This is a genomic window from Pareuzebyella sediminis (assembly GCF_008367235.1).
Lineage (GTDB): Bacteria > Bacteroidota > Bacteroidia > Flavobacteriales > Flavobacteriaceae > Pareuzebyella > Pareuzebyella sediminis.
Window position 1 is genome coordinate 1,383,808 of the sequence record NZ_VTZS01000001.1, and the last position, 115,343, is coordinate 1,499,150.

Below are 115,343 nucleotides of genomic sequence, written 5' to 3' on the forward strand. Positions count from 1 at the left end.
CCATTACCCTTTCTATTCCTCCCACACCCGGACGCAGTATCGTGAAACGCAAGAACAACATAGGCATTTTTACCATCGGGGAAGTGTTCAGGAGTAAAGGCTACGAACGAAATTTCTTTTATGGCGGCGATGGCTATTTCGATAATATGAACACCTATTTTGGAGGAAACGGTTTCAATATCATAGATCGAGGGAGGGGGTTTTTATTGGATAAAAGTATTACTACCACTCGAACCAATATCGGGGACGATGAAGTAACTTTTGAGAACGCTTGGGGCGTTTGTGACGAAGATATCTATAATAAGGTCATTGAGGAGGCCGATAAGGCACATGAGACGGACAAACCCTTTTTCGATTTTGTGATGACGACCTCCAACCATAAACCTTATACCTATCCTGAAGGAAAAATTGATATTCCTTCCGGAACTGGTAGGAACGGGGCCATCAAATACACCGATTACGCAATCGGAGAATTTCTAAAAGCCGCACGGACCAAACCTTGGTTCAAGAATACCGTTTTCGTCATCATGAGCGATCATTGCGCTAGCAGCGCCGGTCGTTGGGAACTCGATGTACAGAACTATCATATTCCCGCCCTGATTTACAACTTGCCGAATTCGAAATCACGGAAAATAGACAAATTAAGTTCGCAGATTGATATGTTCCCGACTCTTTTTGCTATGCTTGGATGGGACTACGAAACGAACTTGTTCGGCAAAAATATCCTCGATATGAAACCTGAAGACGAACGTGCCTTTATAGCCAATTACCGAAAGTTGGGCTTTTTGAAAGACAATAAGGTAGTGGTATTAGGAGACGGTAAAACGGCCAACTTTTATCAGTGCAACCCTTCGGACAATAGCTTGAACCCACTACCTATGGACAAAGGCTTTTTGGAAACGGCAATTGCAAACTATCAAGTGGCCGACTATCTCTATAGTAACGGAGGGTTGCGGCTGAATTCCCATAAAAAATGATTAACATCCATTTTATTGTAAACCCCATTGCTGGAAGAGGTAAGCCAGATTTTGTCCAAACATTTATCGAATCATTTTTTATCGGAAGTCTTCATAGATTGACTATAAAATATTCGGAGTATAAAAAACATGCCATCATCCTAACGATGGAATCAATAGCCGAAAAGGCGGATATCATAGTTGCTTGTGGCGGCGATGGCACCATTAACGAAGTAGCATCTTGTCTGGTAGACACTTCCATATCATTGGGAATTCTTCCTATGGGTTCGGGCAACGGTTTGGCCTCGAACTTGAAAATTCCCAAGAACCTTCGAAAAGCATTGGCCATTATAAAAAATCAGCACACTATAAATATAGATGTGGGTAAAATCAATGAACGCTACTTTTTTAGCAATATGGGTATCGGATTTGATGCCAGTGTTATCAAACATTACGAATCTTCTCAGAAAAGAACGCTGTATGGCTATGTTAACGCCTGCCTCACATCCTTTCGGGATATTAGAAAAAATAAGGATCTGTCCGTGAGCATTAATGACATGAACAGTTTGGTAAATCCCTTCATCATCTTGATTTCAAATTCCAATGAAATGGGATATAATCTCAGTCTTACACCCAAAGCATCGCTACAAGATGGCCTTCTGGACATACTTATAATTACCAAGATCGGTAGGCTAAAAATGTTTTGGTTGGGGTTTTTGATACTGTTCAGAAGGGTGTATTGGTTAAAGGAGGCCAAGAGCTTTCAAACCAAGGAACTTCAATTGTCCAGGAACAACGCTACACATTTCGAATCACAGATCGACGGGGAACCTCATAAAATCGAAAGCGGGATGTTGCAAATTTCCATCAAGGAAAAATCGTTGCGCGTACTGGTCGCCCGATAGTCCTTCCCACTTAAATTTTCAGGAAAAGGAACACTTTAAATTGTCTTAAGAATTGAATACTACTTTGGTATTGAATTTCTTGGGAAAATCAGTTTAACGAAGACTCTCAAGATTTAAAAAACAGGTAGATGTCAGGATATTATTTCGATTTTAAAGCAAAAAACGTTTTCAAAATAAGACCGTACGTTATTGTACTTGTATTTCTGCTTTTTGTTACGGGCAAATCGCTCGCACAGAGCAAGGCAATAGAAACCGCCGGAGACGTACTCCTTTTTACATTGCCCACGACGGCCCTGACCGGCTCTTTGATAGCCAAGGATTACAGGGGCACATGGCAATTTACCAAAGGCGCCTTGCTCAATCAGGCCGTGACCATTGGTCTAAAATATTCACTAAACAAAAATCGTCCATATGGTAATGGGGACAGGGCCTTTCCCTCTGGACATACATCGACCACTTTTCAAAGTGCAGCTTTTATCCAAAGGAGGTATGGTTGGAAATTTGGGGTTCCTGCCTACGTATTGGCAAGCTTTACTGGCTATAGCCGTCTCAACGCCCAAAAACATGACGGTTGGGATGTGCTGGCTGGGGCAGTAATAGGTATCGGTAGTGCGTATCTGTTTACTACTGCCTATCAAAAAGAACATATGGAACTCTCTTTTGCAAGCGATTCCGACAGTTTTGCCTTAGGCTTTATCTATAAATTCTAATGATGAAAAAATCAATTACAGAGGCAGTCAAACATTGTAAATGTATTATTGAAAACAGCCGTTGTAATGAGTTGCCATTCCACAACTTGCAACATACGATGGAAGTCTTTAATAATGTCAATAAAATAGCGGAATATGTTAAGGTCTCCCACAATGAACTTCGACCAATACTTCTGGCTGCATTGTTTCATGACACTGGCAATGCAATAAGGTTTCAGGGACACGAGGAGGTAAGTGCCGCATATTCCAAACTATATATGGAAAAGAATGGATATGATGAAAATATCATCAATGAGGTCCATGATTGTATAAAAGCAACTAAGTTACCTCAAATTCCCATTAATATTGGCGAAAAAATCATTTGCGACGCTGACTTATTTCATCTAGGTACAAAATCATACATATCAAAGAACGAACTACTGCGTGCAGAATGGGAAAAATATCGGAAAATCAAATATTCTGATAAGGAATGGGACGCTCTTAATATCAACTTCTTGGAGCAGCACCAATACTTTGCCAATTATGGAATGGAAATACTTGAACCCGTAAAACAGGAAAATATTAATAAGCTTAAGCGACATCTTTTTAAAGCTTAGTTTGAATGTAGTAATCAATTATTGAATTTTATGAAACCCATAATTTTATCCCTCTTTTTACTAGCCCTTAATAGCGTCAATTCTCAAACTATTGAATCGCCTAAAGAAATTGCCCTGGAGACCAACATTGAAAAAATTGGTGATTATGCACAATTTGCGCCCACGGCTCTTTCCTTAATAACTGTTCTGGCAAAAAAAGATAATAAAGGCTTTTGGCAATTGACAAAATCGGCAGGTGCTAATCTAACTGCAACTTGGATTTTGAAGTATGCCATCAATAAACCACGTCCAGAAGGTAGACTGGATGGCCATGCGTTTCCCTCAGGGCACACCTCTTTCGCTTTTGAAGGGGCATCATTTGTACAAAAACGCTACGGCTGGAAATATGGTGTTCCTGCTTACTTAGTAGCGGGTTTTGTAGGATATAGTAGACTTGAAGGTATAAATGACCGTCATGACGGTTGGGATATACTCTCTGGAGCTTTGGTAGGAATTGGAAGTACTTATTTGTTTACAACACCCTATGCTAGAGATCATTTTGAACTGTCTTTTAAGAGCGGAGGTGGTGATTATTTGGTTGGTCTAAATTATAAATTTTAAAAAGTTAGAATACCACGCTTAAATAGTGTACTTACCTTATATTAAAATCACAAATTTCTAAGGTCAATAGTTATCCAATCGGTTGTTTAAATTTAAATTTTTCATTACCCTCAGCCCATTCCCACACCATTCCTATACTCTCCATTACGGGTATTAAGCTTCGTTCACAATTGTCTTGGACACAATCCTCGCTTTTCACTTTCCATTCCGTTAACCCTTCCCGATGCTCTTGAAAGGAACACTTCATTGCAAACCAAAACCATGAATTTAGTCCGCATGAACTGAAATTGATATGTGGTGTTTTGTTCCGCTTCAAGAGGTTTTAAATTTCACTGCCTCAAAGTGTTTAATCTACGACCCGAACTGCCACCATATCCTTTTTTTTGGCAAGTTGACAACTATGGAGTATTAATCACCCTTGAAATAAACTCACTCAGTAAAATAATAATTAACAAAAAATATAATAGTTCAAATCCATGTTCCCCGACGACTCAAACGTTAAAGGCCTTTGTTTAAACCGCTTTTAAAAGGTAAGATTAAAATAGTACACGTAATAGGACACGTTCGTTATGAAATTTGTACTGATTTGCGGCGTTTTCAAGGTGTTTCAGAAAATAGAAAACCCTGATAATCAATTGATTATCAAGGTTTTAAATAGTCTTTGTCGGGGTGGCAGGATTCGAACCTGCGGCCTCCTGCTCCCAAAGCAGGCGCGATAACCGGGCTACGCTACACCCCGAAATAGCCTAACGGCTATAACATTTCAAAGGAAAAAAGCGGAGAGACTGGGACTCGAACCCAGGCGACACTTACGCGTCGACAGATTAGCAATCTGCTCCGTTACCACTCCGGCACCTCTCCTATAATTTCTTAAGAACATCGCTTAGATCGCTCTATGGCAAAATGCGGATGCAAATGTACTTTTTACAATTCGAGATCGCAACATTTTATTCTCTTTTTTTGCCCCTATTTTTAATCTTCCTTTTTTTGAAGAAAAATTCAGGCATACTTCAAAAATATTAAGAAATGTTTTTCAAAAAATAGTTAAAGCTACCTATCTTGACAATACGATTTGAGAGTTTATCACTTTGATTGATTTCATTTGATCATTTTTCAACCTAAGAAAACATGAATTCTATTCTATGGAAGACCATACGAAAGCAAACACCCCGATTTACGATAAATTGCAGCGTGCCACTCTTTACTCGTTTTCTTTGACATTGTAAAAACTCGAAAGAAGAGTTCGATTTTGAAAAACACATCTGATGCGTATTAATTTCCTCTGAATGATAAATTGGAAAGACTCGGGCAAGAAATAGCTTCAGAATAGAATGGGTCAACACTTAAGTCCTATTCGGGATATTCGACCCTAAGATGGTAGATGTTGGTCAATTTTTGCTTGAATACCTTTTTGATGATTTCAATCTCCTTGAAGGTAATATTGGCATTTAGAAATTGATTGCCTTGCATTTGACCTGAAATAATTTTATCAACGAATTCATCTATCATACTAAAAGTAGGATTCTTGAGGCTCTTTGAAGCTGCCTCGACAGAATCTGCCATCATGAGAATAGCGGTTTCTTTTGAAAATGGAATGGGCCCAGGGTATCTGAAATCAGATTCATCGACTTCTTCATTCAGTTCTTGTTGTTTTTTGAAAAAATAGTACACAAAGGTGGTACCGTGATGTGAACGAATAAAATCAATCACCCTATCGGGTAGATTGTTCTTTCTTGCTAATTCAACGCCCTCGATGACATGATTAATAATGATCTTTGCACTATCCCTTGGCGACAACTCGTCATGTGGGTTTACATTGGTAATTTGATTTTCGGTAAAATAGGTCGGATTCAACATCTTTCCGATATCGTGGTACAGTGCTCCTACCCTTACCAGCATCGCATTTGCCCTAATCTCGTTGGCCGCCGCTTCTGCGAGATTCGCTACCTGCAACGAGTGGTGAAACGTACCAGGTGCCTTATTGGAGAGTTCCTTTAAAAGCTTGGAATTCGTATCGGATAGTTCGAGCAAAGACACATCCGAAACTAGACCAAAGACCTTCTCATATACATAGATCAAAGGTTGAACAAATAGGGTAATCATTCCGTTCAAGAAAAAAAGACCCAAGGTAAACCACTCGATATTGTTAAGGTCGCCTTCATGTATTGTGTGAAAAGCCAGATAGCCCACCACATAAATCAGGGTAATCTGTCCTACTGAAATAAACAAGTTGGCTCTTTTGTACAATTCAGATACGGTTAATATGGTCACAATACCCGCAACAATTTGCAAGAAAATATATTCGAAGCTATTGGGAACGACAAACCCCAAAATAAGAACGGTCAAAACATGCACGAAAAGCCCCAACCTTGCATCAAAAAATGTCTTAAGAATTAGAGGGAGAATACATAGGGGTATGACAAAAACATAAGATTCATCATATTTGACCATCATAGTGGTCACGAATACCATTAACAATATGTTGAAAAAAATGAAGGTGACCTTCGTATCATTTTCAAAAATTTCGGTACGATATCTTTTGAGAAAAAGAAAAAGCATTATCAAAACCAGGGCTACAAGAACCGTATATCCAAAAAGGATAAAATAGTAATTATTGACCGTCCAAAGCTCTGATTCATATTCCTCCTTAAGGGAATTCAAAATATTAAGGTTCTCGCCTTCCACTACTTCTCCCTTGGCTATGATAAGTTTTCCTTCATCAATAGTACCACGGGTATATGAAATCTTTGCATATTCGTCTTCCAAAGCTTGTGCGGTTAGGCTCTCATCAAGAAAAATATTGGGACGAACCAGTTCGAAAAACAATTTCTGTAAGCTACTGGAATACGTACTCAATTTATTGGCCCGTAGCATTCCTTCTATAATATTGTCTACGCTCTGTAATCGTATTAATTGATTTACAGGAAACCGCTGAGCTTCGTTATTGTGGATGAGATAAACCTCTTTTCCCACAAACTTTGGAGATGATTTTTTTAGGATTCCAACTTTATAGAGACTATCTAAAATATCCGTACCAACGGACTTGAGTTGAGCCATTTCCCCGGGCGAAGACATAACATCTGAATATACCTCTGGAAATTTCTTCTCAAAATCACTATATACTTGGCTTTTTATCGAATCGTTATATCTATAGTAGCTGGCGAGGTTTTTACGAGCTTCTTCCTGCTCACTCGAAATTTCAGCCTCACTTTTTTTGATGGAAAAATCAAATGGAGCATATAAATTATCGTATTGCCAGGGCTTGCCCTTACGAAATTCATATTTGAATTTACCACCCCTTGGAAAGAAGAAAACGATACAGGCCACTGAGACCACATATAAGAAATACTTGTAGATCAGGGATTGATTTCTAAAAAGACTATCCAAGAATTTTCGCATAGGGCAAGTATCTCTGCTCCAAAAATAGAAAAATATATACTTATCCAAGGCTTTTGATTACTATATGAAAAGGCATTGCACATTAATTTCTTAATTTCGTGATATAAATTCCACTGAAATAATGAATGATGTTGTCATTGTGTCGGCAGTTCGTACGCCCATCGGTAGTTTCATGGGTGCACTGTCTACAGTACCTGCACCGAAATTGGGTGCCTCAGCCATCCAAGGGGCGCTAAAAAAAATAGACCTCGCCCCTAGCCTCATAGAAGAGGTCATAATGGGCAACGTTGTACAAGCTGGAAATGGGCAGGCGCCAGCGCGACAGGCAGCTATTTTTGCTGGCATTCCAGATTCCGTGCCCTGCACCACCGTAAATAAAGTGTGTGCATCCGGAATGAAAGCCGTAATGCAAGCAGCACAGGCTATAGCACTCGGCGACATTTCTATTGCGGTTGCCGGAGGTATGGAAAACATGAGCTTGATACCGCACTACGTCCATATGAGGCAAGGTCATAAATTTGGACCGGCCACGTTGATCGACGGAATGCAAAAAGATGGTCTTGTTGACGCTTATGATCAGAATGCCATGGGAGTCTGCGCTGATGCCTGTGCGTTGAAGTATGATTTTAGCCGTGAAGCACAAGACAACTATGCCATTCAATCCTACCAAAGATCGGCCCAAGCCTGGGAGACAGGAAAGTTCAAAAACGAGGTTATATCCGTCGAAGTGCCACAACGTAGAGGGGAACCCTTGGTAGTCTCGGAAGATGAAGAGTTCAAAAATGTGAAAATTGATAAGATTCCCACGCTGCGCCCTGCCTTTTCAAAAGAAGGTACCGTGACGGCGGCTAATGCATCTACCATAAATGATGGTGCTGCCGCCTTAGTGCTGATGAGCGCATCGAAAGCCAAGGAACTACAGCTCAAACCTTTAGCGACCATAAAAAGTTATGCAGACGCGGCACAGGAACCTAAGTGGTTTACTACCGCTCCTGCTAAAGCGTTGCCTTTGGCGTTAAACAAGGCGGGGTTGACGCTCAATGAGGTGGACTATTTCGAATTTAACGAAGCTTTCTCCGTAGTCGGCTTGGCTAACATGAAGCTTTTGGGGCTTTCAGACAACAAGGTGAACGTCAACGGGGGTGCCGTGTCGCTAGGGCATCCTTTAGGCTGTTCAGGTGCCCGAATTCTAGTTACGCTTCTCAATGTACTGCAACAAAATAATGGAAAAATTGGTGCGGCGGCAATTTGTAATGGAGGTGGGGGAGCCTCGGCCATCATAGTCGAACGATAATTTATTTACGCCTTCAGCCCTGCCTATGCAATACGGTATTTGCCATCTCAGTTTAGTTCCCGTTCGAATATATGCGGAAGATACTTCCGAAATGATTTCCCAGCTGTTATACGGTGAACATTTTAAGATCTTGGAACGCCGTAAGCTATGGAGCCGGATTCGTGCCGCCTTCGATGCTACAGAAGGGTGGGTAAGCAATTTGCAAATTACTGAAATCGAGGAAGACTCGTATCACCTCATCGAAACTATCGAGCACCAAACATACACCGCTGACCTGGTATCTTTTGTGGAAACCGAAAAAGCAGTACTTCTTCCCGTTTTGATGGGATCTCATGTCGTATCGATCAATGAACTGAAGGGCACACATGAGGGTACCTTTACGAACGAAAAAAAAGAAAAAACACATCTGGTCGAAACCGCATTGCTCTATTTGAACACCCCCTACCTTTGGGGAGGAAAAACCCCTTTTGGGATAGATGCCTCCGGTTTTGCCCAAATGGTATACAAAATTAATGGCTACAAATTGGCACGTTCGGCATCAGGGCAATCCATGCAAGGGGTTTCGTTGAGCTTTATAGAGGAAAGCGAGGCTGGAGACCTCGCATTTTTTGACAATTCGGACGGTGAAATATATCATGTAGGCATTCTCATGGAAAATAACTACATCATCCATGTAGATGGAATTGTTCGAATAGATCGTATCGACCATACTGGAATCTTCAATACCGAACTAGGGAGGTACACTTTTCAACTCAGGGTGATCAAACAGATTGTGTAACGGCTTTGTACTAAAACAAAACCATTGGAAACAAAAAACCTCCTTAAAAATAAGGAGGTTTTTTCTATGGGGTAAGTAAAACTTACTCTCCCAATAATTTTTTGACGCGCATGAAATTCTCATTATCACCCATGGCACCGTAGATATTCTTCAATTGGGTCAGAATACCTTGGTTATCGGGATTGGTCTTCAGCGCATCCTCCAGAACTTTGGCCCCTTCCATGAAGAGGTCATCCTTCTTTTGTTTGAGCTCATCATATCTAGCTATATCGGCCTTCGAATTCCCCAAGCTGTTCATCTCGTCGATAAGCGAGTTGCCTTCATTAACATAAGTCGTAGAAAGGTTCAACTGAGCGTTCGTGTACCCAGGGTTAATCGCCAACGCCTTTTTATAAGATTCCCTAGCTTCTTCCAAGTTACCCTGTTCCATATTAATCACACCAATATTATAATGTAAATCAGGATTGTCGGGGGCGACTGATGCAGCTTCGGCCATTAACTCTTTGAATTTTTCTTTGTCCCCTAATTTATAGTGGAGATTGGCTTCGTTCAATATAAGGTTTACATCGCCAGGATTATTTTCACGAGCGACTTTATAGGCTTCCAGTGCCTTGTCATCTTGGCCTAACTGAGTATAGATAAGTGCCGTATTTTTGACAATCTCGGCTTTCTTTGAAGGAGTAGCCTCATCGACAGGGTCTTTATAGGTGCCGGACTTTACCATAAGGTCTCTTTGTGTTTTGTCCATTTCCTCAACCTCACCGGTATCTACATTAGTGGCCTTGTAGACCATGTCGCTACCGTCATAACCAATATCCTGAAGCTCTTCATAATATTTTAGAGCTTGTTCATAATGACCGCCGTTGACCGCACTACTAGCGGCATAGTACAGGTAAGTCGTATCTTTTGGACTCAACTTGTAGCTCAGGTATAACTTCTCCGCAGCTTTCCCAAACTCCTTATTGCCATTATCCTCGACCGCGGAATTTACAAGATCGGCACTCATCGAACTCATGTTCTGCCGGGCCTCGGCCGAGTATTTGTTCTTGCCGCTTTTTTCCTCGACCTCAATGACCTTTGTAAAGGAAGAAGCTGCCTTTTCAAATGCACTTGCATCTCCTTTTTTTGCCAAATCCGCGTAAGTTTTACCCAGAACCAAATAATATTGGGCCTGTAATTTCTCGTCCTCGCCCGCAATGGCACCGGAAACTGACTCAAGAGCTGTTTTTGCCGCTGCCGAATTTCCATCTTTCAATGCCTTTTCAGCATCTTTTATTTCACTCTTTTGCGAAAATCCTGTTATAGAGAAACAGAGCGTCGCAAATAATATAAACTTAGTTTTCATTTTCAATCGATTAAAATTAGTTTTCAAATATAAATTATTCTTTTGATTCATCCGAACCATCATTATCAAGAGCCGTGCCATCTTCATCTGTATCTACGTCAATATCCATTACATCGGTTTCCGAAAGGTCGTCCTCGTCTTTCATAACCTTGGCCACAGCGGCGATAGAATCATTTTCCCTCAGGTTGATCAACTTGACACCTTGAGTAGCCCGGCCCATGACCCTCAAATCTTCCACACTCATTCTAATGGCGATACCGGATTTATTTATTATCATTAGGTCATCCGAGTCGGAAACGTTCTTGATGGCCACCAAACCTCCGGTTTTCGATGTGATAGAAATGGTCTTAACACCTTTCCCTCCGCGATTCGTAATACGATAATCGTCGATGCTTGAACGCTTACCGTAACCATTCTCGGATACTACAAGAATATCGTCCTCAAAATCATGGACGGATACCATCCCGATTACTTCATCTTGATCGTCTGCCAATGTAATGCCGCGAACACCAGATGCATTCCGGCCCATAGGTCTAGTCTTACTTTCTTCAAAACGTATCGCTTTGCCCGATTTAAGCCCCAGGAATATTTCACTGGTACCAGTGGTCAGCTTGGCTTCTAATAGCTCGTCTCCTTCCCGGATACCTATAGCGTTGATACCATTTTGTCTCGGTCTGGAGTATTGCTCCAAAGAGGTCTTCTTGACCGTACCCTTTTTGGTTGCCATTATGACATAATGACTGTTGACGTATTCCTCGTCCTTTAAATCTTGGGTACAAATAAACGCTTTGACGTTATCATCTTGCTCTATATTAATAAGGTTTTGAATGGCACGCCCTTTAGAAGTTCGGCTTCCTTCCGGAATTTCAAAGACCCGCATCCAGAAACATTTTCCTTTTTGAGTAAAGAACAACATATATTGGTGGTTGGTACCTACAAAGAGGTATTCCAAGAAGTCTTCATTTCGTGTTGATGATGCCTTCTGGCCTACTCCCCCCCTATTCTGTGTCTTATATTCAGAAAGCGGTGTTCTTTTGATATAACCTGCATGGGAAATCGTAATTACCACCTGCTCATCGGGAATCATATCTTCAATACTAAGGTCTCCACCTGCCAGATTGATTTCGGACCTTCGCTCATCGCCATATTTTTCCTTGATCTCAAGAAGCTCGTTCTTGATGATTTCCATACGACGCTCTTTCTTGTCTAAAATATCCTTCAAATCGGCGATGGTCTTGATCAGTTCATCGTATTCCGATCGAAGTTTGTCCTGTTCCAGCCCGGTCAACTGCCTTAAGCGCATTTCTACGATGGCCTTTGCTTGTAGCTCGGTCAATTTGAAACGTTCTATCAATCGCTCCCTTGCCTCATCTGCATTGGAAGAAGCCCTAATTATGGCAATAACCTCATCGATATTGTCAGAAGCTATGATGAGCCCTTCGAGGATATGGGCCCGCTCTTCCGCTTTTTTAAGCTCAAATTTCGTACGCCGTACGACCACCTCGTGACGATGTTCCACAAAATGGTGGATCATGTCTTTTATATTTAACAGCTCCGGGCGACCCTTGACCAAGGCTATATTGTTCACACTGAACGAAGATTGAAGCGCCGTATATTTATAAAGCGTGTTCAATACAATATTAGGTATGGCGTCACGCTTCAAAATATATACGATGCGCATGCCTTTTCTATCGGACTCGTCGCGAATTGTTGAAATGCCTTCGATTTTCTTATCGTTAATAAGATCAGCCGTTTTCTTGATCATATCGGCCTTATTGACCTGATAAGGAATCTCCGTAACCACAATCGACTCACGGCCCTGTACTTCCTCAACGACCGCTTTAGCCCTAATTTTTACGCGACCCCTTCCAGTATGGAAGGCTTCTTTAACCCCGTCATAGCCATAAATGATGCCCCCGGTAGGAAAATCAGGTGCTTTGATATGCTTAATAATCTCATCAATTTCGATGTCTGGGTTGTCGATGTAGGCCACGGTTCCATCGACCACTTCGGAAAGGTTATGTGGGGGCATATTGGTAGCCATACCTACGGCAATACCCGAGGCCCCGTTAACCAATAAGTTAGGAACACGTGTGGGAAGCACCGTAGGCTCTTGCAATGAATCGTCAAAATTGAGCTGGTGATTGACGGTATCCTTATCGATATCCGCCAACATATCGTCGGCAATCTTTCGCATTCTTGCCTCGGTATATCGCATAGCTGCAGGACTATCCCCATCTACGGAACCGAAATTTCCTTGACCATCTACCAACATGTAGCGTAGGCTCCATTCCTGGGCCATACGTACCATTGAATCGTAGACCGAAGTGTCACCATGAGGGTGGTACTTACCCAAAACCTCACCTACGATACGGGCCGATTTCTTGTGGGCACTGGTCGAACGAACACCCAATTCGTACATTCCGTAAAGTACTCTTCGATGTACCGGTTTAAGACCGTCCCTGACATCGGGTAGAGCACGTGACACAATGACCGACATCGAGTAATCGATGTAGGCCGATTTCATTTCTTCTTCGATATTAATCGGAATCAATTTTTCACCTTCCGCCATCTGAAAATTTAGGTTTAAATTTTAATTAAAAAAACATGCCAATATACGTAAAATCATAGCTTCCAAACCAATTACAGATTACTTTATTGAACAATTTATCAACACCGTCACCCCCCCATTGCGTTAATAATTACTTCGTTAAATTTTTTGTGAATCATTTCTTTTTTCGTCATTTCACATTAGTTTATCGAATAATAGGTATGCTATTTGCGTTAGATTAGTATAGTTTTACTAATTTTATAGATGAAAGGATAATTTTATGGATGATAATTTTTCACCTAGAGTAAAGGATGTTATTGCATATAGTAAGGAGGAAGCGTTGCGCCTAGGTCACGATTTTATTGGAACAGAGCATCTTATGTTGGGCCTTTTAAGAGATGGAAATGGTAAGGCAATCAGTATTCTAGATGCCTTGGAGGTGGATCTTGATCATTTACGACGAAAAGTAGAGATTTTAAGCCCTTCCAATCCGAATCCTACTACTGCTCAAAAAGATAAAAAGAACTTACACTTGACACGTCAAGCCGAAAGGGCCTTGAAAACCACTTTTTTAGAGGCTAAATTATTTCAAAGTTCTTCTATCAATACGGCACATTTGTTATTGTGCATTTTAAGAAACGAAAACGACCCTACGACTAAGCTACTTCACAAATTGAAGGTAGACTACGATGGGGTCAAAGAACAGTTCAAGTTCATGATAACGAGCGATGACGATATTGTCGATGCCCCCACTTCGGAATCTTTCCCTAGCGATAATGATGAAGGTGGTGATGGTAAGGAATCGAGTTTTGGTGCGACTACGGGCCAAAAAGGAAACAAAAAATCGAAAACACCGGTGCTCGACAACTTCGGGCGCGATTTGACGCGACTCGCAGAAGAAAACAGGCTCGACCCAGTAGTCGGAAGAGAAAAGGAAATAGAACGTGTTTCCCAGATTTTAAGTCGCCGAAAAAAGAACAACCCTCTTCTCATTGGAGAGCCCGGAGTCGGCAAAAGTGCCATAGCCGAAGGTTTGGCCCTTCGTATTATCAATAAAAAGGTCTCTCGTATTCTTTACAATAAAAGGGTAGTCACCCTAGATCTTGCGTCATTGGTAGCCGGAACAAAATATCGGGGCCAATTCGAAGAGCGTATGAAGGCCGTAATGAACGAGCTAGAAAAGAACGACGATGTCATTCTTTTTATTGATGAAATCCATACTATTGTAGGAGCTGGAGGGGCTACAGGTAGCCTTGATGCCTCGAATATGTTCAAACCGGCTCTAGCTCGTGGAGAAATACAATGTATCGGAGCCACTACCCTCGATGAATATCGCCAGTATATTGAAAAAGATGGAGCCCTTGAACGCCGTTTCCAAAAAGTAATCGTCGAGCCCACTTCAGTAGAAGAGACCATTGAAATTTTAAAAAATATAAAAGGGAAATACGAGGACCATCATAATGTACTTTATACCGAAGAAGCTATATTGGCCTGTGTTAAGTTAACGAACCGATACATGACGGATCGATACCTCCCAGACAAGGCCATTGATGCGCTTGACGAAGCCGGATCACGCGTACACATTGTCAATATGGACGTGCCCAAGCAAATTTTAGAACTTGAAAAGCAGCTTGAAGATGTGCGGGAACTAAAGAATACCGTGGTAAAAAAACAGAAATATGAGGAGGCCGCGAAACTTCGCGATGATGAGAAGCGATTGGAAAAAGATTTAGCAACTGCCCAAGAAAAATGGGAAGAAGACAGCAAACAGCATAAAGAAACAGTCACCGAAGATAATGTGGCCGATGTCGTTTCCATGATGAGCGGTATTCCCGTAAACAGGATTGCGCAGACCGAAAGCAATAAACTCGCAGAACTTCCACATTTAATCAAATCGAATGTTATCGGCCAAGACGAGGCGGTCGCCAAAGTGGCAAAAGCCATTCAGCGAAATAGAGCTGGGCTCAAAGACCCTAACAAACCGATCGGCTCATTTATATTCTTAGGGCAGACCGGTGTCGGAAAAACACAGCTGGCCAAAGTTCTTGCCAAGGAACTATTTGACTCTGAAGATGCCCTGATACGCATCGATATGAGTGAATACATGGAGAAATTCGCTATTTCAAGGTTGGTAGGAGCACCTCCTGGATATGTAGGTTATGAAGAGGGAGGTCAACTTACGGAAAAAGTAAGACGTAAACCTTACTCCGTAATCTTATTGGATGAAGTTGAAAAAGCACATCCTGATGTATTCAATATGTTGTTACAGGTTCTAGACGATGGATATTTAACCGATAGTTTGGGACGAAAGATTGATTTCCGAAATTCGATCATTATCATGACATCCAATATCGGGGCAAGAAAACTGAAAGATTTTGGTCAAGGTATAGGTTTCGGTACATCGGCAATGAAATCGCAGGAAGATAGCCATCAAAAAAGTGTAATCGAAGGTGCGCTTAAAAAAGCGTTCGCTCCTGAGTTTTTGAACAGAATCGATGACGTTGTGGTATTTAATTCACTGGAACGTGAAGACATTCACAAGATTATCGATATCGAACTAGAAAAGCTTTACGCTCGAATTATGGATATAGGTTATCATTTAAGCCTATCCGACAAGGCGAAAGACTACATCGCAGAGAAAGGTTTTGACAAACAATACGGAGCTAGACCGCTGAAAAGGGCCATACAGAAATATATTGAAGATACCCTGGCCGAAGAAATCGTAAATTCAAAACTTGAAGAAGGCGATAGTATCTATATGGACCTAGATGAGAAAAAAGAAGAGCTTACCATAGAAATTAAAAAAGCAGAAAAATCTTCAAAAACCTGATGGTCGGTAAGAAATTTACCTTAAGGGAGTCATTAATTTGAGCTCCCTTTTTTTGTGTAAAAAAATAAAATCGTAAGAAAAAAGAACGTCAAAATTCTACCAAAAGCCGTATAAACGATATTTCCGCTTTTAATCTATTTTTTTTTTCAATACCTGACCAGACATCTACATTCGTTGCAGACACTATAATCTATATAAAATGAATGTGAGGCAACACAAAAAGACCGTTATTGTTCGGGAATATCAGTTGGATGTTGGAAAAATACAGGTTTTTGAAAATTACATGGTTTCGACCTTTGATGAAGGTGCGACCCTTACCCTTGAAAGGGCCTATCAAATAATTGGCATTTCTGAAATCCATTTCCGAAATAAGAATTTCGGCTTAATTAGCCTTCGTAAAAATGCCTTTGCCGTCGACCCAACTATTTACACATATCTTCGTCAATTGGACAACCTAAAAGCCTTTGCTGTGGTATCGGTCAAAGAAATCGACATGCATAATTTCAAGATCGAGAAAATGTTCTATAAGAAATCGATGAAATTCTTCATAGAATATAATAATGCATTGGCCTGGGTAAAACGAAGAATACGATCTAAGACATAATTGGTTCCTAAAAAACATGATTCATTCAAATAGCCCGCTTTTTGGGCTATTTTTATTTCTGACCGTGCTCTTCCGTATCCTGGTCTTTGTTCTCCATGACAAAAAGATCCAGAAAAGCTTCACCTAACCCTTCAATTACATTAGAAGCAGTGAGCGATTGGTACCCTGTCTTTTCTACTTTGATATCGGCCGATCTACCATGTAGATAAACTCCGAAAACCGTTGCTTCAAGTGGTTCGTAACCTTGAGCGATCAAGCCGGTTATAATCCCCGTTAAGACATCACCGGTACCTCCAGAACCCATTCCTGGATTTCCCGTGGTGTTGATATAGCCCTTATCATTATAAAGAGTAATGGTGTGCGCCCCTTTTATCAGTAGAATACAATCGTATTCTTTCGCGAATTGCTTTGCCTTATCGACCTTTTGAAAATCATCTTTCCAACCTCCGATAAGCCTTTCTAGTTCCTTAGGGTGAGGGGTCAAAACTGTTTTAGCAGGAAGCTCCTTTAAGAGTTCCTCGTTTTCGGAAAGTAAGTTCAAACCATCTGCGTCAATCACCAAAGGCAGGGTGTTTTTTTTCAAGAATTCGGAGAAAGCCTTACCCGTTTTCTTATCCTTTCCTATACCCACCCCAATGCCGACCACCGAAGGTCGTATATCAAATTGTATATCTGATATATACCTTTCACCGGCATCTGTCAAAACCATCGCTTCCGGTAAATTGGTCTGAAGGGGAAGATAGCCACATCGGGGAACGTATGCCGTAACCAAGCCACTGCCTGCCAAAAGACAAGCCTTTGAAGCTAAATGTACAGCCCCGATCTTACCGTAACTTCCACCCACGATCAAACTATGGCCAAATGTACCCTTATGTGAAAACTTTTTCCTTGGGATATACATGCCCAGCACCTCGCTTTTTCCAATTAATTCGAAATTTGTCTGGGTTTTTGAAAGGAAGTCTTGGTCAAGACCAATATCCAATAATTCCCATTGATCCGTAAATATTGCGGTCTGAGGCAAGAAAAATACCAACTTAGGTACCTGAAAACTCAAGGTATAATTCGCTTTCAGTACCGCTTCTTCGGAATCGGGCACCTTGTCGGTAAACAATCCGGAGGGCATATCGACAGCGAGTATAAAGGCATCTGAAGCTTCTATATGAGAGAACAATTTGGCTACCCAATCATCCGGTGCACGGTTAAGTCCGATACCGAAGATCGCATCAACAATAATATCATCCTTTCCTAGCACCGGGAATTTACTACCCTCCTCTAAAAATTCTGGCCAGACCTTTCTTTCCTTTAGACGCTCTAAGTTGGTTAGAAAATCTTCAGAGCGATTTTTACTATAGTTAACGACATAGACCATTATATTATAACCATGTTCTTTAAGAAGCCTAGCCAATGCCAATCCGTCACCCCCGTTATTACCGATCCCACAAAACAAATTTATCTTTACCTGTGCACCCTGTAGGCGCGCGTGCATCCAACTGAAGAGTTGTTCGGCGGCCCTTTCCATAAGTTCATCACTCGTTAGTCCTTGACTTTTCATCGTATTTTTGTCGGCTGCATAAATCTGTTCTGCGGTGTATATCTTCATTTTAGCGTGTTTCTATTGATTTTAAATCCAACGTATCTTAAGGATTTAGATGGTGGAGAATGTATTCCACGAATTACTAACAATAAAAAATTTGATTAAGAATGCAAAAGTACTACATTTGGTGCTTTCAAATTTCAATGTACCACTATACCGCGAACATATCCACTGAATTTTTCTTCACGACCAATGGTTCCATCACCACATTTGGCACAACAACCCCTTTGGGGTAAGCAATTCAATAATCGTTCGTTATCGCGTTTTATCGCTTCTAGGAATTCCACAAGTTTCAATAAAAAGTTATGAAAGTTCTAAAATTCGGGGGCACCTCGGTTGCCAACGCCAACACTATTTTTTCGGTCAAAGATATCGTAGCCCAAACGGCTGCCGATAAAATAATCGTAGTGGTATCGGCTTTTGGCGGTATTACAGATCTCTTACTCCAAGGGGCACGTCAAGCGGCACAGCAGGATGAGACCTATAAATCCGTATTACAAGAAATTGAAGACAGACACTTGTCAACGGCTAAGGAACTAATTGCCATTAACGCCCAAAGCAAGGTGCTGAGCAAGGTTAAAAGTGAGCTAAACACCTTAGAGACACTGCTTGACGGAGCTTATCTAATTGGAGAGATTACCCCTAAACTTTCCGATAAAATCGTGAGCTACGGAGAACTTTTATCGTCTTATATTATCAGCGAATACCTCATTCAAGAAAATCTCGATGCCCGCCAAGTAGATAGTAGAACAATCATTAAAACGGACGATATAAATGGACGTGCAACGGTCGATTTTAAGTTGACGAATGATAATTGTGTTCACTTTTTTTCAGAAGTTCCCCAAAGCATTGTAGTGATGCCCGGTTTTATCGCCTCTTCGAAAAACGGAAATTCGACTACGCTAGGCCGTGGAGGTTCAGATTATACGGCCGCCATTATTGCTGCGGCCTTAGATGCAGAAGTTTTGGAGATTTGGACCGATGTGAGTGGCATGTATACTGCAAATCCGAAGCTTGTAAAACAGGCGAAGGCCATTCCGCATATCTCCTTTGAAGAAGCTATGGAGCTGTCTCATTTCGGGGCAAAAGTTCTTTACCCGCCAACGATACAACCTGTATTGGCCAAAGGCATCTCTATCCATATTAAAAACACCTTTCAAGCCGAGGATGCCGGAACACTTATTACGAAAAGTAAAAATGAAAAAGGGAAGACCGTTCGGGGAATTACACACGTAGGCGATATGGCACTACTCTCTTTAGAAGGACCTGGAATGGTCGGTATACCAGGTATTTCAAAGCGGTTTTTTGAAGTATTGTCACAAGCAGGTATTAGTGTGGTCTTTATAACACAAGCCTCTTCCGAACATTCTATTTGTGTAGGTATTTCAGCCAGCGATATCGAATATGCGGTAAAAACGGTCAACTCAGCCTTTGAATATGAAATTGAACGAGGACGTATAAAGCCTGTAATCGCCGAAAAAGAATTAGCCATTATCGCTTTGGTCGGTGACAACATGAAGCACCACCAAGGTCTCAGCGGGAAAATGTTCAGTACCCTTGGCCGAAACAATGTAAACATCCGTGCTATTGCCCAAGGAGCTTCAGAGCGCAATATTTCGGCAGTAATTGACCAAAACGATGTCAAAAAAGCATTGAATTCCCTGCATGAAGAATTTTTTGAGGAAAATGTCAAACAGTTGAACCTATTTGTCATGGGAGTCGGCAATGTGGGTTCAAAATTCTTAGCGCAACTACAGCAACAGCGCTCCTTTTTAAAAGAGAACCTGAAGTTGAACCTCCGTGTCATCGGTATCTCGAATTCAAGAACCATGGTTTTTGATGAAGGTGGTATTTCCTTAAAAAACTGGGAAGAACTTCTGAGCGAGGGACAAAAAGCGGACAAAGCCGAATTTTTTGAGATCGTAAAGCGCCTAAATTATCGTAATTCCATTTTCGTCGACAACACTGCCAGTGCAGAAGTAGCGTCTACCTATGACCGATATTTAGGCCATAGTATCTCTGTAGTCACATGTAATAAGATTGCATGCTCGGCAGATTATGACAACTATCGCAAGCTCAAAGCCCTGGCACGGGAGTTCAATGCCCCTTTTCTCTTTGAGACCAATGTGGGTGCAGGCTTACCGATTATAGACACTTTGAAGCACCTAATAGCCTCTGGGGATAAGGTGCTTAAAATACAAGCAGTTCTATCAGGTAGCCTTAATTTTGTTTTCAACAATTTTAATGATAGCACCACCTTTTACGAAGTTGTAAGACGGGCGCAAGAAGAAGGCTATACCGAGCCTGATCCAAAAATAGACCTGAGCGGTATTGATGTCATGCGTAAAATTCTCATCTTGGCACGTGAAAGTGGAAACCAACTGGAAATTGAAGATATTGAGAATCAAGCTTTTCTTCCTGAAGAAAGCTTGGCTACTGAAACCAATGATGAGTTTTTCATCTCCCTAAAAAAGTATGAAAATGATTTTCAACAAGTATATAGCGAAGCCGTTGAGGCCGATAGCAAATTAAAGTATGTGGCTCAATACGAAAACGGAAAAGCGAGTGTTGGACTGCAAAAGATACCTCGGGGCCATGATTTTTATAACTTGGAAGGAAGCGATAATATCGTGTTGTTCTATACGGAAAGATACCCCGACCAACCCATGATCATAAAAGGTGCCGGTGCGGGTGCAGAGGTTACGGCTTCAGGAATTTTCGCGGACATTATTCGAATCGGCAACTTTTAGAATTCCATCTATTTTTAGGTGCTGATCAAAATTAATCGTAAACCTATCTTGTAATGATGAAAGAAGAAATCAAAGTGTTCTGCCCGGCCACCATCGCCAACATCTCTTGTGGGTTTGACGTCTTGGGCGTTGCCTTGGATTCGGTCGGAGACGAAATGGTTGTTCGAAAGGTTCCTAGCAAAGGAGTTCACATCACAAAATTGACTGGACAGGATCTTCCAACTGAAACGCATCTGAACGTAGCGGGAGTGGCCGCCCTATCGCTATTGGCAGAGTGCGACTATGACGGTGGATTTGAAATTGAGATCTTCAAAAAAATAAAAGCCGGTAGTGGAATTGGCAGCAGTGCCGCCAGTTCTACGGGTGCCGTCTGGGGCATGAACGCCTTAATGGGAAACCCTTTTTCAAAGCTGGAACTTGTAAAGTTTGCGATGGAAGGCGAACGTTTGGCCAGTGGTGTGGCCCATGCCGACAACGTAGCTCCTGCCCTATTTGGTGGTTTTACGCTGGTACGGAGCTACGATCCTTTGGATATTGTTCCCATAAATAGTCCTCCCGAGCTATTTGCCACTGTAATCCACCCCCAAATCGAAGTGAAAACTTCAGATTCAAGAAAAATATTGAAAACTACACTTTCCTTGGCCGATGGCATAAAGCAATGGGGCAACGTGGGCGGTCTGATCGCGGGGCTATATACGGAAGATTATGCGCTTATCGGTCGCTCTTTGGTTGATCATATTGTTGAGCCTATACGTTCGATCTTAATTCCTGGGTTCGACAAAGTAAAATCAAGCGCACTGGAAGCCGGTGCTTTGGGCTGCGGGATTTCCGGTTCCGGTCCCTCAATCTTTTCTTTTAGCAGGGGATCGGAAACTGCCAGAAAGGTAGCCGATGCTATGAAGGACGTGTATCAAAAAATTGGAATTGACTATGATGTTCATGTATCTAAAATCAATACGCTGGGCATTAGAGAGATTTAACGATAATGCGAAGGACCTGTACTGGACGGGCAACGGAACTAGTATGATCCATCACCCCTCATCAACTACTCAATAAAATCGAAACATCACGCATTCATGAAATTTTATAGCCTCAATCAACAAGCTCCAAAGGTCTCCTTTAAAGATGCAGTAATCAAAGGCATCGCACCCGACCGTGGCCTCTATTTCCCAGAGCGCATTACACCGTTACCCAATTCTTTTTTTGAGCATATAGAAAAACTCTCTAACGAAGAAATAGCATTTCAGGCCATACATGATTTTGTTTCAGAAGATATTCCAGACCCTACCTTAAGGAACATTTTACAAGAAGTGCTGGACTTTGATTTTCCCGTGAAGGAGATTGAAGAAAACACTGGGGTCTTAGAACTTTTTCATGGCCCGACCATGGCCTTTAAAGATGTAGGTGCCCGTTTTATGGCCAGATGTCTAGGCTATTTTTCCCGTGGTGAAGATTCCGAGGTAACCGTGTTGGTTGCCACTTCAGGAGATACCGGAGGAGCGGTTGCCAATGGTTTTTTAGGCGTAAAGGGGGTGAATGTAGTCATATTGTACCCCAAAGGAAAGGTTAGCGAAATTCAGGAAAGACAATTAACCACTTTGGGCCAAAACATTACCGCACTCGAAGTGGAAGGCACTTTTGACGACTGCCAGAAAATGGTGAAAACAGCTTTTTTGGATGAGGAGATTTTGAACGAGATGCAGCTAACCTCGGCAAATTCGATCAATGTGGCGCGTTGGCTGCCGCAATTATTCTATTTTCTGTTCGCCTACAAACAGACCAAAGCCAAAACTAGGAAAATAGTCTTTTCAATTCCCTCGGGCAATTTCGGAAACATCTGTGCAGGAATGGTCGCACAAAGTCTGGGAATGCCTTGTGACCATTTCATAGCCGCCACCAACGTCAATGACACCGTACCCGAATTTATGAAGACCCAGGCCTATCGGCCCAAACCATCAACCGCAACCATTTCAAATGCTATGGATGTAGGCGACCCCAGTAATTTTATTCGTATTCGGCATCTTTACCGGGACAATTTCGAGGAGCTTTCAAAAAACCTGTCGTCCTATTCATTTACAGATGTGGAAACTAAGAAAGCTATGCTTGAAATATTCAAACAAACCCATTATGTCACCGACCCACACGGGGCGGTGGGGTATCTAGGTTTAAAAAAGTACCAAGAGAAACATTCAGATGCCTACGGTATTTTTCTGGAGACGGCACATCCCGTAAAATTTCTTCCTGTCGTTGAGGAAACCCTCGGATTAACTCCCGAAATACCTCCTCAGATAGAAAGGGTGATGCATCGAAAAAAAGTCTCCATCCCCATCAGGGACTACCAAGGTTTAAAAGTCTATTTGTTAAAGCGATAAGTTAGTACGTTCTATCCAATAGGAATCAATCCAGTTGAGGAAGCTTAAACTCATCTAGTGGACTTGCTTTTGCCATGGTTGCTTCTATAGCTTCAGTGGTTCTTGGTGCCAAAGCCGATAAGTTTACCGGTCCGTCTTTTGTAATCAGAATATCATCTTCGATACGGACAGCTATGCCCCACCATTTTTCATCACAATCGCTACCTTCAGGAATATAGATACCGGGTTCTACAGTGATTACCGTATTTTCTTGAAAAGGCTTGTACGTACCGCGATCGTGTACATCGAGGCCTAAATAGTGTGATGTACCATGAGGAAAGTATATTTTAGCATCCTCCTCTTTTTCAATAATACCTAACTTCATCAATCCCTCCGTTACGACTTTGCTTGCCGCTTGCCCTGGAGCTTGGAAAGGAGCCCCGACCACACTGGCCTTTATACCCGCTTCTTGGGCGTTATAAACAATATCATATATCTGTTTCTGTTCGGCCGTAAACTTACCACTGGCGGGAATCGTACGTGTTACATCCGCAGTATATCCATGATATTCGGCACCTAAGTCCATTAATACCAGATCATCATTACCAACCTCTGGCTTATTATTTTCAATATAGTGAAGTATACATCCATTATTGCCCCCTCCAACGATAGACGGATACCCTTCATATTCGGCCCCATATTTCTTGTATACGAATTCGTGAACCCCTTGTATCTCGGTTTCCGACATATGCGGGTGCATGGCTTTCATAACCTCTATTTGGCCAACCGAGGAGATTTCTATGGCTTTTTTCAACAAGACCATTTCTTCTTGGGTCTTGGTTTCACGCAGGGTGTTCATAATTTCGCTTAGCGCAGCCGAATTTAAATTGTTCCCTTGTAACTCCATCGTTACTTTTTGCTTGATTTCGTCTCGAACTTTATCATCGTCTGCATTTACAAAACCGGTCAATAACGCATCTTCCTTCAAATCTTCATAATAATTCAAATAACGTCCCAGGGTTTGGGCCACATTCGCACTATTTTGAATATCGGTAGATTTTACCATGGAATACAAACGCTGCTTGGTAGCATCATAGTTTGAAGGGTAATTCGCTTTTTCCTTGAAAGTTTTGATCAGATCGAACAGATCGGCTTTACCCTGTGCATCGCGATAATCATTTTTAAAATCGAAAAAAAGTACGGTATCAAAAGACGAATAGTCTATAGGGGCGTCTTGAAACTCCTTACCGTTGAGGGCCATTTCAAAACCCAATTTGTTCTTGGCTCCTTCTACACCGAGGCGTTTCCCATTCCATTGCTCGGCTTTTGGATCACGTTCCTGTACATATAAAATTTCGTTGTAAGTATTCCCTTTCGAACCCTTTTGATTCTCTGAAAAAATAACTAGAACGGCATTCGGTTCTTTATACCCTGTCAAATAATAAAAATCAGGATCTTGGTGATATATATAATCAACATCATTGGCTCGGTTTCGTTGTGCATTGGCAAAAAATACCGCGACACTGTTCGCTGGCATCATATCACGTACAGCGTCCCTTCTTTCTTTATGAAAATCGGCAGGTAAGAAATCGGTTGGCTCTTCTTGACCGAATAATGCTATATTGAACAATCCCAAAATATTAATAAGTAAAAAAATTATCTTCTTCATATTTAAGTCTCAAGATTTTACTGCTTCAAAAAGAAACAAAAAAGATGTGCCCTAATGGCACATGAAACACAAAGATTATACAAAACATAACAATTGGCAATTATTCTATACCTAAATAATTCAATAGCTTTGCACAATCAAAAGTCAAAAGTACAATGAAAAATACAGCTTTAAGCCAAACCCACGAAAGTCTAGGTGCAAAAATGGTGTCTTTTGCCGGTTTTAATATGCCCGTTTCTTACGAAGGAGTAAATATTGAACATGATACCGTGCGCAAAGGGGTGGGTGTTTTCGACGTATCCCACATGGGTGAATTTTTGATTGAAGGTCCACATGCCTTGGCTTTGATTCAAAAGGTAACCTCTAACGACGCTTCGGTCTTGAGTGTCGGAAGGGCCCAGTACAGTTGCCTTCCAAACGAAACCGGTGGAATTGTTGATGACCTGATCGTGTACCGGATCAAAGATGAAACCTATCTTCTGGTGGTCAACGCCTCCAATATTGATAAAGACTGGAACCATATAGCCAAATACAATGAAAAAATAGGGGCAGTGATGCGTAATTTGTCGGATGACTATTCATTACTGGCTATTCAAGGCCCGAAAGCTATCGAAGCGATGCAGCCCTTGACTTCGGTCGACTTAACTGGAATCAAATTCTATAATTTTGTCGTCGCGGATTTTGCCGGAATTGATTACGTGATCATTTCAGCAACGGGGTATACCGGTTCTGGAGGCTTCGAGATTTACTGTAAAAACAGTGAGGTACAACAGGTATGGGATCGGGTTTTTGAAGCAGGAAAAGCTTTTGACATCAAACCCATTGGTCTTGCCGCAAGGGATACGCTTCGCCTCGAAATGGGCTATTGTCTCTACGGAAACGACATTGACGATAGCACCTCACCTTTAGAGGCAGGCCTGGGGTGGATTACGAAATTCTCAAAAGACTTCGTAAACAGCGAGGCGCTTGCCCGTGAAAAAGAAAAAGGCGTATCGCGCAAACTCATCGCTTTTGAATTGAACGAAAGAGGTATCCCACGAAAGGGGTACGATATCGTAGACGATCAAGGAAACGAAATCGGGAAGGTGACTTCGGGCACTATGTCACCCTCGTTAGGTACGGGAATCGGCCTTGGTTATGTACCGACCGAGTTTTCTAATATAGAAACAGTCATTCATGTACGGATCCGTAAAAACTTGATTCCCGCGACCGTAGTAAAACTCCCGTTCTACAAAGGCCTATGATCGCATACCAAACTATCCTAAATGATATTTTTTCTGATATCAAAAACACCGAAGACCGAGGCAAAGTAGCTTCTTATATTCCCGAGCTTGGAAAAATCGACAAGGACAAGTTTGGAATGCATCTTATCGATACCAACGGAAGGGGCTATTTCAAGGGAGATTCGGAAGAACTGTTTTCAATTCAAAGTATTTCGAAAGTGCTTTCGCTAGCCATGGCCCTAGGTCTTGTAGGTGAGAATCTATGGCAGAGGGTCGATGTGGAACCCTCAGGAGATCCTTTTAACCACCTATCTTTATTAGAGCAGGAAAATGGAATACCAAGAAACCCTTTGATCAATGCGGGAGCCATCGTAGTTGCCGACATTTTGGTAACCCACCTGAAGAATCCGAAAGAAGATTTCAAAAAGTTCATATGCAAAGTCGCTGGCGACCCTCATATCGACTTCGACCCAAAAGTAGCGAAATCTGAGAAGGAAACTGGCTTTAAAAACTTTGCCGCAGCAAATTTGCTTAAATCCTATGGCAATCTAAAAAATGACGTATCGGAAGTTCTAGACTTTTATTTTCATCAGTGTGCTATAGCCATGAGCTGTACGCAATTGGCAAAAACTTTTTTCCTGTTTAGTAATAGAGGCCAATGCATGCAAGGCCAAACGTATCTGAATATCAACCAAGTAAAACGGATTAACGCGATCATGCTTACCTGTGGCTTTTATGATGAAGCAGGTGAATTTGCCTTTAGGGTAGGCCTTCCTGGAAAAAGTGGGGTCGGTGGTGGAATTGTTGCCCTACTGCCCGACCAATTTTGTGTAGCAACTTGGTCACCAGGCCTAAACATGAAGGGAAATTCAAAACTCGGGATGCGAGCACTTGAGAAATTGACCTCAGATTCAGGTCTATCAATATTCTGATTTGGAACAAAAGAAAATTTTAATTCTAGGGGCGAGTGGTTTTTTGGGCAATGCGATTTACAAAGAGCTATGCAACTACTATGATACCTATGGCACCTATTTTTCCGCAAGACGATCTTTTGAAGCCAATCAACAGTTTTTATCGTACAATATAGAAGAAGACGATGTGTTTGAAATCTTGGAGAAAGTTCGGCCCCAAATCATAGTGTCTGCATTGCGTGGTAATTTCGCAGCCCAGATTCAAGCACATCAGCACATTACCGAATATCTTCAAAGAAATGAGTGCACCCTTTATTTTCTTTCTTCGGCTAACGTATTTGACGCCTACACGAAGTACCCCTCCTATGAATATGATAAAACCCTTTCAGAAAGTGTCTACGGCCGATTGAAAATTAAAATAGAAAATATGCTCCTCCGATTACCTGTGGAAAAAATGGGAATTTTACGTCTTCCTATGGTTTTTGGCAATAGTTCACCACGAATAAAAGAGATTAAAAGATGTATATGGGACAACGAACCCGTGGAAGTTTTCCCCAACCTGATTCTGAACGTCACGCATGATGATAAATTGACACAGCAGATCCATTATCTTATAAACCGTAACAAAAAGGGTATTTACCATTTAGGAAGTTATGACCTTGTGCATCACGAAGACTTCATCAAAGAAGTGGTCAATCGTATCGGAAATTTCAATCCGATATATAAACGCGTCTTTACCACCAATGAAGAGCGCTATCTAGCCGTGCTTCCGAAAGACAATAAACTACCGAAAAATTTACAGGTGGCCTATCAAGAAATAGTCGACCATCACATAAGATAGTTATATAATTAAAATTAAACGGCTTACCATTCATAAAAAAAATTAAATCGGCTATCTTATGGTAATAGAATTCAAGGTCAATTGCTAAGGTTTTGGCCGTAACTTTTTCGAACTAATGATTCGAACCTAAATAGATATATCATGGAAAAAATGACTGAAAAAGAAATTGAAAAAAAACTCAACGAACTTGATGGATGGGACTATGTAAATGGAGCCATCGAAACTTCATTCGAATTCAAAAATTTCAAGGAAGCATTCTCTGTAATGACGCGTATCGCCTTTGAATGTGAGGCACAGGGGCACCACCCTGATTGGAACAATGTATACAATACATTACATATTAGACTAAATACCCACGATGCTGATGGAGTGACAGAGAAAGATTTTAAACTGGCCGAAAGCATCGAAGATATCATCGAAAGTGCATAAACGGAAAATGGATCAATTGAGAGGCTATTTTCTTTTGCCCCACTTCTATTTCAATACTTTTATCATCTACAAAATTTGCTAAATTTGCGTAGAGTCCAATTAATTTTAGCTTAATTATGGGAAGAGCTTTTGAGTTTAGAAAAGCACGTAAATTGAAACGGTGGTCGGCCATGTCTAAGGCATTTACCCGCATTGGTAAAGACATTGTCATGGCGGTGAAGGAAGGGGGGCCAGATCCTGATTCGAATTCCAAGCTCAGGGCGGTCATTCAAAACGCAAAGGCCGTCAACATGCCTAAAGATAATATTGAGAGAGCCATCAAAAGGGCTTCCGATAAGAGTTTGGGCGATTACAAAGAGGTACTTTTCGAAGGGTATGCGCCCCACGGCATTGCTGTACTTATTGAGACCGCCACGGATAATAACACGCGCACGGTAGCCAACGTACGAAGTTATTTTAACAAATGTGACGGTAGCCTTGGTACTTCAGGGTCGGTTGAATTCATGTTCGATCATACCTGCAATTTTAGAATTCCGACCGAGGGAATCGACCCTGAGGAATTAGAACTCGAAATGATCGATTACGGAGCGGAAGAAGTATTTGTCGATGATGACGGTATACTTATATATGCACCCTTCGAATCTTTCGGAGCCATTCAAAAAGAACTTGAAAATAGGGAAATCGAAATATTATCTTCTGGCTTTGAACGTATACCCCAGGTAACAAAAAAACTTTCGGAAGAAGAGGCCGCGGAAGTCGAGAAACTACTGGAAAAACTTGAAGAGGATGATGACGTTCAAAACGTCTATCACACCATGGAAGAATAGTGGAAAAAAGAGAGTGGCATATGAGTTTACCCTAATATTTCACTTACTTATCGGTATCACTAACAGAACGGAAGTACCGCCGAGTTTCGAGCTCAGGTCTTTCTTCTTTGTAAACTAATGTAGGTTTTTTCATCCTGAGTATTCTATCACATTTGCTAGATGTAACGTCGGGTCTGTAGTTATTGTACTTAGAAAGATCATCATCACCGTTAAACCAAGCCAAATAGATAGCCGGTAAGTTTAATCCTGCTTCATGGGTAAAGGGGTACCCACCACCGAATCTTGGATTCATCTCTAACACATATATTTTTTCTCCCATTATGAAATAGTCACAGTCCATGATTCCTACATGGCCCATTGCCTTAGATACCCGTTGAGATACCTTATCTATTCTCTCATCGATAACGGATATCGCTTTTTCCGTTTCTCCCGAACGCATGGCTATTTTTTTTCTGGCGAAAGCCCCAAAGTAATTGCCCTCAAAATCATTAATGACATCAACACCATATTCTTCACCCGAAATTTTCTCCTGTAAAATAATAAATTCCTCGTTCGGTGTATGGGCCAAGTCCTTTAAAATACTTTTATTGATTTTCAGTTTTAACAATTCATACAACAAATAGAGCTCTTTTTCATTAGTGGCTTCTTCTATACCTATAGAGCCACTACCCCATCTAGGTTTCAAAATAATCGGATAGGCCACCTCATTTGCGGCTAAGGCCTTCAATAAGGCATCAAGCTTTAAATACGTCTTGGGTGTCGAAATACCCTGGGAACTCAAAAATTTATAGGTCAACCATTTATCACCACATCTGTCAACGACTTCCGCATTTGATATGATAACCCTTGCTCCTAGAGCGTTTAACTCCTCTCGGTGTTTCGATATGATATATAACTCGAGATCATTCAAGGGAATCACAAGATCTACCTTATGTTGTTCGATAATTTTTTTAACTACACTAATATAGCCCTCAGCTCTTAATGGAGGCACCTGAATGGCAATATCGGCATCGGCAAAAGTGGATGCCGCATAATGGCTGTCAATCGCTATCACTTTGCCGGAATGTCCGATTACCTCCTTAAAATAATTTATGAGGTAATTTCTTCGACCGGCACAAGTAAATAAAACCGTCATTTTTATTATTTTAGTGGTTGGTGTTTCAAAAAAAGTCCGGCTGAACTAACAACCATGATAGTGCATTTTTATTCTTTTCATCGGCCGACACGATAAAAAAAGGTACGGCCTACAATACCCAAAATACATATTTTGAACAAATTAGGGGGCATTCCTAGATAATGGGTCAATTTTTTCCGCTGAATTCTACAAATCCTCGATGTTCATCCAAACTATCGGGACCCTCCGAAAACTCTGTTGACTTTGTATCGAAAACTTTTAACATTGTCGACAGTAAAATTTTACAATCCTCTAAAAAGCTTATATTCTCAACATATACTATGTCTAACTCCAACCTTTTGTCCCAATCGATACCATTTCTTCCTGAAATTTGCGCCAAACCTGTAATACCAGGTCTGACACTGTGTCGTTTTCTTTCATTGGTCGTATAGTAAGGCAAATACCTTACTCGTAAAGGTCTGGGGCCAACAAAACTCATATCTCCCTTAAGTACATTGAATAACTGGGGCAGTTCATCTAAAGATGTCTTCCTCAAAAAACGTCCAATACTGGTCATTCTATCATCATCAGGAAGCAAATGCCCCTGAGCATCGGTCTCATCGGTCATGGTTTTGAATTTCACAATCTTAAATATTTGCTCGTTCTTACCTGGTCGTTCTTGGAAGAACAATGGGTTACTTGCATTACCAAACCTTAAAAATAAATAGATAATGATGAAAATTGGTAGGGTTATCAAACTAATCAACAAGGCTATCAAAAAATCAAAAAATGGTTTTATAAAATTCTGATACATAGGCTTTTTCTTTTAGTACTTTAAATCAAACCAAATCGGGTTTGTTTTTATTGTTTAGGTGCTTATTGATAATCAACCTTCGTTTTCCTGAACTCAACTTTGGAATTGTTTCGACATATTTTATGTTTATTTCTGCATCTTCTCCTAAGAACAATTTGAAACGGTCAATAATCTCTCCTTCATTATCGAGGTGTTTTGTTACTGCCAAATTAATAGTATAAATCGCCCTATCAACTTGAACCACTTGAAACTGCTCTATCTCAGCATATGATTCCAAAATATGAATGTTATACCCAGAGGTTACCTTGCCTTTTGTATCTCGTAAAATATCCATTTTTCGGCCCTCAACTTTTGAAAAAACTTTTGTACCCTTAAAATAGGCTCCCTCGCGAGTTGCAATGCCGAAATCACCCGTGTCGTATCGTATCATGGGTACGTGATAATTGTGTAGGTCCGTAACGACAATCCTTCCTAATTCTCCATCGGCCACTGGTACATCTTTTTCAGGATGTAATATCTCAATAAAATAACTGGCCCAATTGATCTGAAGGTTCGGGTTTTCAGGGGAAAGCTGAAGCGACAAAATACCGTTTTCTTGGTTTGAATATCGTAAGTGAACCGGGGCTTTGAAATAATAAACAAGTTTTGCCCTCGTTTCCTCCGTAAGACCCTCTGCCATAGCAATAATCGAAGAAATATTCGTTTCAATCGGTTTTGAATCTATTTTGTCAAGATACCGACAGATATCCCTAAGGGCTGAGGAATAGGCCAAAATCACCTTCGTCGAAGTATCTTTTTTCAAGGTAGTAATAAAGGTATCAAGGTATGCGTCGGAAAAATCGGCCACATTCACCATTTTAATATTTCGCAACCAACTTTTTATTCTTCCCCTTTTGTATTTCGGCAACCATTTTCTAACATAATACAGTCGATATCCAATTTTATAGCCTGCCCTTTCTTGAAAGAAAATGGTATCTGCCCGATTTCTCAATACTTTACCTTTATTCTGAAAACTGATAAAAGGGGTGCCGGAAGAACCACTGGTCGAAACGGTGAACTTCGAACTGTTTTTATAGGCCATGGATTGAAAGTCGTTGAAATTTCCCCTTATTTTGACCTTATCGATTACAGGAAAATCCATGAGCGACGTTGCGCCGCTATAGTCGGCATAAAATGCCGTGGTTTCAGTCGCATGTGCCATAATTTTCATTAGTAAGTCTTTTCTTCTTTCAATGGATCGGGACGTTTCGTACTGCTGCAAAATGAAGCCGATATCTTCATATTCCCTCCGGAGTTTTCCGCCTTTGATCGTATCGACTATCCAGAACACCTTATTCCGTAACTCTTCCAGTACCTTTTTCATAATTCACGTATTTATAGCGAAACTACTATGGTGTTTAGGATTACTTTACAAACTCGTTTTCTTTCCATTCAAAATCTATTTGGCTCATAATCGATATGAAATATATCAGGAAAATATGTTCCTACTTTTGGTGGGATATTCAAGACCACTCTTTTACTAGGTTTACATTAATTTTCTTTAGTTTTTCATTGAAGTTCCTTCAGAATCACCTTCGAGCATTTGTTTAAATAACGGATGTTTGACATAGCCACCATAACCTACCTCACCAATGAATATACCTGGTGTTTGGTTACCTTCCAGAACAACGGGTCCTTCGGACTGAATGGCTACATCCCAGCCTGCCAATCGATTCGGTATATAATTGGCAAATTTTAAGCAAAGTTTAAGGGCTTCTTCAAAATAAGGAACCTTTATACCTTTGAAACTAACCCCCGTGTCGGGATGCATAAAGAACTCATCACCTCCAAAAATCATCGCTCGAATACCCTTGGCGCCGATCACTCCCGTCGCGGAATCAATAGGAACATAAAAACCTCCTGAACTTACATTGTCAATTACGTTTCCTCCGGTACCAAATCTTATCCCGCAGCCCAGAACATGAGCTTCGCCAGTAGAATCAATAAATGTCCCGACTCTTATGGTATTTATACTCGAGGAATAAACCTTTGCAATTTCAGGATGCTGTGTTACCCCTACCTGAAATATGAAAGCTCCCCGAAGTAAATCGTCAATCATACCCTCAATTTTTTCTCCCAGATGTGTAGCATCAATCAAAAAAACCTCTTTTCCCCCGGAACCGCAAAAGGATTTAATAAAAATACGATCGACACCCGACCTTTTAAATATGGTCTCAAAGTACTCGATAATCTCTTGCGGAAATCTAAAAATTCGATGCTTGCCTTCATAAAAAAATCTATCGCCCATATTATATCCCAAGAGTTTTGGCGTTGACAAGCCGTGCTGTTCGCAGAACATTGAAAACAACAACTTATTATCCAGTAGATGAACATAGTGATCTTGATTGTTCTTTTTTGAAAAAACGATTTGCCTATATTGTTTCATATCTATGATACTGTAGATATCCTTATGGTCTTTTCGATAAAAAAACCTCCCAAAATAATGAATTGGAAAGCTTTTTTTATGCATCCAAAGAGCGAAAAACTCACGAATTATTAAAGGGATAGGCTTTTTATTCTTGTCCTTTAAGAAAACCTTTATTCTAAACCATGTCTTTTTATAACTCATTGTTTCTTTAAAAATGTGCACTACTGAAAATCCTTCTATCAACCAGGTGGCGGGCTTCTCTTTAACACCTATTGAAATTTAAAAATGTACATTATTGCCGGCATCTTCTTTCTCAAAAGATAAATGTGAAACTACGGTCAGAAATCTTTAGCTGAAATGGCTTCTCTTTATCGGTGAAATTGGTTCGCAGTATTAAGAATATATCCCTAAACGTAGGTAAAATATCAAGAAATAATTAAAGATTCCGATGAGTTTGACATATAAGTCGAACATTGGTCTATTCATTGCTTTTTTTTACCAACAGTCTAGTTTTCAATGCGAACCAGAAACCTGTTTGACCAACAAAAGGACTATTGCGAAATGACCCCGCTATTTTTAAAGAGGAGGGGCATAATTTTGATTGGCCCCTCCCCTCATAGTAATAGAATGATCTAATTGTCGTATAAATAAATTGAAGATGTGGCCGTCAAATTATTTTCAATTGACGGGGCAACATCACCACTTTGGTCCGAAACATCAGAATAGCCCAGAATCTTTCCGTTACCTACTTCGGCTATTAAAATCATTTTGGTTTTATGATCATAGGACACATCAATAAGGTTGCCCATCATCGTCGAAGGACCCGCAATCCTTATTTGATCTGTAAGGTCAATGGTTCCTCCGTTTTCAGTAGAACTCCATATAGAACGGAAGTCTTGGATAACCTGAAAACCTCATCAGTATTTGCATCTGCGGCATCACCAATGTCGGTCATCATCAAAATATCGTCGGCTTCACTATAATCGATGCCATGGGTTCTTACAATACCTTGAATTGTAATTTGTTCGTCCGTAGCAATCGTACCGTCCGTCTTAGTATTCGTTAAAAAATCTTCGGAAATTGCTAAATCACTCGTATTGTCGACAACAGCCACATGACGGTCTCCCATGAAAGTAATACCCAAAAGGTTACAATTGATGTCAAAGGTGTTTACCAGTTTAAAGGAAGATCCGTCATAACAGTATACATAGAACTTCTTTTTCCCGTTATCCGAGACGACCACACGGTCTCCTAAAACGGTTATCTCCCTCGGACTCATTCAAATCCGCGCTACTAGGAAAATCAGCATTGACAGCACCTCCACACGTCAGGCCCGAGAAATTTGCATAGTTCTCGAGGCTGAGATTCGATCTTGAGGCTTGGACCAAGGACAGGATCTATCAAACCACAGTGGATTATTTTGACCATTACCGGACCTTAGCGCTTAAAATAAATAGGTGAGGTTTTAAAAGTGGGTTAAATCTTTCGGTAAAGGGCTTCCAGTTTATCAGAAGATATTTTTTTTCGCCATTGCTGGCCAAGGGCATTCTCCCACAAGGGTTCCATGGCCAGGGATACTGAAATCATAGTATCGAAATCACTATCGGTCAAAGATTCACAGATTCCCGTAGGAAGTGTTATACCATGTTTTTCCCTCATTTTGTTGAAAAGGGAAACTCCTTGGGGATAATACTCTTCGAGATGTTGAAAAACAAGGCAATTACCAATGCCATGTCGTATACCTAACAGGTACGAAAGTCCATAGCTCATGGCATGTGCCACTCCTACTTGCGAATAGGCAATGCTCATGCCCCCATGCCAAGAGGCCATCATCAGTTTGTCGCGCGATTCAGCCGCATCAAGGTTTCCTAGGTATACTTCCTTACAAAGCTCGAGGGCCTTTTCCCCGTAACTTTGACTAAAGGCATTAAGATAGGTACCATTCAGTGATTCAATACAATGTATATAGCAATCCATTCCTGTATAAAACCATTGTTCTTTAGGGACACCTTTGGTAAGATCGGGGTCTAAGACGACTTGATCGAAGGTCGTAAAATCGGAGTTGATGCCCAATTTTCTTTGGGGACCTGAAAGCACGGTAGTTCGCGATACCTCGGCACCGGTACCGCTGAGGGTCGGGATACCTACATGGTAAATGGCCGGTTTTTGAACTAAGTCCCAACCTTGATAGGTTGAGGCACTCCCTTTATTGGTGAGCATTAATGACACGGCCTTTGCCATATCAAGCAACGTACCTCCGCCAATACCCACTATGCCCGAAGGCATTTCGGCGAAATCATGCACTATTTTTTGTACTAAGATATCTACTTGGGATGTTTTAGGTTCCTCGTCGGCCGGGACAAAAATAATTTGGTCTATGAATAACAATGGGATTCTGTCAATCAATGAACTACCTTCAAAAACAGCATCGACCAAAAAAATAAAAGGGGCGTCGGCATGCCGTCTCTTAGACATCAATATATCTCCCAATTGGTCGAAACAACCCCTTCCAAAAATAACCCTTGGTACCATCGGGAAATTTCTGTAGTCCGTTTTATCCTGAAGCGCCACTTGTTGAGCCTCGATATCTTTTCTAATCTCCATAGTTTTATTTCAAGTACTTCAAAATATCTGACAGTTTGTTAATTTTCAGATATTCGTATTCATTTTGTCGAATTGACACTTCTTCATGTTGCCAAGTGGTATGAAAAGGCACATGCACAGCCTGGGCCCCAATATTTATCAAGGGTAGCACATCGGACTTTAACGAGTTTCCGATCATTAGGAATTCCCGTACATCGATTTGCAAATGACTTAGCAAATGTTGATAGTTTTCTTCCTTCTTATCGCTCAACACTTCTACATGATGAAAATACGTGGACAATCCTGACTTTTCCAATTTACGCTCTTGATCAAGAAGATCACCCTTGGTCAGAACGATCAAGCGATAGTTTTGACTCAACGTATTCAAAACCTCACGAACTCCTTCCAATAATTCTACAGGATGTTCCAACATGGCTTTACCAAGATTCAAAATCTTGGTAATCGTTGCTTGCGAAACCTTATTATTTGAGATGTCAAGGGCAGATTCTATCATGGAGAGCATGAACCCCTTTATACCATAGCCATATAATGACAGGTTTTTGATTTCCATTTTAAAAAGCTCCTGATCAATTTTATTCTTGGTCTCAAACCCTTCCAATAAATTGGCAAATTGCTCTTCCGTATCGCGAAAATAAGTTTCGTTGACCCATAATGTATCATCTGCATCAAATCCTATCACTGTAATATCGCTGTAATTTATTTCCATGCTTGCTGAGCTCGTTTGAGATCGTCAGGTGTATCTATTTCGATACCTGAAACTTTCGTTTCGACCATTTTAATCTTTTTACCATACTCCAAATACCGGATAGCCTCAATTTTTTCTATAGATTCCAGAGAGAGCATCGGCAGCCTTTGAAAATCCATCAAGGCGCTTTTACGAAAGGCATATATACCCTTGTGTTTATAATAGATACTTTCAACCTCCTTATTTCGGGGATATGGTATAGGCGAACGGGAAAAATACAATGCAAAATTGCGGTTATCGACAATCACCTTTACTGTATTTGGGTCATTTATCTCATCCTTGTCTTCGATACGCACCATCAAGGAAGCCAAATCTATTTCTTGCTCGGTATCATCTCCAAACACTTTTAATACGGCCATCAAGCTCTCTCGGTCGGTAAAAGGTTCATCGCCCTGCACGTTCACAATAATATCTACATCCATATCGGTTACGGCTTCCGCAATTCTATCGCTACCGCAATCATGTTCTTTTTTGCTCATTAAGGCTTGGCCGCCTGCCTTGGTAATGGTATCGAAAATAACGGGGCTATCGGTAACCACATAAACATTTTCGAACAAGTTCGTGTTTACTGCGGCTTCGTACGTTCTTACGATGACAGGTTTCCCGGAAAGATCCTGCATTAACTTAGCCGGAAATCGCGATGCGGCATATCTGGCGGGAATCATGGCTATAATTTTCACAATGCTTTTTTCTGATTAATTTTATAGTTACCTCAATCCACCGACATCAAAAACTTTTGGATTTTTGATTGTGCAGGTCTTCTTTTTTGAGGTCGTCAAAACTTATATTACCTATTTATACGTGGCCTTAGTTTTCGATAAATTCTAAAGATTATGAACAATATTATAATGACCAATATCGCAGCTACTATAGGAGCGAAAATCGACGCAGTGGTTACCAAGAGTGCCGTACCAGTCTCCACAGTTGAGACTACAGGATTCGCGAGGCCTCCCGTAGCTGCAGTGGAAGCCAATCTACTTGTCGCCCCAGCCCCTTTTATGGCAGAAGCGGTACCTCCGCCGGCAATGATCGCCAAAGACCAAGTCACTACTGGGTCTAAATCTGCCACGGTCGACACCATAACCGCCGTACCTGCTATGCCGGCTAAAGGAACGGCAAAACTATCTAAGAGATTATCTACCCAAGGTATGAAATAGGCAAAAATTTCGACGACCGTAGCAACACCTAAAACAATGACCGCAGTTAAACTGCCGATCCATTGCCAATCTTCATTTAACTGCCAAACCTCGAAGTAAGCGGCTAGACTAAGAGCAAAAAGCGGAAGAAACACCCTGAAACCCACGGAAGCGGCTAAGCCTACGCCTAAAAAAATACTAATAATGGTATCAGAAGTCATCTATTTCCTATTGAAGACCGGCCAAAAAAATTACAAATTTTCTGGATTGTCCGCGAACTTTATACGCCGCGAATTTAGCCTAATCCAAATCAACAAAAAAATCGTCTTTAAACCCAATGAGATACAATTTTTTCTTGGCGCGGGTGATCGCCGTATACAACCAGCGTAGATATTCTTTATCTATGCCATTAGGCATATAAGGCTGTTCCACAAAAACAGTATTCCATTGCCCCCCTTGGGATTTATGGCAGGTTATCGCATAGGAAAACTTAACCTGTAAGGCGTTGAAGTATTTATTATTTTTAACCGATAAAAATTTCTTGTATTTTGATTTTTCCTCGGCATAATCTTTCATCACCTCTTGATATAACCTATTACCATCTTCGTAGGACAAAGATGGGGTAACCGCTTGGATAGTATCTAATAATAGTACCGTTTCGAAGGCCTTCTGGTTCGGGTAATCGACCATCTGCACCCTGACCTCGGCAAATTTAAAGCCATACAGCTCTTTAATGGCAAATAGCTCTAAAATCTCGATGATGTCGCCATTGGCAATAAAGCCAGCTTCAGAATTAGGTTGGAGCCAAAAATAATTGTTTTTTACGACCATCATATAATCTCCAACGGCAACCTCATTTTCGAGGTAGAGAATACGGCCGCGTATGTTCTCGTTATACAGATTGGCCCTTTTATTCGATCGCACAATAAACGCAGTTTCTTCTTTACCATTTTCAGCGTAGGAATCTTCGATGGTTCCCTGTATTTCATGCCCATCAACCAGTCTTACAATATCTTTATATGGGTTCAACAAAAACTGAAAATTCTCATAGAAATCTCGCTGCAATTGCTCCCTAAGTAGTGTCGCATTGGCCAAGATTCCCGAGTCTTCAGCCTGTCGAACAACCTCATCGAGCTCCAGCTTTATCACCTCCTTATTATAATTCAAGGCCAACTTGTCATCATCTAAAGCCGGACTCAGTTCTAAATGCACGGGCGGCAATTGGGCGGTGTCACCAATAAGTATCATTTTACAATTATGACCTGAATACACATACATGAGAAGATCATCCAATAACGAACCATTTTCAAAAAGCTTAGAGTCGGCCGTGTTATCAGATATCATGGAGGCCTCGTCAACTATAAATATGGTATTTCGATGCTTATTCGGTGCTAGTACGAACTGTATTCCGCCCCCCCTTTGCTTTTTTGGAAAGTATATTTTTCTATGGATGGTAAAAGCCTGGGTAGTCGCATAGTTCGACATTACCTTTGCAGCCCTGCCCGTTGGGGCCATGAGCACCGCCTTTTGGGTCGTTTTCCATAAACTGTTGACCACGGTACCCACAATAGTGGTCTTACCGGTACCTGCAAAACCTTTAAGAAGAAAAATGACATCCTTATCCTTGGAAAGGATAAAATGTGCCAATTTCTGAAGGGCTATTGATTGCTTGAGGGTCGGTTCATGTGGAAATTTTTCTTTTAAAATATTATAAAAAGAAGCTTCATTGATGATGGTCATAGACCTCAAAGATAAACATGATTTTTAGGGTAAATACTTTTACCATTGAAAAAAAATTGTAGATTTGTGTTAACCACTAAATTTAAATAACTCTGTAAAAAATGAAGACCGTAATTCAGATCGTACTTTGGTTAGTTTGTATAGGACTGGGATATCTTATCTATCAGTCCGTGACAGGCCCTATCGAGTTTAACCGAGTCAAACAGGAGCGATATGCGCAGGTAATTTCTAAACTTAAAGATATTAGAGACGCCCAAGAAGCCTATAAAACAGTAACCAAAAAGTACGCTAAGGATTTTAATAGTCTCATTAAATTTATCGACACGGCCCATTATACCATAACCCAGCAGCGTGATTCATCTTACATGGAATATGATGAAACCTACAGAATCGACATGCTTAAAGAGGTCAAGATTATCGATACTTTGGGAATAGTTTCGGTTAAAGATTCGCTTTTCAAAAATGATACCCGCTACAAGAACCTCATGGATGTTCCAACAGCGGCCAATGGTGAAAAATTCGAGATGAAATCAGATATTATTCAAAAGGGCAGCTACAGGGCACCTGTATATGAGGTAAAGGTAGATAAGGCTGTGGTTCTCTATGATCAGCCAAAGACCCTATTGGACAAAGAGAAAGCTGAAATCGGAGTTGAAGAAGTTAATGGCCCAGCCATAAAGGTTGGTTCGCTTACGGAAGTGAGCACTGGTGGAAACTGGCCCCCCATTTATGACAAAAAAGGAGATCAATAGAAGTATTGGGAAACCTAACGGAGATTTTAATAAATTGTCCATTCAGGTTAGCTTGAATGGACTTTATTTTTGTGTCCTCGACACGCTATCTAGTAAGATAGTACGCTCTGAACATACGAAGTTTCCGAGAGAGCTTACTCCCTACGAAGCCTTACGTCGCTTAAAGGATACAATAGTTGCCCAAAATATCGATCAAGCCCATTACAGTGAAGTAGTAGTAGTTCATAGCAACGGTCTCTTCGGATTTGTTCCTAAGTCGCTTTTCGATCCTAAAGAGCTTGCCAATTATCTTAAACTCAACACCAAAATATTGGCGAACGACTTTCTTGCCTACGATGAGCTTGAAAATTATGACATGGTCAATGTATACGTACCTTTCGTCAATATCAATAATTATATTTACGACCTATTCGGAGAATTCACCTTCAAACATAGCGGTACGGTAATGGTAGAATCTTTACTTAAGGGCCATAAAAGCGGAAAAGAAACTGTTTGCTACGCTTATGTTTCTGAAAAGAAGGTAGATATAACCATTATTTCACAAAAAAAACTTTTGCTTTTTAATAGCTATACCTATGCAAGCAAAGAAGATTTTCTGTACTATCTCCTGTTCACCTTGGAGCAGCTGGGCCTTGATACGGAATCAATAAGTCTAAAACTTTTTGGCGATATTGAAGAAGATGACCATCGGTATGAACTTTGTTATAGGTATATAAAAAATATTTCTATTTTTATTCCCGACCTTTCCCACTATCCGCTAGCCAATACTTCAAAAGAAGCAATTGATTTTACCGTTATAAACGCTATCTGATGCGAATTATATCTGGAAGCCATAAAGGGAGACGTATTAATGCTCCCCAAAAACTACCTGTACGCCCCACCACGGACATGGCCAAAGAAGCACTCTTCAATATTCTTAATAATCGGTATTATTTTGAAGATATATCGGTACTTGACCTTTATAGTGGTACCGGAAACATCAGTTATGAATTTGCCTCGCGCGGGACCCAACATATTACAGCGGTAGATAGCAATCTTGACTGTCTCCGTTTTATAGACAGTACCTCTGAGGCTTTGGGTTTTACTATCGAAACCGTTAAGAATGATGTGATTACCTATTTAGAAAAATATAAAACCAAGGCAGACGTAATATTTGCAGATCCGCCTTACGATATGCCCCTTGGAGATTTCGAAAAAATATCAGAGTTAACATTTAAAAATGAGCTACTACTCGAAAACGGTGTACTTGTCATAGAGCATTCCAGTCAAATGGATCTATCGCATCAAACTAATTTTACCGAGAAACGCAAATATGGGGGAAGCTCTTTTAGCTTTTTTTATAATCAATAAGACCCATATTCACCCTAGAAACTTTGACCTCTATTTTCTCCTATCTTCTGGTCATACAAGAAAGTTAGAAGTACTATATCAATACAGAGTAACCTCAAAAAATACTAAAAAAAGCAGGCCATAAGCCGGATTCTGTTTCCCTTGTAACTGTTCAGGTTATCCTAAAAGTCACAAGATACCCTATCATTTATCTAGTCGTAACATTACTATTACGCTCTAACCGCCTACCCTTCGGCTCGGACGTGCAACCCTCAAACACCGATTTACATGGCGTTTCACCGCATAGAGTTTACCTGATTTCACTACAGCCTTACCTGTACATACTTTCTGCTGCACTGGTCCTGTTACGCTAATATTAGCGAACGACGGGCGTTACCCGCTATGCCGCACTATGGTGTCCGGACTTTCCTCTTTGAACCGATTAAGATTCGGAACAAAGCGATAGGGAGACCTGCTAACCTACAAAACTAGTACAATTGTTGATAAATAAAGACTTTATCCTTTTAAAATAAAAGGCTTCTCGCTAAGCTATTTTTATATTTGTAGAAACAGGTAAGTACCTTTCAAAGTAGAATTTTTGGAACCTTTTATTGTATCGGCTCGAAAATACAGACCCCAAACGTTTAAGGATGTTGTGGGGCAAGAGGCGATAACCAATACGCTCACCAATGCCATTGAGAACAACCATCTCGCCCAGGCACTTTTATTTTGTGGGCCAAGGGGTGTCGGCAAAACTACTTGTGCCAGAATTTTAGCAAAAAAAATCAACCAAGATGGTACTGAAAGAAAAGATGAAGATTTTGCCTTCAATATCTTCGAACTCGATGCCGCTTCTAACAATTCCGTTGATGATATTAGAAATCTCATCGATCAAGTACGTATTCCACCACAAGTGGGAAAGTATAAAGTATACATTATCGACGAGGTACATATGCTTTCCCAATCGGCCTTCAATGCCTTTTTGAAAACGCTGGAAGAGCCTCCAAAACATGCCATTTTTATTCTGGCTACCACCGAAAAACACAAAATTATTCCCACCATATTATCACGGTGCCAGATTTTTGATTTTAAACGGATATCGGTAAAGGATGCTGCTGCCTACCTGAAATACATTGCGGATAACCAAGGTGTAGAAGCCGAAGACGATGCGTTGCACATCATTGCCCAAAAAGCCGATGGTGCCATGCGCGACGCCCTTTCGATTTTTGACAGGGTCGTCAGTTTTTCCGGGAAACAGCTAACCAGAAAAGCGGTTACCGAAAACTTGAATGTGCTCGATTATGACACTTATTTTGCGGCTACCGATTTAATATTGAAACATAGTATACCCGAATTACTTTTACTCTTCAATAAAACTTTATCGTACGGCTTTGATGGTCACCATTTCATCAACGGTTTGGCCTCTCATTTCCGAGATTTGATGGTATGCCAACACCAAGATACCATCGATTTGCTGGAGGTGGGCGAAAATGCCAAAAAGCTGTATTTAGAACAATCGAAAAAAACTTCGAACAGTTTTCTCATTAAGGCTTTAGATTTAGCCAATAATTGCGACCTCAACTATAAGACCAGTAAAAATCAACGACTGTTGGTCGAGCTTACCCTTATGAAATTGGCCTCCATAGATTTTGGAGAAAAAAAAAATTCTGAATCCAGTGCCCTAAGCGGACCGACGGCTGATTATATTGCCCCTGCATCTTTTTATCATCAAAACTTTGTTGCTTATGAAGTTCCGGAAAAACCAGTGCCGACAACCGTTGAAAGTCAGTCTGTGGAAAAGGAGAAGGAGCCTTCACCCAGCCCTACAAGAAAACAACGAATAGAAGAAGAGCCCCTCGCTAATCATTCGGATTCATTTTCAGACCATTCAGGTTCGATCGTAACAGAAAGACCCAAAACCGAAACTTCTAAGGTATCCAAGCCCGAAATTAAAGTGACCAAGCGTGTATCAGGGTTATCCATTTCGAGTTTGAAAGCCAAAAAAACGCATGAACTCAATAAAAAAAACGATGTTCCAGACGAAACCGAACTGCCTCGAACACCGATTGTTGAAGAAGACCTACAGCAGCATTGGAGTAATTTTGTTGACGAAATCGATTCAAGAGGTCAAAAGATATTGGCATCCAATCTCAATGCGGATGTTCCAAAATTATTGAAGGATACTACAATTTGGATAGAACTTCCCAACAGTACCATGAAAAAGGAAGTCGAAAGGGAGCAATACGATCTGATGGAATATTTGAAGTCGAAATTGAACAACTACTTTATCGACTTGAAGATTACGGTAAATGAGGAAACTGCCAAAAAGTTTGCCTTTACCCCTGCCGAGAAATATGAAAAATTACGTGAAAAGAATCCAACTATCGATTTACTTCGGAAAACGTTTGATTTAGACCTTTGATTTTTTGCTGAAATAAATACGAAGGCCGTACATTAAAAATACAAGGGCTACAATCAATAGGCCAAAAGCTTCACGGCCACGCTCGATATTTACGATATCACCCTGGCCTATAGTAAAACCTTCGAACCTTTCTGGCCATAAAGCAACCGTTCCGATCAAATAGGCCAAACATAATATCAAAGCCAAAAAAAGACCCAATCTATTCACCGCAAAGAGAATCGAACCCAAACCGGCAACACCATAAATAGCATACCAAAGCAGAGCATCCGGATCATTGTATTGCAGGTAGGCAGCCCAAATGAACAGAAGAGCAAATATAATGGACAGCGCTTTAAAAAAAACATTCATAAGGTAGCGGTCAGATGGTTTTCTAATATAGAAAAGACTTCGGTAGCCTCAATTTCGTCATTAAATGTGGCGTTTACATCATCCGTAATCAAGATGGGATAGTCGGCCTTGTCTTCAGGAATTCTTCCGTGGGAGCCTTTAATTAACCCGGCGTTCAAGGGAATAATATCTAGTACGGTTCGAAAGCCTAATTTTTTCTTGAGAAGCTTTCCCATAACCTTGGCCATGACCAGTTTATCTTTAGGATCGGTCATCATCTCTACTGGATCATAACCGGGCTTCTTGTGAATATCTACCATTCTAGCGTAATCTGGTGCCTTATCATCATCTAACCAAAAATAGTAGGTAAACCAAGAATTTGCATCGGCCAATACCACCAGATCCCCACAACGTTCGTGCGCGAGACCCGCTTCTTCGATTTCTTCGTCGGAGAGTACTTTTTCAACTCCTGAAATGCTCTCTATCAACGACTTCACCGACGACTTAATCGACAAGTCGTTCAAATAAATGTGGGCGATTTGGTGATCGGCCACAGCAAAGGCAGCGCTCGCACCTGCATCTAAAAGTTCTAAACCCCGTTCGACACGAATGGCCAAATATCCTTTGGAGCGCAGAATTCTATTAAGGTGAATTGGGTTTTCGACATCTGTAATTCCATATTCGGAGAGCAAGATTATACGGGAATTTCGCTTTTGAAAATGCTCGACCAATTGTTGAACGACCCTATCAATTTCCCTTAGGTCCTTCTTAATTTTTTTAAAGTCGATACCATACCGTTGCAAGTTATAGTCAAGATGTGGTAAATAGACCAACGATAAGGTTGGATTATGGATTTCATCGGTACGAATAGCCGATTTTGCAATCCACTCACTGGATTTTATGGAAGTCTTAGGCCCCCAAAAATTAAAAAGTGGAAAAGTGCCCAATTCTGTTTGCAACGTGTCCCTTAATTCCGCCGGATGGGAATAAATATCGGGTATCTTACGACCATCGGCCAAGTAATTCGGTCTCGGCGTGACACTATAGTCGGCCGTGGAATACATGTTATACCACCAAAATAAGTTAGCACATGTAAAGTCAGGGTCTATCTTTTTAAGTTTTTCCCAAATTTTTTCCCCAGTGACAAGCTTGTTCGACTGCCGCCAAAACTTAACTTCACATTCATTTTTAAAATACCATCCATTGCCCACAATGCCATGTTCGGCAGGGATTTTTCCGGTAAGATAGGTCGATTGTGCCGTACACGTCACCGCCGGAATCACAGGCTGAATATAAGCCGATTTCCCTTTCTTTAAAAAAGATTCTACAAAAGGGGTGTGTTCACCGATAAGGCGCTGCGTCAATCCTACTACATTGATGACTACGGTTTTTTTCATGCCTTAAATGCATTTACAAACCATTCGATTTCCCTAATTATCGAAGCGTCAAGTTCTTTCTTTAAGTCAATGGGTAAAACATCCCAAGTGTAGGTCTCTATCTCAAGATGTTCCGAGACCGGGTGTGTATGCAGATAATCAATGACCTTCAAAATATGGTCTTGTGTCGAAAAAAGCACTTCGAATTTTTCCATAAAAATCGGAACGTGAAAATGGGCCCTCAATTCCTCAAAGTCAGGTTTGTTCTTCAATACCATCGGAAGGTCGTTGTAGGTTTTAACCTTTCCGTTCAACTTTTCCGTAACCTGGTGCAAGTACGTTGGCTCATCAAAAAGCGAGAGCGAGTTCCAAATGTCCTCGTTGCCTGAAGGGTTATCACAAATTTTTAGAGCTGCACTGACCTGAATTTTTCCAATTTTGATGCCTGCCCCTTCGAACTTCCTAAAACTGTCTTCAGGCTCTTCATACGCTAGTGAAAAATGGCAAATATCGTAACAGACGGTAATGTATCGGAGAATGATTTCACTTATCTCGGTTTCATTTTTATTCAGGCTTTTTTTCAAGATAGGCCCTGCGATAGGTAGTAAGTATTCGGAAAAGAACTGAAGCACTTCATCACTGTTCTCTAACATGCCGTCAGGTTCGGGCTCAATATCCAGGTGAAGGTATTTCCCTGATTTTTCTTCCAGTTGATAGAGGTGAAGCGCTACTTCTGCCAAATTCTGTGCCCCAATTGTAAATGCCTTTTGTGCTGCTTCCGGTGTTTCATGCCAAAACTTATAACTAATTGGAGAAGTCGATATACCCCCCGACATTTCCTTTACCAAAAGACTGGCCAACTGATCGAACATGCGTTTCGTGTAAACTACCCGCTCTTCGGTAGTCCAATCAGGAGCGTGTACATTTTCCTTTACACGCTCGTCATGAAAATTTCCATAGGGAAAGCCGTTCATAGTAAACACATAGACCTCATTATCGGCCAGCCACGATTTAAACTGCGCCAGATTCTGACCCTGACCAAGTTCTTCGCTGGCCTTGTTGGAAAGACGCAAGCCTAGGCCAAAAGGTTTTTTAGGAGCTACCTTTTTTTTAATTGTGGGGACGTGCTTTCTTAAACTATCAAAAGTGGTAGTCCAATCGAAGCCCGGATGAATATTGGTGCAATAAGTAAGTTGAAAATCTTTATGTATACGCAAGCTATTCTACTTTAGATCTGGAGGATTCGTTTATCAAATTTAAGGCCTTTTTCATAATATTTATATCGATTTCATGGACATCATCTTTTTTGCCTATTTCTGAAATCAAAGTAATCGTAAGTTTTCCCCCGAGGTGTTCCCTAAACTCTTCTATACCCTTCAAGAGCTCGTCCATCTCACTTTTGGCGGTAATGGGAAAATGTAGGTCGAAACCTATATTCTCAAAAACCGAGACGACCCGATGTAGGTCTTTTTCTTTAATAAGGCCTATCAGTTTTGAATAAGCTACATCTAAAGCAATACCTTTTGCAACGGCCTCGCCGTGTCTTAAGGTATAATTTGTCATTTGTTCAAGTTTATGTGCCGACCAATGGCCAAAATCAAGAGGCCTGGAAGAACCGCTCTCAAAAGGGTCACCTCCCTTAGCAATATGCTGCATATGTATCTCCGCACAACGGTAGATCGTATATTGCATCACCTCCATATTCCGGTTTCTCAATTCAAATGCATGCTTCTCAATGTATTCAAAGAAATCAGCGTCCTTGATCAAAGCAACCTTTAATGCTTCTGCAATACCAGCTATCCAATCTCGTTGATCTAGAGTGGTCAAAAAATCCGTATCATTTATGATGGCAAAGGCAGGGGCAAAGGTTCCAATAAAGTTCTTCTTACCAAAATAGTTAATACTATTCTTTACACCTACGGCAGAATCATTCTGTGAAAGCACTGTTGTTGGAATTCGGATCAGCTTGACTCCGCGATGGGCAATTGCCGCCGCAAAACCTACCATATCTATTACGGCACCTCCTCCTATAACCACAACAAAAGAATGGCGACAAATTGCACGTTCGTTAATCTCCCCTAAAATTTTTGTTACCAACGATTGGTCGTTCTTACTTTCTTCTCCTCCCTGAACGATGATACTAGAGGTATGTTTGAGATTCTCTTGGTAGGTATCACAATATGATTCAACGGACGCCACCAAATTAGGGTGGGCTTTCGATACGCCATCGTCAATAACAAAAAGTAGCTTTACCGGCTCATCTTTATAAGTCTTGACAATATCCTTCAATAAGGTATTTTCTGGATTGAATAGTCCCTCCGTAAAATGAAGTCCGTATTGATAGGTAACTGTAAAGTTTTGGATTATAGGTTTGAACATTTCAATTCGATTAAGTAACTGCAAAAAGTTTTGACAAGCCGATGGATAGTGGTAAAAGGGCCAAGATTACAAGACCGTACCACCATATTGAAAAGGTAGCCGCAATGGCCGCATCTAAAACAATAAGACTTATAACACCTGCCATGACTGCCTTTTTTATATTTGCGGGCGAGTTTTCGGAATATGCCCGAACCAATGGCCTAAAGATCATAATAACGAAAACCAATATATACAATAACGTCATCAACATAGAATCCGTATAAAAATAGGAAATAGCAAGAATTCCAAAGATAACGGTAGCGTAAAGAACTCCTGCCAAAACTATATGGTTTTTATTCTCTCCATGAACCTCGCCCCTACTAATCAACGTAATGGCAAAAATATATACTATCGGAACAATGGCCATCCACCAGAAATCGAGACTACCTAAAACCGATATGCCCAAAATAAGGTTCAATCCGCGGCAGAGCCCCATAACCAAGGGTCCCAAGAGATCACTTTTTTTAGCCAAGGAGTCATAAATGAGAATGGAAAATGTTAACATACAGGCAATAATTCCGGATAGACGCCCCACGCAAAAAGCAAGAACAATACCTATAAGCATGGCGGCAGTGCCATAAACGGCAGCGGCTTTCAAAGGAACTATACCACTGGGAATAGGCCTTTCAGGGCGTTCAATACGGTCTATACTCAAATCAAAAACATCGTTAAAAATAACTCCGCCGGCGTAGAGAAATATGGATGACAAAACCAATAAAAGCACCGGAAGAAAAAGAATAGATCCCCCTTGGCCGGACCCAGAAATAACGAACACACCAGCTATCGCCACACCTGCGAGAATATCGGCCGCTGCCGTAGGTAGGTTGGCAGGTCTGGCCAAGCGTGCATAACCTAACAGTACTGTATTCATTTATTTAATTTGGTCGTCATCGACCTTAGGCTCTTGACCACGCAAAACGCTATTGTCATTGTACAATTTGGTTTGGTTGATCCCTTGAGGATTCAGCCAATCTTCTTCCTTCATCTTTCCATTCGTGCCAAAAATATCCAAAGCATTTTGGTAGCAGGTCTTTACTACGTCTTCTCTGGAAATTCCTTTTTTTAGCATAAGGGACGCCGTTTTCGGAACTGCCAAGGGGTCACTAACACCCCAATCCGCAGAACTGTCGACAATAATATTGGTACTACCATACTTTCTAACGACCTCGACCATTCGCTCATTACCCATTTTTGTTTTTGGATAAATGGTAAATGCGGCTATAAAGCCTTTGTCGAGCACATCTTTTACTGTTTCTTCATTATTATGATCGATGACCACCTTCGAAGGATCTAAGCCATGTTCGAGACAGACCTCCATGCTTTTTAGGGTACCTGCCTTTTTATCGCGGTGTGGGGTATGTACCTGTACGACCATATCAAGTTCTTTGGCCAGGTCTAATTGCATTCGAAAATACTTATCCTCGGCGGGCGTTTGATCATCATAACCGATTTCACCAACTGCAACCACGTTTTCCTTGTGAAGATATAAGGGCAAGAGCTCGATTACCTGTTCGGCTAAAGCCTCATTATTGGCCTCTTTTGAATTCAAGCCAATCGTACAATAATGTTTAATGCCGAACTGACTTGCCCGAAAGGGTTCCCAACCGACCAAACTGCTATAATAATCTTGAAAAGACCCAACTTGCGTACGTGGTTGGCCCAACCAAAATGAGGGTTCAATTATCGCTACTATACCCGCATCCGCCATAGCCTCATAGTCATCGGTCGTACGTGAACTCATATGCACGTGGGGATCGATTATCATTAATTTATCGCTCATATTCAATGTTTTAAATTTTCCCAAGTTATTTTTCCAGAAGCAACTTGGTCTTCTAATTCGGGGTATTTTTTTAATAAGTTTTTAGCCTTTTTATCATCCGAAAAATAGCAACATAAGGCCCCAGCCCCATTTTCCCGAGGGTCATCGCTGTTCAGTAAACGTTCCATATCCTTAAGAAGGTTATCGTTCAAAAACTTAGTGACCGGCCGCCAAAACAAGGGATCGACATGCCGAGATGCTGCCCATCTTTCATGAGCATAATCAGATATAATACGGGCCAAATCGCTATTGGCCCTTCTATCAATATCCATTATACTAGATAAGTCCCGCTGCATGAAAGCCGCCTTCAAATACATTTGGTTCCACTGCTGGTCGTTAAAATAATCTCCAGGATACGGGTTGTTCAAACTAATCGCATCGAATACCGTTGAAATATTAGTTCGCAATGCTTCTACAGCACTGTTTTTATAATTCTCGGCATTGGGGAGCAAAACCAAAAATTTCAAGAAGGTTTCAAGTTCACTGGTGTCAGCTACCTGAATTAGGTTAGCCACTTTCGACCTGAAGAAGGGCTCATCGTTCCATAACACCTTTGAGAGCAAATATATTCTCGAGACTTCAAGAAGACCAGCGCTTTGTTCCCTTAGATAATTTTCTAAAACCTTGTTGTTCGAAGTATACTTTAAGGAATCCCGTTTATCAACTTTGCTCGCCAAAAGCGTATAGGTCAAATAAAGTTCCTTTGTAGCGTTCGATGCTGTAATCAACTTAAGCTTGGCCATAAGCCATGACCACACTTTATCATCGAGATTTTCTTTAAGTAATCGTTCGAGATCGTGGTTAATATCAGTAAATTCCATACACTATTTTCACTCGAGAAAGGCCTATCGGCCGCAATTATAATTAATTATAGAGCTTCTTTATGGGCTTTATACAAATCTAATTATTAAATAGGGAATCGGAAGCCCAATACCGAACAAATTCGCTTTAGAAGAGTTAAAAGATTCTTTATAATTTTACAAAAACAGAAAAGTATGCTAGGATTAAAGCTTCCGACCGACCCCAGATGGGTCAATATAGTGGAAAAGAATATTGACGAGATTTTGACAGATCACGCCTATTGTGAGCAAAAGGCAGCGAGCACGGCCATATCTTTGATTATTAGATTTCCTGAATATACGGATCTTGTAGAAGAAATGATTGCACTGTCCCGGGAAGAAATGGGACATTTTAAAATGGTACATGACAGAATCATTGCCCGTGGAAAGTCTCTTGGTCGAGACAGAAAAGACGAATATGTCATTGAATTAATGAAATACTTTCCAAAAGGGGGAAGCCGTACCGATCAATTGGTACACCGGCTATTGTATGCCGCTTTAATCGAAGCCCGAAGTTGCGAACGCTTTCGGTTGCTTTCGGAAGAGCTGAAAGATAAAGAACTGGCCGACTTTTATCACAAGCTCATGATTAGTGAAGCCAGCCACTACACCATGTTTTTAAAATTCGCAAGACAGTACGGCAATCGCATAAAGGTCGATGAAAAATGGGAGAGTCTACTCGAATATGAAGCTGAGATAATGAAAAACCTCAGCAAAAAAGAAACGGTCCACGGCTAAGATATCTAGAGCAAGATATAAAGCTTATTTTCAACCCCATGGCTCAGGATTCTAGCTTTTCGACATAGTAGTCGTACATGGCGAATTGCGATCTTAACTTGGGCTCGTCATTCTTTCTATAAGCGTTGTCTTGTGCCTCGTTAAATACCCTAGCTTTTACGTTGTCTTTCCATGAAATCTCAAAAGTGTCGATGAGTTCTTGTTTGATTTCTTCGTCGTAAATCGGGCACCCCACCTCGACCCTATTATCCAAATTTCTGGTCATAAAATCTGCGGACGATATAAAAACCTTTGTATCCCCATCGTTACAAAAAATAAAAAGTCTAGGATGTTCCAAAAACTTATCTACCACACTAATCGCTTCGATATTTTCACTCATGCCTGGAACTCCAGGAATCAGACAACAAATTCCGCGAACAATCAATTGAATTTTAACCCCGGCATTACTAGCCTCATAGAGTTTATCGACCATTTCGTAAGAGGTGAAACTGTTCATCTTTATTTTTATGCAGGCCTCTTTTCCAGCCTTTGCATTTTCAATTTCCTTATTTATCAACTTCTTGAAAAAGCGCTTGGTGTAATGCGGCGAAACTATTAAATGCTTGTATTTATTAATTTTATAGGTGGTCTCAAAAAAGTCGAATACTTTGTTGAGTTCTTTTAGAATGGGTTTGTTTGCAGTAAACAAAGTATAATCCGTATAGATTCTTGCCGTCGATTCATTAAAATTTCCGGTACTAATAAAGCCATAACGCTTGATCTCATCATTCTCCTCGCGCTCTATTAAGCAGGTTTTACTATGTACTTTGAGACCTGGAACCCCAAAAATTAATTTCACCCCTTCTGCCTGCAGTTGTTCTGCATACCTAATATTCGCCTGCTCATCAAAACGAGCGCGCAATTCGATCTGAAGGGTAACCTGCTTTCCGTTTTTCACTGCATTTGAAAGACAAGCGGCGACCTGAGAATCATTCGCCAGACGATACACAGTGATTTTTATAGACCTCACCTTCGGGTCTAGAGCGGCTTCCCTTAAAAACTTCAACACATAGGAAAACGTGTGATACGGTGCGTACTGCAAATAGTCTTTCTCCGCAATCTTTTCTAAAAGGCTACCCTCGAGATTCAAGCCTTTGACGGGCAAAGGAACTATTTTTTCATACATTAAATCATCTCTACCCAAACTGGGGAAGCCCATATAGTCACGCTTGTTGTGATATCTTCCGCCAGGTATTATGCTATCGGTCTCTTCGACCTCCATTTTATCTTTAAGAAACTCAAGCGTATCCTTTTCAATACTTTTATCATACACAAAGCGAACCGGGTCGCTAATTTTTCGATGTTCAACACTTGAATATATTTTCTCAATAAAACTTTTACTCAAGTCGTTATCGATATCGAGTTCGGCATCTCGTGTGATCTTGATCATATGAGCCGATATCGACTTATAATCGAACATGGGAAATACACTATCCAGACAATATCTGATAACATCATCAAGAATGATGATATAATCCTGATTATCTTCTTTGGGCAATACCACAAAACGATCGATTCCCTTGGGTATTTCAATTAGTGCATATCTTTTTTCCCGTTTTTCATAGGTTCTTTTCGTGCGATCATCACTCTTTAAAATCATTTTTATAGCAAGATAGGCGGCCGTATCCTTCAACATCGGAAATTCGGCTAGGTCGTTTAAGATGATAGTCATCAATTGAGGACTCACCTTCTCTATAAAATACCTTTTTACAAAATCGCCTTGTTTTTGGGAAAGCTCCGTTTCATTCAACAGGTGAATGTCTTGCTCCTCCAGTTCTCTTTCGATCTCTTTAAGTATGTCTACGCTTTTCTTCTGTTGATCGATAACAATTTTCGTGATTTCTTCTAGTAAGTCCTTGGCCTTCTCCCCTCCCAAAACACTTTTTCCTGTCTTTCCGGCATCGACAATTCGTTTAACCGTAGCATAGCGCACCTTGAAAAACTCGTCGAGATTATTCGAGAATATGCCTAAGAAACGGAGACGTTCAATGAGAGGTACATTTTCATCCTCGCATTCTTGTAAGACTCGTTCATTAAAACGAAGCCAGCTTATTTCTCGATTTATATATTGATTTTTTACTTTGATCATTTATTTTAATTGTTTGGGGAAAATTGTTGCTACTGTAGTTCCTTCCTCTATGGCCTCCCATTGATCAACATCAAATTTCAAGTGTACTACCCCACTAGTCGGAACGTTTTCAATATAAATATTTCCCAAGGAATTGGCAAGCTGGGTAAAAGCATGGTTATGGCCGAAAACCATAACTACATTCAATGAATCATCGAGAGATTTGATGAAATTTAAATCGCTTTCACCTGAAAAATCATATAGATTTTCTACAATCTCAAGACCAGAAAACGGAAACTCCAGCTGTCTTAAAAAAATCATACAGGTATGAAGCGCCCTATTGGCAGGGCTTGAAAAGACCGCATCTATGTTCAAATTTTTATTTCTCAGTTTTGCAGACACTAGAAGAGCGTCATTCACCCCTCTTTCCTTTAAAGGCCTATCTTTGTCACTTACATTATCTTCCCATGAAGATTTTCCATGGCGGACCAGTATCAATGTTTTCATACCATTCAAAATTTTTGATGTAGGATGCTTTGAAAGCCATCCAAAATCGCTCCCCTTCAAGGAGCCAACCGCTCTATTTTCCAATCGAAGTTTTTTAACAATGTAAATCGAATTCGATCGTGCAAACGGTTCGGTCGACCTTGCCAAAATTCCATGGAGGCAGGTTTAATAATATACCCACCCCAATAATTAGGGCGTTCTATAGGTTTACCTTCAAACTTTTGCTCTAATTTCTTAAGTTCGTTTTCTAAATATTCACGAGATGGGATAACCTCGCTCTGGGCAGAAACCAAAGCCCCTAATTTGCTTCCTTCAGGTCTAGATTCAAAATATCCATCGGATAGATTTTCAGGCACCTTTTCAGCCTTACCCTTTATGATGACCTGACGCTCCAAGTTGGGCCAAAAAAATGACGCACATATCCTCGGGTTATTGGCAATAGACCTACCCTTTTCGCTTTTGTAATTGGTATAGAAAATGAAACCTTCATACGTGAATTTCTTAAGCAAGACTACCCTACTTTTGGGAAAGCCGTCTAAACCAATGGTGGAGACGGTCATGGCATTAGGTTCATCTATACCGTTCGAACCTTCTACTTCATAGAACCATTTTTGAAAGAGCTCCATTGGATTAGAGGAAATAGTGTCTTCGGTAAGCTCACTTTTCCTATATGATTTCCGATAATCACCCAAGTCTTGTTGCATATTATCATTCAAAATTAAATGCATTTCAAATTTCAGTAAAAGAAAAGAATTAGCGAAGTGTAAATAGCAATTAAACAAAGAATTTCTTGAAAGTGACGCATCTTTCGCAGCTAGACTAAAGAAACATTGGATATATGTTTAAAATTCGAAAACCTTTCCATCATCGGATAGTTCAACATTTTCAAATACGGTTTGTGCCTCTTCTTTAAACATCTCGATAGTTTTATAGCGTGTAGAATAATGGCCCAGCAGTAAGGTTCCTACTTGAGCAGCTTGGGCAATTGTCGCCGCTTGCTTTGCGGTTGCGTGCTTGGTCTTCACCGAGAGGTTTGTTTCTGAGTCTAAAAAGGTAGATTCATGGTATAGCACGTCTACCCTTTTTATTTGTTCTACAATATCTGGTTTATAACCAGTATCACTGCAATAAGCGTAGCTTTTGGGCTTAGGTGGGTCGAAGGTCAACTCTCGATTTGGTATCAAACTACCATCTTCATCCAGCACATCTTTACCATCTTTGATATTTCGGTAATAGGCCTTATCAATTTTATATTTTTCAACGACTTCCATATTTAACTTACGCCGACCAAGTTTTTCCTTAAAAAGAAATCCGTTCGTGTAAACCCTGTGGTTCAAAGGTATGGTCTCAACAGTTACCTGATCGTCTTCAAAAATCATCCAGGGTTCATTTTCAGTCAATTCGTGAAAGATCAAGGGGTAATTTGTCCATGAATCTCCCAACTTTAACAATAGGGTAATTGCCTCCTGAATACCTTTCGGGCCATAAATATGCAAGGGCTTATCCCTCCCTAATAGGCGAAAGGTAGATACGAGTCCAGGTAAACCAAAAAAATGATCGCCATGGAGATGGGAGATGAAAATATGAGCTATTCTTGAGAACTTGATTTTATTCTTTCTCAATTGGACCTGTGTTCCTTCGCCGCAATCGATAAGGAAAAGATGGTTTTTGATTTCAAGTACCTGTGATGTCGGGTTGGTGAGCGTTCTTGGGGTAGCGGCATAACAACCTAGAATATGTATCTTCATAGGCCGGGTTTGAAATTGTAAAAGGTGCTTTCCCGCACATAGTTTCCTTTAAAATCAAATAGTACTTTTTCAGATTCCCATACGGGTCTTGTGATATTTACCTGTACCAGATGATAATCAATCATAGTTCCAAATCTCGCTCGATTTCCTCCATTTCAATAATATCATGTGCTTCCTGTATCGTGGGCGCAACACAAATTGCATCGGGTACTTCTTCGTAGGAAACTTTATCGGTAACCAAAACAAAGGATTTTTTTGCGTTGGTGTGTAACTCCGAAAGTTGTAAAAATTCTAGAATATCGTCCGCTGTAAGCTTTGAAAAAGAGAAGAGGTTAACGATGATATTATCCGCTTTAATCTTTGGATAGGCTTCGTTCAAATTTTTCAAGAAAATAGAGAGGGTCGTTTTTTCTTGAAAAACTATTGTCGTAGAACCATCAGAGTCGAAAATCATAAAAAATCATTTTATTTTTGAAGCTAAAAGATAGATAACGGCCATACGAATGGCAACGCCGTTTTCGACTTGGTTTAAAATAATCGATTGTTTGGAGTCGGCCACATCGCTAGTAATCTCAACTCCGCGATTTATCGGGCCAGGGTGCATGATCACTATTTCTTTATCAAGACTATCGAGCAACTTCTTACTCACACCAAATTGCTGGGTATACTCACGGGTTGTTGGAAAATAGCTAATATCTAAGCGCTCATTTTGAATGCGCAGCATATTGGCAACATCACACCAGTTCAATGCTTTTCTTAAATCCGTCTCAACCTCTACACCCAATGACTCTATATGCTTCGGAAGTAAGGTTTTAGGACCGCACACCTTTACATTGGCCCCCTGTAACTTCAGTGCAAAAATATTTGATAAAGCAACACGGGAATGAAGAATATCGCCGACTATTACTACATTTTTACCTGGAACAGATCCAAGTTTCTCACGTATGGAATATGAGTCTAATAATGCTTGGGTCGGATGTTCATGTGCCCCATCTCCCGCATTGACAATGGAAGCGTTCACATATTTAGACAGGAATATTCCAGCTCCTGGATTCGGGTGTCTCATAACAACCATATCGACCTTCATCGAAAGTATGTTGTTGACCGTATCGATAAGTGTCTCTCCTTTCTTTACGGACGATTGCCCTGCTGAAAAGTTTATAACATCAGCTGAAAGACGCTTCTCGGCCAATTCAAAGGATAGTTTTGTACGGGTACTATTCTCAAAAAATATATTGGCGATAGTGATGTCCCTGAGAGAAGGTACCTTTTTAATGGACCGATTGATAACTTCTTTAAAATGGTCGGCGGTTTCAAAAATGAGTTGAATATCCGATTCGTTCAGATACTTGATTCCCAATAAGTGTTTCACACTTAGTTCTGCCATGCCTAGGTGTTTATCAGATAAATTACATCCTCTCCGTCATTTTCTTTCCACATAACTTTTACCTTTTCGTTGTTAATGGCATCAACCTGTCTACCCCTATAGTTCGGCTGAATAGGCAAATGTCGACTAAAACGCCTGTCAATTAGGGTTAACAACTCTATTTCCGAAGGTCTTCCGAAGGATTGAATTGCAGTTAGAGCGGCCCTTATGCTCCTACCTGTGTAGAGTACATCATCAACAAATACCACCTTTTTATCTTCCACCAAAAAATCTATCTTGGTTTTTGTAGCCTCTAAAGTCTTATCCCCCCTTCTAAAATCATCACGATAAAATGTGATATCCAAAAAACCAAGGTCTATGTGCTTGACACCATATTCCTTTTTTAAAATTTTTGTCAACCTCTGGGCTACAAAAATACCTCTCGGCTGAATACCGATCAGTACTGTATCTTTAAAATCGAGGTGGCTTTCCAGCAGCTGACAGGCCAAACGGTGAAGTATAATGTTGATTTCCTTTTCGGATAGCAATACTTTTTGACCCATACCGCCCTTATTACTTTTGCTCGACAAAAATAGGGAATTCTATCCAAACGAGGCAGTGAATATTTCTTACCTACCCTACTTCACCCTTTTCGTCTTAGACAATATTTAATTTTAAATAATCATTTACAAACTTACCTTTTGGGTCATACAGATCCATTAGCTCGATAAACTCGGGTAGTTTGCTATACCTTTTGTGTAGTACGGAGGGTGACATGGTAAAAACTTTCCCCCAATGGGGCCTTGCGTCAAAAGGCTCAAGAGTAGCCTCTAGTGTAGGAAGTAATTCGGCAACTTCCTTGATATGCTGTTTCCAAGTAAAATGAATCGCTACACAATCTGCCTGATAACAAGGACTCATCCAAAGGTTGTCGGCAGCGATGGTTCTGATTTCCGAAATCATAAGGTGGGGATATATTACATCTTTCTTCTGCTCCAGGGCTAATATGGCATCAAGCGCATTTTTATAAGGCACAAAGAACTCCGACTGAAGCTCCTCACCACTACTAGGTGTAAATCCCATTTTAAAATGGGGAAGGCGATCGTACCAAGGCCCGGGCACGCCCATCTGTTCGGTACAATTCTCCGCCGATAATCTAGTGATGGGATGCAGGTTCTTAGTTGCCGCTTTAGCACCAAAAAACGTCTCTCCGAGTGGTTTCAGTGGTCGATCTGTTCTTCGCTTAACCCAAACCTGACTTATTATATCATTTTGCCAATCGGTAAAAAGGCTAACGCTATATCCACTTGATAGTATGGCATCAAAATTTTCCTTGAGGGACTCTAGGGGCAGCCCTTGAAAAAGATCTTGTCTAACATCGAAAGTTTTTTCAACCCTCAACGTAATTTTGGTCAAGATGCCCAGCGCTCCCAAATTTACGACAGCTCCTTCGAAAACGTCTTTGTCCTTTTCCTTGTCTAAACTGATGAGTTCGCCCTTGGCATTGACCATCTCCAGGGCAACGACACTGGTTGCCAAATTGCCGTTCGTGACGCCAGATCCGTGGGTCGCCGTCGCGCAAGCTCCAGCTACCGATATATGCGGCAAGGAGGCAAGGTTGTGCAAGGCGTACCCCTTTTGGTGTAGCTCAGGTGCAAAATCACCGTATTTTGTACCGGCTCCTACCGTAACGGTCATCGCCTCTTCATCAAGATGATACAATCCGGCAAGATACTTTGTCGATATTTGGTTCAACGGATTGTCCGCAATATTATTAAAGCAATGACGAGAACCCAATGCCTTGTTCGTGGTTAATTCTTTAACAAGGTTTTGTACTTCTTCTACCGTTTTGGGTTCATATAGATTTTTGGCCTTGTAGGCATAATTTCCGGCCCAATTGGTTCGCTTGCCTTGAGGTTTTGACTCCACTTTTACTTTTTTATCCGATTTACAGGCCGCCAAAGGTGCTATAGCCATACCGGTGGCCGCAGTAGCGGTTGTTCTAATAAACTGTTTTCTTTTCATTGGTTAGTTCAATTCTAAAAAAGGTCACATATATATTGCGCGATTTAGCCATAGGCCATCACTAAAACTACAAAAATGTGAGGACATACAAATTATGGCCGTTGTCGCAAAAAGAAATTGATCTAGGAAATGGTCGAGCATATAAAAAGCCCCAACGGTTTTCCGTTGGGGCTTAAGAATGTATTCAGAAAAATTTGGGCTACTTCTTTTTCGAAGCTTCCATTTTATCCTTCAATGCCTGCAGTTGTTCGTTGGCATCACCCAAGGTAGGCTTGGCCTCATCCGCTGATGCAGCAGCCCTCTTTTGTGCCGCTTTTACATTTCGCTGTTCTTCTTCACGGAAAATAGCGGTATGACTAGCAACGACTCGTTTAAAGTCTTTGTTGAATTCAATGATCTTGAATTCTGCTTCTTCGCCTTTTCCGAGCTTTTTACCATCTTCCTTTTCTAAATGACGCTGCGGTACAAATGCCGTAATGTCTTCATTAAAGTCGATGGTTGCACCTTTATCGACGATATCGGTAATAGCAGCCTTATGGACAGTGCCCTCTGCGAATTCCTTTTCGTATTTATCCCAAGGGTTTTCAGTTGTCTGTTTGTGACCTAAGCTAAGCTTACGTCCTTCTACATCCAACTCCAATACTTCAACTTCCATGGTATCACCAACTGAAACGAATTCAGAAGGATGCTTGATTTTTTTAGTCCATGACAAATCAGAAATATAGATCAAACCATCAATTCCTTCTTCCATTTCAACAAACACCCCGAAATTGGTAAAGTTTCTGACGATACCTTTGTGTCTTGATCCTACGGGATATTTTGAAGTAATGTCCGTCCATGGATCAGGAGTCAACTGTTTAATGCCCAACGACATTTTTCGGTCTTCGCGATCTAAAGTCAATACGATTGCTTCTACTTCATCGCCAACATTGACGAAATCCTGAGCGGAACGCAAATGTGTCGACCATGACATTTCAGAAACGTGAATTAACCCTTCGACACCTTCCACAACTTCTATAAAGGCACCGTAATCGGCGATTACCACTACCTTGCCTTTCACTTTGTCACCTACTTTTATCTCATCGCTTAGGGCATCCCATGGATGTTTCTCCAACTGTTTCATACCCAACTGTATCCTTGATTTGTTCTCATCGAAATCAAGAATAACTACGTTGATTTTCTGATCAAGCTCGACCACTTCGTTCGGATGGTTGATTCGGCTCCAAGAAAGGTCGGTAATATGTACTAGTCCATCTACGCCTCCCAAATCGACAAAGACTCCGTAGGAGGTAATGTTTTTTACAACACCTTCCAACACTTGTCCTTTCTCCAATTGGCTGATGATCTCCTTTTTCTGTTCTTCGATATCGGCTTCGATAAGTGCCTTATGCGATACGACTACGTTTTTGAATTCATGGTTGATTTTCACCACCTTGAATTCCATGGTCTTACCAACATACTGATCATAGTCGCGAATAGGCTTAACATCGATCTGCGAACCAGGTAAAAAGGCCTCGATACCAAAAACATCGACAATCATACCTCCCTTGGTCCTACATTTTACGAAACCACTAACGATTTCTTCTTTGTCATGGGCTTTATTTACACGCTCCCATGCCATAATGGTTCTGGCCTTTCTATGTGATAGCACCAATTGACCACTTTTATCTTCGCGGATATCTATTAATACCTCAACCTTATCGCCTACCTTTAAATCGGGGTTATAGCGAAACTCGTTCAATGATATTACACCTTCTGACTTGGCATTGATATCAATAATCGCTTCACGGTCGGTCAAGTACACTACCGTACCCTCCACGACTTCTTCATCGGCGGTGTCGACAAAATTCTCGGCTACCAGCTTCTCGAATTCTTCCAACTTGGCATCATCGACACGCTCAATACCTTCCTCGTACTTCTCCCAATCAAAATTCTCCAAGAATTCTTGAGGATCTTTCTTTTGGATTTCTTGCTTTGTTTCTTGTGCTTCGGCAGTTTGCTCTACTTCAGCGGTTGCTTTTTCTTCAGCCATGTGCTGATTATATTTGTATTCTACGATATTACAAGAGTTAAACAATTCTCGCAGAAGCTGTTATATGTCGTTTTTATCTTCCCTTTTCCTCTTGATATCTTTGTAAAAAAGGAGTGCAAAAATACACCTTTATCCTCACATTACCAATCTTATTTCCAATATCGACAGGAATTCTATAAATATTAATCATTTCTCGTAGAATATTTTAATTATTAGCTATATTGAGCACCTAAGTATTAACCTTTAAAAGCAATTGAAAAATGAGTGTAAAAGAAAAATATCAGCCTGTTTTGGACCTCGGTGAAAAACTTGGGGTCAAGGACGGAAAAGTTACCGTCGAAGAGGGTATACTCAAGGTCAAAGGTCAGGCGGCAACCCAATATGAAAAAAATATATTGTGGGATTTGATTAAGGAAATAGGCGGAGAGCAGCCTAGCGATATAAAGGCCAACATTACCGTTGCCGACACCTCTATATATGCGAGACATACTGTTAAAAGTGGCGAATCACTGAGTAAGATCGCTAAGCATTATTATGGAGATCCCATGAAATACAAAGAAATTTTTGCGGCGAATACCGACATTCTTAAAAATCCAGATTTAATCCATCCGGGTCAAGTGTTGGCTATTCCAAATTTGTAGTAAGTAAAAAATTTAAAGATAGAGGGAGGCCTGCTTTTCTCAAGCAGGCTTTCTTATGTCTTATCAATAACACGAAGGGCAATGCTCTCAAGCCTCTCGAACTGCTCTTGAAGTCCCATATCGCTATTATCCAACTCGATGGCATCATCAGCTTTTCTGAGTGGTGAAAACTCACGATGTGAATCAATATAATCTCTATTTTTAACATTTTCAAGAACCTCTTCATAGGTAACCCGATCTCCTTTACCCAAGAGTTCTTTATACCTTCTAGTCGCTCTGGCCGTTGGGGATGCCGTCATAAAAATCTTTAATTCGGCATCTGGAAAAACGACCGTTCCTATGTCCCTCCCATCCATCACTATACCTTTGTCTTTGCCCATGGCTTTCTGCATATCTACCAATTTATGCCTTACCTGTTCTATTTCGGCAATCCTACTCACATGTCTAGACACTGGCAAAGTCCTAATTTCTTTCTCGACATTCTCCCCGTTCAAAAACATTTCAGAAAAACCCAACTCGGCATTTGGTATGAATTTCAACTGTATTCTAGGCAGTAATTGAATTAGTGCTTGAATATTCTCGGTACCCTGCCCGATAAAATTATTGCGCATGGCGAACAAAGTAATGGCCCGGTACATGGCGCCTGTATCTATGTACGCATAGCCCAACGATTTCGCCAATTGTTTGGCCAAGGTGCTTTTGCCCGTAGATGAAAAGCCATCGATTGCAATTGTGATTTTAGCCATTATAATTTTTTGGCATTTTTCACTTTTTGGCCAGTTACGGCTATGTCTATAACTTCGTGCATATCGGTTACATAGTGGAAATTCAATCCTTTAAGATATTCAGCTTTAATCTCGAGAATATCTTTCTCGTTATCCTTACATAAAATAATCTCCTTAATTCTGGCACGTTTGGCAGCAAGGATTTTTTCTTTGATGCCCCCCACCGGAAGTACCTTTCCCCTTAGGGTAATCTCTCCGGTCATAGCTATACTTTTTTTAACCTTTTTTTGGGTAAATAGGGAAACCAATGAAGTAAGCATCGTGATTCCAGCACTGGGTCCATCTTTAGGGGTCGCTCCCTCCGGCACATGAATATGTACATTGTATTTTTCAAAAACCTCCGAAGAAATCCCGAATCTATCCGCATTCGATTTGATATATTCCATGGCAATTGTAGCCGACTCCTTCATCACCTTTCCAAGGTTACCGGTGATATTCAACGATCCCTTTCCTTTTGACAATATAGATTCGATAAAAAGAATATCACCGCCAACGCTTGTCCATGCCAATCCAGTTACAACGCCTGCTACTTCATTACTTTCGTATTTATCACGCTCCAATCGTGCAGGCCCAAGCACCTTTTCAACAACGGCATTGGATATCTTTATATCATATTCTTCTTCAGTGGCAATATTTTTTGCGGCATACCGCACCATCTTAGCGATTTGTTTTTCCAAGGAACGAACACCTGATTCACGGGTATAGCCCTCCACAATTTTCTCTAACTGGGGCTTGCCGATTTTTAAATCTTTGGCACTGAGGCCATGTTCCTTCAACTGCTTTGGCAACAAATGCCTTTTGGCTATTTCGACCTTTTCTTCAATCGTATAGCCAGTAACGTTAATAATTTCCATTCGATCACGAAGTGCAGGTTGAATAGTCGAGAGATTGTTTGCAGTGGCAATGAACATTACCTTAGAAAGATCATACCCCATCTCAAGGAAATTATCATGAAAGTCATTGTTCTGCTCCGGATCAAGTACCTCTAACATCGCTGAAGAAGGGTCGCCTTGATGGCTATTTGACAATTTATCGATCTCATCCAAGATAAAAACGGGATTAGAGGTGCCTGCCTTTTTCAAACTCTGGATTATTCTTCCGGGCATTGCCCCAATATAGGTTTTACGGTGCCCCCTTATCTCAGCTTCGTCACGTAGCCCTCCTAAAGACATTCGTACGTATTGTCGCCCCAAAGCCTCTGCCACGGATTTTCCCAACGAGGTTTTACCCACTCCTGGCGGGCCATACAAACATAATATAGGAGACTTCATATCATTTCGAAGTTTTAAAACCGCCAGATATTCAATAATTCTTCGCTTCACATCCTCTAGGCCGTAATGGTCCCTGTCCAATATTTTCTGGGCTCTCTTTAAATCGAATTTATCTTTCGAAAACTCATTCCAAGGTAAATCAAGAAATAGATCCAGATAATTTCTTTGTATCGAATATTCTGCTACCTGGGGATTCATTCGTTGCATTTTCGCCAATTCTTTATCAAAATGCTCGCGTACCTTTTTGCCCCATTTCTTCTTCTTGGCCTTTTCCCGCATTTCATAGACCTCGTCGTCATGAGAGACACCTCCTAGTTCTTCTTGAATGGTCTTCATCTGCTGATGCAGAAAATACTCACGTTGCTGCTGATCCATGTCATGTCGAACCTTTGATTGAATATCGTTTTTAAGCTCTAATTTTTGAAGCTCAAGATTCATGTATTTTAAGGTGGCCAAAGCACGTTCCTGAAGATTGTCCATTTCCAAAAGCTCTTGCTTCTCGTTCACCGGAAGATTAAGGTTAGAGGACACGAAATTGATGAGAAAGGAATTACTTTGTATATTTTTTATGGCGAATGATGCCTCACTAGGAATATTCGGATTATCACGAATTATTTTCAAAGCCAGTTCCTTAATAGATTCAATTATGGCTAAAAATTCCTGATTATTTGCATCAGGCCTTTGCTCCACCGTTTCGCGGATGGTGGCGGTCATATAAGGTTTTTCGGTGAGTACTTCGGCTATTTCAAAACGTTTTTTCCCTTGTAGGATAACCGTGGTATTGCCATCGGGCATTTTAAGAACCCTCAAAATACGAGCGACCGTTCCCAAAACATTGATATCTTTTACTTTGGGGTTTTCGGTACTCTCGTCTTTCTGCGAAACCACACCGATCACTTTAGAACCGTTATTGGCATCCTTTATCAAACTAATTGAAGCATCCCTACCCGCAGTTATAGGGATCACGACGCCAGGAAATAATACTGTATTTCGCAAAGGCAAAATTGGCAAGGTCTCCGGCAAAACTTCATTGTTCATCTCCTCCTCGTCCTCAGGTGTTAACAGAGGTATCAACTCCGCATCCTCATCAATGGACTGCAAAGACATATTGTCAAAATTTGAATATTTAGAATCTCCCATACTATCATTTACCGTCATTCTGTCATTAAGTTGACACATGACTTTTTGTTATCTATTCATCTTAAATCAATGAAAAGCGCCATTGCCACTAGAATTAGGGCAATAATCACCTTCATTTCACAATTATTATGACAATTCTTATGCCAATCGGGTAAGGTGCAAATCACTTACGGCTTTACTAAGTTTTAGTTTTCTCTATTCTTTGTGGGTTCGAATAGAAAAACAAAAGAACTTCCCTTTATTCTAAACTATGAATTCTTTCGAAAAGTAAATAGAGTATTATGTAAGGAAAAAGTCCAATTATCGGGACTTTTTCCTTACATAAAATTAGCTATTCTTTGAGGAGTTTTTTGATATATTCTCTTCCGTCTTTCAGAGTAAAACGAACAGGATATACCCCCTTTGGTAAATGGGATACATCTAAAGTTCGAACGGTTTGATCGGAAGAAGCCTCTTTGAATTCCTCCTTAATGATTCGCTTTCCATTGCTATCATATACAGACAACTTTGCTATAATACCCGCACCATCAATTTCAAAATTAACAACATCGGATACAGGATTGGGAACCAAGTTAATATTAAAATCTTCAATTGAAGGAACTGACGGACCATTATATTGGTTACTATAAAGTTTCATGGAAGCCTTCAACGTGGTAGAATCGGTATCAATGGGGCACCCCATCACCTCGACCTCGGCCATGTGCAGCGTGCCGTCGCCTGAGAGCTGTACCCGCACGTAGCGGCCCTCCGCGGTGAGCGGGATGGTCTCTTGGGACCCTGCGGAATCGGTGAAATAGTACCCTGTTATGTTCCCGTCGGCCAAGAGGTCCTCCAAGGTGGCGCTAGCCGGGAAAGGGTCCGGGGACACGAAAACATGGAAGTTGTTCAAACGCGATTGAAGGCCGTCGCTGCGGTTGTATATTACCACTCCGTCCACCGTATGTTCCGCCCCTAGGTCCACTTCCCACCAAGGTCGGTACTCCGTCTGGGTATGCTGGAGGTCGGCGCTCCACGGGGAGGTCCCCGTCATGTTGCCGTCTATGGCAAGGGACGCTACACCGTTGCCGTAAGTACTTGACTGTGTAGCGGTGCCCCCAATGGCCACGTTAGAGAGCACGCAGCCCCCACTCCCAACGGTGGCGACCTCGATATCGTAACTGTCCGACCGCACGCAGCCCGTACCGTCGTCGTAGGTATAGACCACCGTATAGGTGCCCGTGCCGACCCCGGGATCGAACGTGCCGTCCGTGCTCGCGCCGGACCAGGTGCCTCCTGCCGGGCTGCCCGCAAGCGCTTGGACCGGGTCCGTGTCCAAGAAGGGCCCCACAGGCGTTATCGCAACCGGTTCGGCGCCCTCGCAGGGGGAAGGGCACCCCATCACCTCCACCTCGGCCACGTGCAGGATGCCGCTGCCCGAGAGCTGTACCCGAACGTAGCGACCCTCCGCCGTGAGGGAAAACGTCTCCGAGGGACCCGCCGGGCCAGGGAAGTACGCACGAGCGATGCCTGCGTCGCCGAGCAGGTCCTCTAGGGAAGCCCCAGGGGCAAACGGGAGCGCCGAGACAAGTACGTAGAAGTCCCGAAGACGGGACTGGTTCCCGTCGCTGCGATTGTAGAGTACCACTTGGTCCACCGTATGGTCCGCCCCCAGATCCACCTCCCACCAGGGCCGATTCTCGCTCTGGGTGTGCTGTAGGTCCGCACTCCAAGGCGAGCTCCCAGACGTATTGCCATCTATGGCCAAAGACGCCACTCCGTTTCCGTAAGTACTTGACTGTGAGGCCATTCTACCAAGAGCCACGTTCGAAAGTACGCAGTCGCCGCTGCCTATCGCGGCCACCTCGATATCGTAGCTGTCGGACTGCACGCAGCCTGCGCCATTGTCGTAGGTATAGGTCACCGTATAGGTGCCCGCGCCAAGGCCGGGGTCGAACGTGCCGTCAGTGCTCGCCCCGGACCACGTACCGCCGACAGGGCTGCCCGTGAGCGCCTGGACCGGGTCCGTGTCCAAAAAGGGACCGACCGGTGATATCGCAACGGGCTCGGCACCGTCGCAGGGGGAGGCCTGAAGGAAACATCCCATCACTTCGACCTCGGCCATGTGAAGTATGCCATTATCGGCCAACTGAATACGAACGTACCTTCCCTCAGTATTCAGGGCGATAATCTCCTCTAGGCCGGCCTGACCCCCGAAATAATACTCGTAAACCTCGGGATCGGCTACAAGATCAGACACCGTTGCCTGGGAGGGAAAGATATTTGACGAAACAAATAGGTAGAAATTGTTCAATCGCGTGCTATTTGCATCGCTACGGTTAAATATCCTCATGTTCTCCAAGATGTACTCCCCGCCCAAATCCACCTCCCACCAAGGAGAGAGTTCTTCTTGGGTATGCTGGAGGTCGGCACTCCATGGTGAAGTCCCCGTCGTATTGCCGTCTATGGCCAAAGACGCCACGCCGTTGCCGTACGTGCTGGACTGTGAGGCCGTGCCCCCAAGGGCCACATTAGATAATGTACATTCAGTATCCAGAGAAGTAACCTTTATTTCGATGTTTTCGGTTTGAACACAGCCCAAACCGTTGTCGTAAGTGTATGTAACCGTATAGATACCTTCTCCTATACTTGGGTCGAAGGTCCCATCAGTGCTCGCTCCCGACCAGGTACCTCCCGCAGGGTTGGCAGTTAAGGTTTGAACGGGATTAGTATCTAAGTAAGGGCCAAAGGAACTAATCAGAATCGGAGGTACACCATCACAAGCTGCCTTTACTATCAATTCCTCAGCTGCGGATTGTATACAACCTTCGCCGTTATCGTAAGTATAAACCACAGTATAACTTCCAGGTCCAATACTTGGGTCAAAGAATCCATCTGTAGTAGCTCCGGACCATAAACCTCCTGGCGGACTACCAACAAGTGTTTGTATTTCATCAGAATCTAAATAAGGGCCTGCTTGGGTAATCGTTGCCGCTGGTTGTCCCTCACATAAAGAATTGCCAATAATACAGCCCATGACTTCCACCTCGGCCATATGCAGAGTACCGCTTTCCGATAGTTGAATACGAATAAATCTTCCGTTTGTGCCCAAAGTAAGGGTCTCCTCTAAACCCGCAGTATTGGGAAAATGATACTTAAAAACATTTGAATCATTCTTTAGATCTTCAAAACTAGCCTGAGAAGAAATAGGACTGTTCGAGACAAAAACGTAGAAATTTGCTAACCTTGATTGCAATTTATCAGTACGATTGAAAATATGTAATTCATCAATTAAATACGCCGATCCCAAATCGATTTGCCACCATGGAGAAACCTCATTGGTAGTATGTTGAAGATCAGCGCTCCACGGTGAAGTTCCTGTTGTATTGCCGTCAACAGCCAATGAAGCTACACCATTTCCATAAGTACTCGACTGAATGGCAATACCTCCAATAGCCACATTGGATAACGTACAACCCCCGTCTACAATAATATTAGTTCTTGCGCTTTGACTTCCATCTCCAGAACTGGCCATTATGATTGCCGTGCCCGATGCTACCGCGGTAACCAAGCCGTTATCATCAACGGTAGCAACAGTGTCGTCATTTGAAGACCATATTATCGTTTGATCTTCAGCGTTGGCCGGTGTAACAGTTGCTGTCAATTGCTGTGTTTGGCCACTTGACATGTCGAGTGAACCATGCGACACTGACACTCCTGATACTAAAACCGTAGGAGCTCCAACCATCATGGTTTCAGCGATTGATGGTACTCCATTGTCATCAACACCAAAAAGCATGTAATATCCCGGTGGCAAAAGATTTCTATCAGGAATATTTAGAGCGTAGGTGCCGTTTCCTGAAAATGTGACAGGGATTCTACGCTGCTCATTGTTTGTACTATGTGTAGCCGATGACATGCGAATTAGGCTGAATTCTTGAATATTCGGGCTTCCGTTCACAAGGATAGAACTATTATAATCAACGATATCCGGAGCAGAAATAGTCGGTCGCTGAGCCAAGTTTCCACTCCCGTCAAATAAGTACGGCGGACTGTATATTTCAGCATCCATATGATTAGCGCAACTTTGACATAAACCTCCACCGCCTACAAAGACCCTTCCATCGGTCATTAAAATAGAAACACTGTGATATGTTCTAGGAATTTGCATTCCAGCCACTGTTCTCCATTGATTAGTCGACGGACTATAAATTTCTCCGTACAATCGTGCGCCTTCGTCTACAAAAACTTGAGCCGTACTTAACCCTCCTGTTACCAGAACTTCCCCATTTGGCAGCACCACGCTATTATGCATGGTTCTGGAAAAACTCAAATTATTAAGTGTAGGAGTTACTATAACACTACTTTCATTATTGATATCTATTACATAAGAATTATCTTTAGCAGGGTCACCACTAGCATAAGAGGGTGCACCTCCGACCTTTAAAAGTTTGCCAATATCAAACATAACGGTCGTACCTTTCATGGAATAGGTATCGGTTCCTCGTTTACCTGCGAAAATAGAAGAACCACTACCACTTACGTCGAACCAATGCATATCTTCGCCAGGACCTGCATGAAAAATCTTTCCATTTGGGGCGGCCCACAACCAAGCGTGGTTATCCGCACGATAAACCCCTTCTACTTCAGTACTGAGGTCATTTGAATTGAACAATAAATCACTTCTTAATCCTGGAAGTGTTTTCCAACCTGTTTCAGGCCTCCACATTTCAGCAATTTTTTCACCGTTGGGTGCTAAACCACCACTCCATGAACCTCCAAAAACAAATGCAAATCCATCTGAAAGGGTCACAGCTCCCTGATAACCTCTACCAACGTTCATGTTATCGACAGCGATCCAAGTATCAGAGCTAAAATCATATAGGGTAGCTTTGGGATGTGATGACCCCCCCGTAACCAATAACTGGCCATTGGCCATATTATTGATCCCTGGACAAAACATATCATGATTTGTTGTTGACAATTTTTCTCCGAGGGCCGTCCCATCCGGACCTAAAAAAGGATCAAAAATTTCAGTATAAGTAAATCCGTCGGCCCCTCCAAAATAATCCCGATACTTTGAAGACCAAGCAACCAATCTACCATCAGGAAGATTGGCTACAGCAACTGGAACCATACCAAATGGAATGGGAGCACTCCATTTCCCTGTTGTAATTAAAGTTGACTCCACCGTCACCGAGGAGCTGGAGGTGAAGCCACCGTCGTTGGTCGTGGCCGTTACCGTGGCCGTACCGGGCGAGACCCCAGTCACAAGGCCGGAGGCGTCAACAGTGGCCACCGCCTCGTCGTCCGAGGACCACAGGACCGTGGCGTCGTCGGCGTCCAACGGGGTTATCGCCGCAGTAAGCTGCTGGGCAAGGCCCTCGGTAACCGTAACGGTGGCGGGGGAGACCGCAACCCCGGTCACCGGAACAGGTGCGGGCTCCACCGTCACCGAGGAGCTGGAGGTGAAGCCACCGTCGTTGGTCGTGGCCGTTACCGTGGCCGTACCGGGCGAGACCCCAGTCACAAGGCCGGAGGCGTCAACAGTGGCCACCGCCTCGTCGTCCGAGGACCACAGGACCGTGGCGTCGTCGGCGTCCAACGGGGTTATCGCCGCAGTAAGCTGCTGGGCAAGGCCCTCGGTAACCGTAACGGTGGCGGGGGAGACCGCAACCCCGGTCACGGAAGTTTGTGCTTCGGCACATACACTAAAAAAAAGAAAAATAATTAAGTTGACTTTCAAAAAAGTTTTCAGGAAAATAGTCATCGTTTTATACTGTAGTTATCAAATAAATCAATTGCGCCAATTACAAAAAAGTGTGAGTAATATTCATATATAGGACTTTAGGATAAAGGTGCGGTAGCCTCCTCATATAAAATATAAAAGCTACTCCCTTCTCAATAAGTCCCCAAACTTTATAGACAACACAGTTCGCAAAGCAACTTTGACCCTTTTTGTCATTAATATCGATGTATTCCGCTTCTCTAATGCAGAAAATCTCTAGCGAAGTTTGAATAAGATCTTTCTCCATGACCTTTTTAAGGCCAGAGAAAAAAAATTCAAAACAATAAAACAACGAGTGAAAACATCCCATATTTTCCGAACTACATAAGCACAAAACACTATCGCTACACACAAAAAAGGCAATCGGGGGCTTTCTTAGGGGAATGTTGTAAAATTAGCCTTTTTACCTCTGGAAACGCTACCCTATTTCGACTAATCGATTAAAAACCAATTATTTCGACGAAATTCGAATGAAAAATTATAATCAAAAAAAAGAGTTGAAAATATTATTAATTTCAAACTGTAACAATCTATAAATTGTATCATCCTTAATAATAAACCATCTACTTTTTGAGCCACAAAGGAGAACATATTGACGTGCTGTTAAAATTATGCCTGGAGGGAAAGCAAAGCGCTCAGCTCGAAATATACAACCGCTATCACAGAGCAATGTACAATACGGCTCTGCGCATCGTAAAAAAGAGTGAAGAGGCCGAAGATGTAATGCAAGAATCCTTTTTAAGCGCATTTACGAAACTACATACATTCAAGGCGGAAGTAACTTTTGGGTCTTGGTTAAAACGCATTGTAATCAATAACAGCATTCAACATTATAGAAAACAACAGAAAATGAACCAGATTGCCCTTGAAGATGTATTATACAGGGTCGAAGAAGAGGTAGTTGTTAACGACCATCATGCGTTATCGGAACTGAAGGCTCAAAAAGTGATGGAAACCATGAACCGGTTAAAAGACAATTACCGAGTTTCTTTGACCCTACATCTTATTGAAGGCTATGACTATCGGGAAGTGAGCAAAATTATGAATATTAGTTATGCGAACTGTAGAACCACCATATCAAGAGCGAAGGAAAGCTTACGAAAAAAATTGGTAAATACTTGAACCATGGAAAAGAATGAATTGGATAGACTGTTTGAGCAGTTAAGGGGCCGTTTTGACCTTGAAGAACCAAAAGTAGGACATACAGATCGTTTTCTTGAAAAACTGAATACAAAGAAGGGAGTAACTACCTTAAGAAGACCGAAAAATCGATGGCAGAGACCAGTTGCTATTGCAGCCTCCTTCGTTATTTTACTTACAACTAGTATTCTTTTTTTCAATTCGCAAACATCACTGGAAGAACAAGTTGCTGAAATTTCTCCTGAGGCCTCAAAATCTGAAAATTACTTTGCCAGTATCATCGATGAACAAATCAAACAGCTTGAAAAAGAAACTACACCTGAAACACAACGTATTATTGAGGACACGATGGTACAAATGGAAAAATTGGAACTCGACTACAATAATTTGGAAAAAGACCTAATAAAGGGGGGTAACAACAAGCTTATTTTAAGTGCGATGATTACCAACTTTCAAACCCGAATAGACTTATTACAAGATGTCCTCAAAAAAATTGAAACTATTAAAACTCTAAAAAATTACGATAATGCAAATACTACATTTTAAAAAGTTAATTATTGCGTTTCTGTTACTGCCATTAATAGCTCTAGCCAACAATGAAAAGGGCAAAGGCAGGTATACCAAAGAGAAAACCATTAAGAGAGCGTTCAATGTCAATTCGAACGCGCTGCTTAAAGTGGAAAATAGCTACGGAAACCTCAATATTACCTCTTGGAACGAAAACCGAATTCTCATTGAGGTACATATTAAGACCAATGGTGACAATGAAGAAAAAGTTCAACAAAAGCTTGAGGATATTTCGGTAGATTTTGAATCCAGTACGAGCATGGTTTCGGCCCGAACCGATCTCCATACGAATAAAAGCGGTTGGGGCTGGAATTGGGGAAAGAGTAGCAATGTCAATATGCAAATTAACTATACAATCAAGGTTCCCGTGAAAAATAACATTCAATTAAGTAATGATTATGGAGGGATACTCCTAGATCGTATTGATGGCCATGCCAAGATAAGCTGTGACTACGGTCGACTTGAAATTGGTGAACTTAGGGGGCGTGAGAACCAACTGAGTTTTGATTATACCTCGAAATCAACCATCGGCTTTATCAATAGTGGTACTATTTCAGCGGATTATTCAGGTTTTATTGTTACAAAGGCGGGGGACTTGATCATCAATGCCGACTATTCCGACTCTTCCGTTGAACAAATGGAAAATCTAAGATACAATTGTGATTATGGTAAAATTGAAATAGGGGAAGCCCAAAATATAGAAGGTAGGGGCGACTATATCAATGTCAACCTAGGAACTTTACACGGAAATGTCGATATCGCTGCTGATTATGGTTCCCTAAAAATCGGAAAAATGGCCGAAGACGCTGGTAACTTATCGGTAAAAAGCAATTACACAGGGGTTAAGATAGGATACCACACACTGTACAATTTCAATTTTGAAATACGTGCGTCGTATGCCGGGGTAAGCGGAAAAGAGGACTTTGAAATTAGCAGGAGCGAAGAAAAAAATTCTAGTGTATACTACAAAGGATACTTTGGCGCTTCCAACAGTGGAAACTTGGTTACTATCACCAGTGACTATGGCGGAATATCATTTCATAAAAACTAATATGAACCTACCTGCAAGAATGCAGGCAAAAAACAAACAACAATGAAAAATACAACGTTAATACTGAGCCTAGGAATTTTGATAGTAACCTCCTGTTCTGCACAATGGGGCAAAAAAATTAAAGGAAACGGTAATTTGGTTACTATAAAGAGAAGCGTAGCAAATTATGAGGGAGTGGCTGTATCAGGGTGGTTTGATGTCGACCTTGTCGAAGGGCGTGAGGGGAACCTTTCCTTAGAGGGGGAAGAAAATCTTTTGGAATATATCGTTACCGAAGTCAAAAATGGAAGCTTGAATATACGGGTAAAAAAAGGAGCAAACCTAAAGCCTTCCAGCTGGAATCAAGGTATACGTATAACCGTTCCCGTAGAGGACATAGAAAATATTAGTATGTCTGGATCTGGCGATATAGTCGGAAAAACTACCCTCAAGGCTTCTAAGTTCCAAACAGCGATGTCGGGATCTGGAGATATCACTTTACATGTAATGGCGAACACCATGACCGCAACAATGTCAGGTTCCGGAGATATGAACTTAGCCGGTAAGGTAAAAGATTTTGAAGCCTCTGTTTCCGGTTCAGGTGATATTAAAGCCTATGATCTTACTGCCGACAATGTTCAGGCGACAATTTCAGGTTCTGCAGATATCAAAGTAACTGCTAAAGAAATGTTGAAAGCTAGGGTATCGGGATCAGGTGATATCAGCTATCGTGGGAATCCTAAAAAAGTAGATACCAAAACTTCTGGTTCTGGCGATATTTCGAAAGGGTAAGAGTTTATTCATCTGTCGTAGCCTGTCTAGACCAAGGAGAGAGGTTACCCTATTAAAGAAAGGGCCATGCTAATATGTGTATGGACCTTTTGAGTGATAGTTTCGGGTTGCCATCAATTTTTGATTAAACTTTGAGTGTAAACAGTCCCGTCTTGCAAGATAATATGTATCTGATAAACTCCTTTTGTCAACCAGGAAATATCGATACTTAGGGCAGTGAGAACCAGAGAAGAATTATCCATTTTTTTTGTCAACATAAGCTTCCCGTTGATATCGAATATCGATAGTTTCGATATTACGCCATCCCCAACGGTTTCTAAATAAACGATATCGTTCGCTGGGTTAGGTACTAAACTGATTGCAAATATATTCTCAGAAGGACTTAGCACATTTGAATCGGTATCTTTGATCTTCAAAGTAGAAGTGGCGGCCCCTATATCAACAGGGCATCCCATCACCTCCACCTCGGCCATGTGCAGGATCCCGTTGCCCGAGAGCTGTACCCGAACGTAGCGCCCCTCCGCATTGAGCGGTACCGTCTCCGAGGCACCCGCGGGGCCCGGGAAGTACGCCCCTGTGACGTTGCCGTCCTCCAAGAGTTCCTCAAGGGTCGCGCCCGCCGGGAAGGGCGCCGCGGAGACCAGTACGTAGAAGTCCCGAAGACGGGACTGGTTCCCGTCGCTGCGGTTGTAGAGCACCACCTGGTCCACCGTATGGTCCGCACCCAGGTCCACCTCCCACCAGGGGCGGTACTCGTTCTGGGTGTGCTGCAGGTCAGCGCTCCAAGGGGAGGTCCCCGTGGTGCTGCCGTCCACAGCATAGGAGGCCGAACTGTTCCCGTAGGTGCTCGACATCGACGACGTGCCGCCAAGGGCCACGTTGGAAAGTACGCAGCCCCCGCTGCCGACCGTGGCGACCTCGATATCGTAACTGTCCGACTGCACGCAGCCCGAACCGTCGTCGTAGGTGTAGGTCACCGTATAGGTGCCCGCGCCAAGGCCGGGGTCGAACGTACCGTCCGTGCTCGCCCCGGACCATACCCCGCCCGAAGGGCTGCCCGTGAGCGCCTGGACCGGGTCCGTGTCCAAAAACGGGCCGACGGGCGATATCGCAACGGTATCCGAACCGTCGCAGGGGGAGGCCTGTAGGAAGCATCCCATCACCTCCACCTCTGCCATGTGCAGCATCCCGTTGCCCGAGAGCTGTACCCGAACGTAGCGCCCCTCCGCATTGAGCGGTACCGTCTCCGAGGCACCCGCGGGGCCCGGGAAGTACGCCCCTGTGACGTTGCCGTCCTCCAAGAGTTCCTCAAGGGTCGCGCCCGCCGGGAAGGGCGCCGCGGAGACCAGTACGTAGAAGTCCCGAAGACGGGACTGGTTCCCGTCACTGCGGTTGTAGAGCACCACCTGGTCCACCGTATGGTCCGCACCCAGGTCCACCTCCCACCAGGGGCGGTACTCGTTCTGGGTGTGCTGCAGGTCAGCGCTCCAAGGGGAGGTCCCCGTGGTGCTGCCGTCCACAGCATAGGAGGCCGAACTGTTCCCGTAGGTGCTCGACATCGACGACGTGCCGCCAAGGGCCACGTTGGAAAGTACGCAGCCCCCGCTGCCGACCGTGGCGACCTCGATATCGTAACTGTCCGACTGCACGCAGCCCGAACCGTCGTCGTAGGTGTAGGTCACCGTATAGGTGCCCGCGCCAAGGCCGGGGTCGAACGTACCGTCCGTGCTCGCCCCGGACCATACCCCGCCCGAAGGGCTGCCCGTGAGCGCCTGGACCGGGTCCGTGTCCAAAAACGGGCCGACGGGCGATATCGCAACGGTATCCGAACCGTCGCAGGGGGAGGCCTGTAGGAAGCATCCCATCACCTCCACCTCTGCCATGTGCAGCATCCCGTTGCCCGAGAGCTGTACCCGAACGTAGCGCCCCTGAGTGTTCAGTGCAATCGTCTCCTCGAGACCGGCCTGGCCGCTGAAATAGAAATCGGAAACATCGGGGTCCGACTCCAGATCGGATATCGTCGCCTGAGAAGATATCGGTGTTATCGAAACGAATACGTGAAAATTGTTCAAACGGGTACTAAAGGAATCATTACGGTTGAAAATTTTCAGGTTCTCCAAAATGTACTCGGCACCCAGGTCCACCTCCCACCAAGGAGTGACCTCGCTCTGGGTGTGCTGCAGGTCAGCGCTCCAAGGGGAGGTCCCTGAGGTGTAGCCGTCTATCGCCAATGACGCCACGCCGTTCCCATAGGTGCTCGACTGGGAAGCCGTGCCGCCAAGGGCCGCATTCGAAAGTATACAACTGCTCTCTACAGTAATAATTGATGTTGAAATAAAATTGCCATCATTGGTAGTTACCCTGATGGTTACTACACCCGGGGAGACCCCCGTCACAAGGCCGGAGGCGTCGACCGTAGCCACCGATTCGTCGTCCGAGGACCAGGTAACGCCCGTGTCAGTAGCGTCGACCGGGGATATCGTAGCGGTGAGCTGTTCGGTAAGGCCCTCGGTCACCGTAGCCGTATCGGGGGACAGTACCACGCCGCTCACGGGGATAGGCGCCGGGGAGACCGCCACTAGGGAGGTCGAGGTAAAGCCGCCGTCGTCCGTCGTGGCAGTGATCGTGGCCGTGCCCGGGGAGACCCCCGTCACAAGGCCGGAGGCGTCGACCGTAGCCACCGATTCGTCGTCCGAGGACCAGGTAACGCCCGTGTCAGTAGCGTCGACCGGGGATATCGTAGCGGTGAGCTGTTCGGTAAGGCCCTCGGTCACCGTAGCCGTATCGGGGGACAGTACCACGCCGGTAACATTAACAATAGGTGGACCGTTAAAAAAATCAAAGACGGTACAAGGTATTATTTCAGAAGGAATTGTTCCATCGCCTTCACTAGGCCTTCGCCAACCCACGGACAAATTGTCGCCACCATAACCTTCATTCATTAATGCCTCAATGTAATAATTCTGGCCTGCGACCAAATTAATACCGGCAGACTTTTGTGTAGGATACTTGTTCCATTCACTAAAATTAGACCAAAGATTATGATACGCGATACGAATTTTGTTAGCCTCGCTTGTATCGCTACTTAAATTAAGTTCAACAGCATCATCCCCGGAAATCCAAAAATAATAGGTTCCTGTTTCTGGAGCTGTTAGAATTCCCCTGACCCGCACACCGTAATTATCAGCCACATTAATTGGAATATTAAACTCATATAACTCGTCTGTCTGACTCGGATGATCGGGAAAGTTGGTGTCACTTTTTAAATCAGCGATAGTAGTTCCCGATACATTAGAATACGTTTCCATAATAATACGGTCTGGGCATGGATCCGTCATTTGATTTATCCAATCCTCAATCAATTGTACCGCCTTATCATCAATTTTATTCTTCGCCAAAGGTGGCATTCTAACAGCCGGATCAGTACTATTAATTCTATGATATAAAATAGACGTATTAATGTTACCTGGTTCGACTATCTTTTCATTGGGTATCCCTAAAGTTTCAATAGGACTGGCCGTTAGAAGACCTGTTTGCGCAATATCCAATTTCATTCTCAAATCGAACTCCCCTCGATTTCCCGTACCTGGCCTATGGCAATAGGCGCAGTTCAAATCTAAATAAGACCGTGCTTTATCATCTATAGTTGCCGTTTGATCATCGATGGACTTATATGTTAATAAGTTATTTGTGTCGGAGTCAGTTATTGATTGATCTAATATTCCTAAATGGCTTAAGGTAACTAATTGATTTGCCGTTCTACCCGTCTTAGGATAGGTATAATCTTTGTTCAAATATCTTGTTCTAGTTCCTAAAGTTCCTCCGGAAGTAGCGTTGTGGCAACTGATACAATCGCTAGTACTTGGGTACTGCCAAGTTTGCGTACTCGTACTACCATCTGCTAAGGCAATGTTAATAGTTTCGTCAAGACCCGTGGTAAGAAGCTGGGCATCAGTCTGTTGATCATTCCATTTGTAAGTGACATAATAGAAGTTACCATCATCACCTTTAATAGAAAATCTAGTCTCTATTTTTTTTGTAATAGAGGGATTATTTTCATCTATGGGCAATTCAAAATGTTTTACCAGCACAGAACCAATCGGAAAATTCCAAACATCTTCTTCCGAGTACCCAATTTTTTCTCCTGGTGTATCATGCGTACCATCGTTTGGTATACCCACCCACCTTTTTTTAAGGGCTCCATCAGACCAAAACGGGTCAATCAAATCATAAGGGATTAGTCCATCTGAAGGCTCCAATGTATTCAAATCTGTAAAAGCTCCAGTCTCCGACAGTAGTTGTGGTACGGTAAGGTATGGATTGTCTTTTGAAACCATTTTGTACAATGTAGACACCCCTAGTTTCATAATATAAAGCTCTGCATCAGCGTCTTCACCAAATGAAATTATGTCGGTCGATGAAAAACTTCCCAATTGGGTATAATCGCCTGTAGCGATGTCAATAGTCCATATCTCTTCCCCTACCCCATAGTCCGCACAAACATATTTACCTTGAAGTTCAGGAATTTCAGATCCACGATATACGTATCCGCCAATGATCGAATTGGCTGCAGATCGCGGAAAATAGGTAAGCGGTTCTTCATGTGGCATGTTGTTCAACAAGTTTGGAACACAAAATGTACTCATGTACAAACCTTCATACAGAGGCCATCCATAATTTTTTCCTTTTTTTACTACATTGATTTCCTCATGTCTTCCTCCACCAATTTCCCCAACGTAAAGATCACCGGTTGCCCGGTCTTTTGTCATTCTGTGAGGATTTCGATGACCCAAGCTGTAGTACTCTTCAAAATTGTCACCGGTAGGACTTAAAAAAGGGTTGTCATTAGGTATCCAATATCCATTTCCTGTGATCTCATCCGAAAACCCGTGGTCAGCAGGCATCGTTCTAACCGGAGCATGGCTTTTTGTCGGGTCTTGGGCTACATCCAGGCGAAGCACGCCACCATCAAGATTATTCGTAATATCCTGAGCTTTTTTGAAGGCTGTCTGATCACCGGTCGTTAAATAGAGAAACCCATCATCACCAAATAAAAGTCCCCCCCCTCGGTGCGTGGTACCGTACATTCTGAGTTTAAGTAAAATTTGTTCTGATGATTCTTGCACGTTAAATGTGGTTGGATCCATCTCGTATCGCGAGAGCACCAAAAAATTACCCCAATACTCTTCATTATTACAACTTTGGGTGGTATAATAATCAGGATAATCGGTACTGTTCGCATCCTCCGTCGTATAAAAAACATAAAAATAATTGTGCCCTGCGGTACCATATTCAGGATGTAGTGCCATGCCAAGAAATCCACCATCCCACACTACACCAACTTTATCCGAAAGATCGAGAAGTAGGTTTTTTTGAGTAACATCGGGTACTTTATCAAACCAGAATATTTGACCATCGCGTTGGCCAACAATTACTTTATTGGTATTTGAAACTTCATTGAAAGTTAAGGGAGAATCAAATGTTAGATTTGGAAAGACCGGCACGTAGGGCAATCCACCCGACAACCTAGCCGGAAAATTATAGTTTAAATAGCTGTTTAACGGTTCCGGATTATCCAAGCCAGACCCTGCAAAATAGGGAACGGCCCCTAGTAGGGTAAGTGATAGAGAAAGAAAAAGGTACTTTCTGAACTTTGAGCTTGGTAAAAAAAATTTCATACAGATGGTCTTAGCAGGATTGTAAAACAGGGGAAGTAGTACAAAAGAATATCAATTCATCATGCGTGTAGGGCGATAATCGATAATCTGCACGGTAATTTGTTGAAGTGTGCAAAAAGTTAAGAAAATGCTAAAATGCTCGTAAAAAAAATTCGTCGCGGTTTATTATAAAATCGTATCGGTATGCTCGACCTTATAGAGAAATGGAATGGAATTTTTTACAATCAATCAGCTCAAAAGAATTGGAATGTCTACCAGTTGAAACTTATTTACCAATTTATATTACAATGAAATATCAAATCAATAATCGTTTTTTTTTTGAAGGTTGTACTCGCTAACAATAAAATCTATGGACGAGATGACTATTTCTTCTTTTTCGCGTTCACACGAAATAGCAATAACATCCCCATTAAAAAAAAGACCCCCAAAAATATGGTCGAACTACGCATACTACCTGTAGATTGCGCAACAAACCCATAGATGAAAGTACCGATTACAATTCCTATTTTTTCGGAAGCGTCATACAAACTGAAGAACGACGCGGTATCCGTCGTTTCTGGAAGAAATTTTGAGTAGGTCGATCTTGACAACGCTTGAATACCTCCCATGATGAGGCCTACAAAGCCCGCCGCTATATAAAAATCGATCGGGGTCAACAGAAAATAGGCATAAATGCAGATACACACCCATAATAAGTTGAGTACAATCAAGGTTTTTATATTACCGAATATTTTAGAGGCCCTAGCCGTTAAGGTGGCCCCTAAAATGGCTACCACTTGTATAACCAATATGCTTATTATCAATCCTGTTGTTCGTTCACCATCAGAACCCCAAGTGATTTCTTCCTCGCCAAAATAGGTAGCTATTAACATAACGGTCTGTACCGCCATACTGTACACAAAAAAGGCGATAAGATAGCGCTTTAGACGCTTTTCCGTACCTAGCTGGTTCCAGACAGTTCTTAATTCCTTAAAACCGTTAAACACTATATTTTTATGTCGATTTGTTTTTTTAAAGCCTTTAGGAAGATGGTAAAAGGTGTACTGCGCAAAAACAATCCACCAAATTCCTACGGTGACAAAAGAATACTTCATGGCCCTTATTTCAGCGGCCTCACCTAAAGTGTCGACAATCCCGAACAAAGACGGTTTCATCACCATGGCAAGATTGACCAATAAAAGAAGTACACTGCCCAAGTATCCCATAGAAAAACCCTTTGCGCTAATCTTATCCTGTTGTTCGGGATAGGCAATATTAGGCAGATAAGAATTATTGATGGCAAAACTTACCCAAAAGCCGACCAAACCGAAAAAGTAACACGTTAGCCCAAAATAGATGTTCTCCAATGAAAACCAATTTAGGCCGATGCACGAAACACCGCCTAAATAGCAGAAGAATTTCATGAAAATTTTTCGGTTTCCTATATAATCCGCAATTCCGGACAACAAGGGGGTAACAATTGCAATAAAAAGGAAGGCCGCCGATGTGACGTAACTGATCAAGGGAGCGCGGGCAATTTCAAGCCCAAAAACAACTACCTTATCAATTTCTGCAATTCGAAAAAGAGCCCCATAAAAAATGGGGAAAATTGTCGAAGCAATTACAAGGCTGTACACGGAATTCGCCCAGTCGTAGAATGCCCAAGCATTCAATAGCTTCTTGTTTCCCTTGACTAAAATCGTTCTTGTCATTTAAAAATAAAAACCGCTCTAGAGAGCGGTTTTAAATATACGTTGATTTAATGGTAAATTATTGAAATGAGGTAACACCGAATTTTTTAGCCTCTTCTTTGGCAAGTGGTGCCCATTGTGTCAGATTGTTAATACGTGTATCGTTCGAAGGGTGTGTGCTCAAAAATTCGGGTGGGGCCTGACCCCCGCTTTTCGCCTTCATTCTCTTCCAGAGCTCTGCGGCTTCGGCAGGATCGTAACCCGCAATTGCCATTATCTGTAGACCGATACGGTCAGCCTCTGTTTCATGACTTCTGCTAAAAGGAAGCATTAAACCCACCGTAGAACCGAGGCCGTAGGCCTGATTGAACATATTTCTTTTTTGTGGGTCTTGTATGGCTACATTACCTGCGACAGCGCCTAATTGTTGAAGTGTTCCCGCACTCATGCGTTGTGCCCCATGATCGGCCAATGCGTGTGCTACCTCATGGCCCATAACTACGGCCACACCGGTTTCACCTTGGCAAATGGGCAATATCCCGGTATAGAAAACTATTTTTCCTCCGGGCATGCACCATGCGTTCACCGTTTCGTCTTTAACAAGGTTATATTCCCACTTATAATCCTTTAGGTACCCGGCATACCCATTTGCAGTCAACCATCGCTCGGCTGCCGAAGAAATACGTTGGCCCACTTTCGTAATCATTTTAGCTTCGGAAGAGTTTTCGACAACTTGATTCTCGTTCAAAAACTGATCATATTGTGCAAAAGCCATCGGAAAAATCTGACTATTAGGATAAAAGTTCAATACCTTTTTTCCTGTAAATGGATTTGTTTTACAAGCCACAACGCCCATAAACAAGATGAGTAAGAAAACTATTTTTTTCATGCTATTTACATTTTTTCAAAAAATAACGATACAAAAAAAATCATACTCCGGTTATACGCAATTGCGTAAAATCTTTGCTTAATTGAAAAATATTATTACCGTTTAATTTTATGTCATTTATTTCAACCTTCTCATTATCAACAAATATGCGCTCTATTTTAAATGGTAGGCCTCTCAAAGAAATTTTAAAGGTATCATAGGTAGTTATGAACGACCCATCTTTGAATTGCTGTACCGTCAATTCATTATCCTTTCCAAGAAGCTTGAAATTACGTAGGCTATATTTGCCGTTTTCATAAGCATATCCATCTTGGCCATCTTCATAAACCATTGAATTTTCCGAGCCTTTCTTATAATAGACTTCCAAAACCAATTCCGTAATTTCCTTTTCTCCCACATATTGTTGCACAGGATATTTCGGGATAATAGCCCCTGCTTTGATGAACAGTGGCATCTTATCGATATCGGCCTCTACCCATTTCTCTTTTCCACCCTCCACAATTTCATCAGACCAATAATCATACCAATCGCCTCTAGGAATGTACATACGGCGTCCTTTCGCATTGGGTTCTTGAATTGGGCAGACTAATATTTGTTCGCCGAAGATGAACTCGTCAGTTCTAAAATGGGTCTGAACATCTTCTTGATCGAAGCAGACAATTGGAAGTAATAGAGGTTTACCCTCCCTCGAATATCTCCAGAACATGGTATATAAATAAGGCAATAATTGATAGCGTAGTTCTATAAATTTTCTTACGATATCAGTAATTTCGTTGCCGAACGACCATGGCTCTTGATCTCCGTGGTCCCCACTCGAATGTACCCTACAAAAGGGATGAAAAACACCCAATTGAATCCATCGGGCAAATAACTCCCCATTCGGCTGTTCTGCAAAGCCACCAATATCGGAACCTACGAAAGAATAGCCGCTCATACACATACGCTGCATCTGAACATTGGCAATCCACAAATGCTCCCAGGTAGCCACGTTATCCCCGGTCCAGGTCGAAGAAAATCGCTGTGTACCCGAGTAAGCGGCCCGTGTTATTACTAAAGGACGTTTAGGATAAACGTACTTCTTCACTCCCTCATAGGTCGCCCTTACCATTTGCATACCATAGATATTATGGGCTTTTCTATGACTACAGGGATATCCATCATAAAAATGTCTCGTATCTAGAGGTGCTGTTTTCGTAGGCACTTCCATAACAGCAGGTTCATTCATGTCGTTCCATACTGCATGTACACCGATTTCCGCCATAAATTCTTTGTAAAGATCGGCCCACCATTCCCTGACCTGAGGGTTTGTGAAATCAGGAAAATGGCATTCACCTGGCCATACTTTCCCTTTCATGAACGGACCATCGGCTCTTTTACAGAAATAATCATTCTCCATCGCCTCTTTATACACCCAATACTCTTTATCAATCTTAATACCAGGATCGATCATCACCACGGTCTTAAACCCATCTTCCTCAAGTTCGCCGATCATCCGTTTAGGATCTGGGAAGAGATTGTTGTCCCACGTAAAACAACGAAACCCATCCATATAATCAATATCGAGATAAAGCGCATCACAGGGAATTTTCTTTTCCCTGAACGTCTGGGCAATTTCTTTCACCTGACTTTCAGGAAAATAACTCCACTTTGATTGATGGAACCCCAAGGCCCACATCGGAGGCAATTCGGGGGCACCCGTTAAATTGGTGTAGGCCCTGACCACTTTAAACATTTCAGGACCGTAGAAGAAATAGTAGTTCATCTCGCCACCATCAGCCCAAAAGCTAGTTGCTGACCGCCTTTCATGGGCAAAATCGAAATGTGTGCCAAAACTATTATCGAAAAAAATACCATAAGCCATGGCGTTATGTAGACCAATATAAAAGGGTATCGCTTTGTACAAAGGATCTTGATCTTTCCCATAGGCGTAGGAGTCGGTCACCCAATTACTTACCTTCTTGCCCTTAAGATTACTATGGGTGGCCTTGTCGCCCATTCCGTAAAAGCTTTCACTACCCTGAGTGATCTTGCCCATTTTCACAGTGTTCCCCCCATATTCATAATTTTCTTCCCAGTGAAAACCCAATTCGTCCTCATTGATAATATTTCCGTTCAAATCTGAAATCTGTATCCGTAAGGTTTGCTTATCTACAAGAATCTGTAGCTTCGAGGTTTCTATAATATACTCGCTTGACGTCTCAAGGATGTCGAGATGACTATATCCTCTGCGCGCATCTGGATCAATAGCATAAGAAAAATCGGGTTGAAAATTATGATCGGTTGCATATCGAAATCGAATGGTTCTATCCTGTACCACGGTAATCTCTAAAATCACTCCATTTTCGGTTGTGAAATAGAATTTATCCTTGTCCCTTAGATAATGGACGATATGGTTTGGATAAAGATTCCCTTTGTACTCTAGCTCGGTATTGGTTATCATTTGACGACTCTTTTCAAAGACCTACAAAATAAGTACATAATAGTCCAACTAGACAACGATTCAAATGAACTTTTATAATCAAGGTCTGAAGATTATTGAAAAATTACTATAGCCAGGGGCGGAATGGTCAGTTCTACGGATTGTTCCCGACCATGCCACGCTATTTTCTCGATGGAAGATATGGTGCTTCTTGTACCTGAACCCCCATATTTTTTATCATCACTGTTCAATATTACCTTCATTTCACCCGAAGTTTTTGGAATGCCCACACGATATTTCTCACGGGGGGTCGGCGTAAAGTTACAAGCTATAAAAACATCGTTTTTGGTATCGTGTCCCCTCCTTATATAGGTCAAGACCGAATTTTCATGATCGCCATAATCTATCCACTGAAAACCATCCGGACTAAACTGTTTTTCGTATAACGCCGGATATTCCTTATACACTTTGTTCAAAGCTTTTACCAAGTTCTGTACACCGGAGTGCACCTCATATTCTGTCAAATGCCATTCCAGACTTTGTTGAAAATTCCATTCCGAAGTCTGACCAAATTCCCCACCCATAAAAATAAGGTTGGTTCCTGGATGGGTGAACATATAACCGAACATGAGTCTCAGGTTGGCAAATCGTTGCCACTCGTCGCCAGGCATACGATAAACAAGCGATTGCTTGCCATATACAACTTCGTCATGCGATAGCGGTAGCATAAAATTCTCTGTAAACGCATACGTCATACTAAAGGTAAGGTCGTTTTGATGGTACTTTCTGTAGACCGGTTCCTTTTTGAAATATTCCAAAGTATCATGCATCCAGCCCATCATCCATTTCATTCCAAAACCCAGCCCTCCGTACATGACCGGTTTTGACACTCCAGCGAATGCTGTAGATTCTTCCGCGATCGTCTGAACATCTGGATAGTTACCGTATACCGCCTCGTTGAATTCGCGAATAAAAGAGAGTGCCTCTAGGTTTTCATTATTACCGTACATGTTCGGCTCCCACTCCCCTTCTTCCCTTGAGTAATCGAGGTATAGCATGGAAGCGACGGCGTCTACCCTAAGGCCATCGACATGGTACTGGTCTAACCAAAATAGGGCATTGCTGATTAAAAATGCGCGTACCTCGTTTCTGCCATAATTAAAAATTAAACTCTTCCAATCGGGATGATACCCTCTTCTGCGATCGGGGTGTTCATAGAGATGGGAACCATCAAAAAACCCAAGACCATGTGCATCTTCGGGAAAATGCGACGGTACCCAATCTAATATCACACCTACCCCGGCCTGGTGTAGTTTATCGACCAATAACTTGAAACCTGACGGGTCTCCAAATCGTGATGTCGGCGCGAAGTATCCTGTAAGCTGGTAACCCCAAGACGGGTCGTAAGGATACTCCATAATGGGCATAAACTCTACATGGGTAAAACCCATATCCTTCACATAGGCCACCAGATCTTCGGCAATTTCATTGTAGGAAAGAAAATCGCCATCTGCATTGCGTTTCCAAGAACCTAGATGTACTTCATATACTGAAAAAGGAGTGTCAAGCGAATTCTTACCCGTTCGATTTTCCATCCACCTTTTATCCTTCCATTCGTATTCGGCATTCCAAATAATGGAAGCCGTTCTGGGCGGGTGTTCACAGTAACGAGCGAAGGGGTCTGCTTTCTCGGTAACGGCCCCATGGTTGTTCGAATATACTTTATACTTATAGATCTCACCCACACCCACATCGGGAATAAAGCCTTCCCAAATACCACTGGCATCCCATCGCACGTTAAGACGGTGTTCATCATCGTTCCAGCCATTAAAGTTGCCGATTACCGATACCGACCTGGCAGATGGTGCCCATACAGCGAAATATGTCCCTTTTACGCCATTGAGTTCCATCGTGTGAGACCCTAATTTTTCATAAAGCCTAAAGTGCTTGCCCGACTTGAAAAGATTTATATCAAATTCCGTGAAAAGACTGAATACGGTTACCTGTGGCATAACGATGGTTATTTATCTAGTTTAGGCAAATCTAATGAACTTTAAAGAAAGCATAAGTACATTGTTCATTTACTTTAAATTCTTCTTATTTAAACACCAAAAGATACTGAATATTCAAAAATGGAACGCTTTTTGAAAGCACAATAAATAAATATGAATTACATCAGCATTAAATAAAACTATTATGAGAAAAACATCATTACTTATCGGCACATTTTTGACTCTATTCTTAATTTCCTGCGAAGGCCCCCAAGGACCTCCTGGATTTGATGGTCTAGACGGCCCCCAAGGTCCTGCTGGAGAAGATGGAATCGAGGGACAGGTATTTGAAATTGACGGCGTCGATTTTGCCTACGATCCCGGATCCAACCTTCAGAGTGCTATTATCAATTTTGAAGACAATACAGATTTTGAAGTGTTCGAATCCGATGCAGTCTTGGTCTATAGGTTCGACGGGGAAATTGAACTTAACGATGGTAGCCTTGCCAATGCATGGAGCTTAATACCTCAAAATTTCTTTACCGCCGATGGTACCATTCAATATACTTCCGCACATAACTTTGTGGATGTCGAAATCTTTATCGACGGCAACTACGATCTTGCGAACTTAAGTCCGGATTTTACACAAAATCAATTTTTCAGGGTCGTTATTGTACCTAGTGTTTTCTTAACATCCAAAATAGATAAATCGAATATTTCATCGGTCATGAGCGCACTAGGAGTTCAAGAAAAGGATGTAAGAAGAATCTCTTTGAATTAAGGCATTTCGCCAATATCAGGCATATTCTACAACCCCGCAATGCGGGGTTGTTTGGATTTTTATCCGCACTCCATCGAGAGAACTGGCAAATCCCTTAATCTTGAAAGGATTCGAAAATTATTCCGTCTAAAACAAAAAGAATAACATGAAAAAGATATATTCAAAAATAGCATTTGTATCGTGCCTGCTACTTGTAGGTTGTACGGGGAATTCACAAAAAAAAGAAGTCGCCAGAAAAGGTGATTCCCCTAAAGAAGAGCAGTTCAGGGTAACCAAGTCCGAAACCGAGTGGAAGAAAGAGCTGAGTGAAGCTGAATTTTATGTGCTTCGCAAAGCGGCGACGGAAAACCCGTTCACCAGTGATCTTTTGACAAATAAGGAAAAAGGAACCTATGTGTGTGCCGGTTGCGGCACTCCCCTATTTAAAAGTGAAACCAAGTTCAAATCAGGTACCGGTTGGCCGAGTTTTTATAAAGAAATAGAGGGCAACGTGGCCTATGATGTCGATTATAAAATTGGCTACAAAAGAACCGAAGAACATTGCGCCGTATGTGGTGGTCACCTTGGTCACGTTTTTGAAGATGGCCCTGCTCCCACTGGTTTAAGGCACTGTATCAATGGAGTGGCCCTAGATTTTGTACCAGAAGGAAAATAATTTCAGAACATTTAAGGAGGGGTAATAAGCCCATAAAAAAGTTACTGCAAATTCGATTCTAATTCCGGTGTAAATAACGTATAAGTGGGCAGTGTAAAACTTAATTCATAAGGAAAACAAAATAAATTAATGCTACGCTCAAAGTAGCGCAAATGGCCTTACCCCTTCAGATAGGTATCTCTTGTACTGCTGATTAACCTGAAAAATTTTCGAGTGACACTATCCCGCAAGAAAGTGTCTCATTGCCTCCTCTTTTCAAAAATCTTTAAGCGGCCGATCAAAACTGGTCGAGCGATATAAACTTTATTTGAACTTGGTATTTGCTGCTTGAATTATGTACTTTTGCACCTGCTTCCTCGAACTAGGGGAAGAATGCTTATGTCAACCCATAAAAAATAAAAGTATGAGCACTTTCGATGTTATTGTTTTAGGTAGTGGTCCCGGTGGATATGTCGCGGCCATAAGGGCTTCCCAGCTTGGTTTTAAGACCGCTATAATTGAAAAGGAAAGTCTTGGTGGCGTCTGTTTGAATTGGGGATGTATACCTACTAAAGCATTGTTGAAATCCGCTCAGGTATTTGAATATCTACAACACGCCGATGCCTATGGTTTGAAGGCCGAGGGAGTCGATAAGGATTTTGGTGCCGTGGTCAGTAGAAGTCGAGGTGTAGCCGATGGAATGAGTAAGGGCGTGCAGTTTTTGATGAAAAAAAACAAAATCGAAGTTATCAACGGATTCGGAAAACTGAAACCGGGTAAAAAGATTTTGGTAAAAGACAATGACGGGAAAGAGACCGAATATAGTGCCGAACACATCATAATTGCAACAGGTGCCCGTAGTCGTGAACTACCAAGTCTTCCCCAAGATGGAAAGAAAATTATCGGCTATCGAGAGGCAATGAGCCTAGATAAGCAACCCAAAAGTATGATTGTGGTCGGAAGTGGGGCCATTGGGATTGAATTTGCCTATTTCTACAACGCTATGGGCACTGAAGTAACCGTTGTTGAATTCTTACCGAGTATCGTTCCCGTAGAGGATGAGGAAGTCTCTAAACAGTTGGAACGCAGTTTTAAAAAAGCCGGTGTGAAGATAATGACCTCGGCAGAAGTTACTTCGGTAGATACTTCTGGAGAGGGTGTGAAAGCTACCGTCAAAACAAAGAAGGGCGAAGAAATTTTACAAGCCGATATCGTACTTTCTGCCGTGGGTATAAAGACCAATATTGAAAATATCGGTCTTGAAGACGTGGGTATTGCCACTGATAGGGACAAAATCGTGGTCAATGATTATTATAAGACCAATATTCCCGGATACTATGCCATTGGAGATGTAACGCCAGGTCAAGCTTTGGCCCACGTGGCCTCGGCCGAGGGCATTCTTTGCGTGGAAAAAATTGCTGGCATGCATGTAGAACCCTTAGATTATGGCAATATTCCCGGCTGTACCTATTGCATGCCCGAAGTGGCGTCGGTAGGTCTGACCGAAGCCCAAGCGAAAGAAAAAGGATTTGATGTCAAGGTTGGTAAATTTCCATTTTCCGCTAGCGGCAAGGCGAAAGCCTCTGGAAATCCCGATGGTTTTGTAAAGGTTATTTTCGATGCCAAATATGGGGAGTGGTTGGGTTGCCATATGATCGGTGCCGGGGTAACCGATATGATCGCTGAGGCAGTAGTGGCCCGAAAATTGGAAACCACAGGCCATGAAATCTTAAAAGCGGTACACCCACACCCCACCATGAGTGAAGCTGTTATGGAAGCGGTAGCTGCGGCCTACGGTGAAGTGATTCATCTATAAATTATAAAATAAAGACAAAGTGGCTGAAAGACTTTATCTAAAATAGTACAACAAACATCGGCCAATCGCGATAACTAGGTTTTAAATTTAAGATTTCATGCTTCCGATTTTTAGAATTACGGCAATTCTTGAGGGTATTTCTTATCTGACGCTTTTTGCGGTGACCATGCCCTTAAAATACTTGGCCGATATTACCTTACCCAATAAGTACGTGGGCTATGCACATGGCTTCCTGTTCATTGCCTATATTGTGATGGCCATAGTTTTTTGGAGGCAACGGAAATTGGGGGTAAAAATGGGCTTTATTTTGCTATTGGCATCCCTGCTGCCTTTTGCGACTTTTTATGTCGATAAAAAGTATTTATCTTCCGAATAAAATAGTCTACCTAGTATAAGATACCGAGATTTATCATAATTCCACTTACGAAGTCCGGCGTTATTTCCATCAGTATTGCCATTGGACCAGTATCAATTTTTATTCCTCCGCCAAGATTAATCGTCGGATACCCAAAAAAATTAGGATACTTTATATCATTTTCTAATTCATTAGGCCTGGTATTCCAGTTAAGTGCAATACCACCTCCAATATAACCGTAGGATTTTAGAATACCAGATTTTGATTGAAATTTTATACCGAAAGGAATAATACTTAATACATGCTGCTTTGAAATTTGAGAATCATCTATATCATAGGTACCAGAATGTCTATATGTCACACCGTTTATAGTAGAAATACTAAGGGATCTTTCAGTTTTCATCGTCTCTCGATAAAAGGCTAATCGATAGTAAGTATACGATGGGCCGTTAATGGGCAGACCCGCCGAAAAACTATAATGGCGTTCAAGTGCAGGTTCATATTCGTTCATTGGATATTTCTCAGCTTCTTGGTGATTATAGGAATCTATAAGCTTCTGAATATTTCTTTGTGAAAAGCTGATTTTGCTGATATTCGATTTCCTCAAAAAGCCATTCGTTATACTATCAATTGAAATAATATACCCCTTCTCCGTTTTGTTGTAATACTTACCATTGTTCTTTATTTGCTTCTTTCTTGGCGTATGTAAATAAACATAGCCGTTTGTTGAATTATCCCTCAGGATATAGTCCGCTTTTACCCTATTTCGGTATCTTCTTACATACATATCAATCTTACCTGATGAAATTCTTTTTGCTAAGATATGCTTCGTAGACCCATTTCCTGTGACCTTAAAACTTCTTAAATGTCTACCCGACCCGTAGTCTAAACTTTGCAATTCTTGAGGGTCATAGTGGAAAACCGTCTCGCTTTGCAAGTCTTTTTTGAAAAAAATTTCTTCGGCGAGTTCCCAATCTACATCAGCCTTGATATAGCCATGGATCGTATCGTGATTCGAGGTTACGATGAAGCCTGACCTATACTCGGATTGCGACATAACCCCGATGGGAATCAAGGCTGTCAAAGATAAAAAAGAGCGTAATGTAAAACGGAAGCCTATATCGTAAATTCTTAGTACCATAGTTTTTAGAGTTATTGTAGGACAATAACTACAAAAAGAATGGTTTAGTATAGCTGTATCACTAGTCGCTATTATTAGGAGAAAGTAGTGAGGCTCTAGGTGGATTTAAAGTGCTTCTTCTTTTGTTTATCTCGAAACCAAATTAATAAAGCAGACGTGCTGCATTACCCCTTCAAAGTAACGAAACTCAAACTACAAGCAAATTCCTGATTTTTACTTACGGGTCTAACTCGCTCAATACCTATCGAAAGTGTCTTGCCGATAAGAAAGTATAGACGAAACCGAGGGTCAAAGTAGTCCAGGTAGCATCATCGCCTTTTATGGCGGTATAGGAAAAATTAACTTCAGACTGTGCGCCCATCTGAAATCCGAATTGAGGACGGTAATAAAACCCTCCTTCATTACCATCGTTCAAACCTAAAGCCTGACCTACGTCACCACCAAAAGAAAAAGAACGGGACAGCCATATGCGAACAGAGGCTGCAATGGGTACAAATTGCCTACTCGGTAATTTGATACTAGCAGTTTGCTCAAATCTGTACGTTTCGGCAAAACCGTGTACTATACCCGATTTTATACCCAAGTCTAGAAGTTTATTGGGTGCCCACATGTATCCGACATCCAAACCGGCCACGATACTTATACTATCATTGTAATCTCCGATGGGAAGCCCTGCATGAGCCCCAATTTTAAAGCCTTCTTGAGCACTTATAGAAAAAAAAGAAATACTGAACACTATTAAAAAAAAGACCTTCCGAATCATCTGGTTTTCGATTTGTTTAGATTTACAAACGAAATAAACGGTCCTAAAGTGTGAGTGACTACTTTTTTGTTGTCAAATGATAAAAAAATGATGGGATAGTATGGTGCTCTATATCACGTTTTTCTAGGTCTAATGTACTTCCAAGAAGCTCTGAATGGCCAAATCATAACTTTGCAGCCCAAAACCCAGAATCACTCCCTTGGCCCCAGGTGAAATATAGGACACGTGCCGAAACGATTCCCGTTGATGTGTATTCGAAATATGCACTTCTACCACAGGGGTCTCAATAGCCTTTATCGCATCGCCCAAACCTACGGACGTATGGGTATACGCTGCGCCATTTAAAACGATACCATCATAGGAAAAACCGACTTCGTGAAGCTTGTCTATTAGTTCGCCTTCAATATTCGATTGAAAATATTCAAGCTGTACGGTCTTGAAACGGAATTGTAAATCTGCAAAATAATCATCAAAAGTTTTATCGCCATATACTTCAGGTTCACGCTTCCCCAAAAGGTTCAGGTTGGGGCCATTGATAATGATAATCTTCATTTGTGTAAACAATTTTGTGAATGAGTCAGGGTAGTTAGCCCTCAATTCTAAATTCAGATCCTATAAAAAATAACATGCCCCAAGTGAAAAAATTCCATTTTTTACGGCAGTATTTTCAAGTACTTGCGAGAAATCGAAACCAAAACGAAACTGAAAATAGAATTGCTCGTCCAAGCGGTAACCGCCACCGAAATTAATACCTATCTGCAAAGAATTTGCCTTAAGTGTATCGCTTGGGTCAATTTTATCGAGATTATCGGCCAACAAGAAACTGATTTGCGGCCCTACCTCCGCAGCAATATTCTCCGTGAGATGAAATTTACCCATTAATGGGAGATGCAAATAGGTCAGATTCAAATTTTCAGGGCCAATATCGGCACCTTGAAAAGAGATTAAAAGTTCAGGCTGAAAGTAGAGGTCTTCCAAAATAATCGGTATTTCAGCCATCCCCCCGATATAGCCCCCCATTTTTGGCGAGATATCGACAAAATCCTTACCTAGAAAAGTTGAAACATTAAGACCGGTCTTTACTCCAAAAATAACTTCGCTATCACCTCCGGAAGGGCCAGTACCTTGAATTACTACCTGTGAACTACTTTGCTGTATTGCAAAAAGCAGTACCAGAAAAATCAATACTCTTTTTAAGGTCATTGTGGTTGGTATTTTTAGTTTGGTATGGTTTTAAAAAGTACTTCAAAGATAGAAAACTTTTGACCGCAAAATATTATTACAACTAAATAAGGACACCTGTGCAATTAGCCTTTGATTAAAATAGGGCCATTGTTTACCTTTAGCGCATGGATTGGAAACCGGCAATTCAGGAGTATGGAGATTTTCTTAGAATCGAAAGAGGGCTATCGGACAATTCTATCAAAAATTATACCCTGGACGTTGAAAAGTTAGTACAGTTTTTAGAAACAAACGAACTGGACTATGATCCTTTAAAGATTGATCGAGCAACTATTCAACATTTTATTTATGAAGTGGCCAAATACATGAACCCAAGATCCCAAGCCCGAATAATATCGGGCCTGAAGAGTTTTTTCAATTACTTGCTTTTTGAAGATTATCGCAAGGATAACCCATTAGATTTAATAGAATCCCCAAAAATTGGGAGGAAACTCCCTGACACCCTTTCCGAACAGGAAATCAACAACCTCATAGGCGCCATTGACCTCTCTAAACCTGAAGGAGAGCGTAATCGGGCCATGCTAGAAACACTGTACGGTTGCGGGTTGCGGGTTTCCGAACTGATCAACCTTAAAATATCCGACCTCTATTTCGAGGAAGATTTCATCAAGGTTACCGGAAAAGGCGACAAACAAAGATTTGTACCCATAAGTACCATCAACAAAAGATATATTGATATTTATCGCAATGAAGTTAGAATTCACCAAAAAATACAGAAAGGCTTTGAAGACATTCTCTTTTTGAACCGCAGGGGTCGACAACTTACTAGGGCTATGATATTCACTATCATCAAACAACTAGCTGAAAAAACCAATCTTACAAAAAATATAAGTCCGCATACTTTTAGACACTCGTTCGCCACACATTTATTACAAAATGGAGCGGATCTGCGGGCTATTCAACAGATGTTGGGTCATGAAAGCATAACCACAACGGAGGTCTACGTTCACGTTGATAGAACCCATTTGGCACAAGTTATCAATAAATACCACCCGAGAAACTAAATTTGTTCGTTCGATGTTCTATGTAAGCATGGACAAATCGACTCAAGTTTTCTTTCGGTCCCTGAACAAACTATAATCCCTTCTGTAGGGGCGTATAATCAATCGGGCCTCCCTATCAAAACGAATATAATTATAGACCCAATTTACAAATACCACCATACGGTTTCGAAAACCGATCAAAAAGAAGAGATGTACGAACATCCAGACGAACCAAGCGAAGACGCCTTGAAATCTATAGTTCTTCAAATCGGCGACGGCCTTGTTTCGCCCTATGGTTGCCATACTGCCTTTATCTTCGTAAATAAAAGGTTGCATGGGTTTATTTTCAATTAAATTAAGTAGGTTTTCCCCAAGATGTCGACCTTGCTGAATAGCCGGTTGTGCCATCATTGGATGTCCACTGGGCAACTCATCGGTATGCATGCAAGCAATATCGCCAATAGCAAAAATTTCGGGATATCCGATCAATTGATTAAACTCATTGACTTTGATTCGGTTTCCTGGCACTACAACTTCTTCCATATCAAGCCCTTTTATCGAAGCACCTTTGACTCCTGCTGCCCATACGAGGGTTGCGGCTTCAAAAACAAGATCGGTTTTGGTGAGTACCGTTTTACCGTCATACCCGGTTACGCGGGTATTTTTCCATATTTGCACCCCTAATCGCTCTAAAAAATCTTCCGCTTTTATAGAAGCCTCCTCGCTCATTTCCTTTAAAATTCGATCCCCGGATTGAATAAGGTTTATCTGTGCCCGTCGGGTATCGAGATCCGGATAATCTTTAGGTAAAATTCCTTTTTTGATTTCCGCCAAAGCCCCTGCCAACTCTACCCCCGTTGGACCACCCCCAACAATAACAAAATTCATTAACGCATCACGCTCATGAAGATCATCGGTCAACAAAGCCTGTTCGAAGTTCTCTAGAATCATGCTCCGCAGGTTCAACGATTGTGGAATCGATTTCATCGCCATAGCATTTTTTTCGATTTCGAAATTCCCGAAAAAATTCGTTTCCGATCCAGCGGCTACAACCAAATAGTTATATGAAAGTTTCCCAATATTGGTGACCAACACCTTTTCGTCATGCAAGACCTGTTGCACTTTGGCCATTCGAAAGAAAAAATTGGGGTAGTCTTGCAATATCTTTCGAATGGGGTAGGCGATCGAGTCAGGTTCCAGCCCCCCGGTTGAGACCTGATAAAGCAAAGGTTGAAAAGTATGATAGTTATTCTTGTCGAGCAAAACTACCTGCACTTCTTTCTTACTTAATTTTTTAGCAAGGGCTATTCCGGCAAAACCACCTCCGATAATGACAATTCTCGGAAAACTACTTCTAGGTATATTCAGTGCATCAGTGTCTGTCATATCAATACGTATTAGTCCCGAAAATAAACATTCATAACATATCAAAATAATAGCTACCCAATTTTCGTATCGGTTAAGAGAATTTTATCAAATAGAACGCCCCAACCAAATAACAACCTCGTACATTACACCCCGATAATGATTCGAAGGCGTCAAAAATCGCTGTTAAAAATTTTTATTCTGTAACAAATGCTGAAATTTACATACAAATAGATCAACAACCTCCCGACTTGAAGTGAATAAAGAACTGGAACATCAGTTTGTAACAGAACTTGAGAGCAATCAAAATATTGTTCATAAAGTCTGTACCTTATATACGAGCAATAGAGAAGCCCACAATGACCTTTTTCAAGAAATTACCATACAGCTATGGAAGGCATATCCCAAATTTAGGGGAGAATCAAAATTTAGTACGTGGATGTATAGAGTTGCCCTAAACACCGCAATAACCTTATATCGGAAGTCAAAACGAAGCGTTCAAACCCAAGATTATGAATCGGTAATTTTCAAGATAAAAGCTGATGAGTATGATGCGACAGAAGAAGAACAATTACAACTTATGTATAAAGCCATCAGACAATTGGGAGATATTGACAAGGCGCTTGTATTTCTCTTTTTGGAGAACAAAAGTTATAGTGAAATCAGTGAAACCCTTGGTATCAGTGAAGTCAATGCACGAGTAAAAATGAACCGGGTCAAAACCAAATTAAGAACGATACTGAACCCTTAGTTTTATGATGGACGAATTAGAACTATTAAAAAGAGATTGGCAAAAAAGAGAAGAACAACTTCCACGATTGTCGTATGGAGACATTTATCAAATGCTCTGGAAAAAATCATCGTCTATCGTAAAATGGATATTGATAATCAGTCTTCTCGAATTTGCCTTGCCCCATTTGCTTTATTTAATTCCTGGTGTTTCGGAAAGCTTCGAGACTTACGAAAAGTTAGGCATAAAAAGAGTATCGACCCTTATTTGGATCGGAAGTTATTTAGTCACCTTTTATTTTATCTACCAATTTTACAAGAGGTATAGGGAGATTTCGACGCTCGACGACGCCAAAAAGCTGATGCAGAAAATCATTCGAACCCGTAGAACCGTAAAGCATTACGTAATATTTAGTTTATCCATGCTTTTCTTGACTTGTATTGTAATCATGATAGGCATATATTTCAATGACAATTTGATGGCTGCATTTCCAGCAGCAAGCGATGCGAAACGAAATATGTCGCCGGAAAAGTTTAAGAGTCTTATGCTAATGGTGATGGGAGTATGCAGCGTCGGGATGATTGTTTTGATGGGCGCCGTATACTTTTTGCTGTACGGGCTGCTTCTAAAAAAATTGAAAAGAAATTATAAAGAACTCGAGCGTCTTGAAGTTTAGAATTTCTTCCGGTTTCGATATCGACGAAGTTCGTTTTCTTTTTCGTAGGCCAGCAGTTCTTTTTGCGGAATTACCTTGAGAAACGAAGGGTGTTGCTCAATCGCATATTCCAATTTCTCGATTATCGATTCGAACGATTCGTTGTCGTAATCGATATCTAAAGGCTCTTTAATCACCATTGACTGCAAAATTCCCTTTTTCTTTACCCGGAGACCTTTTTTATCAAATGATCTTCGAAACCCGTCTATGACCACTGGAACAACAATAGGTTTATATTTTTTGATAATATGTGCCGTACCCTTTCGCAGAGGTTTCCAAGGTGTTGTAGTACCTTGGGGAAAGGTTATGACCCAGCCGTCTTTTAAGGCCGTACCGATATTTGAGATATCGCTCATTTTAACCTGGCGGTTTACGTCCTTCCCATCGGACCTCCAAGTACGTTCGACGCTAATCGAGCCCGCATAAGCGAATATTTTGGTCAAAAGGCTTTCCTTCATAGTTTCAGCAGCGGCCACATAATAAATATTCAGTTTTGGTTGCCATAAATATCCCACGTTCTTGATATTATCGACCCGCCCGCTAAGACTTGCGTTAAATACATGGAACATGGCGACCACATCGGCGAAATACGTCTGGTGGTTACTTACAAAAAGAACGTTTCTCTCAGGAAGTGAGCGTATCACATCGGAACCTTCGATTTCAAGGCTATTAAACTGTTTATAGCGTGAATGCGTCAGCAATCCAAGAACTCGGATAAGCCACTTCTTAAGAAACAAAATGTGCCCAAAAGGGTTCTCCTTAAATATACCCATAGGTGCTAAAATACGAAATAAGGAACTATAAAACCTGCTGTATCAACATCCTGATTTCGCTGAGCATCATACCCGTGGCACCCCAAACCGTATAACCATTTAATTTAAAGGCGGGTACCGAAACATTTTCGGCATATGATGTGGTTAGATTTTCCATAAAAATATTGGAATCATCCAAAAAATCGACCAGATTTACTTCTACCAGTGCGGCCACCTCCGACGCTTGAGGAACAAAGGGCCTTGCTTCTCGATATAATCCTATGAATGGATATACTTCGAAATTACTGGGGGGAATATAAATCTCGCTCAGCGACCTTACAATCTCAATTTGTTGTGGGTGTACCCCAACCTCTTCATGGGTTTCCCTTAAAGCGGTCGCCATGAGGTCATTATCTTTTTTTTCTGCCTTTCCTCCTGGGAAACCGACTTGATTGGAATGTACGTCCTTTGGATGGCTCTTTCGCAAAATCAACAAAAGGTTGGTGCGGTGTTCTGCATTGGGGTAGAATAGGGCCATCACCCCCGCTTTTTTAGTATTTCTCTTTTTTTTCCGGGCCAATCGAAGTTCTTCCAAGCGAAACTGCGGGGCCATTTTTAAATGTGATGACTCTCCAGGTAACGGTAGATTTTTTATTTTTGAAATCCTTATGGTAAACTCATCAAAATTCATGACAGTCGAGAAATTAATTTCGATAGCAATATTAATGTTATTTTTTCTGTCCTCCTGTGGCGAAACTCCAAAAGAACCACCTAAATCAAATGCGCCCGTTAACATTGAGGAAGATTCCGTTGCAGTAGATTCCATCCCGGCGAAAAAAGAGGATAGCACGGCCAAAAAGGAGAAATTTGTACTTACGGAAGACAATGCTATCGATTTCTTTTTCGATTACCAAAAAGACCTGAAAGCCGACAAGGTTCGTATTACGACGCGTTTTGGCAGCTTTACGGTACAACTTTACGACAATGTACCCTATCACAAAGCCAATTTCATCTACCTTGCTCGGAAAGGGTATTTTGATGGCACCCAATTCCATCGTATCGTGAAGGATTTTATCATTCAAGGGGGTAATTCGGACGATGTAGAAACCGGTCGAAAAAGAAGTGAGATCGGCCGCTACCTGTTGCCGCCCGATACTCGAAAAGGCCACCGGCATCATCGCGGAACCATTTCCATGCCCAGTAGTGAAATTGACAATCCGCATATGTTGGCTTCTCCCTACGAATTCTTTATTGTCGTAACAGACCCAGGATCATATCATTTAGATGGAGATTTCACCCCATTTGGAAGGGTAATAGAAGGTATGGATGTTGTGGACGAAATTAATAGTGTGAAGACCGGCCAAGGCGATTGGCCTTATCAGAACATCTATATTCAAAAAGCCGAAGTAATCGAATAAGCACGTAATATACCATGGGGAGTTGACCTCACAGACCCTTTTTACGGTAGATGTTCGGAAGGGCAATTTTGAATCTCACCGCCAATATACGCGTGGTTATGATGATGAAAATTCCTAAAAGATATGGAAAGGTACCGTCGATGGGCAATGGCTTTACCAAGAAATAACCACAACCCCCTAAAATACATGCAGTAGCATATATTTCCCTCCGAAAAATCACCGGAATCTCGTTACATAATATATCTCTTATAACTCCGCCGAAACACGCGGTTATAGTGCCAAGGGCGATACACATTATAGGTGACAACGATACGGCAAGCCCCTTCTCTATACCCAACATCGTGAACAGACCGATACCAATCGTGTCGAATAAAAATAGCGTCTTCCGAAAATATTTTAGTTGGTTTACGAACAGAATTGCAAATACAACCGTCAGGGCTATGACCATTACGTATATGGTCTCTCGCATCCACATCACGGGCGTATTGCCAATAAGCACATCTCTTAGCGTGCCTCCACCGACCGCCGTTACGAAGGCGATGATAAAAACCCCGAAGACATCAAGTTTCTTATCCATAGCGACCAAAACCCCGGAAATGGCAAAGGCCACCGTACCTAAAATATCGATGGTATAATATAACATTAAGTCTTCGAAATTATATAGATCATTGCGATGCTTTTTGATGAGGCCCTAAAAGAAAATTGACAGCGGACAAATTACGTATTCATCGCAGGTTTGGTCAAATTTAAGAGTTCTGGGTATAAAAGTTATAATCTCTTATGACGACATCTATAAAATGTACGGGTTTCAATTGGGTCGTAATACCGGTCACTTTTTTTATTTGGTCACTCAAAGAAACTATAATATGGTGATGCCCATTTCGTTTGGCCTCTTCGAAAAGCTCCTTTATCGTCTGTATTTCACGATCCCCAAAAATAGTCACCTGTGGAAATTGGGGCTTATAGTCCGCTGGTAGCTCCATCATAAGGGTATCCGTCAAAAAGACTCTCTTTTTTTCACTGATTACCGTAGTTCCGGCAGCTATATCCCCTAGCCTTTGACCCGTACCACGCATTAAAATAGTGAGCACCGCCAGGCCTCCTGACGTCAGGGTAATATCTATTATCCGAAGTACCCATCGCATGAAATAATTTGAAAAACCGGGTTTCGAGCCATCAAGACTTACCACTTTGATATTCATTAGGCTTTTTCCAACAGTTTGCCCGTTCATAAGGGTTTCCAAAATGAGATAATAGAGAAAGGCCGGTAAACTCAGCACAAGATAGAGCGCCCACATGTCTCCTATTTCGACTTCAAGAGAGAGCAATACTAAAATCATGAGAACCAAATAAACCGTAATCACAAAAGTATCGATCATGTAAGCAATTATACGGTCTCCGAGATGGGCCGTGTTTTGGCTTATGGTTATATTTTGGGCCGTTTCTATTTGAAATTGTTCCATAGTTTCGTTTCTTTGGGCACTAACCCAAGGTTCGATGCGCGAGGCCGCTTTCGTAAAACAAAATAAAGACAAATGGGCGGTTTTTGAAAACGCATTGTCAAACAGAACGGAGTTGCCGCCCGATAAATTGTCCGACCTCTACATTGAAATCACCGATCATTTGAGCTATGCTAAAACGTTCTATGCGGGCAGCAATACGGAGTTCTATCTAAATGGACTAGCTACACAGGCCCATCAAAAAATTTATAGAACCAAAAAAGAATCTAAGAATCGGATTGTCGGATTTTGGAAAACAGAATTCCCGACTATGTATTTCAACCATCAACGCGAATTGTTGATAGCATTTTTGGTATTTGTTTTCTTTACTATGGTAGGTGTATTTTCTGCGGCCAATGAGGGGGATTTTGTCCGTTCGATATTGGGCGACTCCTATATCAATATGACCTTACAGAATATCGAAAACGATGATCCCATGGCGGTCTACAAAAAAATGGGGGAATTCAATATGTTCTTGGGAATAACCATTAACAACATACGTGTGGCATTAATGGCCTTTGCCTATGGAGTTCTCTTGGGAATCGGAACTCTGTTTGTTCTTTTACAAAATGGCATCATGCTGGGAAGTTTTCAGTATTTTTTTTATGAAAAAGGACTTTTTTGGGAATCGGCGCGTACCATCTGGATTCACGGAACTATAGAAATTTCGGTTATAATTATTGCCGGTAGTGCAGGCCTCGTACTAGCAAACGGCATGCTTTTTCCAGGTACGTATACCCGATTGGAATCCTTTAAAAGGGGGGTTAAAAATGGTTTGAAAATCTTGGTAAGCACTTTACCTTTTTTCGTGATCGCCGGGTTATTGGAAGGTTTTGTAACGCGTCATACCGAAATGCCTGACACTCTGGCAATTTTCATAATTCTGGCCTCTTTTGTACTAATTTGTTTCTATTACGTTATATATCCGAGACTATTGAACAATCAAAAGGGCCGTCAAAGTGCGAAATCTGAGCTTTGACACTTTAGACCACAATAGAATAAAAAGAAAGAGATGGTACGTTCACTTATAATCTGGGCATGAAACAATTTATCGAATTTAAAAGGCAACGTGAACTGGGTGAAATACTATCGGACACATTCGGTTTTTTACGAAATGAATTTAAACCGTTTTTCTCGACCTTTTTTAAAATTGTTGGGCCGTATTTGGTCATAATGCTCATATGCTACGCCTTCTACATGTATCAGTTCGGGAACCTTTTAAATTTCAATGTGGAAAGCTCTAGCAGTGCAGTTAATAGTTTTATTTTACTATTGGTTGGTGGTGCTTTCTTTATTTCTATCGTCGCTGCCTATGTGCTCTCCCAAGCTACTACATTGTTCTATATCGAATCATATACTAAAAATAGAGGTCATATCCATTTCAATGAGATAAAACACAACGTTTACCAGGCATTTTGGCCCTTCATGGGCCTAGGCATTTTAGTAGGTATTTGCGTGGGCCTTGGATTAATGTTCTGCCTTATACCAGGTATCTATTTGGCGGTACCCCTAATTCTTTCGTTTGCCATATTGGTTTTCGATAAAAAAGGAGTTTCTGAGGCATTTAGCTATAGCTTTTCCTTAGTCAAAAATCATTGGTGGATGACTTTTGCTTCCCTTTTCGTAATATGGATAATCGTGACTGTAGCAGGGTATACCTTTGCGCTTCCATCAACCATTTACACCTATGCAAAAATGGGTATTCTTTCAGGAGAAATCGATGCCGAAAATTTTAATATGGTAGATCCAGTATCGACCGTTTTAGGAATTGTAAGTACCTTGGCCCAGTTCATATTGAATACGATCTCAGTGGTCGCGGGAGCGCTAATTTACTTTGACCTCAACGAAAAAAAGAATTTTACCGGCACCTATGAGCGGATTAATACTCTTGGGGAGACTAAAGATTGACGCTATGTCCGGGAAAATGTTGTTTTTATTGTGTTTTTCATTCATGATGATAGCACCAGTTTTCTCACAAAGGGAAGTATCGCTTTTATACGACTCGGATTCCATAGAAATACAACAAATCGAAGCCAGTTCTTTAGATGAGTATCGAAAAGACGATGCTTTTAACTATGAAATAATTCAGGGGAAACCTACCTGGTGGGATGATTTTAAAAGCTGGCTCGGCAACCTGTTCCTACGATTTTTTGAATGGCTTTTCGGCGTAGAAAAAGCAAAGGGCTTTTTGGCAATCTTTTTTCGAATCATTCCCTATATATTACTCGGAGTGCTCATCTACCTATTAACGAAATTCTTTTTGAAGGTAAGTACGAGCCCATTGATGAATCGAACCGCCAATGATACTTCCGTCCATCTTTCGGAAGAAGAGTATCTCATCAAGAACGAAGACCTGCAGCCATTGATTCAAAAGGCCCTTAAAGATAAAAATTACCGATTGGCTATCCGGTTTTATTACTTATACCTGCTACAGCTGATGACAGAGAAGGGGCTGATTCAGTGGGAAATTCAAAAGACGAATTACGACTATCTTCTTGAATTAGAAAAAACAGCATTGCAACAGCCGTTCGGTCATATTACAAACCTTTACGACCATATATGGTATGGAGACTTTCCGATAAACGAACAGCGCTATCTCAACGCAGAAAAGTCTTTTACCGATTTCAAAGCAGTGATCAATGGTAGAAGCTAGAAAGGGTATCGGCTATGTCTTTATTGCTTTGACCACCCTGGCCATAATGTTGCTCTTTCTGTATAATAAACCGAAAGAGGTCAATTGGTTTCCTTCCTACGTTTCAACCCACAAAATCCCATATGGCACCAAGGTTCTTGATGATATACTTTTTAAATTGTTTCCCAAAACGCAAGCTGTTTTCGTATCTCCTTTTGAATTCTTGGAAGGCAACACTCAGGTAGAGGGCACCTATTTTTTTGTCAATGATCGCATAGCTTTTGGAGAGACTGAACTAGAACGTATCTTGAACTGGACCTCAGAGGGCAATTCGCTCTTTATAGCATCGACCTCGTTTGACGAACAATTGCTGGATACCTTGGGAATTAAAATAGGTAATTTTTATGGGGGCTTTAGGGAAACAAAATCGTATGCCCACCAAATGGTACATCCAAAATTAAGAAGTGAAGAAGATTATTTTTTCGACAAAGGTGACTATGCCATTGTTGTAGACGAAATAGACACTTTGAAAACGAGCATTATCGCTACCGTAAACATCCCGTCCCATAAACCATCAGGCAAAAATCCCGCTGTTGACGCCATAAAGAGAAAGTTTGGCCAAGGTGATATTACACTGAGTACTTTTCCCCAAGCCTTCACGAATTACTTTATTCTTAAGGAGAATAACAGCAAATATACGGCAGGATTGCTTTCCTACATTGATGTTGACCGCAACCTCTATCTCGACCATTATCATAAATCGGGAAAGACGACTTATACTAGCCCCATGCACATCTTTCTTAATACGAAAGAATTCAAATGGGCCTATTACCTTGTAGTATTCGGAGCCTTAGTATATGTTTTCTTTGAAGGAAAGCGTAAACAAAGGGCAGTTCCTGTGGTTAAATCCTTAAAGAACCAAACACTGGCCTTTACCAAAACGATTGCCGACATGTACTACCAGACAGAGGGTAACGAGAAAGAGATTGCCAAGCTTAAAATTAACCACTTTTTGGAATACATTCGTTCTCGCTTTCGTTTGGGAACTCTCGAGCGAGAGGATGATTTTTATCACAATCTAGCCTCCCGCAGCTCGAATACCATTGAAGATGTTAAAAAATTATTCCAGTTTATCGAAAGGATACAGAACCAGGAAAACATTTCCAATTTCGATCTACAGAAATTGAACAAAGCTATCGAAGCATTTAAAATTAGAACCTATGACAAATAACGAAACAGATAATGCTAATCTGAATTTCGAAAATCGAATTCCCCTTGAAGACCTTCAAACTGCCATTTCAAACATCAAAGCGGAACTTGCCAAGGTAATTATAGGACAAAATTCCTTCATTGAACTATTAATCGCTTCACTATTGGTCGATGGGCATGTGCTTATTGAGGGTGTACCTGGTGTAGCTAAAACGATTACGGCCAAGCTATTTGCAAAAACCTTAAAGACCAATTTCAACCGCATTCAATTTACGCCCGACCTGATGCCAAGTGATATTCTGGGTACTTCAATTTTTAGTGCAAAAACTTCTGAGTTTGAATATAAAAAAGGTCCCATATTTTCTAATATCGTACTCATCGACGAAATCAATCGAGCTCCGGCCAAAACACAAGCAGCCTTGTTCGAGACTATGGAGGAACGTCAAATCACGATGGACGGTACTACGTATCAAATGGATAGCCCTTTTATGGTTTTGGCCACTCAAAACCCCATAGAACAAGAAGGAACCTACGCCCTGCCCGAAGCGCAATTAGATCGTTTTTTATTCAAGATAAAAGTAAGTTACCCCAGCCCTGAGGAAGAGGTTCAAATCATTCAATCCCATCATGCTCGTAAGAGCAAGAACCCCGAAGCCCTTGTTGATCATAGTATAACTCCGGAACAGCTTATAGATTTTAAGGAAAAGATACAGGATATTATTGTCGAAGAAAAAATCATGAAGTATATCGCGGAAATCATTACGAAAACCCGTAATCATCCCCATCTTTATTTGGGCGGCTCACCTCGGGCATCTATCGCGACCCTGAATGTCTCAAAAGCCTTTGCGGCGATGAACGGTAGAGATTTCGTTATTCCGGAAGATATCAAAAAAGCATTGGTTCCGGTATTGAACCATAGAATTATCTTGACTCCCGAACGTGAAATGGAGGGTATGACCACCGAAAGCGTGGTCGCTATGATTATCGAGTCGGTTGAAATTCCAAGATAGATACGATGCAGTTTTTGAAATCGTTCTACATACACAATGCCTTTTTTAAATATATCGCCCTATTATCTGGCTGTTTTGTGATTTCATATTGGTTCCCCGTAATCTATCCCATCGCATGGATTTTAACCATGCTTTTACTCGGTCTTTTTTTATTCGACATATACCTTTTGTACGGAATGGGAAATGGATTATGGGCCGAAAGGATTTTACCCCTCAAATTATCAAATAGCGATGATAACATTATTCGCGTTTATCTTCGGTCGTCATATCGTTTTAAGGCCTTCATTTCGGTAATCGACGAACTTCCGATACAATTTCAAAAGCGTGATTTCGACTACCGGACAGCTCTGCATAAAAATGAAAATCAAGGTTTTCAATACACGGTTAGACCGGTAGACCGGGGCGAATATGTTTTTGGCAATCTTAATGTCTTTGTTTCATCCCCTTTTAAAATTATCAAAAGGAAGTTCGTATTTCAAAAAGATCAAATGGTTCCTGTTTATCCGAGCATCATACAAATGCAGCGGTACGACTTTTTGGCTATCGACAATCGACTAAGCGATATTGGGTTGAAAAAAATACGTCGGATCGGGCATACCCAAGAGTTTGAGCAAATCAAGGAATATGTACATGGCGACGATTTTCGAACCGTAAATTGGAAAGCCACTGCAAAGCATAACCAACTCATGGTCAATCAGTATCAAGATGAGCGATCCCAACCTGTTTATTCGATTATAGACACCGGAAGGGTTATGAAAATGCCCTTCAATGGTCTAAAGCTTCTCGACTACGCCATAAACTCAACTCTGGCGTTCTCAAATGTCGCCTTAAAACGCAAAGACAAAACGGGGCTACTAACATTTTCCAAAAACATCGAAACCTTTGTTCCAGCGCTGCAAAAAGTAACCCATTTAAATTCCATTCTTGAAAAACTCTATAACATTACCACAGCATACACCGATTCGGATTTCGCATTGCTCTATACCTACGTTAAGCGAAAAATAACACAAAGAAGCCTTTTACTGCTCTATACAAATTTCGAGCACACCTCTGCTCTTGAAAGACAGCTACCCTATTTACTTGCGTTGTCTAAAAAGCATGTATTGGTAGTCATATTTTTTGAAAATACGGAACTCGAAGCACTAGTCGATTCGTACGCCCAAGATCTGCAAAGCATCTATCACCAAACCATTGCAGAAAAATTCGTTCTCGAAAAGCAGCTCATGCAAAAACGCCTGCGTCAATATGGTATACAGACCATACTTACCAAACCTTCGGAATTGACAATTCATACGATCAATACATATTTAGAACTTAAGGCGCGTGGCTTATTATGACTTTAAAATATCTTCTACCAGATTTTCCATTTGAACATTCCTAATCTTTCCCCTAAACCTACATTTTATAATTGACCTTAGTCTTAATTGAAAATTGTTAATAACTTTTTAAGAAGAATCTATTTTTTCCCTGCCTGATCTTATCGCTGTGTCATCGACGAACTACAAGTTGTACCGTAGTATTCGTACCGAGATTTTATTCCAATACTAGAAATTATATGGTACAGAATACCTAAATTACATGTTCCCGAAAATTATTTTTAAAATATTATCCTAATTTTTCGCACCAACCAAACCTACAAAAAATGAAGTTTTTATCTTCTTTAAATAGCCTGTTAGACGTATTTCCGGTCCTTAAAAAAAGAGCTGACTTCCGCTTGATAGACATAAAAAATAAAACAGCTAAGGCCAAGGCTTCGCTAAATGACACCAAATGCAATCTTGAAATTCTTCCTAGTGGCATCATGGTGGTCGGAAAGTTTGCGGAAAATGACAATATCATTCCTATTTTAAAAGATGAAATAGAATCTATTAGTTTGGTTCGAGGAAGAGAAGTTATCGACACGTTTTATTGGTCGCCGATGTATATATTTTTAAGGTTAGGCATCCCCAAAAGAATTGCACGCTATTTTCAAGTCTACCCCTATGAATACAGAATTTCCGAAACACAAATTACCATCGATTGTAATGAGCTTAAGCTTCGGTTGATTTCGAGGGGCAGTATCTTCGAAAAACTTGTACGCACCTTTAAGCGAAAAGGATATGGAGAGCAGCTTGAATTGACCTTGAAACCTAGTCAAGATCTACTCAAATACAACCTCTAATTCAACAATAATTCCGTAAGGATCAACAGCTTTTGTCAAGCAACATATCTTGAAGACCGATGCCCAACTATAGGGCTGAGGTTAAGTCTATGTTTCATATCTTTATACGTACTAAATTCGGGCCATGCAGACCATACTAGGTTCTGGAGGGATTATCGCCACGGAATTGGCAAAATCGCTTCTTGACTATACCTCCGACATTCGTCTTGTCAGTAGAAATCCAAAGAAGGTGAATCCCGGTGACCACCTATTACCTATGGACCTTACCGAAGAACAGGCTGTATATAAAGCCGTTGAGGGTTCTTCGATCGTGTATGTCACCATTGGTTTTCCCTATAGTGCCAAGGTCTGGAGCGATACCTGGCCCAAGTTCATGAAAAATGTAATTTCGGCCTGTAAAAGGCATAAAGCTAAAATGGTATTCTTTGATAACGTATACATGTATGATCGAAACCATTTGAACGGAATGAACGAAGAGACCCCATTGAATCCTACGAGTAAAAAAGGTCAAATCCGATTGGAGGTCCTTCAGATGATCGATTCAGCAATTAAAGCCAGTACCATCGATGCCCTTGTGGCGCGTTGTGCCGATTACTATGGTCCGGGTATCACCAGGAACGGCATGCTAAGGGAACTCGTTTTCGATAATTTGTTCCAAGGTAAAAAAGCCAATTGGTTGGGAAGCGACAAGTACCAACATTCTTTCACCTACACCAAAGATGCTTCGAAAGCCACCGCCCTCTTGGGCAATACCGAAGAAGCCTTCGGGCAAGTTTGGCATTTGCCAACGGCAAAAAATCCATACACTGGAAAAGAATGGATTGAAAAAATAGCTGAAGCTATGGGTAAAAGCCCTAGATATCGTGTGGTTTCCAAATTCATGGTAAAAATTATTGGATGGTTCGTTCCGATAATGAGAGAGGTAGTCGAAATGATGTACCAATACGACAGGGACTATGTATTCAATAGTGATAAGTTCGAAAAAGCCTTCAATTTTGTTCCAACAACGTACGAAAAAGGCATCCAACAAATAGTCATTGAGGATTATTCATAGCGCAAAAACCATTTTTCAACTAAATATGATAAATTAGAGGCATGAAACATAGACAACCCTTAGTGTTTTCAGTCCTATTTTTTTTGACTGTAACTGTACAATCTCAAGAACTTCACGTTCTAGCTAAAAACTTTTTGAACTCGCTCTCCCCTGAATTAAGGGAAGCAACGGTTTTCGACCTTACCGATGAAGAACGGCATAATTTCTACTATACCCCTGTTTATAGAAAAGGTACTGCTTTAAGGGATTATGACGCCCGGCAAAAAAAAGCGGCGTTGAAGCTTCTACGAGCTTCTATAAGTAAAAAGTCATATAAAAAAGTTGAGGAGATAAGGTCTTTGGAAAGCATTCTCAAAATCTTGGAGAATGATCCTAAAATGTCGGATGGTTCGGCCAAAAGAGATCCTCTGAATTATCACTTCTGGATATTCGGTAGCCCTGAGAAAGATAAATTTTGGGGTTGGCGATTTGAAGGTCATCATATCTCGTTGAATTTCGTAGCCTCTGACGGCCTTTTGGTTTCGAGCACTCCATTTTTTCTAGGTTCCAATCCGGGCAGGGTACTTTCAGGCGAGCATAAGGGTAAAGAGGTCTTGAAACAAGAGACGGCTTTAGGCTATGCTTTGGCCAATGCGCTCTCCGAAGAGCAATTGGCTATCGCACGTTTCTCTAAAACTGCGCCTGCAGATGTATTTACCGCCAATCACCCGAAGGCCAATCGATTGGATCACAAAGGTATTTCCTATGCGGCACTGAATGATGACCAGAAAAAAGCCTTCTCAAATCTTTTACAATTGTATTTGGATAATTATGAAGCCAAGTTTTCCAAATCCTTTAAGAAGAAAATTCAAAAAGCGGGCATGGACGAACTTTCCTTTTCATGGGCGGGAAGCTTGGAAAAGGGAGAAGGCCATTACTATAATATTCAAGGCCCCACCGTGTTGATAGAATATGATAATACGCAAAATAACAACAATCATGTACATGCCGTAATTCGCGATTTTGAAAATGATTTTGGGGAGGACATCTTGAAAATGCACTATGAAAAAGACCACACACACTAATTTGTCAACGAAAATGTAACTTTCTTGCCAAACCAGGTAGACACACTGTAGTGTTACCTTTAAAATTTCTGTATCTTCCTTTTTAAAATAATACATCGAATGATACAGTACTCTTGTACCATATTTCTTATGCTATTTTCCGTTTTGACGTTCGCCCAAGACGCGATAATCGGCTTCACCCCCGAACATGCAAAAAAAGAAATAGCTCTTGAAAAGGAATTTGAAAACAACCTATCCACCAAAAATTTGGATCAATGGATGCAACGCCTATCGGCCAAACCACACTGGGTAGGCACCCAATATGGACGGCAAAATGCCGAATGGATACAAAAGCAATTCAAATCTTGGGGCTATGATACGAAAATCGAAACCTATCAAGTGCTTTTTCCCTATCCTAAGGTAAGGCAGTTGGAATTAAAAGCACCCACCACATATAAGGCACATCTTTCGGCCGTTCCTATCGCGGGAGATAGCTTTACGGCGCAAGGAGATGCCTTGCTACCCGCATATAACGCTTTCTCTACCGATGGTGATGTCGAAGCCGAACTTGTTTTTGTCAATTATGGGGTTCCCAAAGACTATGAAGAACTTGAAAAATTGGGTATCGATGTCAAGGGAAAAATCGTTATTGCGAAGTATTATGGATCATGGAGGGGCATTAAACCAAAACTTGCTGCCGAGCACGGAGCCATTGGATGTATTATCTATTCCGACCCTAAAGACGATGGTTATGTTCGTGGTGATGTATATCCTAAAGGGCCATTTAAAAATAAAACAGGAGTTCAAAGAGGGTCTGTAATGGACATGCCCACATATCCCGGTGATGTATTGACCCCAGGTTATCCGGCCACTAAAAATGCGAAGAGGTTATCCCGTGAAGAAGCCCCTACCATTACCGAAATACCAGTGTTACCGATTTCATATGAAGATGCCCAACCGCTTTTGGCAGCACTCGATGGTGAAGTAGTACCCCCATCTTGGCAGGGAGGTCTGCCTATTACCTACCATATCGGTCCTGGACCGGCGATAGTACATTTGAAGTTGGAATTCGACTGGCAATTACAACCGGCCCATAATGTAATCGCCACCCTGCGCGGAGGTGAATTCCCAGATCAATGGGTCTTAAGGGGAAACCATCATGATGCCTGGGTTCATGGCGCCAATGATCCGGTCAGCGGCATGGTCGCACTCATGGAGGAAGCCCGAGCCATCGGTGAATTGGCAAAAAAGGGTCAAAAACCAAGGCGTACCTTGGTGTTCTGTGCTTGGGACGCGGAAGAGCCGGGACTTATCGGCTCTACTGAATGGGTAGAAGAGCATAAAGCTGAATTACAGGAGAAAGCGGTTGCATATATCAATACGGATGGAAATTCCCGTGGCTTTCTAGGGGTCGGTGGATCGCACAGCCTTGAAGCCATGGTATCTGAAATAGCTGGTGAAGTCATCGACCCACAGACGGGGGTCTCCGTTAAAGAAAGAAAAATTGCACGTGACCTCGTAAATGGCGGCAACGAGAAATTCGAGCTATATGCGCTAGGTTCAGGGTCCGATTATACCCCTTTTATTCAACATGCCGGTATTGCTTCCCTAAATTTAGGGTTCGGAGGTGAGAGTTCAGGAGGAGAATACCATACTATTTTTGATACCTATCCACATTACAAACGATTTAAAGACCCTGAATTCGAATACGGGGTAGCTTTAGCCTCTACAGCAGGCCGAATCACACTTCGACTTGCCAATGCAGATGTACTTCCCTTTAAATTTAATCCTTGGCACAAGACGATTTCAAAGTATGTAAAAGAAATTTTGAAAGAGATCGAAACCATGCGTGAAAAAGCAGAAAAACATAATGACCTCATCGAAAAAAACGCTTTCGAGCTCGCGTCAGACCCCAGAAAACCATTTGTGAAACCGGTCAAAATGAAATCCGTACCCTTTCTCGATTTTTCACCTTTGCAAAATCAAATGGCCGTACTTAATTCCACCATCGAAGTGTTTGATCAGATAGATCCCTCAAAATTATCTAGGGACCAGCGAAACACGCTTAATAAAAACGTAATGAAGGCCGAACAAGCCTTGACCTCGGTAATCGGACTACCCCGTCGTTCGTGGTATAAACATCAAATTTATGCCCCTGGCTTTTATACCGGATACGGCGTAAAGACGCTTCCTGGCGTTCGTGAGGCTATCGAACAAAAAAATTGGAAAGAAGCCCAAGAGCAGATCTCGGTTCTGTCCGAAACCTTACAACAACTTAATGACCTCATCGCTACAATGAATACAATACGTTAAATTATGGACTCAAATTATACAAAGATTTTTTCTGGCAACCGCTTTATGGCACAACGTATCGAAGGTAAACTCAAAGAAAGTGGTATCAATCCTGTCATCAAGGATGAATCCGATTCGGCAAGGTTAGCGGGTTTCGCCGCAAATGTCGACGGTAATCTCGAAGTGTATGTGCACCATAGTGAGGTAGATACGGCTAGGCAAGTAATAAAGCAAATCAAATCGGAAACTTAAGTCAATTAACGGTTTTTGTCCTTATGAGAATCTAGATTTTCCTAAATTTATAGATTCGTTATTTTTCTATTCAAAATTTTAAAATGAAATTATTTTTAAAGTATCTCATTCCTATATCCTGTTTTTCATTTTTTACCATTTTAGTTTCCTGCGATTCTACTCCGAAAAAGCCTAAGGAAAATCCGTTGGTCGTTCAAGAAGACTCTATTTCTGCGGCTTCTCACGCAAAATCGGCACGGGAAGAAATCACACCACAGATTGCCGAGGGTTTGGAACTTTCATTATGGGCCTCAGATTCGTTGGCACCGGACCCAATCGCTTTGGATATGGATAATGAGGGGAATGTATATATTACTCGTGCCGTACGCCCTAAACATTCGGAATTCGACATTCGGGGCTATCAAGAGTGGATGACACCTTCTATAAGTTTTCAGTCGGTAGAAGACCGGAGGAATTTTTTACATCGCACTTTTGCCCCTGAAAAAAGCGATGAAAATGAGTGGTTGGAAGACCTTAATGGTGATGGCTCGCACGACTGGAAGGATTTGGCCGTTGAAAAAGACGAGGTATGGAAAATAGAAGATAGCAACGGTGACGGTATTGCCGATCGCTCCACTAGGATTTTAGCTGATTTTGATGAAGAAATTGCCGATGTGGCTGGTGCCCTATTGGTTAGAGAAGATGAAGTATTTGTTGGAATAGGTCCTGATATGTGGCGCCTTACCGATACAAACGACGATCAGATACTCGATGAAAAGACCTCGCTCGCCCATGGCTTTGCGGTACATATCGGTTTTGGAGGACATGGAATGTCGGGTGCCATAGAAGGTCCCGATGGCAAAATTTATTGGGGAATAGGTGATATCGGTGCCAACTTGACCACCGTTGACGGTAAGAATTTCAAATATCCGAATCAGGGGGTTATCGTTCGCTCCAACCCTGACGGTACTGATTTCGAAGTTTTTGCCAGGGGACTTCGAAACACCCACGAATTCGTTTTTGATGCCTATGGTAATATTATATCTGCAGATAATGATGGGGATCATCCTGGTGAAAGTGAACGATTGGTTCATATTGTGGAAGGTTCCGATGCCGGTTGGCGGGCCAATTGGCAATATGGTAAATATACCGACCCCCTCAATAACGATTATAAGGTATGGATGGATGAAAAATTGTTCGTTCCCCGATGGGAGGGGCAGGCGGCCTATATCATACCCCCCCTGCAAAATTACCATAATGGCCCCACAGGGATGCAGTTCAATCCGGGTACGGCCCTGGGCAAAAAGTGGCTCAATAAATTCTTCTTGGTTGAATTCGTTGGAAGCCCCGACCGTTCCCATATTTGGTCTTTTGGCTTAAAACCAAAAGGAGCCACTTTTGAACTTGACGGTGAAGAAAGTATTTTGAGCGGGGTCTTACCCACAGGTATCAGTTTTGGACCGGATGGTGCCCTATACCTCGCAGATTGGATTACCGGATGGGAGCCCAAAGACCGCGGAAGAATTTGGAAACTCGATGTAACCAACTCTCAAAATAATCTAAGCCAAGAGCGGGTAAAGACAGAACGTCTGATGACACTGGAGTATGAAGACCAGTCAAACGATGAACTCATGTCGCTCCTCTCCTATCCCGATATGCGCATACGTCAGAAAGCGCAGTTTGCATTGGCCAAAAGCCGTGACGGTTACGAAACGTTTAAAGAGGTTCTTCACACCGATAATAATCAATTTGCCCGAATACACGCCATTTGGGGCATCGGACAAATCGCCTCCCAAGACCTTGATAAAGCCGGAGCGTTAGCCGAATTACTAGCTGACAAAGATCCAGAAATTGTGGCTCAGGCCTTAAAGGTATTAGGGGATGTAAAATACGCCAAGGCCGGAGCAGCCTTCATTCCCCTGTTAAAAAATGACAATGCAAGGGTACGATTTTTTGCCGCACAGGCGTTGGGTCGAATTGAGAATGAAGAAGCTGTTCAACCTTTGATCGATATGCTAGCGACCAATAACGACGAAGATGTCTATATAAGGCATGCCGGAGTATTAGCGCTTTCACGTATAGGTAAAGTTGCGCCCATCGTCGCCTTGGCCGATAGTCCGGACAGAAGTCTACGCATCGCTGCGGTACTCGTTCTTCGTAGGTTGGAAAGCCCACAGGTTGCCCAATTTTTGAAAGATGAGGATGAATATAT

Annotated in this window: 96 protein-coding genes, 2 tRNA genes and 1 other RNA gene (2 of these 99 only partly in view); 47 read left to right on the forward strand and 52 right to left on the reverse strand. The window is 41.6% G+C overall.

Annotation, left to right across the window (positions count from 1 at the left end; genetic code table 11):
• The 5 genes from F2B13_RS05840 to F2B13_RS05860 all read left to right on the forward strand — a co-directional run.
• On the forward strand, positions 1-977 hold the 3' portion of the coding sequence (locus F2B13_RS05840) for an LTA synthase family protein (protein WP_149303574.1). The gene continues 1,009 nt to the left of window position 1, outside the view; only the last 977 of its 1,986 coding nucleotides appear in the window; the start codon falls outside the window, past its left edge; its stop codon occupies positions 975-977.
• Entirely contained in the window at positions 974-1,861 is an 888-nt protein-coding gene (locus F2B13_RS05845) for a diacylglycerol/lipid kinase family protein (RefSeq protein WP_149276338.1), read from the forward strand. The genes F2B13_RS05840 and F2B13_RS05845 overlap by 4 nt, the downstream gene beginning before the upstream one ends.
• Before the next feature lie 128 nt (positions 1,862-1,989).
• A complete protein-coding gene (locus tag F2B13_RS05850) occupies positions 1,990-2,571 on the forward strand; it encodes a phosphatase PAP2 family protein (protein ID WP_149276339.1) in 582 nt (193 codons plus the stop codon).
• A 98-nt stretch (positions 2,572-2,669) separates the two neighbouring features.
• A complete protein-coding gene (locus tag F2B13_RS05855) occupies positions 2,670-3,167 on the forward strand; it encodes an HD domain-containing protein (RefSeq protein WP_198439822.1) in 498 nt (165 codons plus the stop codon).
• 30 nt (positions 3,168-3,197) lie between these two features.
• Positions 3,198-3,767, forward strand: coding sequence for a phosphatase PAP2 family protein (locus tag F2B13_RS05860; protein ID WP_149276341.1), 570 nt, complete (start codon positions 3,198-3,200; stop codon positions 3,765-3,767).
• 664 nt (positions 3,768-4,431) lie between these two features.
• Here F2B13_RS05860 and F2B13_RS05865 read toward each other — a convergent pair.
• The 3 genes from F2B13_RS05865 to F2B13_RS05875 all read right to left on the reverse strand — a co-directional run bounded on the left by F2B13_RS05865 (position 4,432) and on the right by F2B13_RS05875 (position 7,166).
• Positions 4,432-4,506, reverse strand: a tRNA-Pro gene (locus F2B13_RS05865).
• Between the two features lie 38 nt (positions 4,507-4,544).
• A tRNA-Ser gene (locus F2B13_RS05870) sits at positions 4,545-4,628 on the reverse strand.
• 489 nt (positions 4,629-5,117) lie between these two features.
• Positions 5,118-7,166 (reverse strand): HD family phosphohydrolase, encoded by a 2,049-nt coding sequence (locus F2B13_RS05875; RefSeq protein ID WP_149276342.1) that lies wholly within the window; start codon positions 7,164-7,166, stop codon positions 5,118-5,120.
• Between the two features lie 121 nt (positions 7,167-7,287).
• On the opposite strand from F2B13_RS05875, the gene F2B13_RS05880 reads away from it, so the two are divergent.
• Both F2B13_RS05880 and F2B13_RS05885 read left to right on the forward strand, forming a co-directional pair.
• Positions 7,288-8,460 (forward strand): acetyl-CoA C-acyltransferase, encoded by a 1,173-nt coding sequence (locus F2B13_RS05880; protein ID WP_149303576.1) that lies wholly within the window; start codon positions 7,288-7,290, stop codon positions 8,458-8,460.
• A 25-nt stretch (positions 8,461-8,485) separates the two neighbouring features.
• Positions 8,486-9,238, forward strand: coding sequence for a C40 family peptidase (locus F2B13_RS05885; protein WP_149303578.1), 753 nt, complete (start codon positions 8,486-8,488; stop codon positions 9,236-9,238).
• A gap of 82 nt (positions 9,239-9,320) precedes the next feature.
• Here F2B13_RS05885 and F2B13_RS05890 read toward each other — a convergent pair whose 3' ends face one another.
• Both F2B13_RS05890 and gyrA read right to left on the reverse strand, forming a co-directional pair.
• The gene (locus tag F2B13_RS05890; protein ID WP_149303580.1) at positions 9,321-10,583 is read right to left on the reverse strand and encodes a tetratricopeptide repeat protein; all 1,263 of its coding nucleotides are present in this window, start codon (positions 10,581-10,583) and stop codon (positions 9,321-9,323) included.
• 34 nt (positions 10,584-10,617) lie between these two features.
• Positions 10,618-13,155, reverse strand: a complete 2,538-nt coding sequence (gyrA, locus tag F2B13_RS05895) for a DNA gyrase subunit A (RefSeq protein ID WP_149276346.1) — start codon at positions 13,153-13,155, stop codon at positions 10,618-10,620.
• Between the two features lie 259 nt (positions 13,156-13,414).
• On the opposite strand from gyrA, the gene F2B13_RS05900 reads away from it, so the two are divergent.
• Together F2B13_RS05900 and F2B13_RS05905 are read left to right on the forward strand one after the other, a co-directional pair.
• Positions 13,415-15,964, forward strand: a complete 2,550-nt coding sequence (locus F2B13_RS05900) for an ATP-dependent Clp protease ATP-binding subunit (RefSeq protein ID WP_149276347.1) — start codon at positions 13,415-13,417, stop codon at positions 15,962-15,964.
• 199 nt (positions 15,965-16,163) lie between these two features.
• Positions 16,164-16,568 (forward strand): STAS/SEC14 domain-containing protein, encoded by a 405-nt coding sequence (locus tag F2B13_RS05905; RefSeq protein ID WP_149276348.1) that lies wholly within the window; start codon positions 16,164-16,166, stop codon positions 16,566-16,568.
• Between the two features lie 52 nt (positions 16,569-16,620).
• Here the strand turns inward: F2B13_RS05905 and F2B13_RS05910 are convergent, their stop codons facing one another.
• The gene (locus tag F2B13_RS05910; RefSeq protein ID WP_149276349.1) at positions 16,621-18,168 is read right to left on the reverse strand and encodes an NAD(P)H-hydrate dehydratase; all 1,548 of its coding nucleotides are present in this window, start codon (positions 18,166-18,168) and stop codon (positions 16,621-16,623) included.
• A gap of 299 nt (positions 18,169-18,467) precedes the next feature.
• On the opposite strand from F2B13_RS05910, the gene thrA reads away from it, so the two are divergent.
• The 3 genes from thrA to thrC all read left to right on the forward strand — a co-directional run bounded on the left by thrA (position 18,468) and on the right by thrC (position 23,284).
• Positions 18,468-20,912 carry a bifunctional aspartate kinase/homoserine dehydrogenase I gene (gene thrA / locus F2B13_RS05915; RefSeq protein WP_149276350.1) on the forward strand — a complete coding sequence of 815 codons (2,445 nt, stop codon included), beginning with the start codon at positions 18,468-18,470 and terminating at the stop codon, positions 20,910-20,912.
• Between the two features lie 53 nt (positions 20,913-20,965).
• Positions 20,966-21,892, forward strand: a complete 927-nt coding sequence (locus tag F2B13_RS05920; protein WP_149276351.1) for a homoserine kinase — start codon at positions 20,966-20,968, stop codon at positions 21,890-21,892.
• Between the two features lie 96 nt (positions 21,893-21,988).
• Positions 21,989-23,284 (forward strand): threonine synthase, encoded by a 1,296-nt coding sequence (thrC, locus tag F2B13_RS05925; protein WP_149276352.1) that lies wholly within the window; start codon positions 21,989-21,991, stop codon positions 23,282-23,284.
• 25 nt (positions 23,285-23,309) lie between these two features.
• On the opposite strand, the gene F2B13_RS05930 is transcribed toward thrC, so the two are convergent.
• Positions 23,310-24,932: an aminopeptidase P family protein gene (locus tag F2B13_RS05930; RefSeq protein WP_149303582.1), complete on the reverse strand. Its 1,623-nt coding sequence runs from the start codon at positions 24,930-24,932 to the stop codon at positions 23,310-23,312.
• Positions 24,933-25,087: 155 nt separating this feature from the next.
• Between F2B13_RS05930 and gcvT the strand changes: the two genes are divergently transcribed.
• The 5 genes from gcvT to F2B13_RS05955 all read left to right on the forward strand — a co-directional run bounded on the left by gcvT (position 25,088) and on the right by F2B13_RS05955 (position 29,163).
• A complete protein-coding gene (gene gcvT, locus F2B13_RS05935; protein ID WP_149276354.1) occupies positions 25,088-26,176 on the forward strand; it encodes a glycine cleavage system aminomethyltransferase GcvT in 1,089 nt (362 codons plus the stop codon).
• A complete protein-coding gene (locus F2B13_RS05940) occupies positions 26,173-27,087 on the forward strand; it encodes a glutaminase (RefSeq protein ID WP_149276355.1) in 915 nt (304 codons plus the stop codon). Before gcvT ends, F2B13_RS05940 begins: the two co-directional genes overlap by 4 nt.
• A 1-nt stretch (position 27,088) precedes the next feature.
• Positions 27,089-27,907 (forward strand): sugar nucleotide-binding protein, encoded by an 819-nt coding sequence (locus F2B13_RS05945; protein ID WP_149276356.1) that lies wholly within the window; start codon positions 27,089-27,091, stop codon positions 27,905-27,907.
• A gap of 141 nt (positions 27,908-28,048) precedes the next feature.
• Positions 28,049-28,336, forward strand: coding sequence for a 4a-hydroxytetrahydrobiopterin dehydratase (locus tag F2B13_RS05950; protein ID WP_149276357.1), 288 nt, complete (start codon positions 28,049-28,051; stop codon positions 28,334-28,336).
• Positions 28,337-28,452: 116 nt separating this feature from the next.
• Complete coding sequence (locus F2B13_RS05955) at positions 28,453-29,163, forward strand: YebC/PmpR family DNA-binding transcriptional regulator (protein ID WP_149276358.1); 711 nt, start codon at positions 28,453-28,455, stop codon at positions 29,161-29,163.
• Between the two features lie 43 nt (positions 29,164-29,206).
• On the opposite strand, the gene F2B13_RS05960 is transcribed toward F2B13_RS05955, so the two are convergent.
• From F2B13_RS05960 to F2B13_RS06005, 11 genes are all read right to left on the reverse strand, one after another.
• Entirely contained in the window at positions 29,207-30,298 is a 1,092-nt protein-coding gene (locus F2B13_RS05960) for an ATP-grasp domain-containing protein (RefSeq protein WP_232623020.1), read from the reverse strand.
• 166 nt (positions 30,299-30,464) lie between these two features.
• Positions 30,465-31,091 carry a sugar transferase gene (locus F2B13_RS05965; protein ID WP_149276360.1) on the reverse strand — a complete coding sequence of 209 codons (627 nt, stop codon included), beginning with the start codon at positions 31,089-31,091 and terminating at the stop codon, positions 30,465-30,467.
• A gap of 25 nt (positions 31,092-31,116) precedes the next feature.
• Positions 31,117-32,454, reverse strand: a complete 1,338-nt coding sequence (locus F2B13_RS05970; RefSeq protein WP_149276361.1) for a phenylacetate--CoA ligase family protein — start codon at positions 32,452-32,454, stop codon at positions 31,117-31,119.
• A 177-nt stretch (positions 32,455-32,631) separates the two neighbouring features.
• Positions 32,632-33,699 (reverse strand): sugar-transfer associated ATP-grasp domain-containing protein, encoded by a 1,068-nt coding sequence (locus F2B13_RS05975; RefSeq protein WP_149276362.1) that lies wholly within the window; start codon positions 33,697-33,699, stop codon positions 32,632-32,634.
• Between the two features lie 431 nt (positions 33,700-34,130).
• The gene (locus tag F2B13_RS20715; RefSeq protein ID WP_262713829.1) at positions 34,131-34,265 is read right to left on the reverse strand and encodes a hypothetical protein; all 135 of its coding nucleotides are present in this window, start codon (positions 34,263-34,265) and stop codon (positions 34,131-34,133) included.
• Positions 34,266-34,330: 65 nt separating this feature from the next.
• Positions 34,331-34,777, reverse strand: coding sequence for a hypothetical protein (locus F2B13_RS05980; protein ID WP_149303584.1), 447 nt, complete (start codon positions 34,775-34,777; stop codon positions 34,331-34,333).
• Positions 34,778-34,974: 197 nt separating this feature from the next.
• Positions 34,975-36,102, reverse strand: a complete 1,128-nt coding sequence (locus tag F2B13_RS05985; RefSeq protein WP_149276365.1) for an iron-containing alcohol dehydrogenase family protein — start codon at positions 36,100-36,102, stop codon at positions 34,975-34,977.
• A 4-nt stretch (positions 36,103-36,106) separates the two neighbouring features.
• A complete protein-coding gene (locus F2B13_RS05990) occupies positions 36,107-36,808 on the reverse strand; it encodes an HAD family hydrolase (RefSeq protein WP_149276366.1) in 702 nt (233 codons plus the stop codon).
• Positions 36,799-37,512, reverse strand: a complete 714-nt coding sequence (gene kdsB / locus F2B13_RS05995; protein WP_198439831.1) for a 3-deoxy-manno-octulosonate cytidylyltransferase — start codon at positions 37,510-37,512, stop codon at positions 36,799-36,801. The genes F2B13_RS05990 and kdsB overlap by 10 nt, the downstream gene beginning before the upstream one ends.
• Before the next feature lie 122 nt (positions 37,513-37,634).
• Positions 37,635-38,204, reverse strand: a complete 570-nt coding sequence (locus F2B13_RS06000) for a DUF4126 domain-containing protein (protein WP_149276368.1) — start codon at positions 38,202-38,204, stop codon at positions 37,635-37,637.
• A gap of 79 nt (positions 38,205-38,283) precedes the next feature.
• Entirely contained in the window at positions 38,284-39,723 is a 1,440-nt protein-coding gene (locus F2B13_RS06005) for an ATP-dependent DNA helicase (RefSeq protein WP_149303586.1), read from the reverse strand.
• A 101-nt stretch (positions 39,724-39,824) separates the two neighbouring features.
• On the opposite strand from F2B13_RS06005, the gene F2B13_RS06010 reads away from it, so the two are divergent.
• Genes F2B13_RS06010 through F2B13_RS06020 form a run of 3 tightly spaced genes read left to right on the forward strand, consistent with a single transcriptional unit; the run spans position 39,825 to position 41,825 of the window.
• On the forward strand, positions 39,825-40,475 hold the full coding sequence (locus F2B13_RS06010; protein ID WP_149276370.1) for a hypothetical protein: 651 nt from the start codon (positions 39,825-39,827) through the stop codon (positions 40,473-40,475).
• The gene (locus tag F2B13_RS06015; RefSeq protein WP_149276371.1) at positions 40,453-41,286 is read left to right on the forward strand and encodes a DUF3822 family protein; all 834 of its coding nucleotides are present in this window, start codon (positions 40,453-40,455) and stop codon (positions 41,284-41,286) included. The genes F2B13_RS06010 and F2B13_RS06015 overlap by 23 nt, the downstream gene beginning before the upstream one ends.
• On the forward strand, positions 41,286-41,825 hold the full coding sequence (locus F2B13_RS06020; protein WP_149303588.1) for an RsmD family RNA methyltransferase: 540 nt from the start codon (positions 41,286-41,288) through the stop codon (positions 41,823-41,825). The genes F2B13_RS06015 and F2B13_RS06020 overlap by 1 nt, the downstream gene beginning before the upstream one ends.
• Before the next feature lie 106 nt (positions 41,826-41,931).
• On the opposite strand, the gene rnpB is transcribed toward F2B13_RS06020, so the two are convergent.
• An RNA gene (rnpB, locus tag F2B13_RS06025) (RNase P RNA component class A) lies at positions 41,932-42,283 on the reverse strand.
• Between the two features lie 119 nt (positions 42,284-42,402).
• Here rnpB and F2B13_RS06030 point away from each other — a divergent pair.
• Positions 42,403-44,226 (forward strand): DNA polymerase III subunit gamma/tau, encoded by a 1,824-nt coding sequence (locus tag F2B13_RS06030; RefSeq protein ID WP_149303590.1) that lies wholly within the window; start codon positions 42,403-42,405, stop codon positions 44,224-44,226.
• Here the strand turns inward: F2B13_RS06030 and F2B13_RS06035 are convergent.
• The 7 genes from F2B13_RS06035 to F2B13_RS06065 are packed head-to-tail and all read right to left on the reverse strand — an operon-like array spanning position 44,215 to position 50,987.
• Positions 44,215-44,574 carry a transmembrane 220 family protein gene (locus F2B13_RS06035; RefSeq protein WP_149276374.1) on the reverse strand — a complete coding sequence of 120 codons (360 nt, stop codon included), beginning with the start codon at positions 44,572-44,574 and terminating at the stop codon, positions 44,215-44,217. The genes F2B13_RS06030 and F2B13_RS06035 overlap by 12 nt on opposite strands.
• Positions 44,571-45,950: an alkaline phosphatase family protein gene (locus F2B13_RS06040; RefSeq protein WP_149303593.1), complete on the reverse strand. Its 1,380-nt coding sequence runs from the start codon at positions 45,948-45,950 to the stop codon at positions 44,571-44,573. The genes F2B13_RS06035 and F2B13_RS06040 overlap by 4 nt, the downstream gene beginning before the upstream one ends.
• The gene (gene eboE / locus F2B13_RS06045; RefSeq protein ID WP_149303595.1) at positions 45,947-47,146 is read right to left on the reverse strand and encodes a metabolite traffic protein EboE; all 1,200 of its coding nucleotides are present in this window, start codon (positions 47,144-47,146) and stop codon (positions 45,947-45,949) included. Before eboE ends, F2B13_RS06040 begins: the two co-directional genes overlap by 4 nt.
• Position 47,147: 1 nt before the next feature.
• A complete protein-coding gene (locus F2B13_RS06050) occupies positions 47,148-48,308 on the reverse strand; it encodes a 3-dehydroquinate synthase (protein ID WP_149276377.1) in 1,161 nt (386 codons plus the stop codon).
• Positions 48,309-48,318: 10 nt separating this feature from the next.
• The gene (eboC, locus tag F2B13_RS06055; RefSeq protein WP_149303597.1) at positions 48,319-49,218 is read right to left on the reverse strand and encodes a UbiA-like protein EboC; all 900 of its coding nucleotides are present in this window, start codon (positions 49,216-49,218) and stop codon (positions 48,319-48,321) included.
• Entirely contained in the window at positions 49,219-50,127 is a 909-nt protein-coding gene (locus F2B13_RS06060) for a TatD family hydrolase (protein WP_149276379.1), read from the reverse strand. It abuts the gene before it with no gap.
• 2 nt (positions 50,128-50,129) lie between these two features.
• Positions 50,130-50,987: an EboA domain-containing protein gene (locus F2B13_RS06065; RefSeq protein WP_149303599.1), complete on the reverse strand. Its 858-nt coding sequence runs from the start codon at positions 50,985-50,987 to the stop codon at positions 50,130-50,132.
• Between the two features lie 174 nt (positions 50,988-51,161).
• Between F2B13_RS06065 and miaE the strand changes: the two genes are divergently transcribed.
• Positions 51,162-51,743 carry a tRNA-(ms[2]io[6]A)-hydroxylase gene (miaE, locus tag F2B13_RS06070; RefSeq protein ID WP_149276381.1) on the forward strand — a complete coding sequence of 194 codons (582 nt, stop codon included), beginning with the start codon at positions 51,162-51,164 and terminating at the stop codon, positions 51,741-51,743.
• Between the two features lie 43 nt (positions 51,744-51,786).
• On the opposite strand, the gene ppk1 is transcribed toward miaE, so the two are convergent.
• The 9 genes from ppk1 to rpsA all read right to left on the reverse strand — a co-directional run bounded on the left by ppk1 (position 51,787) and on the right by rpsA (position 61,528).
• A complete protein-coding gene (gene ppk1, locus F2B13_RS06075) occupies positions 51,787-53,871 on the reverse strand; it encodes a polyphosphate kinase 1 (protein WP_149276382.1) in 2,085 nt (694 codons plus the stop codon).
• Complete coding sequence (locus F2B13_RS06080) at positions 53,872-54,357, reverse strand: SixA phosphatase family protein (RefSeq protein ID WP_149276383.1); 486 nt, start codon at positions 54,355-54,357, stop codon at positions 53,872-53,874.
• Between the two features lie 56 nt (positions 54,358-54,413).
• Positions 54,414-55,061: a pyridoxamine 5'-phosphate oxidase gene (gene pdxH, locus F2B13_RS06085; RefSeq protein ID WP_149276384.1), complete on the reverse strand. Its 648-nt coding sequence runs from the start codon at positions 55,059-55,061 to the stop codon at positions 54,414-54,416.
• A gap of 138 nt (positions 55,062-55,199) precedes the next feature.
• The gene (locus F2B13_RS06090) at positions 55,200-56,105 is read right to left on the reverse strand and encodes a ribonuclease Z (protein ID WP_149276385.1); all 906 of its coding nucleotides are present in this window, start codon (positions 56,103-56,105) and stop codon (positions 55,200-55,202) included.
• Between the two features lie 121 nt (positions 56,106-56,226).
• On the reverse strand, positions 56,227-56,559 hold the full coding sequence (locus tag F2B13_RS06095; protein ID WP_149276386.1) for a ribonuclease Z: 333 nt from the start codon (positions 56,557-56,559) through the stop codon (positions 56,227-56,229).
• Between the two features lie 6 nt (positions 56,560-56,565).
• Positions 56,566-57,492 carry an aspartate carbamoyltransferase catalytic subunit gene (locus tag F2B13_RS06100; protein WP_149303601.1) on the reverse strand — a complete coding sequence of 309 codons (927 nt, stop codon included), beginning with the start codon at positions 57,490-57,492 and terminating at the stop codon, positions 56,566-56,568.
• Between the two features lie 2 nt (positions 57,493-57,494).
• Positions 57,495-58,034 (reverse strand): bifunctional pyr operon transcriptional regulator/uracil phosphoribosyltransferase PyrR, encoded by a 540-nt coding sequence (pyrR, locus tag F2B13_RS06105; protein WP_149303603.1) that lies wholly within the window; start codon positions 58,032-58,034, stop codon positions 57,495-57,497.
• A 94-nt stretch (positions 58,035-58,128) separates the two neighbouring features.
• Positions 58,129-59,496, reverse strand: a complete 1,368-nt coding sequence (locus F2B13_RS06110) for a D-arabinono-1,4-lactone oxidase (protein ID WP_149303605.1) — start codon at positions 59,494-59,496, stop codon at positions 58,129-58,131.
• A gap of 199 nt (positions 59,497-59,695) precedes the next feature.
• On the reverse strand, positions 59,696-61,528 hold the full coding sequence (gene rpsA, locus F2B13_RS06115) for a 30S ribosomal protein S1 (protein WP_149276390.1): 1,833 nt from the start codon (positions 61,526-61,528) through the stop codon (positions 59,696-59,698).
• Between the two features lie 260 nt (positions 61,529-61,788).
• Here rpsA and F2B13_RS06120 point away from each other — a divergent pair, with 260 nt between their 5' ends.
• Positions 61,789-62,169 carry a LysM peptidoglycan-binding domain-containing protein gene (locus F2B13_RS06120; RefSeq protein WP_149276391.1) on the forward strand — a complete coding sequence of 127 codons (381 nt, stop codon included), beginning with the start codon at positions 61,789-61,791 and terminating at the stop codon, positions 62,167-62,169.
• A 53-nt stretch (positions 62,170-62,222) separates the two neighbouring features.
• Here the strand turns inward: F2B13_RS06120 and cmk are convergent, their stop codons facing one another.
• The 3 genes from cmk to F2B13_RS06135 form a co-directional block, all read right to left on the reverse strand.
• Positions 62,223-62,915 carry a (d)CMP kinase gene (cmk, locus tag F2B13_RS06125; protein ID WP_149276392.1) on the reverse strand — a complete coding sequence of 231 codons (693 nt, stop codon included), beginning with the start codon at positions 62,913-62,915 and terminating at the stop codon, positions 62,223-62,225.
• Positions 62,915-65,365 carry an endopeptidase La gene (lon, locus tag F2B13_RS06130; RefSeq protein WP_149276444.1) on the reverse strand — a complete coding sequence of 817 codons (2,451 nt, stop codon included), beginning with the start codon at positions 65,363-65,365 and terminating at the stop codon, positions 62,915-62,917. Before lon ends, cmk begins: the two co-directional genes overlap by 1 nt.
• A gap of 331 nt (positions 65,366-65,696) precedes the next feature.
• A complete protein-coding gene (locus F2B13_RS06135; protein ID WP_149303607.1) occupies positions 65,697-71,111 on the reverse strand; it encodes a galactose-binding domain-containing protein in 5,415 nt (1,804 codons plus the stop codon).
• 588 nt (positions 71,112-71,699) lie between these two features.
• Between F2B13_RS06135 and F2B13_RS06140 the strand changes: the two genes are divergently transcribed.
• From F2B13_RS06140 to F2B13_RS06155, 4 genes are read left to right on the forward strand one after another with little or no spacing between them, the layout of a single operon-like run.
• Positions 71,700-72,251 carry an RNA polymerase sigma factor gene (locus F2B13_RS06140; RefSeq protein WP_149277502.1) on the forward strand — a complete coding sequence of 184 codons (552 nt, stop codon included), beginning with the start codon at positions 71,700-71,702 and terminating at the stop codon, positions 72,249-72,251.
• Between the two features lie 3 nt (positions 72,252-72,254).
• Positions 72,255-72,815: a hypothetical protein gene (locus tag F2B13_RS06145; RefSeq protein WP_149277503.1), complete on the forward strand. Its 561-nt coding sequence runs from the start codon at positions 72,255-72,257 to the stop codon at positions 72,813-72,815.
• Complete coding sequence (locus tag F2B13_RS06150; protein ID WP_149277504.1) at positions 72,796-73,887, forward strand: hypothetical protein; 1,092 nt, start codon at positions 72,796-72,798, stop codon at positions 73,885-73,887. Before F2B13_RS06145 ends, F2B13_RS06150 begins: the two co-directional genes overlap by 20 nt.
• A gap of 42 nt (positions 73,888-73,929) precedes the next feature.
• Positions 73,930-74,658 (forward strand): head GIN domain-containing protein, encoded by a 729-nt coding sequence (locus F2B13_RS06155; RefSeq protein ID WP_149277505.1) that lies wholly within the window; start codon positions 73,930-73,932, stop codon positions 74,656-74,658.
• Positions 74,659-74,771: 113 nt separating this feature from the next.
• Here the strand turns inward: F2B13_RS06155 and F2B13_RS06160 are convergent, their stop codons facing one another.
• The 5 genes from F2B13_RS06160 to glgB all read right to left on the reverse strand — a co-directional run bounded on the left by F2B13_RS06160 (position 74,772) and on the right by glgB (position 87,326).
• Positions 74,772-80,336, reverse strand: a complete 5,565-nt coding sequence (locus F2B13_RS06160) for a galactose-binding domain-containing protein (RefSeq protein WP_149303609.1) — start codon at positions 80,334-80,336, stop codon at positions 74,772-74,774.
• A 362-nt stretch (positions 80,337-80,698) separates the two neighbouring features.
• Positions 80,699-82,027, reverse strand: a complete 1,329-nt coding sequence (locus F2B13_RS06165) for an MFS transporter (protein WP_149303611.1) — start codon at positions 82,025-82,027, stop codon at positions 80,699-80,701.
• Between the two features lie 58 nt (positions 82,028-82,085).
• On the reverse strand, positions 82,086-82,895 hold the full coding sequence (locus tag F2B13_RS06170) for a M48 family metallopeptidase (RefSeq protein ID WP_149277508.1): 810 nt from the start codon (positions 82,893-82,895) through the stop codon (positions 82,086-82,088).
• Between the two features lie 40 nt (positions 82,896-82,935).
• Entirely contained in the window at positions 82,936-85,335 is a 2,400-nt protein-coding gene (locus tag F2B13_RS06175; protein WP_149303613.1) for a glycoside hydrolase family 31 protein, read from the reverse strand.
• A gap of 92 nt (positions 85,336-85,427) precedes the next feature.
• Positions 85,428-87,326, reverse strand: coding sequence for a 1,4-alpha-glucan branching protein GlgB (gene glgB, locus F2B13_RS06180; RefSeq protein WP_149303615.1), 1,899 nt, complete (start codon positions 87,324-87,326; stop codon positions 85,428-85,430).
• 184 nt (positions 87,327-87,510) lie between these two features.
• On the opposite strand from glgB, the gene F2B13_RS06185 reads away from it, so the two are divergent.
• The 4 genes from F2B13_RS06185 to F2B13_RS06200 all read left to right on the forward strand — a co-directional run bounded on the left by F2B13_RS06185 (position 87,511) and on the right by F2B13_RS06200 (position 90,912).
• Positions 87,511-88,086 (forward strand): collagen-like triple helix repeat-containing protein, encoded by a 576-nt coding sequence (locus F2B13_RS06185; protein WP_149277511.1) that lies wholly within the window; start codon positions 87,511-87,513, stop codon positions 88,084-88,086.
• Positions 88,087-88,231: 145 nt separating this feature from the next.
• Positions 88,232-88,741 (forward strand): peptide-methionine (R)-S-oxide reductase MsrB, encoded by a 510-nt coding sequence (gene msrB / locus F2B13_RS06190; RefSeq protein ID WP_149303617.1) that lies wholly within the window; start codon positions 88,232-88,234, stop codon positions 88,739-88,741.
• A gap of 403 nt (positions 88,742-89,144) precedes the next feature.
• On the forward strand, positions 89,145-90,536 hold the full coding sequence (gene lpdA, locus F2B13_RS06195; RefSeq protein WP_149303619.1) for a dihydrolipoyl dehydrogenase: 1,392 nt from the start codon (positions 89,145-89,147) through the stop codon (positions 90,534-90,536).
• Between the two features lie 97 nt (positions 90,537-90,633).
• The gene (locus F2B13_RS06200) at positions 90,634-90,912 is read left to right on the forward strand and encodes a DUF3817 domain-containing protein (protein ID WP_149277514.1); all 279 of its coding nucleotides are present in this window, start codon (positions 90,634-90,636) and stop codon (positions 90,910-90,912) included.
• 10 nt (positions 90,913-90,922) lie between these two features.
• On the opposite strand, the gene F2B13_RS06205 is transcribed toward F2B13_RS06200, so the two are convergent.
• The 4 genes from F2B13_RS06205 to F2B13_RS06220 all read right to left on the reverse strand — a co-directional run bounded on the left by F2B13_RS06205 (position 90,923) and on the right by F2B13_RS06220 (position 93,998).
• Positions 90,923-92,032, reverse strand: a complete 1,110-nt coding sequence (locus tag F2B13_RS06205) for a hypothetical protein (RefSeq protein ID WP_149277515.1) — start codon at positions 92,030-92,032, stop codon at positions 90,923-90,925.
• Positions 92,033-92,273: 241 nt separating this feature from the next.
• Complete coding sequence (locus tag F2B13_RS06210) at positions 92,274-92,795, reverse strand: outer membrane beta-barrel protein (RefSeq protein WP_149277516.1); 522 nt, start codon at positions 92,793-92,795, stop codon at positions 92,274-92,276.
• A 129-nt stretch (positions 92,796-92,924) separates the two neighbouring features.
• Positions 92,925-93,347, reverse strand: coding sequence for a type II 3-dehydroquinate dehydratase (gene aroQ / locus F2B13_RS06215; protein ID WP_149277517.1), 423 nt, complete (start codon positions 93,345-93,347; stop codon positions 92,925-92,927).
• 60 nt (positions 93,348-93,407) lie between these two features.
• Positions 93,408-93,998: a porin family protein gene (locus F2B13_RS06220; RefSeq protein ID WP_149277518.1), complete on the reverse strand. Its 591-nt coding sequence runs from the start codon at positions 93,996-93,998 to the stop codon at positions 93,408-93,410.
• 146 nt (positions 93,999-94,144) lie between these two features.
• On the opposite strand from F2B13_RS06220, the gene xerD reads away from it, so the two are divergent.
• Positions 94,145-95,041 carry a site-specific tyrosine recombinase XerD gene (xerD, locus tag F2B13_RS06225; RefSeq protein WP_149277519.1) on the forward strand — a complete coding sequence of 299 codons (897 nt, stop codon included), beginning with the start codon at positions 94,145-94,147 and terminating at the stop codon, positions 95,039-95,041.
• Between the two features lie 42 nt (positions 95,042-95,083).
• On the opposite strand, the gene F2B13_RS06230 is transcribed toward xerD, so the two are convergent.
• On the reverse strand, positions 95,084-96,388 hold the full coding sequence (locus F2B13_RS06230) for an NAD(P)/FAD-dependent oxidoreductase (RefSeq protein ID WP_149277600.1): 1,305 nt from the start codon (positions 96,386-96,388) through the stop codon (positions 95,084-95,086).
• A gap of 253 nt (positions 96,389-96,641) precedes the next feature.
• Between F2B13_RS06230 and F2B13_RS06235 the strand changes: the two genes are divergently transcribed.
• Both F2B13_RS06235 and F2B13_RS06240 read left to right on the forward strand, forming a co-directional pair.
• Positions 96,642-97,136 carry an RNA polymerase sigma factor gene (locus F2B13_RS06235; RefSeq protein WP_149277520.1) on the forward strand — a complete coding sequence of 165 codons (495 nt, stop codon included), beginning with the start codon at positions 96,642-96,644 and terminating at the stop codon, positions 97,134-97,136.
• A gap of 7 nt (positions 97,137-97,143) precedes the next feature.
• A complete protein-coding gene (locus F2B13_RS06240) occupies positions 97,144-97,791 on the forward strand; it encodes a hypothetical protein (RefSeq protein WP_394348963.1) in 648 nt (215 codons plus the stop codon).
• On the opposite strand, the gene F2B13_RS06245 is transcribed toward F2B13_RS06240, so the two are convergent.
• On the reverse strand, positions 97,788-98,603 hold the full coding sequence (locus F2B13_RS06245) for a lysophospholipid acyltransferase family protein (protein ID WP_149277522.1): 816 nt from the start codon (positions 98,601-98,603) through the stop codon (positions 97,788-97,790). The two genes, F2B13_RS06240 and F2B13_RS06245, sit on opposite strands and share 4 nt — an antisense overlap.
• Positions 98,604-98,628: 25 nt before the next feature.
• Positions 98,629-99,273, reverse strand: coding sequence for an NUDIX hydrolase (locus tag F2B13_RS06250; protein WP_149303621.1), 645 nt, complete (start codon positions 99,271-99,273; stop codon positions 98,629-98,631).
• On the opposite strand from F2B13_RS06250, the gene F2B13_RS06255 reads away from it, so the two are divergent.
• Positions 99,272-100,000, forward strand: a complete 729-nt coding sequence (locus F2B13_RS06255; RefSeq protein WP_149303623.1) for a peptidylprolyl isomerase — start codon at positions 99,272-99,274, stop codon at positions 99,998-100,000. The genes F2B13_RS06250 and F2B13_RS06255 overlap by 2 nt on opposite strands.
• A gap of 28 nt (positions 100,001-100,028) precedes the next feature.
• Here F2B13_RS06255 and F2B13_RS06260 read toward each other — a convergent pair whose 3' ends face one another.
• Both F2B13_RS06260 and F2B13_RS06265 read right to left on the reverse strand, forming a co-directional pair.
• Positions 100,029-100,643 (reverse strand): trimeric intracellular cation channel family protein, encoded by a 615-nt coding sequence (locus tag F2B13_RS06260; protein ID WP_149303625.1) that lies wholly within the window; start codon positions 100,641-100,643, stop codon positions 100,029-100,031.
• A gap of 103 nt (positions 100,644-100,746) precedes the next feature.
• A complete protein-coding gene (locus F2B13_RS06265; RefSeq protein ID WP_149303627.1) occupies positions 100,747-101,463 on the reverse strand; it encodes an RDD family protein in 717 nt (238 codons plus the stop codon).
• Positions 101,464-101,497: 34 nt separating this feature from the next.
• Between F2B13_RS06265 and F2B13_RS06270 the strand changes: the two genes are divergently transcribed.
• The 12 genes from F2B13_RS06270 to F2B13_RS06325 all read left to right on the forward strand — a co-directional run.
• A complete protein-coding gene (locus F2B13_RS06270; protein ID WP_149303629.1) occupies positions 101,498-102,478 on the forward strand; it encodes a stage II sporulation protein M in 981 nt (326 codons plus the stop codon).
• Between the two features lie 59 nt (positions 102,479-102,537).
• Positions 102,538-103,407 (forward strand): hypothetical protein, encoded by an 870-nt coding sequence (locus tag F2B13_RS06275; protein WP_149303631.1) that lies wholly within the window; start codon positions 102,538-102,540, stop codon positions 103,405-103,407.
• The gene (locus tag F2B13_RS06280) at positions 103,370-104,152 is read left to right on the forward strand and encodes a DUF4129 domain-containing protein (protein WP_149303633.1); all 783 of its coding nucleotides are present in this window, start codon (positions 103,370-103,372) and stop codon (positions 104,150-104,152) included. Before F2B13_RS06275 ends, F2B13_RS06280 begins: the two co-directional genes overlap by 38 nt.
• Positions 104,139-105,362 carry a DUF4350 domain-containing protein gene (locus F2B13_RS06285; protein ID WP_149303635.1) on the forward strand — a complete coding sequence of 408 codons (1,224 nt, stop codon included), beginning with the start codon at positions 104,139-104,141 and terminating at the stop codon, positions 105,360-105,362. Before F2B13_RS06280 ends, F2B13_RS06285 begins: the two co-directional genes overlap by 14 nt.
• On the forward strand, positions 105,352-106,350 hold the full coding sequence (locus F2B13_RS06290) for an AAA family ATPase (RefSeq protein WP_149303636.1): 999 nt from the start codon (positions 105,352-105,354) through the stop codon (positions 106,348-106,350). The genes F2B13_RS06285 and F2B13_RS06290 overlap by 11 nt, the downstream gene beginning before the upstream one ends.
• 5 nt (positions 106,351-106,355) lie before the next feature.
• Entirely contained in the window at positions 106,356-107,687 is a 1,332-nt protein-coding gene (locus tag F2B13_RS06295) for a DUF58 domain-containing protein (protein ID WP_149303638.1), read from the forward strand.
• Positions 107,688-107,992: 305 nt separating this feature from the next.
• Positions 107,993-108,511: a hypothetical protein gene (locus F2B13_RS06300; RefSeq protein ID WP_149277533.1), complete on the forward strand. Its 519-nt coding sequence runs from the start codon at positions 107,993-107,995 to the stop codon at positions 108,509-108,511.
• Between the two features lie 124 nt (positions 108,512-108,635).
• The gene (locus F2B13_RS06305; RefSeq protein ID WP_149303640.1) at positions 108,636-109,565 is read left to right on the forward strand and encodes an NAD-dependent epimerase/dehydratase family protein; all 930 of its coding nucleotides are present in this window, start codon (positions 108,636-108,638) and stop codon (positions 109,563-109,565) included.
• A gap of 41 nt (positions 109,566-109,606) precedes the next feature.
• Positions 109,607-110,629 (forward strand): DUF3500 domain-containing protein, encoded by a 1,023-nt coding sequence (locus F2B13_RS06310; RefSeq protein WP_149303642.1) that lies wholly within the window; start codon positions 109,607-109,609, stop codon positions 110,627-110,629.
• Positions 110,630-110,728: 99 nt separating this feature from the next.
• Positions 110,729-112,921: a transferrin receptor-like dimerization domain-containing protein gene (locus F2B13_RS06315; protein ID WP_149303644.1), complete on the forward strand. Its 2,193-nt coding sequence runs from the start codon at positions 110,729-110,731 to the stop codon at positions 112,919-112,921.
• Between the two features lie 3 nt (positions 112,922-112,924).
• Positions 112,925-113,152, forward strand: coding sequence for a putative signal transducing protein (locus F2B13_RS06320; RefSeq protein WP_149303646.1), 228 nt, complete (start codon positions 112,925-112,927; stop codon positions 113,150-113,152).
• A gap of 83 nt (positions 113,153-113,235) precedes the next feature.
• Positions 113,236-115,343 carry the 5' portion of a HEAT repeat domain-containing protein gene (locus F2B13_RS06325; RefSeq protein WP_149303648.1) on the forward strand. Its footprint extends 1,312 nt past the window's final position, so the window shows 2,108 of its 3,420 coding nt (coding positions 1-2,108); its start codon is at positions 113,236-113,238; its stop codon lies beyond the right edge, outside the window.

Coding starts and splice junctions, on each gene's coding strand:
- F2B13_RS05845 (WP_149276338.1), top strand. CDS start 974: ATGATTAACATCCATTTTATTGTAAACCCCATTGCTGGAAGAGGTAAG.
- F2B13_RS05850 (WP_149276339.1), top strand. CDS start 1,990: ATGTCAGGATATTATTTCGATTTTAAAGCAAAAAACGTTTTCAAAATA.
- F2B13_RS05855 (WP_198439822.1), top strand. CDS start 2,670: ATGGAAGTCTTTAATAATGTCAATAAAATAGCGGAATATGTTAAGGTC.
- F2B13_RS05860 (WP_149276341.1), top strand. CDS start 3,198: ATGAAACCCATAATTTTATCCCTCTTTTTACTAGCCCTTAATAGCGTC.
- F2B13_RS05875 (WP_149276342.1), bottom strand. CDS start 7,166: ATGCGAAAATTCTTGGATAGTCTTTTTAGAAATCAATCCCTGATCTAC.
- F2B13_RS05880 (WP_149303576.1), top strand. CDS start 7,288: ATGAATGATGTTGTCATTGTGTCGGCAGTTCGTACGCCCATCGGTAGT.
- F2B13_RS05885 (WP_149303578.1), top strand. CDS start 8,486: ATGCAATACGGTATTTGCCATCTCAGTTTAGTTCCCGTTCGAATATAT.
- F2B13_RS05890 (WP_149303580.1), bottom strand. CDS start 10,583: ATGAAAACTAAGTTTATATTATTTGCGACGCTCTGTTTCTCTATAACA.
- gyrA (WP_149276346.1), bottom strand. CDS start 13,155: ATGGCGGAAGGTGAAAAATTGATTCCGATTAATATCGAAGAAGAAATG.
- F2B13_RS05900 (WP_149276347.1), top strand. CDS start 13,415: ATGGATGATAATTTTTCACCTAGAGTAAAGGATGTTATTGCATATAGT.
- F2B13_RS05905 (WP_149276348.1), top strand. CDS start 16,164: ATGAATGTGAGGCAACACAAAAAGACCGTTATTGTTCGGGAATATCAG.
- F2B13_RS05910 (WP_149276349.1), bottom strand. CDS start 18,168: ATGAAGATATACACCGCAGAACAGATTTATGCAGCCGACAAAAATACG.
- thrA (WP_149276350.1), top strand. CDS start 18,468: ATGAAAGTTCTAAAATTCGGGGGCACCTCGGTTGCCAACGCCAACACT.
- F2B13_RS05920 (WP_149276351.1), top strand. CDS start 20,966: ATGATGAAAGAAGAAATCAAAGTGTTCTGCCCGGCCACCATCGCCAAC.
- thrC (WP_149276352.1), top strand. CDS start 21,989: ATGAAATTTTATAGCCTCAATCAACAAGCTCCAAAGGTCTCCTTTAAA.
- F2B13_RS05930 (WP_149303582.1), bottom strand. CDS start 24,932: ATGAAGAAGATAATTTTTTTACTTATTAATATTTTGGGATTGTTCAAT.
- gcvT (WP_149276354.1), top strand. CDS start 25,088: ATGAAAAATACAGCTTTAAGCCAAACCCACGAAAGTCTAGGTGCAAAA.
- F2B13_RS05940 (WP_149276355.1), top strand. CDS start 26,173: ATGATCGCATACCAAACTATCCTAAATGATATTTTTTCTGATATCAAA.
- F2B13_RS05950 (WP_149276357.1), top strand. CDS start 28,049: ATGGAAAAAATGACTGAAAAAGAAATTGAAAAAAAACTCAACGAACTT.
- F2B13_RS05955 (WP_149276358.1), top strand. CDS start 28,453: ATGGGAAGAGCTTTTGAGTTTAGAAAAGCACGTAAATTGAAACGGTGG.
- F2B13_RS05960 (WP_232623020.1), bottom strand. CDS start 30,298: ATGACGGTTTTATTTACTTGTGCCGGTCGAAGAAATTACCTCATAAAT.
- F2B13_RS05965 (WP_149276360.1), bottom strand. CDS start 31,091: ATGTATCAGAATTTTATAAAACCATTTTTTGATTTTTTGATAGCCTTG.
- F2B13_RS05970 (WP_149276361.1), bottom strand. CDS start 32,454: ATGAAAAAGGTACTGGAAGAGTTACGGAATAAGGTGTTCTGGATAGTC.
- F2B13_RS05975 (WP_149276362.1), bottom strand. CDS start 33,699: ATGAGTTATAAAAAGACATGGTTTAGAATAAAGGTTTTCTTAAAGGAC.
- F2B13_RS20715 (WP_262713829.1), bottom strand. CDS start 34,265: ATGATTTTAATAGCCGAAGTAGGTAACGGAAAGATTCTGGGCTATTCT.
- F2B13_RS05980 (WP_149303584.1), bottom strand. CDS start 34,777: ATGAGTCCGAGGGAGATAACCGTTTTAGGAGACCGTGTGGTCGTCTCG.
- F2B13_RS05985 (WP_149276365.1), bottom strand. CDS start 36,102: ATGGAGATTAGAAAAGATATCGAGGCTCAACAAGTGGCGCTTCAGGAT.
- F2B13_RS05990 (WP_149276366.1), bottom strand. CDS start 36,808: ATGGAAATAAATTACAGCGATATTACAGTGATAGGATTTGATGCAGAT.
- kdsB (WP_198439831.1), bottom strand. CDS start 37,512: ATGATTCCCGCCAGATATGCCGCATCGCGATTTCCGGCTAAGTTAATG.
- F2B13_RS06000 (WP_149276368.1), bottom strand. CDS start 38,204: ATGACTTCTGATACCATTATTAGTATTTTTTTAGGCGTAGGCTTAGCC.
- F2B13_RS06005 (WP_149303586.1), bottom strand. CDS start 39,723: ATGACCATCATCAATGAAGCTTCTTTTTATAATATTTTAAAAGAAAAA.
- F2B13_RS06010 (WP_149276370.1), top strand. CDS start 39,825: ATGAAGACCGTAATTCAGATCGTACTTTGGTTAGTTTGTATAGGACTG.
- F2B13_RS06015 (WP_149276371.1), top strand. CDS start 40,453: ATGACAAAAAAGGAGATCAATAGAAGTATTGGGAAACCTAACGGAGAT.
- F2B13_RS06020 (WP_149303588.1), top strand. CDS start 41,286: ATGCGAATTATATCTGGAAGCCATAAAGGGAGACGTATTAATGCTCCC.
- F2B13_RS06035 (WP_149276374.1), bottom strand. CDS start 44,574: ATGAATGTTTTTTTTAAAGCGCTGTCCATTATATTTGCTCTTCTGTTC.
- F2B13_RS06040 (WP_149303593.1), bottom strand. CDS start 45,950: ATGAAAAAAACCGTAGTCATCAATGTAGTAGGATTGACGCAGCGCCTT.
- F2B13_RS06050 (WP_149276377.1), bottom strand. CDS start 48,308: ATGTTCAAACCTATAATCCAAAACTTTACAGTTACCTATCAATACGGA.
- eboC (WP_149303597.1), bottom strand. CDS start 49,218: ATGAATACAGTACTGTTAGGTTATGCACGCTTGGCCAGACCTGCCAAC.
- F2B13_RS06060 (WP_149276379.1), bottom strand. CDS start 50,127: ATGAGCGATAAATTAATGATAATCGATCCCCACGTGCATATGAGTTCA.
- F2B13_RS06065 (WP_149303599.1), bottom strand. CDS start 50,987: ATGGAATTTACTGATATTAACCACGATCTCGAACGATTACTTAAAGAA.
- miaE (WP_149276381.1), top strand. CDS start 51,162: ATGCTAGGATTAAAGCTTCCGACCGACCCCAGATGGGTCAATATAGTG.
- ppk1 (WP_149276382.1), bottom strand. CDS start 53,871: ATGATCAAAGTAAAAAATCAATATATAAATCGAGAAATAAGCTGGCTT.
- F2B13_RS06080 (WP_149276383.1), bottom strand. CDS start 54,357: ATGAAAACATTGATACTGGTCCGCCATGGAAAATCTTCATGGGAAGAT.
- pdxH (WP_149276384.1), bottom strand. CDS start 55,061: ATGCAACAAGACTTGGGTGATTATCGGAAATCATATAGGAAAAGTGAG.
- F2B13_RS06090 (WP_149276385.1), bottom strand. CDS start 56,105: ATGAAGATACATATTCTAGGTTGTTATGCCGCTACCCCAAGAACGCTC.
- F2B13_RS06095 (WP_149276386.1), bottom strand. CDS start 56,559: ATGATTTTCGACTCTGATGGTTCTACGACAATAGTTTTTCAAGAAAAA.
- F2B13_RS06100 (WP_149303601.1), bottom strand. CDS start 57,492: ATGGCAGAACTAAGTGTGAAACACTTATTGGGAATCAAGTATCTGAAC.
- pyrR (WP_149303603.1), bottom strand. CDS start 58,034: ATGGGTCAAAAAGTATTGCTATCCGAAAAGGAAATCAACATTATACTT.
- F2B13_RS06110 (WP_149303605.1), bottom strand. CDS start 59,496: ATGAAAAGAAAACAGTTTATTAGAACAACCGCTACTGCGGCCACCGGT.
- rpsA (WP_149276390.1), bottom strand. CDS start 61,528: ATGGCTGAAGAAAAAGCAACCGCTGAAGTAGAGCAAACTGCCGAAGCA.
- F2B13_RS06120 (WP_149276391.1), top strand. CDS start 61,789: ATGAGTGTAAAAGAAAAATATCAGCCTGTTTTGGACCTCGGTGAAAAA.
- cmk (WP_149276392.1), bottom strand. CDS start 62,915: ATGGCTAAAATCACAATTGCAATCGATGGCTTTTCATCTACGGGCAAA.
- lon (WP_149276444.1), bottom strand. CDS start 65,365: ATGGGAGATTCTAAATATTCAAATTTTGACAATATGTCTTTGCAGTCC.
- F2B13_RS06135 (WP_149303607.1), bottom strand. CDS start 71,111: ATGACTATTTTCCTGAAAACTTTTTTGAAAGTCAACTTAATTATTTTT.
- F2B13_RS06145 (WP_149277503.1), top strand. CDS start 72,255: ATGGAAAAGAATGAATTGGATAGACTGTTTGAGCAGTTAAGGGGCCGT.
- F2B13_RS06150 (WP_149277504.1), top strand. CDS start 72,796: ATGCAAATACTACATTTTAAAAAGTTAATTATTGCGTTTCTGTTACTG.
- F2B13_RS06155 (WP_149277505.1), top strand. CDS start 73,930: ATGAAAAATACAACGTTAATACTGAGCCTAGGAATTTTGATAGTAACC.
- F2B13_RS06160 (WP_149303609.1), bottom strand. CDS start 80,336: ATGAAATTTTTTTTACCAAGCTCAAAGTTCAGAAAGTACCTTTTTCTT.
- F2B13_RS06165 (WP_149303611.1), bottom strand. CDS start 82,027: ATGACAAGAACGATTTTAGTCAAGGGAAACAAGAAGCTATTGAATGCT.
- F2B13_RS06170 (WP_149277508.1), bottom strand. CDS start 82,895: ATGAAAAAAATAGTTTTCTTACTCATCTTGTTTATGGGCGTTGTGGCT.
- F2B13_RS06175 (WP_149303613.1), bottom strand. CDS start 85,335: ATGATAACCAATACCGAGCTAGAGTACAAAGGGAATCTTTATCCAAAC.
- glgB (WP_149303615.1), bottom strand. CDS start 87,326: ATGCCACAGGTAACCGTATTCAGTCTTTTCACGGAATTTGATATAAAT.
- F2B13_RS06185 (WP_149277511.1), top strand. CDS start 87,511: ATGAGAAAAACATCATTACTTATCGGCACATTTTTGACTCTATTCTTA.
- msrB (WP_149303617.1), top strand. CDS start 88,232: ATGAAAAAGATATATTCAAAAATAGCATTTGTATCGTGCCTGCTACTT.
- lpdA (WP_149303619.1), top strand. CDS start 89,145: ATGAGCACTTTCGATGTTATTGTTTTAGGTAGTGGTCCCGGTGGATAT.
- F2B13_RS06200 (WP_149277514.1), top strand. CDS start 90,634: ATGCTTCCGATTTTTAGAATTACGGCAATTCTTGAGGGTATTTCTTAT.
- F2B13_RS06205 (WP_149277515.1), bottom strand. CDS start 92,032: ATGGTACTAAGAATTTACGATATAGGCTTCCGTTTTACATTACGCTCT.
- F2B13_RS06210 (WP_149277516.1), bottom strand. CDS start 92,795: ATGATTCGGAAGGTCTTTTTTTTAATAGTGTTCAGTATTTCTTTTTTT.
- aroQ (WP_149277517.1), bottom strand. CDS start 93,347: ATGAAGATTATCATTATCAATGGCCCCAACCTGAACCTTTTGGGGAAG.
- F2B13_RS06220 (WP_149277518.1), bottom strand. CDS start 93,998: ATGACCTTAAAAAGAGTATTGATTTTTCTGGTACTGCTTTTTGCAATA.
- xerD (WP_149277519.1), top strand. CDS start 94,145: ATGGATTGGAAACCGGCAATTCAGGAGTATGGAGATTTTCTTAGAATC.
- F2B13_RS06240 (WP_394348963.1), top strand. CDS start 97,144: ATGGACGAATTAGAACTATTAAAAAGAGATTGGCAAAAAAGAGAAGAA.
- F2B13_RS06245 (WP_149277522.1), bottom strand. CDS start 98,603: ATGGGTATATTTAAGGAGAACCCTTTTGGGCACATTTTGTTTCTTAAG.
- F2B13_RS06255 (WP_149303623.1), top strand. CDS start 99,272: ATGACAGTCGAGAAATTAATTTCGATAGCAATATTAATGTTATTTTTT.
- F2B13_RS06250 (WP_149303621.1), bottom strand. CDS start 99,273: ATGAATTTTGATGAGTTTACCATAAGGATTTCAAAAATAAAAAATCTA.
- F2B13_RS06260 (WP_149303625.1), bottom strand. CDS start 100,643: ATGTTATATTATACCATCGATATTTTAGGTACGGTGGCCTTTGCCATT.
- F2B13_RS06265 (WP_149303627.1), bottom strand. CDS start 101,463: ATGGAACAATTTCAAATAGAAACGGCCCAAAATATAACCATAAGCCAA.
- F2B13_RS06270 (WP_149303629.1), top strand. CDS start 101,498: ATGCGCGAGGCCGCTTTCGTAAAACAAAATAAAGACAAATGGGCGGTT.
- F2B13_RS06275 (WP_149303631.1), top strand. CDS start 102,538: ATGAAACAATTTATCGAATTTAAAAGGCAACGTGAACTGGGTGAAATA.
- F2B13_RS06280 (WP_149303633.1), top strand. CDS start 103,370: ATGAGCGGATTAATACTCTTGGGGAGACTAAAGATTGACGCTATGTCC.
- F2B13_RS06285 (WP_149303635.1), top strand. CDS start 104,139: ATGGTAGAAGCTAGAAAGGGTATCGGCTATGTCTTTATTGCTTTGACC.
- F2B13_RS06290 (WP_149303636.1), top strand. CDS start 105,352: ATGACAAATAACGAAACAGATAATGCTAATCTGAATTTCGAAAATCGA.
- F2B13_RS06295 (WP_149303638.1), top strand. CDS start 106,356: ATGCAGTTTTTGAAATCGTTCTACATACACAATGCCTTTTTTAAATAT.
- F2B13_RS06300 (WP_149277533.1), top strand. CDS start 107,993: ATGAAGTTTTTATCTTCTTTAAATAGCCTGTTAGACGTATTTCCGGTC.
- F2B13_RS06305 (WP_149303640.1), top strand. CDS start 108,636: ATGCAGACCATACTAGGTTCTGGAGGGATTATCGCCACGGAATTGGCA.
- F2B13_RS06310 (WP_149303642.1), top strand. CDS start 109,607: ATGAAACATAGACAACCCTTAGTGTTTTCAGTCCTATTTTTTTTGACT.
- F2B13_RS06315 (WP_149303644.1), top strand. CDS start 110,729: ATGATACAGTACTCTTGTACCATATTTCTTATGCTATTTTCCGTTTTG.
- F2B13_RS06320 (WP_149303646.1), top strand. CDS start 112,925: ATGGACTCAAATTATACAAAGATTTTTTCTGGCAACCGCTTTATGGCA.